The organism is Streptomyces sp. NPDC047028, assembly GCF_040644095.1.
In the GTDB taxonomy this organism is placed as follows: domain Bacteria; phylum Actinomycetota; class Actinomycetes; order Streptomycetales; family Streptomycetaceae; genus Streptomyces.
On the sequence record NZ_JBEYVS010000034.1, the window covers coordinates 1 to 96,795 of the forward strand.

Genomic DNA, 96,795 nt, shown 5'->3' on the forward strand with positions numbered 1-96,795 from the left:
GGCCATGTCGCTGCGCGGGGTTTGGGCTTGTCGCGCAGTTCCCCGCGCCCCTTCGGGGCGCGACGCCGGCCCGGTATTGAAAAGGCGCCCTCCGTGCGGGGAGGGCGCCTTTTTGCTGGGGTGCTCAGCCCGCCATGCGGGTGGTCGTCGGCCTGTTCTGGAGTTCCAGTTCGCGGCGGCGGCGGCGGGCGAGGACCACTCGGCGTTCTGCTGCGGTGAGGCCGCCCCAGACGCCGTAGGGCTCGGGCTGGAGGAGGGCGTGTTCGCGGCACTCCACCATGACGGGGCAGCGGGCGCAGACCCGCTTGGCCGCTTCCTCGCGGGACAGCCGGGCCGCGGTGGGCTCCTTCGACGGGGCGAAGAAGAGGCCGGCCTCGTCGCGCCGGCACACCGCTTCGGTGTGCCAGGGGTCGTCTTGGTCCCGGTCGCGCGCGGGCACCCGCTGGGCCGGAACGGCGGCTACCTGCAGGGACGAATGCGGCGGTTGCAGCACGGTCTACTCCTGACGACGGCTTCGCGAGTGAGCGACGATGCAGCAAGGTCTACCCGCTGTGCGCGGGCCCATGCACAGCGTTTCCAACGGCGGTTGCGCGGCGGCTTGTTCACGCCCCTCGGCTGGTGGTGCGGGAGGAGGCGATCGTTCCGGCCGGGGCCTGATTCGCCGGAGTCAACGGTCGAGGTGCTTGCGCAGCTTTCTCTCGACGGTGCGCTGGGCGCGGTCGAGGATGTCCGAAACGACCTTGCCCCGCTTGGGCCGGGCCTCGATGTTTCCGAGGACGGCCCACCCCTCGACGTAGATGACGGGCGCGTCGGTCTCGACCGAGTCGAGCGTGTCCACCTCGAAGTTGCCGAGGACGCCGCCGCCGGTGCCGCGCAGCGACACGTTCTCCGGGACGCGGATCTGCACGTCGCCGAAGACGGAGACGGCCTTGATGACGACCTGCTGGTACTCGAAGATCGCCTCGCTGAGGTCGATCTCGACGGAGCCGAAGACCGAGTACGCGTGCAGCCGGCGTCCGGCGCGCCACCGGCCGCGGCGCATGGCGCTGCTGAAGACGGCCACCACGTTGGCGTCGGCCTCGGCCGGGATCGCGCCGGGGGTCGGGCGGGACGGCACCGGCGTGTAGGCGGGGGCGGGCGGGGCCTGGTGGGCGGCCGGCAGGTCCCGGATGAAGACCTCCAGCTCACCGACGGTCTTCGCGTGCAGCACCCCCTCCACGCGCTCGGCGTGCTCGTCTGCGGTCAGCCGGCCCTCGGCCAGGGCTTCGCGCAGGATGTCGGCGATGCGGTCACGGTCGGCGTCCGAGGCGCGCAGCTCGGCGACGCGGGGCGCGGTGGGCGCCGCGGGCGCCGTGTCCTCGGGGCGGGCGTGCTTCTGAAGGTCCACGACAGCAGCGTACCCAAACGCGATAGATCGCGACTAGGGGTGTGGACAAGCCGCGCGTGTCGGGCCCGGCGCCGGAAGAGCCCCGCGCCGGCACTGAGCCTCACCTCACAGGTTCCGTGTCGGTGGCAGGTTCTACGCTGGTGGGGCCCGCCAATGACGGCGGGCCGCCGTCCGTAGAGTGAGGAATGGGCTGAGATGCCTGAGTTCGCGTACACCGATCTGCTCCCCCAGGGAGAGGACACCACCCCCTACCGACTGGTGACGTCCGAGGGCGTCTCGACGGTCGAGGGGCCGGACGGGCGGACGTTCCTCAAGGTGGAGCCGGAGGCGCTGCGCAAGCTGGCCGAGGAGGCCGTCCACGACATCCAGCACTACCTGCGCCCGGCCCACCTCGCCCAGCTCCGCCGCATCGTCGACGACCCGGAGGCGAGCGCGAACGACAAGTTCGTCGCCCTGGACCTGCTGAAGAACGCCAACATCGCGGCGGCGGGCGTGCTGCCGATGTGCCAGGACACGGGCACCGCGATCGTCATGGGCAAGCGCGGCCAGAACGTCCTCACCGAGGGCGAGGACGCGGCGCACCTGTCGCACGGCATCTACGACGCGTACAAGAACCTGAACCTGCGCTACTCGCAGATGGCCCCTCTCACCATGTGGGAGGAGAAGAACACCGGCTCCAACCTGCCGGCCCAGATCGAGCTGTACGCGACGGACGGCGGCGCCTACAAGTTCCTGTTCATGGCCAAGGGCGGCGGCTCGGCCAACAAGAGCTTCCTCTACCAGGAGACGAAGGCCGTCCTGAACGAGGCCTCCATGATGAAGTTCCTGGAGGAGAAGATCCGTTCGCTGGGTACGGCCGCCTGCCCGCCGTACCACCTGGCGATCGTCGTCGGCGGCACGAGCGCGGAGTACGCGCTGAAGACCGCCAAGTACGCCTCCGCGCACTACCTGGACAACGCGCCCACCGAGGGCTCCGCGCTCGGCCACGGCTTCCGGGACACGGAGCTGGAGGACAAGGTCTTCGAGCTGACGCAGAAGATCGGCATCGGCGCGCAGTTCGGCGGCAAGTACTTCTGCCACGACGTCCGGGTGATCCGGCTGCCGCGGCACGGCGCGTCCTGCCCGGTCGCCATCGCCGTCTCCTGCTCCGCGGACCGCCAGGCGGTCGCCAAGATCACGGCGGAGGGCGTGTTCCTGGAGCAGCTGGAGACCGACCCGGCGCGCTTCCTGCCGGAGACCACCGAGGAGCAGCTTCAGGAGTCCGGCTCCGTGGTCAAGGTGGACCTCAACCAGCCGATGGACGAGATCCTCGCCGAGCTGAGCAAGTACCCGGTGAAGACGCGTCTGTCGCTGACCGGTCCGCTGGTCGTGGCCCGCGACATCGCGCACGCCAAGATCAAGGAGCGGCTGGACGCGGGCGAGGAGATGCCGCAGTACCTGAAGGACCACCCGGTGTACTACGCGGGTCCGGCGAAGACGCCCGAGGGGTACGCGTCCGGTTCCTTCGGGCCGACGACGGCCGGCCGTATGGACTCCTACGTCGAGCAGTTCCAGGCCGCGGGCGGCTCCAAGGTGATGCTGGCCAAGGGCAATCGCAGCAAGCAGGTCACCGACGCGTGCGGCACGCACGGCGGCTTCTACCTCGGCTCCATCGGCGGGCCGGCCGCCCGCCTCGCCCAGGACTGCATCAAGAAGGTCGAGGTCGTCGAGTACGAGGAGCTCGGGATGGAGGCCGTCTGGAAGATCGAGGTCGAGGACTTCCCGGCGTTCATCGTCGTCGACGACAAGGGCAACGACTTCTTCCAGAACCCCGCCCCCGAACCGACGTTCACGCACATCCCGGTGCGCGGACCGGGGCTGGCGTAGCACCCCGGGTGCGGCGGGCCCCCGCTTCGGCCTGAACGGCCTCGTCCTCGAACGCCGGACGGGCTGCGATTCAGCCTCTCCGGCGTTTGCGGAGCGGGGGGCCGGGGGCGGAGCCCCCGGAAGGACGGGACGGGTAGGGGCGGCGGGGGCGAGATCGCCGGGTCGGAACATCCCGTCCGTCGCGGGTGCTGTACCCGGTATGACCGAATACCGCATCGAGCACGATTCCATGGGTGAAGTCCGGGTTCCGGCGAACGCCAAGTGGCGGGCGCAGACGCAGCGGGCCGTGGAGAACTTCCCCGTCTCCGGGCAGCGGATCGAGCGCGCGCACATCGAGGCGCTCGCCCGGATCAAGGGAGCCGCCGCCAAGGCCAACGCGGAACTCGGCGTGCTCGACAAGGACGTCGCCGAGGCGATCCAGCAGGCGGCCGGCGAGGTCGCCGAGGGCCGGTGGGACGAGCACTTCCCGGTGGACGTGTTCCAGACCGGCTCGGGGACGTCGTCCAACATGAACACCAACGAGGTGCTCGCCACCCTCGCGAGCGAGCGGCTCGGCCGGGACGTGCACCCGAACGACCACGTCAACGCCTCGCAGTCGTCCAACGACGTCTTCCCGTCCTCCATCCACATCGCCGCCACCGCCGCCGTCACCCACGATCTGATCCCGGCGCTGGAGCACCTCGCCGGCTCGCTGGAGCGCAAGGCGGAGGAGTTCGCCGACGTCGTGAAGTCGGGGCGGACGCATCTGATGGACGCCACGCCGGTGACGCTCGGCCAGGAGTTCGGCGGGTACGCCGCCCAGGTGCGCTACGGCGTGGAGCGGCTGCGCGCCTCGCTGCCCCGGCTGGCCGAGCTGCCGCTGGGCGGGACGGCGGTCGGCACCGGCATCAACACGCCGCCGGGGTTCGCAGCCGCGGTGATCGAGGAGGTCGCCCGGAGCACCGGGCTGCCGCTCACCGAGGCCCGCGACCACTTCGAGGCCCAGGGCGCCCGGGACGGCGTCGTCGAGACCAGCGGGCAGCTCAGGACCATCGCGGTCGGGCTGACGAAGATCGCCAACGATCTGCGGTGGATGTCCTCCGGGCCGCGCACCGGCCTCGCCGAGATCCGGCTGCCCGACCTGCAGCCCGGCTCGTCGATCATGCCCGGGAAGGTCAACCCGGTCGTCCCCGAGGCGGTGCTGATGGTCGCCGCGCAGGTCGTCGGCAACGACGCGACGATCGCCACGGCCGGGGCCGCCGGGAACTTCGAGCTGAACGTGATGCTGCCGGTCATCGCCAAGAACGTGCTGGAGTCGGTCCGGCTGCTCGCGAACGTCTCCCGCCTGCTGGCCGACCGCACGATCGACGGCATCACCGCCGACCGCGAACGCACCCGCGAGTACGCCGAGTCGTCGCCGTCCGTGGTGACCCCGCTGAACAAGTACATCGGCTACGAGGAGGCGGCGAAGGTCGCCAAGAGGTCGCTGGCCGAGCGGAAGACCATCCGGGAGGTCGTCCTGGAGGGCGGGTACGTGGAGCGCGGCGACCTCACCGTGGAGCAGCTGGACGAGGCGCTGGACGTCCTGCGGATGACCCGGCCGTGACGGCCCGACCGTGACGGACGCACCGGATCGGCGGGCCGGAGCGATCATTTCCGGCCAGCCTCCGGCCCGTGACCCGGACCGCGGCGTCGTATGCCCCCGGCACCTAATATCTGTCCATGGCAGACGACGGAGCGATGAGACGAGTGGACGCGCGCCCTGCGACCCGCTGGGCGCCCGGGAGCAGCATCCTGTGGCGGTACCGGGAGAACGCCGGGCCGCGCTTCCACATCGCGCGCCCCGTCACGGTCGTCCGGGACGACGAGAAGCTGCTCGCGGTGTGGCTGGCGCCCGGCACCGAGTGCGTCAGGCCCGTGCTCGCGGACGGCACCCCCGTGCACGTGGAGCCGCTGCGGTCCCGCTACACCAAGCCGCGCACGGTGCAGCGGGACCGCTGGTTCGGCACCGGCGTGCTCAAGCTCGCCCGGCCCGGTCTGCCCTGGTCGGTGTGGCTGTTCTGGGAGCCGGGCTGGCGGTTCAAGAACTGGTACGTCAACCTGGAGCAGCCGCTGGCCCGTTGGGCGGACGGCGTCGACTCCGAGGACTACTTCCTGGACATCTCCGTACACCCGGACCGCAGTTGGCACTGGCGGGACGAGGACGAGTTCGCGCAGGCACAGCGGGACGGCCTGATGGACGCGGCCACCGCCGAGCGGGTGCGGGCGGCCGGGCAGGATGCCCTGGAGGTGATCCGCGCCTGGGGCCCGCCGTTCTCGGACGGCTGGCAGCACTGGCGCCCGGACCCGTCCTGGGCGGTACCGTCTCTGCCGGACGACTGGGACCGTACGCCCGCGCATGTGTCCTCATGAGACCCTTGATGCGCCCCCGGCCCACAACCGTAGGATCGTCCTCCGGAAGAGCAGTCGGCCACAACTCCCGGAACAAGGGCCGGGCCTGACCAGACGTCACCGAGGGGCGGCAGGACGTGAGCGAGGGGCACGAGGGCAACACCGCGGCGGACCGGGGTCGGTTCGCCGGGGGCACAGGAACAACCTCTGACCACGCGGGAATTCCGTTCCTGGGGCACGCATTCCGGGTATCGGGATTCCTGCGGGACCAACTGCGCGCGCGGCGCGCAGCCCCGGACGGATGGATTCGACACGCGTGACGGAGCACTCCACCTCCTCCTACGAGCGCCCGCAGCCGGGCGTCGACCCCGCGGAGGCCCGCGGGGCGCTCCTGCGTTCCCCGAAGCCGCTCGGCGCGACCGCACTGCCGGCCCAGGCCAGGGCGGGTGAGACGCCCCCCGGGCCGCACCAGACCACGCCCTGCCGCCAGGGGAAGGAGCCCGAAGTCAACGGCCCCGAGCACGCCCAGCCCGACACCGCCGAGCCCGACACCCCCCGGCCGCGTCCGGCGCCGGAGGGCATACCGCCGCAGCCGGGCGCCGAGCAGGACCGGGCGCCGGGCGGGCCGGAGCGCCGTACCGGGCGGGGGCTGCCGCGCGGGCGGCCGATGCCGATGCGGCGGGACGGGGACCGGCTCAGGTTCGTGGGCGCCGCGACCCGGCGGATCGCCCGCGGGATCGACCTGGACGAGATCGTGATGGGCCTGTGCCGGGCGACCGTGCCGACCTTCTCGGACGCGATCCTGGTCTATCTGCGCGACCCGCTGCCCGTCGGGGACGAGCGGCCCACGGGTCCGGTGGTGCTGCGGCTGCGCCGCACCGACCGGATCCCGGAGGACCGGGACACCGAGGGCGGCTTCCTGCTGCCCCCGGCGCCCGAGACGGAGTCCTCGGAGCTGGCGGCGCTCGCGGAGCTGTCGGCGGTGACCGCCGAGCTGTGCGAGGTTCGGCCGGGCGGCGCCCTCAACGAGGTGCTGCGCGGGGTGCGGCCGGTGTTCGCGGACGTGCCCGCCGCCCGGGACGCGCTGCCCGAACTGCTCGGCGAGGGCGGCGAGGCCGTCGTACCGGACGGGCAGCACGCCATCCTCGCGCCGCTGCGCGGCCGGCGCCGGGTGATCGGCGCGGCGCTGTTCCTGCGCCGCCCGGAGCGGCCCCCGTTCGAGGCGGACGACCTGCTGGTCGCCGCGCAGCTCGCCACGCACAGCGCGCTCGGCATCGACAAGGCGGTGCTGTACGGCCGCGAGGCGTACATCGCCGACGAGTTGCAGCGCACGATGCTGCCCGAGACCCTGCCCCGGCCGACCGGTGTCCGGCTGGCCTCCCGGTACCTGCCGGCGGCGGAGACCGCGCGCGTGGGCGGCGACTGGTACGACGCGATCCCGCTGCCCGGCAGCAGGGTCGCCCTGGTCGTCGGCGACGTCATGGGCCACTCCATGACCTCGGCGGCGATCATGGGCCAGCTGCGCACCACCGCGCAGACGCTGGCCGGGCTCGACCTGCCCCCGCAGGAGGTGCTGCACCACCTCGACGAGCAGGCGCAGCGCCTGGGCACCGACCGCATGGCGACCTGCCTGTACGCCGTCTACGACCCGGTCACGCACCGCATCACCATCGCCAACGCCGGCCACCCGCCGCCCGTCCTGCTGCACCTGGGCGGCCGGGCCGAGGTGCTGCGGGTGCCGCCGGGCGCGCCGATCGGCGTCGGCGGGGTCGATTTCGAGGCGGTCGAGCTGGACGCGCCCGCCGGGGCCACCCTGCTCCTCTACACCGACGGCCTGGTGGAGTCCCGCCTCAGGGACGTGTGGACCGGCATAGAGCAACTGCGGGAGAAGCTGGCCGCGACCGCGCAGCTGACCGGCCCGGACCATCCGCCGCCGCTGGAAGCCCTGTGCGACGAGGTGCTGGACATGCTCGGGCCGGGCGACCGGGACGACGACATCGCGCTGCTCGCCGCCCGCTTCGACGGGATCGCGCCGAGCGATGTGGCGTACTGGACGCTGGAACCGGAGGACGCGGCCCCCGGCCGGGCCCGCCGGCTGGCCCGGCGCGCCCTGGACCGCTGGGGCATGGAGGAGCTGTCGGACTCGGTGGAGCTGCTGGTCAGTGAGGTCGTGACGAACGCCGTCCGCTACGCCTCCCGGCCGGTCACGCTCCGCCTGCTGCGCACCGATGTGCTGCGCTGCGAGGTCGGCGACGACGTGCCCCAGCTGCCCCGGCTGCGCCAGGCCCGCGCCACCGACGAGGGCGGCCGCGGCCTGTACCTGGTCAACAAGATGGCCCGCCGCTGGGGCGCGACCCGGCTGAGCACCGGCAAGGTGGTGTGGTTCGAGCTGAACCGGGGCTGAGCGGCCTGGTTCCGGCTGTACGACGAAGAGGGGCGCCCGGTGTTCACCGGGCGCCCCTGACGTGTGTGCCGGACCGCTACTGCCCGCTGAGGCCGGGCGGCTCGGGGAGGCCGCCGGGGCCGCCGCCCGGATCCCCGCCGCCGGTATCGCCGCCGGGACCACTGGGGCCGCCGCCCGGGCTCTGGCTCGGCGACTGCGAGGGCGACTGACTCGGCGACTGCGACGGGGACTGGCTCGGCGACTGCGACGGCGACTGCGAGGGGGAATGGGACGCCGGCGGGTGGCTCGACGGCGTCTGCGACGGCGTCTGGGACGGGCTCTGGCTCATGCTCGGGCTGTCCGACGGCTCGACGGCCGCGCCCTGGTCGGTGTTCAGGTCGAACTTGGCCTTGTCGGTGACGCCGAAGGTGTAGGCGGCCCAGATCTTCGCGGGGTAGCCACCGCCGTTGATACGGCCGCTGCCCGGGATGAGACCGGTGGCACCGGTCATGCTCACGTGCGCGAACGGCGCTTTGTCCTGCTCACCGAAGAGTCCCACCGAGGTGACCAGGTCGGGCGTGTAGCCGGTGAACCAGGCCGACTTGTTGCCGTCCGAGGTACCCGTCTTGCCGGCCACCTGCTGGCCCTTGCGCAGCGGGTTGTTCGCCACCGAGACCCTGGCCGTACCGTCGTCGACCACGCCGGTCAGCACCGAGGTCACCGTGTCGGCGGCCGTGGCGCTGATGACCTGGTTCCCGATCGGGTCGGGCATCTCGACCGAGTTGCCCTTCTTCTCCGCCGACTTGACGATGGTCGGGGTCACCTTCTTGCCGTGGTTGTCGAAGGTGGCGTAGATCCCGGCCATCTCCAGCGGGCTGGCGCCCATCGAGCCCAACGTCTGTGCGGGTACCGGCTGCATGCCCGTGGTGTCCATGCCCAGTTGCTTGGCCGTGTCCATCACCTTGGTCATGCCGACGTCGATACCCATCTGGGCGAAGACGGAGTTGACGGAGTCGTCCATGGCCTTCTGGACGGTGATGGGCCCGTAGTTGACCTTGTCTTCGTTCGGCGGACCGAAGCCGACCTTGCGCCCGTGGTCCACGGCCTGGCGGCCACTGGTGCCGTCGTAGATCGTGTTCGCCCGGATGGGCTTGTCGTCCTGCGTGACGGCGTTCTGCTCCAGTGCGGCGGCGAGGATGACCGGCTTGAACGTCGAGGCGGGCTGGAAGTCCTCGCGCGTGGCGTTGCTCGTGTAGTGGTGGTAGTAGTCCTGACCGCCGTACAGGGCGACGATGTGGCCCGTCTTGGGGTCCACCGACACGGCGCCGGGTTCGACGACACCGTCCACCTTGCGCTTCTTCTTGTCCAGCTTGCTGGTGAGCTGGCTCTTCATGGCCTTCTCCAGCGCGGCCTGCTTCTTCCGGTCGACGTTGAGGGTGATGGTCCAGCCGTTGTCCTCGACGGCGCTCTCGGCCTGCTGCTGGGTAAGGCCGTCCCGCTGCATCAGCTGCTGTTCGACCTGCTGGTTGGCGAGCTTGACCAGGTAGCCCTTCTGTCCGCCGAGGCCGGGGGCGCCCTTGGGTTCCTTGGGTATGGGGAACTTCATGGCGTCGCGGTCGGCCTTGGGCAGCCAGCCCTCTTCCACCATGTTGTTCAGGACGTAGTTCCAGCGGGCTTTCACCAGCTTCTTACCGGCGGGCGAGGCGGCCTGCCAGTCGTACTCACTCGGGGCCTGGAGCAGCGCGGCGAGGTAGGCGCCCTGCGCGACCGACAGCTTGTCGGCGTCGACGCGGTAGTAGGCCTGGGCGGCTGCCTGGATACCGTAGGCGCCGCGGCCGTAATAGCTGGTGTTGATGTAGCCGGCGAGGATGTCGTCCTTGGACTTCTCGCGGTCCACCTTCAGTGAGATGACCAGTTCCTTCAGCTTGCGCGTGACGGTCTGGTCCTGGTTGAGGTAGAAGTTCTTGACGTACTGCTGGGTGATCGTCGAACCGCCCTGCTTGCCCTTGCCGGAGAGGGTGTTGAGCAGGCCGCGGGCGGTGCCCCGCAGGTCGACGCCGCTGTCGTGGTAGAAGGTCTTGTTCTCGGCGGCGACGAAGGTCAGCTGGACCTTGCGCGGCACCTTGGACAGGTCCACGATCTCGCGGTTGGTGTCGCCCTGGCGGGCCAGGATCGTGCCGTCGCTGTACTTGTAGACGTTGCTCTGGCGTTGTGCGGCGGCGTTGCCCTTGGGGACGTCGACCATCATGTACAGCGCGATGAAGGCGCCGATGCCGAGCAGGCAGAGCCCGAGGAACGTGCCGAGGATCTTTTTCCAGGTGAAGAGCCGGCGTATTCGGCCCTTGGCCGGTTTCGCCGCTTTGCCGGCGGCCCTGCGGCCGGCCCGGGTGGGGGAGCCGGGAGGGCCGGCCGGGGCGGAGGGGGTGCCCGCGGGGGCCGTGGATCCGGAGCGGTGGCGCTTCGGCGCCGCGCGGCGGCCACCACGCTGTCGCGCTCGTCTGTCGTCCGCTCGTCCCATGAGTCCCTACGCTCCGCTTCCGTCTCAGTGGTCAGCTTCGGGTCAGCTCCGAAAACTAACACCCGTCTATATGACAAAGGACGCCCGATCCGCTCTTTTACGGACGTGACAATCAGCACCTACTCCGAGGGAACCGACGACTGACGGGGTTCGAGGGTTGCTTCGGCGGGGTAAAGTGTTATCACTTAGCTAGAACGAAGCTAAGATCTCACCGGGCCGGACCTGGGCCCGGCGCCACGAGAACGGGGACCCCCATGTCCGCACCCGGCACCGACGCCACCGCCACCGCCGACGTACCCGAGATGCCCGCCCCGCGGGTGCGGGAGTTCACCGCCCACAGCATCGGCGGCGGCCTCGCCCTGCTGCTCGGCCTGATCGGGATCGGCGCCGCCGTCGCCCTGCTCGCCGCGGCGGCGTCGACCGGCTCCGCCGGCGCGAAGGCCGGCCTGATCCCGGCCGGCGTCCTGGTCTTCCTCGCGGCCGTCATCGCCATGCGCGGACTGAACACGGTCGCGCCGGGCGAGGCGAGGGTCGTCCAGCTCTTCGGCCGGTACCGGGGCACGATCCGGCAGGACGGCCTGCGCTGGGTGAACCCCTTCACCTCGCGCACCCGGATCTCCACCCGGGTCCGCAACCACGAGACGGCCGTCCTGAAGGTCAACGACGCCTACGGCAACCCGATCGAACTGGCGGCGGTCGTGGTCTGGAAGGTCCAGGACACCGCCCAGGCCGTGTTCGAGGTGGACGACTACGCCGAGTTCGTCGCCACGCAGACCGAGACCGCCGTGCGGCACATCGCCATCGAGTACCCCTACGACGCCCACGACACGGACGGCCTCTCGCTGCGCGGCAACGCCGAGGAGATCACCGAGAAGCTGGCCGTCGAACTGCAGGCCCGGGTCGAGGCGGCCGGGGTGCGGATCGTGGAGTCGCGCTTCACCCACCTCGCGTACGCTCCCGAGATCGCCTCGGCGATGCTCCAGCGACAGCAGGCCGGCGCGGTCGTCGCCGCGCGGCGGGAGATCGTCGACGGCGCGGTCGGCATGGTGGAGGCGGCGCTCGCCCGGATCGCGGAGCAGGGGATCGTGGAGCTGGACGAGGAGCGGAAGGCGGCGATGGTGTCCAACCTGATGGTGGTGCTGTGCGGGGACCGGGCGCCGCAGCCGGTCCTCAACACCGGGACCCTGTACCAGTGACGGATTCACCGGCCCCCTCCGAGGAGGCCCCGGGGCGCCGGCCGCGGCAGCGCAAGCAGGTGCTGCTGCGGCTGGACCCGTCGGTGTACGACGCGCTCGCCCGCTGGGCCGGGGACGAGCTGCGGTCGGCCAACGCCCAGATCGAGTTCCTGCTGCGCCGGGCGCTGGCGGACGCGGGCCGACTGCCGAAGGAGACCGGTCCCCTGCCCCGCCGCGGGCGCCCGCCTGTTTCGGAACCGTGACAATCGGCCCCCACCTGCGGGGCCGTACCCACCGCCAGGGTCTAAGCACTGCGCGTATACATCCCGCGTATACACCGTGTGTAGAGTGCTGTCATGTCCATCGGTCACACCCTCCTGGGGCTCCTGGAGTCCGGCCCGCGCCACGGCTACGACCTGAAGCGGGCCTTCGACGAGAAGTTCGGTCACGACCGGCCGCTGCACTACGGCCAGGTCTACTCGACGATGTCCCGCCTGCTGAAGAACGGCCTCGTCGAGGTCGACGGGATCGAGGCCGGCGGCGGCCCCGAACGCAAGCGGTACGCCATCACCGACGCCGGGATCACCGACGTCGAGCGCTGGCTCGCGACACCGGAGAAGCCGGAGGAGTACCTCCAGTCGGCCCTCTACACCAAGGTCGTCCTCGCGCTCCTCACCCACCGCGACGCGGCGGACATCCTCGACGCCCAGCGGGCCGAACACCTGCGCAGCATGCGGATCCTGACCGACCGCAAGCGCCGGGGCGACCTCGCGGACCAGCTGATCTGCGACCACGCCCTGTTCCACCTGGAGGCCGACCTGCGCTGGCTGGAACTGACCGCCGCCCGGCTCGACAAGCTCCGTGAGGCGGTGGCCCGATGACCCCTCCCCCCGGCTCTCTGCTGTCCGCCGAGGACCTGCGCAAGGCCTACGGCCCGACGGTCGCCCTCGACGGCGCCGAGTTCTCCATCCACCCCGGCGAGGTCGTCGCCGTGATGGGCCCCTCCGGGTCCGGCAAGTCGACGCTGCTGCACTGCCTCGCCGGGATCGTGCCGCCCGACTCCGGCTCCATCACCTACGCCGGCCGCGAGCTGGCCACGATGGGGGACGCCGAGCGCAGTGCGCTGCGCCGCTCCGAGTTCGGGTTCGTGTTCCAGTTCGGGCAGCTCGTGCCGGAGCTGACCTGCGTGGAGAACGTGGCGCTGCCGCTGCGGCTGAACGGCACCTCCCGCAAGGAGGCCGAACGGACCGCGCTCGGCTGGATGGAGCAACTGGAGGTCGACGACCTCGCCAAGAAGCGGCCCGGTGAGGTCTCCGGCGGCCAGGGGCAGCGGGTCGCCGTCGCCCGCTCGCTGGTCACCAGCCCGCGCGTGCTGTTCGCGGACGAGCCGACCGGCGCACTGGACTCCCTCAACGGCGAGCGCGTGATGGAGCTGCTGACCGACGCGGCCCGCTCCACCAACGCCGCCGTCGTCCTCGTCACCCACGAGGCCCGGGTGGCCGCCTACTCCGACCGCGAGATCGTCGTACGGGACGGCAAGTCGCGGGACATGGAGCGGGCCGTATGAGCATCCGGCAGTGGTCCCGGGACCTGGGCATGGGGGCCAAGTTCGCCTTCACCGGCGGGCGCGAGGGCTGGGTACGGGTCCTGCTGACGGCCGTGGGCGTGGGGCTGGGGGTGGCGCTGCTGCTGCTGACGACCGCGATCCCCAACGCGCTGGCGGTACGGCACGATCGCGACCAGGCCCGGCTCGACTACACGTACGGCCGCAAGCACGTGGTGAAGTCCGACGACACCCTGGTGATCTCGGACGCGAACACCACGTACCACGGCAAGGACGTGCGGGGCCGGCTGGTGGAGCCCGAGGGGCCGCGCGCACCGCTCGCGCCGGGCCTGTCGGCGTATCCGGCGCCGGGCGAGATGGTGGTCTCCCCCGCGCTGAAGAGTCTGCTCGACTCCGGTGACGGCACGCTGTTGCGTGAGCGGCTGCCGTACCGCGTGGTCGGCACGATCGGGGAGCCGGGTCTCATCGGCTCGCACGAACTGGCCTACTATGCGGGCGCGAAGAACCTGGCGTCGCGCATCAACGGCTGGCAGACCGCCCGGATCACCGAGTTCGGCAACCCGCAGCCGTCGTCGTCGGACCGGGCCGATCCGGTGCTGATCCTGCTCGTCCTGGTCGTCTTCGTGGTCCTCCTCATGCCGGTGGCCGTGTTCATCGCGGCGGCCGTACGGTTCGGCGGCGAGCGGCGCGACCGCAGGCTGGCCGCGCTGCGGCTGGTCGGCTCCGACAGCCGGATGACCCGGCGGATCGCGGCGGGCGAGGCGCTCGGCGGATCGCTGGTCGGACTGGTCTTCGGGCTGGTCTTCTTCCTCCTCGGCCGGGAACTCGCGGGCTCCGTCGAGATCATGGACATCAGCGTGTTCCCCAGCTATCTCAACCCCACGCCCGCGCTGGCCGCGCTGGTCGCGGTCGCCGTGCCGGCGGCGGCGGTCCTGGTCACGCTGTTCGCGCTGCGCGGGGTCGTCATCGAGCCGCTGGGCGTGGTCCGTACGGCGAAGCAGGCGCGCCGCCGGCTGTGGTGGCGGCTGCTGCTGCCGCTGGCCGGCCTCGCGATGCTGTCCCCGATGATCGGCCAGGGCCGGGACAACGGGAACTTCAACGAGTACCTGGTGATCGGTGGTGTCCTGCTGCTGCTCATCGGGGTGACCGCGCTGCTGCCGTGGATCGTGGAGGCGGTCGTCAACCGCCTGGGTCCGGGCGGGGTCGCCTGGCAACTCGCGGTACGACGGCTGCAGTTGAGCAGCGGTACGGCCGCCCGCATGGTGAACGGGGTCGCGGTCGCGGTGGCCGGCGCGATCGCCCTGCAGATGGTGTTCGCGGGCGTCGAGAGCGACTACACCAAGGAGACCGGCAAGGACGTCTCCCAGGCCCAGATGCAGGTCAACCTGGTACGCGGCACGTCCATGGCCGCGGCGCAGGCGAAGCTGGCCGCCACGAAGGGCGTACGCAAGGCGACCGCTCTCGCCGGCTCGGACGCCGCCGTACGGAGCTGGCACAGCAAGAAGGGACCGGGCACCTCGGTGCCCCTGACCATCGGCGACTGCACCGCGCTGCGCACGGTGGCCGACCTGCCCTCCTGCAAGGACGGGGACGTCTTCACGCTCAAGGGGGCCGACCAGTCGTACGTCTCGGACGCCGACGTGGCGAAGCTGGCCAAGCCGGGGCGCGCGCTCCACCTCTCCACCGACTACGGCGTCGGCGAGGGCCCGAACGTCGAGTGGACCGTGCCGCACGGGCTGAAGCAGGCCCGCGCGATCACCGCCCCGGACGGGATCGTGTTCGGCGGAATCCTGCTGACCCCGTCCGCGCTGCCCCACAGCGCGGCGCCGTTCATCAGCTCGACGGTGTACCTGTCGCTCGACACGTCCGTACCGGACGTGTACGAGTACGCCCGCAACACCGCGGCCGCGATCGACCCGTTGTCGGACGCGACCGTGTGGGCGGCCACCGAGCAGGCCCGCAAGTTCACCTCCATCCGCACCGGTCTGCTCGCCGGCGCCACCTGTGTGCTGGCACTGATCGGGGCGAGCCTGCTGGTCTCCCAGCTGGAGCAGCTGCGCGATCGGCGCAAACTCCTCTCGGCGCTGGTCGCCTTCGGCACCCGGCGGCGCACGCTGGGCCTGTCGGTGCTGTGGCAGACGGCGATCCCGATCGCGCTGGGCCTGCTGCTGGCCGCCGCCGTGGGCCTGACGCTGGGCCTGGTGCTGCTGAAGATGGTGGGGGCGACGGTGTCGGTGGACTGGCCGAGCGTGCTGACGATGAGCGGGATCGGCGCGGCCGTCGTCTTCACGGTCACCGCCCTCAGCCTGCCGCCCCTGTTCCGCCTGATGCGCCCGGACGGGCTGCGCACGGAGTAGCGGCACGAGGGTCACGAGGGGTGGAGGGCTCTCCCGCGAGGGGACCACGCGGGGATCGCGCGGGGACCACAGCGGGGGCCCTTCACCCCTCCCGCTGTTCCACCACCCTGACCGGCATGGGCCGTAGCGCCTCCCGGAGGGCCGCCGCCAGTTCGTGGTACTCGGCGCCGCGGGCCGCGCCGGTGCGCATGGCGAGGGCGATGCGGCGGCTGGGCGCGGGATCGGCGAAGTAGCCGGTGAGCAGATGGCTGCTGCGGGTCGCCTCCACCTTCAGCGCGGTGCGCGGCAGCAGGGTGCAGCCGAGGCCGCCGGCGACGAGCTGGATCAGCGTCGACAGCCCGGCGGCCGTGGTGGTGACCGGGACGTCCTTGCGGCCGGCCTCGCGACAGATGTCCAGGGCCTGGTCGCGCAGGCAGTGCCCCTCGTCCAGGAGCAGCAGGTTGAGTTCGCGCAGGGCCGCGCGCGGGATGCCCTCGCGGCCGCCGAGCCAGTGGTCGAGCGGGGTGACCAGCACGAAGTCCTCGTCGAAGAGGGGGAGTTCGGTGACACCCGGCATTCCCAGCGGGACCGCCAGCAACAGCAGGTCCAGCCGGCCCGAGGACAGGCCGTCGACGAGGTTCGCGGTCTGCTCCTCGTGCACCTGGAGGTCGAGGTCCGGGTACCGCTCGTGGACCAGCCGCAGCACGGTCGGCAGCAGGTAGGGCGCGACGGTCGGGATGACGCCGAGCCGGAGCACCCCGGTGAACGGGGCCCGCACCGCCTCGGCCTCCTCCATGAGCGCCCCGACCTCGTCCAACACCGCCTTCGCCCGTACGGCCAGCCGCTCGCCTGCGGGCGAGAGCAGCACCTTGCGCGTCGTACGCTCCAGGAGGGTCACACCCAGGGCCTCCTCCAGTGCCGAGACCGCCCCGGACAGCGCGGGCTGGCTCATCCCGATGGCGGCCGCCGCGTCCCGGAAGTGCAGGTACTCGGCGACGGCGGCGAAGGCACGCAACTGGGAGAGGCTCGGCTGCCTCCGCTTCCCGCTACCCGTAGTCACTGATAGCTACCTCCGATCAACTCGACCGAGTGTAGCTATTTCACTAATCAATGCACCCTGTGCCAACATCGATTCCGTCCAACCCACAGGAAGACGCTCCCAAAAGGGGCTATTCCTAGCTGCAAGGAGAGCGTGTGCTCACTGTCGGTGACAAGTTCCCCGAGTTCGAACTGACCGCCTGCGTCTCGCTGGAGAAGGGCAAGGAGTTCGAGGAGATCAACCACAAGACCTACGAGGGCAAGTGGAAGGTGATCTTCGCGTGGCCCAAGGACTTCACCTTCGTGTGCCCGACCGAGATCGCCGCCTTCGGCAAGCTGAACGAGGAGTTCGCGGACCGCGACGCCCAGGTCCTCGGCTTCTCCGGTGACTCCGAGTTCGTCCACCACGCCTGGCGCAAGGACCACGACGACCTGCGCGACCTGCCGTTCCCGATGATGGCGGACGCCAAGCACGAGCTGATGCGCGCCCTCGGCATCGAGGGCGAGGACGGCTTCGCCAAGCGTGCCGTCTTCGTCGTGGACCAGAACAACGAGATCCAGTTCTCCATGGTGACCGCCGGCTCCGTCGGCCGTAACCCCAAGGAGGTCCTGCGGGTCCTCGACGCGCTGCAGACCGACGAGCTGTGCCCGTGCAACTGGAGCAAGGGCGACGAGACGCTCGACCCGGTCGCGCTGCTGGCCGGTGAGTGACCCATGTCGCTCGACTCGCTGAAGTCCCGCGTCCCCGACTACGCCAAGGACCTCAAGCTCAACCTCGGCTCGGTCATCGGCAACTCCGACCTGCCGGCCCAGCAGTTGTGGGGGACGGTGCTCGCCACCGCGATCGCCTCCCGCTCGGCGATCGTGCTGCGCGAGCTGGAGCCGGAGGCTAAGGCGAACCTGACGCCCGAGGCGTACACGGCCGCCAAGTCCGCCGCCGCGGTGATGGCGATGAACAACGTCTTCTACCGCACCCGGCACCTGCTGTCCGACCACGAGTACGGCAACCTGCGGGCCGGCCTGCGGATGAACGTCATCGGCAACCCCGGTGTCGACAAGGTGGACTTCGAGCTGTGGTCGTTCGCCGTGTCCGCCATCAACGGCTGCGGGCTGTGCCTGGACTCGCACGAGCAGGTGCTGCGCAAGGCCGGCGTCGACCGTGAGGTGATCCAGGAGGCGTTCAAGATCGCGTCCGTGGTCCAGGCGGTCGGCGTCACCCTCGACGCGGAGGCGGTACTGGCCGACTGAGCCGCCGTAGCCGCCGCGGAGCCCCGCTCACCCCTGGTGGGCGGGGCTCTCGTCGTTCAAAGCGCCCTCGCCGGGATCCGCGTCAGCCGCGGTCCGCTCGCCCGGGACGGCCGCGTCCTCGGACGCCGCGACCTCAAAGGCCGCGGCCGGTGGCGGCCCTTCAAGGCCCTGCGCCTCCGAGTACTTCTTCAGATAGCCCACCACGGTGTTCGTCACCGCCACCAGCGGTACGGCCACCACCGCGCCGCCGATGCCGGCCACCAGGCCGCCGGCGGCCACCGTGAGGACCACGGCCAGCGGGTGGACGCGGACCGCGCGGCCCAGGATGAACGGCTGCAGGATGTGGCCCTCGATCTGCTGCACGGCCAGCACCACCGCCAGGGTCATGACCGCCGTGAACACGCCCTGCGTCACCAGCGCCACCACGACCGCCAGCGCCCCGGAGGCGACCGCTCCGACCAGCGGGATGAAGGAGAACAGGAAGATGAAGACGGCCAGCGGGACGGCCAGCGGCACGTCCAGGAAGTAGATTCCGAGGCCGATGAAGATCGCGTCGATCAGGGCGACGAGGACCGTGCCGCGGACGTACGCCGTCAGCGTGCGCCAGGCGCGCGGACCGGCACCGGCCATGGCGGGGCGGGCCGCAGCGGGCACCAGCTTCAGCGTCCACTGCCAGATGCGCCGGCCGTCGTAGAGCAGGAACACCGTCGAGAAGAACACCAGCAGGATGCCGGTCATGGTCTCGACGATGACCTGGACGCCCTCCAGGCCCGCGGAGGTGATCTGGTCGGTGTTGGCCCCGATCGCCTCGCGGAGGTTCTTCGCGATCTGGTTGATCTGCTTGTCGGTGACGTGGAACGGGCTCTTCAGCAGCCAGTTACGCAGGTCGTCGATGCCGCTCTGGATCTGGGTGGAGAGCGTGTCGATGTTCTCCATCACCTGCCAGGTCACGAACCAGCCCATCAGGCCGATGACGACGAACCCGGAGATGGCGGTCAGCGCGGTCGCCAGACCCTGCGGCACGCCGCGGCGCCTGAGCCGGGCCACCGTCGGCTGGAGCAGCGCGGTGACGAGCAGCGCGATGACGAAGGCGAAGACGACCAGCTGAACGGCGCTGATGATCCGCATCAGCACCCACACGGTCCCGGCGAGGACCAGCAGCCGCCAGCCGGCCTCGGCGGCGACCCGCACGCCCCAGGGGACGGCCTGCGCCGGGTCGGGGCGCGGCCCCACCGTCACCGTGGTCCGGTGGACGGGCGGCACCGGGTCGGCGACGGGGTCCTCGCCGACCGGTCCGGAGGCGGTCCGCTCCTCCTTCTCGGCCTGCGCGCGGCGCTCGTCCAGGCGCTCACTGATGTCGGTGAGTCCGGCTCCGAGCCGGCCCAGCCACCCTGGCACTCGCGACATGGTCCGTCCTCTTCCCCCGCGCATCCTGGTCCGCCCCCGACCGTACAGTGCGAAAGCCCCTCCCACAGAAGACGGGGAGGGGCTTCACAAGGTTGAGCGCCCCGTAAGGGGCGCGGGACTGCGTTGGATATGCGGCTCCGCCGGGTGGGCGCGACCAGCCACATCCGGCCCGCGGATGACCGATCGACCGAACCAGCGGATGCTAATACCAGTGGTTGGCCTGCCAGAACGACCAAGCCTGGCAGGGACTGCCATACCGGCTGTTCATGTAGTTGAGGCCCCACTTGATCTGCGTGGCCGGGTTGGTCTGCCAGTCGGCGCCCGCAGAGGACATCTTGGAGCCGGGCAGAGCCTGGAACAGCCCGTACGCACCGGAAGACGCGTTCACCGCGTGGTAGTTCCAGCTGGACTCGTGGTCCACGATGTTGCTGAAGCACTGGAACTGGCCGCCCGCCACCATCTGACGGGCCATCGCCTGGATCTGCGCCACGGAGTAGCTGCTCTGGACCGGGAAGCTGGAGGAGTCGCGGCTGGCGCTGCGGCTGGCCGCCTTCTTCGCCTCGATGCGCTCCTTGGCTTCCTTCGCGGCCTTCTCGGCGGACGCCTTCTTGGCGACCGCGGTCTCGGCGGCCGCCTTGCGGGCCGCCTCCTCGGCATCCTTCTTGGCACTCGCGTCGGCCGCGATGGCCTGGGAGTCGGCCTGCTGCGTCAGGGACGCGGTCTGCACCTGCGCCTGCTGGCCGACGGGAATGTCTGCGAGGAGCGTGGCGTCGGTTGCCGTCGCCTCTGCGTCGTTGTTGTGCATGGTGCTGCCCGAGGCAACACCGACGACGCTTCCGACAGCGGTGACCGCGGTGGCCGAGGCCACTGCGAATCCCCGGACCGAGATCCGGCTCACACGGGTTCCTTCCAGCATCGTCCGCTTCGGTGACCCTGGCGGACGCAATCGTGCCCCTGGCACTGGCCTCCCAACTGCGGGGTCACGGGAGGCGCGGGCCCGGTGGGCAACTCCCCTGCGGGGAGCGCCGCGTGGTGCACGGGCGGCATACGGCGACGCTATGGAGTTGACGTGTTACCTCTGTGGTGCCGTACCGCTGGGGGTACAGGTGTGCCGTATGCGGGGCCTGACAGGAATGAGACTCTGCCGTAACCCGGCGCCGAGTGGCAATTCCGAGTTGCGTGTGAAAGGTCACACCCGGTTTGGCCCAGGGGGTTTTCGGAAACGGCCACACGCGACGGCGCCGCCCGGCTAGGCTCTTCGCCTTCACCGGACGGCGCCAACTGGACGTATCACCCACGCCCTTGGATACGTCCTTAGATATGACCGTCTTCGAGCATTTCGGTCACAAGGGCCGCGATCTGGGACCTCTCGGACCGGGTCAGCGTGACATGCGCGAAGAGCGGGTGTCCCTTCAGTTTCTCGACGACGGCGACGACACCGTCGTAGCGCCCGACGCGCAGGTTGTCCCGTTGTGCCACGTCATGGGTCAGAACGACCCGTGAGTTCGCCCCGATGCGGGACAGGACGGTCAGCAGCACGTTCCGCTCCAGCGACTGGGCCTCGTCGACGATGACGAACGCGTCGTGCAGGGAACGGCCGCGGATGTGGGTGAGCGGCAGGACCTCCAGCATGCCGCGCGACGTGACCTCCTCGATGACCTCGCGGGAGGTCACGGCCGACAGCGTGTCGAAGACGGCCTGGGCCCACGGGCTCATCTTCTCCGCCTCGCTGCCCGGCAGATAGCCCAGTTCCTGCCCGCCGACCGCGTACAGCGGCCGGAAGACCATCACCTTCCGGTGCTGACGGCGCTCCAGGACCGCCTCCAGGCCCGCGCACAGCGCCAGCGCCGACTTTCCGGTGCCGGCCCGGCCGCCCATCGACACGATCCCGACGTCCGGGTCGAGCAGCAGGTCGAGCGCGATGCGCTGCTCGGCGCTGCGGCCCTTGATGCCGAACGCCTCCCGGTCGCCGCGCACCAGACGGACGTTGCCGTCGGCGGTGACCCGGCCGAGCGCCTTGCCGCGCTCGGACTGGATGGTCAGGCCGGTGTGCACCGGGAGGCCGGCGGCCTCCGGCACATACACGTGCCCTTCCTCGAAGAGGACGTCCACCTGTTCGCCGGGCAGGGTCAGTTCGGACATCCCGGTCCAGCCGGAGGTGTCCGTGATGGCGAGTTCCGCGCGGTACTCCTCGGCGAGGAGGCCCACGGACGACGCCTTGATCCTGAGCGGCAGGTCCTTCGAGACGACGGTGACGTCGTACCCCTCGGCCTGCAGGTTCCGGGCCACCGCGAGGATGCGGGAGTCGTTGTCCCCCAGGCGGTAGCCGGTGGGCAGCACGCTGGGGTCCGAGTGGTTGAGCTCGACACGGATGGTCCCGCCGAGTTCCCCGATGGGGATGGGGGCGTCGAGGCGACCGTGCTTCACCCGGTAGTCGTCCAGCAGGCGCAGGGCCTGGCGGGCGAAGTAGCCGAGTTCCGGATGGTGCCGCTTGGCCTCCAGCTCCGTGACCACCACGATGGGGAGCACGACCTCGTGCTCGTCGAAGCGGGTCAGGGCGTTCGGGTCGGCCAGCAGGACGCTGGTGTCGAGAACATAGGTGCGCCGGTCTGGCTTGTGGCGCTTTGTGCTGGTCACCACGGAAGGACGTACCCCCTCGGATGAGGTCGGGGAGCGACGAAGCGGAGCTGGACCGGTGAACGGCCTTCGCACGTGGCGGGCCGTGGACCGGCCCTCCCCGGCTGCTTCCGTGCAGTGACCGCACGGCAGGGCTCGTGCAAAGGGCCTCCCGGGCGGACGGCCCCGTGCCGCCCGCTGAGATACGACGCCCGTGGTTCGGGTGTCGACCTGACTGGCTTATGCCCTCGAACGCGCACGACCATGCAAATACGGCCAACAGCGAGCCGGTGAACTCCTCGTTACCCGGCGGGGGGGCCGCCGCGCCCAGCCCGGGTGCCGGGTGCCGGTCAGCCGCCGTAGCGGCGGTGGCGGGCGGCGTAGTCGCGCAGGGCGCGCAGGAAGTCGACCTTGCGGAAGGCCGGCCAGAAGACGTCGCAGAAGTAGTACTCGGAGTGGGCCGTCTGCCAGAGCATGAAACCGGACAGCCGCTGTTCGCCGCTGGTGCGGATCACCAGGTCGGGATCGGGCTGGGCGCCGGTGTAGAGGTGACGGCCGATCATGTCGATGTCGACGGAATCGGCGAGCTCCTCCATCGACACGCCCTGGTCGTGCGCGTCGGCGAGCATGGAGCGCACGGCGTCGGCGATCTCCTGGCGGCCGCCGTAGCCGATGGCCACGTTGACCACTATTCCGGCGACGTCGGCGGTGGCTTCCTCGGCCTCCTTCAGCGTGCGCTGCATCCCGGCGGGCAGCAGGTCCGGCGTGCCGACGTGGTGCACGCGCCAGCGCCCGTCGGCGGCGAGGGAGCGTACGACGTCCTCGATGATGCCGAGCAGCGGGACCAGCTCGTCCGCGGCGCGGTCGAAGTTGTCCGTGGACAGCAACCAGAGGGTGACGACCTCGACGTCCGTCTCCGAGCACCAGCCGAGGAACTCCCCGATCTTGTCTGCGCCGGCCCGGTGTCCGTGCACGGTGCTGGACCCGGAGGCCTTCGCCCAGCGGCGGTTGCCGTCCATGATGACGCCGATGTGCTTGGGCACCGACGCGTGGTCCAGGTGACCTTCCACCCGGCGGGCGTAGAGCCTGACGAGCAGGCCGCGCAGCTTGTCGCGCAGGTTCACGAGGCCCTCCGGGGGGTGCGCAGGGGTTTGGATGCCGGGTCGGTCGCCGGTGTGGGCACCGGGTCGGCCGCCGGGTTGGATGCCGGAGCCGTTGAGCCTACCGCTGGTGCGGGCGGGGTCCGGTCAGGGGCCGCGCCGTCGCCCGTGGAGACGGCTCCATGCCTCGTGGGTAGGGATGCTCGGGCGCCGCGCGACAGTTCCCGGGTCCGGGCAAAAAAACGGGCCGGTCCGTGGGGGGGGAGACGGACCGGCCCGAGGGGGGGTTTCCACCATAACCCTTCGTAAGTGATGACGCGTGCATCGGCGTGGCACAACTACTCTCCGAAGTCGCCCAGCGACGCCCAGGTGAGCGCGGAGCACCGCGATCAGGGGTGTCTCATGGCCGGTTCACAGCGGATTCCCAGGGAGATACGGCCGTCCGGTACGGGAACCAGAGGGTTTGCGCCGCCCTGGGGAATACCCGGCGAGTTGTCCGGGGGTCCCTCCGACGGGCTACCCGGTCAGCGAACGATGACTTGACGCTCCCCGGGCCGGGTCCGGCGGGGTCGCGGCACCGCGCAGCCCCCTCCACCGCGCGGTGCCGCCGCGCGGCTTTGCTCACGCGAATTACCTTGGTTTGAACTTACGTGAACGATGTGGCGGATGTGAACCACGGCCGATAACGATGTGGAAACCGTGAAGGTCGATTTCGGTCATCGCGTCACGTTGCGGACGCGGGGTTTACTGGGCGGCACGGTCAGGCGTCGGTGCGCTTACGGGCGTCGAAGAGGTGCCGGGTGCTGTGGGCCACGAAGGACCCCTCGTCCACGATGCGCTCATGCAGCGCCCGGAGCCGGGACTCGTACGCCTCGACGCCGAAGCCGGGCACCATCCAGATCACCTTGCGCAGGAAGTGGACGACTGCGCCGATGTCGTGGAACTCCATCCGCAGCCGCTCGGACCGCAGTTCCACGACCTCCAGCCCCGCCGCCTCGGCCCCGGCGCGCTCCCGCTCGGGATCCCGGGCCCGGCGCACGGCCTCCGGCTGCGGTCCGAGGAACCACTCCACCAGCTCGAACACGCTGGCGGGCCCCACGTGCTGGGCGAAGTACGTCCCGCCCGGCCGCAGCACACGCGCGATCTCCGCCCAGTGCGGGGCGACCGGATGCCTGCTCAGGACGAGGTCGAAGGCCCCGTCGGCGAACGGCAACGGCGCGTCGTCCGGTGCGGCCACGACCAGCACGCCCCGCGCCCGCAGCAGCGCGGTTGCCTTGGCGACGTTGGGCGCCCACCCCTCCGTGGCGGCGACCGACAGCGGGCGCTCCGGCTCGGCGCACCCCAGGGCGAAGTCGAGCACTTCCCCGCCCCCGGTCTGGACGTCCAGCGCGGCCCGCGCGCGGGCGAGCCGCCGCCCCGCCGACCGCGCGTACTGCCAGGAGGGCCGGGCCTCGGTGGCCCGCCCCTCGAACCACGAGAAGTCCCACCCCTCGGTGGGTACGGAGGCTCCCTCAGCGACAAGCTCCGCGAAGGAGCGCGACTCGGCCATACCTCTCATCCTCACACCGCCCACGCACGACGGCGTCCACCGCGCCCCGTCCACGACGGTCCGTTTGTATCCTTTTGCGACCGCCGGTCTACGGCACCAGGGGCCGGACGTCCTCGGCGGCGAACCGTACGAATCCCTCCGGGTCGGGCTCGTCGCCGGTCGGCTGGAGAACCACGGTGTCGGCGCCGGCCTCCGCCAGTCGCCGCACGGCCTCGGCCACAGCGGCCGCGTCTCCGGCGATACCCAGGCCCGGCACCGTCTCCAGTCCTTCGGCGACGACTTCGGCACGGAGCCGTTCGGCGGCACCGGCACCGGTGGCGGTCAGCAGATGGACGACGACCTTGTGAGCCCCGTCGCGACCGGCCGCCCCCCGCGCCTCATCGACGATCCGCCGGGCCTCCCGCACCCCGGCCGGGGATGTGGCGGCGGTGAGCAGGGTGCCGTCGGCCTTGGCCCCGGAGAGGTGGAGTGTGCGGGGTCCGGTGCCCCCGGCGAACACCTCGACCGGACGCTGCGGTGCCCAGTCGAGTGCGACGGCGTCCAGGGTGACGTACCGCCCGCTCACGGTGAGGCGCTCCCCGCGCAACAGGGCGCGCAGAGCGTCGAGGTGCTCGCCCAGCAGGCCGAGCGGTGAGGCGGCACGTGCTCCCACCTGCCCCATCCAGCTCTGCACTCCGTGCCCGAGGGTGAGGATGGCCCGCCCCGGGAACATCCGCTCCAGCGAGGCTGCCTCCATCGCGGTGACCGCCACATTCCTCAGCGGGACGGGCAACAGCCCGACCCCGACCCGCACCCGCTCGGTCCACGCGAGCGCGGCGGCGGCCGTCGAGACCCCGCCCTCCCGGAAACAGTCCTCCCACAGCCACAGCTCTTCGAGACCGACGCCATCAGCGAGCTCGGCTACCGCACGAAGGCGTTCTGGGGGCAGTTGCGGCCGGAAGACAGCACCGAGTCCAGTCATGGTGCAGTCCTAGTCCACGGCGAGGAGCGATCACAACTCCATTGATTCCTCGGGCCGGGATTCGGGGTTCGTGCTGTTCTTGACGGTCTGGGTGAGGACATAGAAGTGCCGAGGCCCGGGCACCGCGATCACCCCGGCGACCCTCGGATCCCCGGCGAACCAGATCTGGCGGACCTGGACTTTGCGGTGGGGAGAGGCGCGTTTACTCAAGCGTCCCCACCACATCGACCTCACGTGAGAATGCATCACCATCGTCACGTGTTCAGTCGGTGCTTGAGGGTCAGGGAGTTGTAGCCACACATAACCGGGACGGACTCCCGGGAGGTTGCCGACGTCGCTGGCCAGGTCCTCGAAGACCTGCCAAGGGTGCTCACGCAGGATACGGCGCGCGTGCAGCGCGGTGCCGATGTAGATGCGCTGCAGGAAGACTCGGTAGAACGTGTAAAGCAACGGCACGAAGAAGAGCCACAGCGTCCACGTGGCTGACAGGATGACGTACGACGCCAGCAGGCCCACCCAGGCAGCCACCCACAGAATCTGGCCGAGCACCGCGCAGCCGATGAGCTTCGTCCAGGCACGGCGGGAGGCTGGATCGTCCCACGCCGTCGGGTAGTGCGTAGGGGCCATGTCACTCCTCGTTGCGCGGGTCCGCGAATGGATTCTCAAAACTGACCGATCGTGCGATATCCCGGAGTAGACAGCGGTACTCCTGCGCACGCTCAGTCGCAGTCGTGGCGAGCGTCAGTATCGCGATTCGGCGCCCTTCAGTGCACGGAACATGCGCCGTCACCTGAAGCAGTTGCCTGCCCGCTACCGGCCCCACTTCGGGTGGCCCTGTCAGCCTCGATTGGACGAACGCGGCAGGGCCACACGGCAAATCGAGTCTTTCCCTGTACTCAGTGCCCTGCGCTCCCGCAAGAGCGCGAGCCACGAGAACCCTGCGCGGCGCCCAATTCGTAGCCTTCCACGTGAGCGTGAACATGGAGAGCAGCAGATCGCCGTCCCCGACGTCGTCCACGTGCAGGCCGACACAGCAATGCACCGTGTCGACCGACAAGAGGACCTGCGCCATCCGTAGAACAGGACCGAAAGCCGTCAACAGGCGCTGCCTGGCGGCGGCGTCGGCGCTGGCTTCGAACAGCGGACGCAATGCGTCTCCCAGCCGGCCGGCCATCGCCGGGTTTTGCTCCGCAATGGCCAGTTCCCGAAGCGGAAGTGGGACGAAACCAGGCGGGAGGACGAACCAGACATCGGCATCCTCGCTGAGAGCCGATTCGTCGATCATGTAGAGAGGACTGGTCATGGTGCTGTCTGCGCTCCCCGCAGCAGGAAGTGAAGGGCACCTGCGGTCGCCGGAAGGTCGACACCGACAGTCCTGGTTCCGTCGAGGACATTGCTGGTGGCCTTGGTCGTGTCGTTGTCGAGGCCGTCTGCGAGGCTGCTGGCGACCCCGTACACCGCAGTGCCCGCTCCCAGATAGGTCGCAGGCGCGTCGATCTTCTCCACGATCGGCGCCAGCCTCCCGCCGAACACCCTCGGGTGGGAAAACATACTCACGGCGCCCTCCGCCGTAGAGGCCTCGGCCTTAACGGAGGCACCAACCGCCTTGACCGACGTCCTGACATTGGTGCCGACCCGCGCGACCGTCTGTCCCAGACTCAGCGCCTCGTCCCCCTCTCCTGCCAAGGACAACAGCTCGCCGGACCGCCCAAGGGCCCTGAGCCCCAGGAAGCCTCCCTTGGCCACAGCTCCCGCCCCGGGAAGCATCCCCAAGAGGTCCCCGGTGACTCCCAGCGCGTTACTCCAGAAGTCGACATCCAACTCCCCCTTCGCGAACCCGTCCTCCAAAGACGCCAAGACCTCGGGGTCGCTGACCCTCAATCCGAAAGCCACCCCGCTCAACAACCCCGCTGCCAGAAACAGCACCCAAGGGGCGACGGCCGTCAGGCCGAGGAGGGCGATCACGCCGAGTACCGCCGCGCAGGCGCTGAGGATGTCGGGGAGGTTGTCGTCCAGCCAGTCGGTGAACTTGTCCCACGCCCCGGGCTCATGCGGCGCCAGCTTCTTCGTGGCGGCCCGGATCTTCCGTGCCCGGTACCCGGCCCGCTCCTCGTGCTCGCCGGCCAGTTCCTTCGCCTTGGCGATGACCTTGTCGAGGTCACTCTGTGCCTCGGTCACCCTCTCCTCGCCGCCGTGCCGCTTCGCCGCATCCATGGCCACCCGCGCGTCCTTCGCGTCGCTGTCCAGCCGCTTGGCCCGGCGCTGGAACTCGTCGAGTTCGCCCTGCCAACTGCCCAAGTGCCGGGCGGCCTTGTGCAGGGAGTGCGCGGCGTCCTTGAGGTCGAGCGGCAGCGGACCCCCGGAAAGCTGTTCGCGGAACGCGACGGCAGCGTCGCCCTTCCAGTAGCTGCCGTCCAGCAGCTTGGTGACGCGCTCGTGCGTCTCGCCCAGGACCTTGGCGCACTCCGCGAGCTTGTCGTGCAGGTCGCGGACGGTGTCCGTGCTGCCAGGTGCGGGGTCGAACCCCAGGTGGACGTACCTCACGCGCTGCCCCGCCCGGTCTTCCGCAGCGCGGCCTCCAGCGCCTTGTCCACCTCGCGGTAGCTGTCCTTGCTCTGGCCGATGATCTTGGCGAGGTCCTCGGTCTGCTGCCCGATCTGGTGGGCGCCGTACTTCCAGTCGTCCTGGAAGTCCTCGCATGCGGAATCCAGGTCTTCCGTGCCGAGACCGCTGACCGTCGCGTCGCCGAGGGCCTTCCGCATGCCCTTCAGGGAGTCGCTCGACTGCTTCAGCAGCTTCATGAAGTGGCCGAGTTCGTCGTCATCAACGGCCAGCCGCTCAGCCATCCACCCGGTCCCCTCGCCGTACCTTCCGTGATCCACAACGAGGGACGCGGCGCCTGGGTACGGTGTGCCAGGGAGGTGACCGGACATGGCTCGCTGGCGGGACGGCCGGGGAACGCTGGTGGTGCACGGCACGGGGGGCGGGGCACCAGCCGTCGCCGTCCCCCTGGAGATCGCGACCAGTTACCGCGCCCGCACCAAAGGGCTGTTGGGCCGGGACTCGGTCGACGGCGCGCTGCTCCTCTCCCCCGCCGGGTCCATCCACACGTTCCGCATGCGCATCCCCATCGACGTGGCGTACCTCGACCGCAACCTCACCGTCATCGCCGTACGCACGATGAGACCGGGCCGCCTGGGCCGGCCCCGCCTCCGTTCCCGGCATGTGCTGGAGTCGGAGACGGGGGCCATGGCGCGGTGGGGCCTACGGGTGGGGACCAAGGTGGCCGTTACCCTGTAGCGCGTGCATGACGGGTCGACAGGCTCGCAGGTCGACAGGAGTTGTGTGGTGGTCAGCGAGGCGCGGGGGACGTCCGGGGAGCGGATGGCGGAGGCCCGCCGGCTCAGGCCCGGCGTGTATGCCCACCTCTTCGACGGTCGCCCCGAGGTCGTGATCCGGACCACGCAGCTGCTGCCCGAGCAGGCGAGCCGGCTCGCCACCGCCTACGGGTACCGCCACCTGAAGACACTGGGCCACAAATCCGTACGGCGGCGGGTGTTCGTGCCGGACCCGGACCCGGCTGCGCGCTGGGAGGCCGTGGCGCCCGGTACGCCGTTCGAGGTGGCCGCCCAGCACCCCGCCTTCCACGGGGCCAGCGCCCGCGCGGTCCGCAACCACGCCGAGTTGATCAAGAACGAGCAGAATCTGCTCAGGCTCGTCCCGGCTGTCGTGGCCGGTCTGTTCGGCGTGATCTCGATGGCCGTCGACCTGGTCCACACCGAGAACACGGCGCTCATCGCGCCCCTCGTCTTCTTCTCCCTGCTGGTGCCGGCCATCATCTGGCTCATGGTGTGGTGGGTCAGGAAGCGGCGCGCGTTGCACACGGAGGCGGACGAGCTGATGCGACGGTTCCCGCCGCACGGGCTCGGCGCCTGGGCGCCCGCGCCGGCGCCGGCGCCGGCCGCCGACCACACGAGCTGACCTCGCGGGCGTTGTCAGTGGTACGGCCTAGCATCGGCAGGCATGAGAGCTTCAGGGACGTTCAAGGTCGAGGACTTCACGCCCGCGCCCGTGCGGATGCCGGAGCCGGCGGTCGAGACGGCGGTGCCCGTCGGTGTGGCCACCATGCGGAAGCGGTACGAGGGTGAGGTCTCCGGGGTGTCCGGGACGCTGTTCACCGCCGCGTACGACCAGGGCAGCGGGACGGGTACGTATGTCGCGATGGAGTCCTTCGACGGGGCGTTGCAGGGGCGGAGCGGGGCGTTCAACTTCGCCCACTCCGCCACCACCCTCGGGGAGGACAGAGACGCCGAGTTCTTCGTGATCGTCCCGCGCAGCGGCACCGGGGAGCTGGCCGGGATCCGAGGTGCCGGCGGCATGGCGGTCGACGCGGACGGCACGCACCGGATCTGGTTCGAGTACGAGGTGGGCGGCGCCGGCACGGCGTATCGGACCTGCCGTCGCCGTCCTTCTCCCGCTCACTGCCCTTCCGTGCGGGGGAAGGAGATCTCGACCCTGCGGTTCTTCTTCCGGCCGGCTTCGGTGGAGTTGTCGGCGATCGGGTACTGCTCGCCGTAGCCGCGGACCTCGAAGGTGACGCTCGGGTCGTTCAGGTCCTGGTCCAGGACGGCCTGTACGGCGTCGGCGCGCTGCTTGGACAGGACGTCTCCGTGGGCGGACGAACCGAGGTTGTCGGTGAAACCGAAGACGCGGACCTGGGTCGCGTTCTGCTTCTTGATCTCCCCGGCGATGGTCGCGATCCGGGCCTTGGCCTCGCCGCCCAGCTTGGCGCTGTCCTTGCCGAACAGCACCTCGGCCTGCAGCGCGAAGGTGACGTCGGCGTTGGTGTCCTCCCGCCGCTCGTCCCCGCTCTGGTCCTCCACGACCGACTTGATGTCCAGCACCTTGGGCGTGGCGAGCGTGGCCCCCTCGGGGAGCTTGAGATCGGGGTCGGTCGGGTCCACCTTCACGGGCGCGGCGGCGGAGGGCGCCGTGTCGGGCGGCTGACTGGGGTCCGTGTCGTCGGCGTGAGCGGGGGTCACGCCGTAGAGCGCCGCTACGACCAGGAGGGTGGCGGCGAGGGGGAGGGACCGGCGGGGTGTGGTGGTCACGGGGGCCTCACCCGGAGATCTTGATGGTGGCGGTGGGGAAGCCGGGCAGCTGAAACCCCACATCGGTGGTCGTGGTCGGCGGGGACGGGAACTGCATGAACACGGGCAACGACTCTCCGGGCTTCAGCGCGGGGAGGCCGGTTGTGGTGAGCGGTCGTCCGTCCGTGTCCCGCAGGACGTAGTACCGCTTCTTGCCCTGGGAGTCGACCAGTGTGGCGCCGCCGAGCGAGCTCCCGTTTTTGATGATCTCCGTTTCGTTCCCACTGAGGTTGGACGGAATGACGGCAGTGTCGCCGCTGTCGTTCTTCAGGTTGCCGTTCACGGTGACGAAGCCGCCCGAGTCCCGCTGAGCCGAGGTGATCTGCAAAAGCAGCCCGTTCGGCCCCTTCAGCTCAGCCAGGGGCTGTGCCGACTGGCCTTCTTGAGTACTCGGCTTCGAACCATCGCTCCTGGAGGCGGATGCGGACGTGTCCGGCTTCTTGCCGTCGTCGCCACCACCGCCGCCGCACCCGGCCACACCGACAGCCAGACCGGCCGCAACAGTCAGCGCGACCATCCCTCGGCGGGCCTTCGCAGTGAACCGAATGCTCATCGCTCCGCTTCCTTCTTCACTAGTCGTTCGCTTGCCCGTCCACGAGATGGACGTCGAAGAGGTCCTCGGGCTTGGGGAGACCGGCTTGGTGGTCCGGGTCCGGCTTCCAGTCCTTGCCCTTGCAGGTGAGTTCCGGCAACGAGTCACCCTTCGCGCTGTCACCGGGCAGCTTGAAGGTGCAGATCGACTCGATCTCCGCAGTCGCCGACGCGGTCGACTTGACGTCCTCCGTCCCGGGGACGACCGAGTCGCCGACGGACTTGTTGGTCGTCACGTCGACCTCGTACGTCAAGCCCTCCGGATCACAGGCGTCCACTCGGGCGTCGTTCTGCGCGGCCAGTTGATCCGCTCGCCAGCAGGGGCTGTCGAGGCTGACCTTGCCATCGAAGATGTCCTGCCATGTGGTGGGATCCCGCAGGTCCTGCAGCCACTTTCCCACCAGTTGGTCGCGCGCGTTCTGGGCCGCCGCCAGCGCCGCCGCGTCAGCAGCCGTCTGGGCACCGCTCCGATTGACTGCGGCCTGGCCCACCGCCAGATAGGCCAACGCAAGAAAGAGCAGACCCGCCACCACCGTGATGTAGATGGGGAAGGCCTGCCCTGCGTCGCCGTACCAGTGGCGCCGGGTCAGGTGATCTCGGCGATCTTCGCCTTGATCTTGTCGAGGATGGTCTGACCGATGTCCGTACCCGTCATCGCCAGAACGATCGCCACCACCACTGCGATGATGCCCAGATACTCGACCGCGGTCTGTCCCCTGTCGTTGGTGCGGCGTTGCACCGCGACCACCCACTTCAGCATCAGATCGCTCATGGTCTTCCCCTCTGGGTTCCCGTCCGGCGTACGCACCGTAAGCCGCATCACTGTCCTGGGCGCAGGGCCCCAGGGCCCAACTCCAGGCCCAATCCCGCCCCGTACCGCTCCCCCGGAGGGACACCTCAGCTCACCCCCAGCCACTTCGCCGCGGCCTGGGCCCGGCTCGTGCTCTGCAGTTTGGCGAAGATGCGGTTGATGTGGTTCTTGACGGTCTTCTCGCTGATGAAGCAGACCGCGGCGATCTGCTGGTTGGTCATGCCGGACGCGATGAGGTCCATGATCTCCGCCTCCCGCACGCTCAGTTGGAACCCCGCCCGGAACGACTGTCCCACAGAGGATTGCAACTGCGAAAGCATGTTATCGGAAAGTTGCCTTGCAGTAGCGGGCTGTTCTGGCTCACCATGTGCATTCGCACCGGAGCGCAGGCCCACGACCAACGCCTCCGCCGCCCCCGGCGTCACATGCGGCCGCCCCTCGCTGACGTCCCGCACCGCCCTCGCCAACTGCTCCGTCGTGAACTCGCCGTGGACCAGGTATCCACCGGCCCCCAGCCGCAGCGCTTCCCGTACGGTCTCCCTCTCGTGGCTGTACGTCAGCATGAGGACCGGGGCCAGTGGCACCAGGTGGGGCAGCGCGGCGATGCCGTCCACGCCGGGCATGCGGACGTCGAGGAGGACGACGTCGGGGCGGTGGTGCAGCGTCGCCTCGTACGCCTCACGGCCGTCCGCCGCCTGGGCGACCACGGTGATGTCGTCGCGGCCGGACAGCAGGGCGGTGAGGCCGGCCCGGACGACGAGGTTGTCGTCGGCCACCACCAGCCGCAACGGCTTCTCGGCCACGGGCGGCGGAAAGGCCGCCGCCCCTTCGTTCCAGTCGCTCATGCGGTCCTCCTCTCGAACTCCCGGATGTTCGCGACTGCCGGAACCGCCGGGACTGCCGGATCTCGCCACGTCAGCGCACGCAGCGGCAGGTCCACCCGGACCTCCGTGCCGTCTGCGTGCTCACCGCGCCCGATGCGGATGCGGGCGCCCGCAGCACCCGCCCGTTCGACCATGCCGAGCAGGCCGAAGTGGCCGGAGGCGCGGAGGTGTTCGAGGGTGGTTCCGGGACGTAGACCTCGCCCGTCGTCGCGGATCACCAGACGCAGCTGGTCGCCGTCGACTCCGAGCCGTACGTCCACCCGGGTCGCGGACGCGTGGCGGTGGGCGTTCTCCAGCGCCTCCCCCGTGATCGCCAGGAGGTGGCGGAGGAGCGGAGGCGGGACGGGTGGGAGGGGTGGGAGAGCGGTCGCGGTGTCCGTGGCATCTCCCTCGTAGACGACCGGCAGGCCCGTTCGTGCGGTGAAGTCCACGGCCATCGACCTCAGTTCACGCCAGACGCACGTCGCCGTTTCCGAAGCCGCCGGAGCCCCCGGAGCCCCCTCTCCGCGAAGGTCCCTCAGCAGCTCGCGCGACTCCGCCGCCGCCCGCCGCGCCGAGCGGGACACCAGCTCGGCCTGCCGGCGCACACGGGCGGCGTCGGGGGACGGGTTCGCCGCCGTCGCCGCCAGACCGTCCGCCGCCAGCGCCACGCCGTACAGCGTCTTGGCCACCGAGTCGTGCATCTCCCGCGCCAGCCGGGCCCGTTCGGCGGCCACCGCCTCCGTCGCCGCCAGCCGGGCCTGCACCGTCGTCAGGGCCTGGGTCGCCGCGCCGAAGCGGAGCAGCAGGCTGCGCAGGGTCGAGCCCATGGCGCCGGCGATCACGCACAGGCCGGGCAGCAGCAGGGACTCGGCCACGCTCACGCCCTGCTCGGACTTCAGGGTGGCGTGCACGAGGAGCAGGATCAGCGCCTGGAGGGAGGCGAAGCAGGCCGCGCCGCGCCAGCTGTAGACGAGCCCGGCCAGCAGCGGGGTGCAGACGCTGACGTAGGCGAGGGTGGTTTCGGGGCCCGCCGAGACCAGGAGCAGGGAGCCGAAGAGGGTGTCCGCCGCGAGGAGGCTGGGGTGGCGCAGGAGGAGGGGGCCGAAGCGCTCCCAGTCGCGGAAGAGGACGTACGACCCCATGAAGGTCACGACGACCGCCGCGCCGACCAGGCGGGCACCCAGACCGGGGGCGGCGTTCAGCAGGGCCGCCGGGGCCGCCAGCACGATCATGGCCAGCCGGAACCCGAAGACCTGCCGGCACATCGCCTGCAACGCCCTGACCTGGATCTTCTCCGACGGCTCGGCGACCGCGACGCCAGCCGCGCCCGCACACTCCGCCTCAGGGACCGGACCCGCCCCCGCCCCCGGCGCCTCCCGCAACCAGACAACCGTCACAGCCCTCACCTCCCCGTAAGGGACCCGAAGTCCACCCCGGAGCCGAGGATGAGCCCCGCTCCCAGGAGCAGCATCGTCGCCGGGACCATGAACGTGGTGATCATCAGCGTGGCCTTGGGGACCGCTCGGGCCGCCTTCCTGCGGGCGTTCTGCGCGTCGGTGCGGCGCATGTCCTTGGCCAGGGCGACCAGGGTGTCGACGATGGGCGCGCCCAGTTCCTCGCCCTGCTGGAGTGCGGTGACGAACATGGCGACCTGTTCGGAGTCGTTGCGGCGGCGGAGTTCGGTGAAGGCCTGGCGGCGGCTCATGCCGAGGTCCATCTGGCGCAGGGTGATGCGGAGTTCGTCGGCCCAGGGGCCCTCGTACTTCGTGGCCACCCGGTCCAGTGCCTGCCGGAAGCCGAGGCCGGCGCTGACCACGACGGCGAGGACGTCGAGGAAGTCGGGCAGGGTCCGTTCGATGACGTCCTTGCGGATGCGGATCGCCGACCAGATGCCGACCTCCGTCCAGAACGCGCCGAAGGCCAGCAGGAGCAGGGCGACGAACCACTGGCCGCGCAGCAGGAACACCAGGAAGCCGACGCCGCCGAGGGCGCCGTAGACCGCGCGGCGGGCGGCGTAGCGGTCGAGGGTGAGGCCCCCGGGGTTGCCCGCGAGGTCGATCCTGCGGCGGTACTTGGCGACGAGGCGGGGGCCCATGAGGCGCAGCACGGTGGGGGCGTAGCGCATGCCCATGCGGTCGACGAGGGAGTCGACCGCGCCGGTGCGGGTGGAGCCGACCTCCAGGGCGAGGACCAGGTCGGTGGGAAGCTTGGCGTCGGCGCGGTACATGCGGATGCCGGCGAACGCGCCCCACACGCCGAGGGCCATGAGGAGGGCCAGCAGGAGTCCTACGAGTGTCATCTCGGCCGTCCCCTCACACGTCGATGCGGCTCATGCGGCGGATGAGGACGAAGCCGACGGCGTACAGGGCGAACGCGACGATCACGCACACCTGGCCGACGGGTGATCCGGTCATCCGTTCCAGGGCGCCGTCCTTGACGCCGTTCATCAGGAACAGCGCCCCGATGCCGAGGACGGGGACGGCGTACGACGTCATGGTCACCTGGGAGAGCTGGGTGCGGATCTCGCGCCGGGTCTCCTTGCGTTCCTCCAGGGTCTCGGTGAGGTTCCGCAGGGCGGAGACGACCTGGCCGCCGGCGCGGTTGGACAGGACCAGGGTGGTGACGAGGACGACGAGTTCGCGGGAGGGCAGGCGGTCGGCGAGTTCGCCGAGGGCGTCCTCCATGGACTGGCCGATGGCGAGCTGGTCGGCGACCTTGGACAGTTCCTCGCCGGCGGGGGCCTCCAGTTCTTCGGCGGCCATGCCGATGGCGGTGCGCAGGGCGAGGCCGGCCTGCGTGGCGTTGGCGAGGATGCGGGCCAGTTCCGGGAGTTGGTTGATGAAGCGTTCGATGCGTTTCTGGCGCTGCCAGTTGAGGAACTGGACGGCGGCGCCGATGCCCAGGAGGCCGGCGAGGGGCCCGAAGAACGGGGCGAGGGTGGCCTGCCCGATGATCCAGAGGGCGGCGACCGCGGCGAGCATGCCGGCGAAGAACTCGCCGGGGGTGATGTCCAGGCCGGTGGCCGCGAGGCGGATTTCCAGCCGGTGGCCGAGGCGGGTGCGGCGCAGCCGGCGGTCGAGGTCGCGGAAGCGGCGACGGCGGCCGGTGACGGGGGGCGTGCCGGTGTGGGTGAGCCGTTCGACCAGTTCCGCGCGCCGGGCGCGTCCGGCGGCGTAGGTGTGCAGGCCGAGCACCGCCAGGACGCAGGTCAGCAGGGTGACGCCGGTGGTGAGCTGGACGAGAGTGTGGAGTTCCATGGGTGTCGGCCTACCTGGCTTCTCGGGTGGCGAGCTGGTCCGCGTGGTGGGCGACGCCGAAGGCCTGCGGGATGGGCTGGCTCGCCATGTAGAGGCGGTCGGCGGTGCGGCGGGGCAGGGGGAAGTACTGGAAGGTGCCGTGGACGCGGCCGTCGTGCGTCATGGGCCGCGCGTCGAACCGGGCGACGGTGGCCAGCCGGTACGGCTCCCCGCCGTGGCTGTCGAGGAGGGCGATCTCGGTGATGCGCCGGGCGCCGTCGGCGAACCGGGTGAGCTGGACGAGGACGTCGACGGCGCTGTTGATCTGGTCGTGCAGGGCGACGAAGGGGACCTCGACGTCGGACATGGAGGCGAGGGTCTGCAGCCGGGTGAGGGCGTCCTCGGCGCTGTTGGCGTGGACGGTGGCGAGGGAGCCGTCGTGGCCGGTGGACATGGCCTGGAGCATGTCGAGGGACTCGCCGCCGCGGACCTCGCCGACGACGATGCGGTCGGGCCGCATGCGCAGCGAGTTGCGGACCAGGTCGCGGATGGTGACGTGGCCCTTGCCCTCGACGTTGGGCGGCCGGGACTCCAGGCGGACCACGTGGGACTGCTGGAGCTGGAGTTCGGCGGAGTCCTCGATGGTGATGATGCGTTCGTGGGCCGGGATCAGCCCGGAGAGGGCGTTGAGGAGGGTGGTCTTCCCGGTGCCGGTGGCGCCGGACACGATGATGTTGAACTTGGCCTGCACGAGGCCGGCCAGCAGGAACACCATGTGCTCGTCGAGGGAGCCGAAGCCGACGAGTTCCTTCAGGGTGAAGGAGCGCGGGAAGCGGCGGATGGTGAGGATGGGGCCGGTCAGGGACAGCGGCGGGATGATGACGTTGACGCGTTCGCCGGAGGGCAGGCGGGCGTCGACCATGGGATTCGACTCGTCCACGCGACGGTTGACGGTGGAGACGATGCGTTCGATGGTCTGCATCAGCTGGTCGGCGGAGACGAAGCGGAGGGGCAGCTGTTCCACGCGGCCGCCGCGTTCGACGAAGATGGCGTCGGGGCCGTTCACCATGATCTCGGTGATGGAGGCGTCCTCCAGCAGCGGTTCGAGGATGCCGAGGCCGAGCGCCTCGTCGACGACGCGGCGGATCAGCTGGGACCGTTCCACCGTGGACAGGACGGGGCCCTCGCGGCTGATGATGTGGCCGAGCACCCGCTCCAGCCGGGCCCGGCGGTCGGCGGCGGCGAGCGCGCTCATCTCCGCGAGGTCGATCTCCTCCAGCAGTTTGGCGCGGTAGGAGGCGACGAGGTGGCCGTCCTCGCCCCGGCTGCCGTGCTCCTCGGGGGAGTTGACGCGTGCCCGCAGGCTCATGATCTGCTGCCCTGCCCTTCAGTGGTCGAGCGGCATGGTGGCCGTCTTGCGGGCCTCCCCGAAGTCCCACAGGAGGACCTTGGGGATGTGGACGGCGGCCGTCACGGTGACCGTGCCGCCGCCCTCGGCCGCGGAGCACGACACGTCCAGCGGTCCGCTGACGGCGTCCGCGCAGGCCTGTGCGTACGACTCCCGCAGCGATGCCGCCCGGGCCCCTGCGCGGGCCGCCGTGCCGGCCTGTTCGGCGGCGTAGGCCACGGCGCCGATCTGGATGCCGGCGAGGGCGACGATCAGCAGGACCGGAATGAACCCGAGGTACTCGACGGCGACCTGGCCGGCGTCACGCAGCCCGCGTTCGCGGGTGTACGGCGTCATTGTTTCACCTCCTCCACGGCGCCGGCGTGGCCGTGCACCGTGACGGGGAAGGAGACGACGCCGGGGAAGAGGACGGGGACTTTCAGGGAGACGTCGGCCGTCACGTAGCCGGATCCGCCGCAGCTCACGGTGGCGTCCCCCCTCCATGCCGACGACAGGTTCCTCAGTCCGGCCGCCTCGCACGCGGCCTGGCGTCCGCCGGGTGCCGTGGCGGTGCCCGCGCGTACGGCCTCGTCGGCAGCGTTACCCGCGAGGGTGAAGGTGTATCCCACGAGGACGCACTGCCACATCAGCACCAGCGTCAGGATGATCAGCGGGGTCATCCCGAGCAGCTCGACGCTCACCTGCCCCCGGTCGCCTCCCGGCCTTCGCCTCACCCGTCACACCTCCTTGCGCCGCCGGAAGCCGACGGAGCCGCGAGCCGAGCCGCGGCCTGAGCCGCGACCCGCGCCCCGGTGCGAGGCGGTGCCGGTCTCCGGTGCCTTCGCGAGCCCCAGTTCTCCGGCGAGGGTCCACAACGCCTGCTTGACCGTGCTCCTGGAGTCCAGTTCGTGCAGGCGTCCCGCGTCCACCACGGCCTGGAGTTCCTTGAAGTGGGCGGGGACGGCGGTGCGGGCCAGCGCGGTGCCGGTGATGCGCTGCACCAGGGCGGGCTGGATCTCGGTGGTGCGGGTGTGCCGGTTGACGACGACGGTCGTCTCCTCGGCCTTGCGGATCTGCAGCCGGTCCCACATGCGCACGGTCCGCTTGGCGGCGCGTACGGCGATCACGTCGGGCGTGGCCACCAGCAGGGCCGTGTCGGCGAGTTCGACGGCGGCGGCGCTCGCCGCGCCGAGCTGGGCGCCGCAGTCGACGACGACGACCTCGTAGCGGGAGCGCAGGGCGCCGAGGAGCTGGCGGGCGGCGCGCTCGGTGACGTCCTCGCCGCGCTCGCCCTCGGCGGGGGCGAGCAGGAGGGCCACTCCGGTGTCGTGGCGGAAGACGGCGTCGGCGAGGACGCGGGGGGAGAGGTCGGTGATGGTGGCGAGGTCGGCGACCGAGCGGCGGAACTGCACGTCGAGGTAGGAGGCGATGTCGCCGGCCTGGAGGTCGAGGTCGACGAGCGCGGTGGGCCGGCCGGAGGCCTGGGCGGCGAGGGCGAGCTGGATGGCGACCAGGGTGGCGCCGACGCCTCCCTTGGCGCCGCTGACCGTGACGACGGTCCCGTCGGCGCCGCCGAACACCTCGGCGCCGTGCCCGAGATGCCGCCGCACGCCGGTGGACCACTGGGCGACGGCCTGGACGCGGCTGGCGAGTTCGTCGTACGACAGCGGGAGCGCGACCAGGCCGCGGGCGCCGGCGTCCATGGCGGCGGAGAACAGGCCGGGGCTCGCGTCGGTGGTGACCAGGATGACGCCGACGGCCGGGAAGCGCAGGGCGACCTCGCGGATCAGCTCCAGCGCGGGGACGGGGCCGATGAGTTCGTGGACGACGACGACCTCGGGGAGTTCGTCGACGGACTCGGCGGCGAGCCGGGCGAGGGTGTCGACGAGCTGGGTGGAGTCGGCCACGGGCGGCTGCGGTTCGGCGTCCGGGAGCTGGCTGAGCAGGGTGACCAGGGAGCGGACGGCGTCCGGGTCGGCGCCGGCCGGGAGGATCCTGGTGGGCATGGCGGGCCGCCTCTCACTTGTCCGTCGCGAGTTCGTAGGTGCGGTCCTTGTCCGGGACGCTGGTCTCGCTGCCGGGGGCGACGAGCGCGAGCCGGACCCGCTGGGCGAAGGACTCGGCGTAGGTGATGCGCTGGGCGTCCAGGGTGGACAGCGCGAAGGTGATCGGGACGGCCTCGGTGGGCTGCTGGTCCTTGGCGTGGTCGGGGTCCAGGGCGGTGATCTGGCCGACGTCGAGGACCCGGGCGTTGGTGACGATGATCTTCGACTGGTCGGGGTCGGTCTGCTTCTTGCCCTGGAAGGTGGCGTAGACGTTGACACGGGAGCCGGGGGTGATCTTGCCGGCGACCCCGGTGGCCGCGTCGATCATGATGGCGACCTCCTGCTGTCCGGGTTGCAGCGCGGGCTGGTCGACGATCATGTCGGTCTGGAGCAGGGAGCCCTTGCGCAGGGTGGTCACGGCGATCTTGCCGTGGATCTGCCCGAGGTCGGTGACGGCGTTGTCCGACAGCCACCGCTTGGGCATCCGGATCTTCTCGAACTGGCCGGCGTCCAGCGCGGTGTACGGCTTGACCTGGGACTTGACCCGGTAGGCGGTGACCTCGGGGCCGACCTTGGACTGCACGTCGTCGATGACGGCGAGCACGCCGGCGAACGCGCCGAGAGCGCACAGGACCGAGAGGATCAGGAGTATCACGCCGCGGCGCTGACGGGAGTTCATGAACCGTGCAACCTCATTGGGGGAATCGGTCGAGCGGGAAGTGGCGGGGGCGTCGGGAGGGTCAGGCGGGGGCGCGCGGTTCCAGGGCGCGGGGCGCGGGCGGGTCGTACACGGGCGGGGTGGCGGAGCAGAAGACGCAGCGGTCGCCGATGACGTCGATGCCGCACCAGTGGCAGACGGACTGGCGTACGGACGCGACGAGTTGGTACAGGACGGAGAGGTCGCCGAGGTAACTGCAGAACTCGACGATCCGGCCGGTCCCCCACCACCGCTCGGACTCGTCGGGCAGGGGTGTCTCGCGCAGGCCGTGCACGTTCCACTCCTCGGCCAGGCCGGCGAGCCACTCGGTCTGGAGCTGTCCCTTGGCGGTGAGCATCCAGGTGCTGAACTCGGGTCCCTTGAGGGTGGCTCCGTCGGCGACCTTGACGAGGTGCGGCTCCGGGTGGGCGAGGACGGCGAACTGACTGCCGGGGACCCAGGACTTGGCGTGCGCCTTGAGGCCGACGGACACCCGGTCCAGCCGGGCGACGGAGCCGAGGACGGCGCCGGCGTGGAGGTAGTGGGTGAGCAGCCGGCCGGCGGAGGCGAGCACGCCGGGGCCGATGTCGCAGGACGCGAGCTGGCGCAGCTGGCGGGCGAGGACGGCGACGGCTAGCGGCGGCAACTCGGGCCGGAACAGGGCGATGCGGTCGCTCTCCAGGAGGGCGCGCAGGGTGTACAGCCGTCGTACGACCGGCTCCGGGGTCGCCTGGGAGCAGAGGACGACGACATGGCCGTAGCTCTCGACGAGTCCGTGGAGTTCGGCGAGGGCGTGGTCCAGGGGTCGCTGGTCGAGGCCGCTCAGCACGACGGCGGGCACGGTCCGCTCGTCCTGGGCCGGCAGTGCCAGGTCGGCACTGGTCACGGCAATGGCAGTTGGCACGCGCAGCTCCCCGCTACTTCACACCCCTCGGCCCGTCGGCTGTCACGCGGCCGGGCCTGGACGACTTCACTGCGTGACTACCTGAGCACTGTATCCACGCCCCGATGACCGGAGAACAGCGTTTGTGTAGCTCGCGTGGAACTCTCTGGGGGCAAGTCCCGCCAAAACCGGACAGGTTGAGCATCGGGGCGGAGATGGTTTTGGTCTGGACCTCTTGACAGCGAGATTGGTCTGGACCAACTTGTAGTTCGTCTCAAGGAACCTCTCCCCGCACGATTCCCTGCCCCACTCCCTGCCTACTTCCCCACCGGAGGCCCCAGTGGACCGCGTGTCAGGCATGCCCGGACTGCCCAGACCACCCCGCAGACGACGGATCGGCATGTGGTCGGCGGCCACCGCGCTGGCCCTCTCGGTCGCGGGCCTCGCCGCGACCCCCGCCGCCGCGGCGGACGTCAACAACGCCACGAACGCCGGCTTCGAGTCGGGCCTGTCCGGCTGGACCTGCTCGGCGGGCAGCGGTACGACCGTCTCCTCCCCGGTGCATGCCGGCAGCTCGGCCCTCAAGGCGACCCCGGCCGGCCAGGACGACGCCCAGTGCAGCCAGACGGTCGCGGTCAAGCCCAACTCGACGTACACGCTGAGCGCGTGGGTCCAGGGCGCCTACACCTACCTGGGCGTGACAGGCACGGGCACCACGGACGTCTCGACGTGGACGCCGGACGCCTCCACCTGGAAGCAGCTCTCCACGAGCTTCACCACCGGCTCCTCGACCACCTCGGTCACGGTCTACACCCACGGCTGGTACGGCCAGCCGGCGTACTACGCGGACGACGTCTCGGTCTACGGCCCCGACGGCGGCGGAGGCGGCGACCCGTCCCCCACTCTCCCGGCCGCGCCCTCCGGTCTGAAGGCCACCGGCACAACGTCCTCCTCGGTCTCCCTCTCCTGGAACACCGTCTCCGGCGCGACCGGCTACAACGTCTACCGCGACGGCAGCAAGGTGACGGCGGTGTCCGGCACCTCGGCCACGGTCGCCGGGCTGACGGCCTCCACGTCCTACTCCTTCCAGGTCACGGCGACCAACGCGGCCGGTGAGTCGGCGAAGTCGGCGGCGGTCTCGGCGACGACGTCCCCGACCGGCGGCGGAGGCGGCGACGGCGGTGGCGGCACGCTGCCCAAGCACGCCGTGACCGGCTACTGGCAGAACTTCAACAACGGCGCCACCGTCCAGAAGCTGTCCGACGTCCAGTCGGCGTACGACATCATCGCCGTGGCCTTCGCCGACGCGACGACGACCCCGGGCGCGGTGTCCTTCACCCTCGACTCCAAGGGCCTGAACGGCTACACCGTCGACCAGTTCAAGGCGGACATCCAGGCCAAGCACGCGGCCGGCAAGAAGGTGATCATCTCCATCGGCGGCCAGAACGGCACGGTGTCCATCAGCGACTCCACGTCGGCGGCGAACTTCGCCAACTCCGTCTACTCCCTGATGCAGACGTACGGCTTCGACGGCGTCGACATCGACCTGGAGAACGGCATCAACCCGACCTACATGACGCAGGCGCTGCGCTCCCTGTCGGCGAAGGCGGGCCCGAACCTGGTCATCACCATGGCCCCGCAGACGATCGACATGCAGTCCACGTCCGCCGGCTACTTCCAGACCGCCCTGAACATCAAGGACATCCTGACCGTCGTCAACACCCAGTACTACAACAGCGGTTCCATGCTGGGCTGCGACGGCAAGGTCTACAGCCAGGGCACGGTCGACTTCCTCACCGCCCTCGCCTGCATCCAGCTCCAGGGCGGCCTCTCCCCCTCCCAGGTGGGCCTCGGCCTCCCGGCCTCCACCAGCGGCGCCGGCAGCGGCTACGTCTCCCCGACCGTGGTCAACAACGCCCTGGACTGCCTGAGCAAGGGCACCAACTGCGGCACCTTCAAGCCGTCCAAGACCTACCCGGACCTGCGCGGCGCGATGACCTGGTCGACCAACTGGGACGCCACGGCGGGCAACGCGTGGTCCAACTCGGTGGGCGCGCACGTACACGCGATGCCGTAGCGGTAGCGCTCCGCTCGACTCCTGCCGACAGAGCGACGCCCGGGCCCCTCCCTCTGGGGGCCCGGGCGTTGTCGTGCGTCATGCCCGCGGGACCAGGTTGTGTTCCGGGCCGAGGTGGTCGGCTCGGGTGTCGGGGTACATCGTGGTCTCGCCGTCCGACCAGCGGATGACGAGGTCGTCGGTGCGGTGGTTCGACGTGAAGTCGCCGGTGGTCATCACCGTGTCATGGGTCCAGAGCTTGTTGGGGTTCAGGATGCGCCGTTCCGTGCCGAGGCCCGAGGTGGTGGTGCCGACGTAGTTGTCGAGCTCGCCGTCGGTCCAGCGCACCATGAGGTCCCACTTCTGGTGGCCGGAGTACTCGCCGGCGGTGAGGAGGGTGGCGTTCTTCCAGGTGCCGTTGGGCTTCTCGAGCTGGTGCTCCTTGCCGAACGTACCGGCGCCGACCCCGGTGTAGAGGGTGACCTCCCCGTCGGCCCAGCGGACCATCAGGTCGGTGACGTACTTGGTCGCCGCGAATCGGCCGGCCGCGATCTGGGTCGCGTTCGTCCAGGTCTTGTTGGGCTTGATCATCTGGGTGCCGGCCCAGTCGAGGCCCCGGGAGCCGACGTCCCCGTACAGGGTCACCTCTCCGTCGGCCCAGCGGACCATCAGGTCGAATTTGTTCGAACCGGTGAAGTCACCGGCTGTGATGGTCCTGGCTTTCGTCCAGGCGGAGTTGGCGGCCAGCAGTCGCCGCTCGCTGTCGAAGCCGCCGTTGCCGTCGCTGTCGTAGAGCGTGACCTCGCCGTCCGACCACACCACGATCATGTCGCTACGGCCCTTGCCCTTGAAGTCGCCCGACGCCATCAGGGCGGCGTGCTGCCAGGTCCGGCCGCCGCCCATCGAGTACGGAAGCGGCGGTTGCACGTAGGGGTCGGGGCGCTTGACCGCCCGGTTCTTCTTCGCGTCGTCGTACAGCCGGAAGAACTGGTCGCCGTGGACCGGACTGTAGGTGAGCCAGTCGACGTTGGCGTCGTTGCCGCCGCCGTTGTAGCCGCCCACGTTGCCGATGATGTCGCCGGTGCCCTTGGCCCAGTCGACCTTGGAGAACCAGGGGCCGCCGGAGGTGCCGCCGTACATGCCGTGGCAGACGGCCTGGATCTGGTAGAGGTGGGGCAGCGCCCAGGTCTGGGTGGGGCAGCGGACGGCCCGGTCCGCCGAGTCGTGTGCCTTCTTGGGGTAGCCGACCATCGTCACGTTGTCGTTGAACGAGGGCGTGCGCACGAGCCGGTTGGCGCCGCCCACCGCGTTCTGAACCTTCGCGCCTTTGGACGAGTCGGCGAGTGCCGCGAAGGAGAAGTCCAGATCGGACGTCCGGTCCTTCGTGTTCGGGCGGTCGTACCGAGGGTCGGTGAACCACTTGTCGACGCGGAAGAACCCGTAGTGCTGCGCGGCCAGCGTCTTGGAGTTGTCGTAGTTCGGGACGAACACGGAATGATGCCCGCCGCCGCAGTGGGCCGCGGTGAGGATCAGGTTGTGGCCCGGGCTGTCCACGACGCTCGCGGTGCAGGAGTGCGCGCGCAACTCCCCCGTCGTCGGCTCCTCCTTGTACGAGAAGAGCACGCCGACGGACTTGACGCCCGGGAAGTGCTCCACGGTGATGCCGGCGGCGGAACCGCTGCCCCGGAGCGTGGACTTCGGGGGCGTCGTGCCCTGGCCCCGCGGCACCGACGGCCGTGCGGGGTCGGTCGCGGAGGCCATGCGGGCGGGAGTCCAGAACCGGATCGCGTCCGCGTCGGTCCAGCCGGGGTCGGGGGTGCCGGTACGGCCGGTCGGGGCCGCCGGGGCGGTGGAGCGCGCGGTCCCGGTGCCGGGGCCGGCGTCCGCGTGCGCGGGGCCGACCGCGGCCGGCAGACACACGGTGACGCTCGCCGCCACGACCGCTGCTCGGCGTATTCGATGGTGCAGGCTACGCAAGGTCATCCTTCTGCGTCAGGAGGTGGCGGCACCCGGCCCGAACGGACCGAGGGGCCGCGAGGGAGTTGCTTCTCAGGAGGCGCCGGCGGTCTTCCGCCGCCTGCGCCACACGACGAATCCCACGCCGGCGACCACTACCGCCGCCGCGGCGGCGCCGCCGACCACCGGCCAGGAACCGGCGTCGTCGTGGGCGGCGGCCTCCCCGGCCACGATCACCTTCTGGACGATGGCCTGGCGCCCGGAGCGGCCTGCCACGGTCATGTCGTACTCGCCGGGCGGAAGGTCGTCCGGCACCTGGGCGCGCCCCTGGTAGACGGTGGCGCCGTCATCGCCGAGGCAGCGGTCCAGGCCGACGCCCCCCTCCTTCAGGTGCACGGCGTGCCGGAACGCCCGTGAGGTGACGGTCGGTTCGCCGGTGGCCGTGTCCGTCGGCTCCAGGGTCAGCACGACATAGGCGTCACGGCCGGGCCGCACGAAGGTGGGGGTGCTGTCGCACGCCGGTGCGTCGGTCGGGTAGACGACGAAGCGGCGCTGCGGCGTCGCGTGCCGCGCGGTCACGGTGAGCCGGGTGGTGGCGACGACATGGCCGTCGGCCTTCGCGGTGACCGGATAGGTTCCCGGGGCGATGTCGTCGCGGGTGCCCACCGCGGGCATCGAGTCCTTCTCGACGAAGAAGCCCTGTACGCCCTTCGCCGGGACGAGCTGGACCGGCGCGTCGAGTGCCGGCGAACTCACGACCAGTTTGTCCGTCCCGGCATGCACGTTCCACGCGGAGAACTCGACTTCGCCACCGACCGTGATCTCCGTGAGCGGACCGGAATACGTCAGCCTGGGCGCGCCGTCGTCGGCAAGTGCCGTCGCGGGGGTGCCGCTCAGTACCGCCGCCGCGAGCACGGCTGTGGCGCCGGCCCGGGCCGCCCGGCGGCCAGGGATCTTCTTCACGTCTGTTCCCTCCGTAGATCCGGCCGCCGCCCGTGCTCCGACGCTGGTCAGGCGTCGCGGGAACGACCAATCGGAGGTCACCCTATGCGCGGGGCTCGTCCAAGAGCCACGGAGATACACCTCACGCGGAGGCGGTGAACCCTGGTCGATAGCGTGATCAGGCACGACAAGTCGTCGTTGACACCGACAGGTTGAAGAGGACAGCACATGTCGTTCGGCCCGCCGCCCGCCGCATTCGGGCCTGCCGCGCCGCCGGCCTGGACGCCGCCGTCGCAGATCGAGCAGGCGTTGCTGGAGGCCAAGTCGCGGGAGGACTGGACGGCCTACTTCAACGCCCTCGCGGACACCAGGCTGTACTTCGAGATACGGCGCGACGGCGCGGACGCCGAACCGCGCAAGACCATCCCCGTGTTCGGGCACGACCCCCGGGTGCCCGGCGTCCGGATCTGGCCCGTGTTCACCGAGGGCATGCTGCCCGCGCCGGACCCGCACCGGGTGCTCGACTGGCAAAGCCTCGGCTGGTTCGCCCGGGTGTGGCAGCCGAGCGATCCCGCGATGATCGTGGTCAACCCGGGCAGCCCGTGCGAGGCGTTCCTGCCCAGCGCCCCGCCCCACTCCGGCGCGTGGTCCCAGCACCGGTCGCAGGGTCCCGTGAACCGGCCGAGGGTGCGGACGATCCGGTTCGGCGGCCCGCTGAAGGGCCCCGTCGCACACGGGCTCGCCTGCGGTGCGCTCCTGATCGTGCGCTACGGATTCCCCTGGAACGCGATGGCCCACCACGGCAACGGGTACCCCCTCGAACGCAGCGCCCTGCAGGAGTGGTGGGGCGTCGGCAGCCGGGAGGAGTGGCAGGAACAGCAGGGCTCCCTTCTCGACCCGGACGGCGCCAACCCCGTCTGGGAGTTCGCCCTGAACGTGCGCCGCACCATCGCCCGTGACTTCGGCGGCCACGTCGACACCGCGTACTGGCGTGACGCTGTCGCCCGGATACTCCGGGACCGCGCCGAGGGCCGGACCGTCCTGACCCCGGACGGGGTCACCACCACCCCCACCGTCCCGGAGGCCGAGACCGAGGCGCGCATCAAGGGCGTCCAGCACCTCATCGGCCGTATCACCCGCTACGAGGCCCGCTTCCGGGCCGACGGCATCCTCGACGAGAACCGGTTCGTGACCTCCGTCGACGCCTGGAACTTCGGCCGCGCCTCCGGCATGGCCCGCTGGGGCCTGGCCTCCCGCTACTGCTCCCTGCCGGAAGCCGAGAGGGCTGTGATCGAGGCCGGCCGGCTCTCGGCGAGGTCCTACAAGTCCTGGCGCGACTTCGCCGCCGGCTACATCCTCGGCCGCTGCCTCCACTTCGACGACGAGGAGTTCGGCACGTGGTACACGGACGTGGCCGACCTCCACCAACTCCTGATGTCGGACCCGGACAGCCCCTGGCTGACACTTCCGTTCCACTGAACCCGGTGGACGGGGGCGCTCGGACGCAGATCACCGAGCTAGGCGGTGGTGAGCCGTGCCCACGCGAACTTGCCCCGCTTGCCGAACCCCGCCGAGGGCTGCCAGCCCCAGTAGTCGGCGCATGCCTTGACCATTGCGGCGCACCCTGAGCGCGGCCGGCCCCTTCGTGTGCCGTACGGCGTTGGGCACAGCTCCGCCGCGAGGAGTTCGGCGGTGTCGACGAGCCCGATCAGGCCGTGCAGGGTCAGGATCAGACGCAGGGTGCGACGGGAGACGGTCACTGCCGGTGCGGTCCGCCGCGTCGGCGGGAGCCACACGTACCCGTGCCCACCGGTACGGGTGGGACGTGTCGCCGGCTCCGGTCAGCAGGACCGGCTAGGTGCCGGGCGTGCGTCGCAGGCGATGGTGTGCAGCGGGAGCGAGGCCGCCGGCACGGCGGGGCGAGGCCGAACCGGCCGAGGGGCAGCAGGGGCGGAAGCGCCGACCACGCGGCCCTGAGGATGCGCACGATCGCCTCGCCTGTCCGCTGCTTGACGTTCCTCAGCAACGCCGCTGTGCGGAAACGCTGTACTGGACGGCGGACCGGACCATCGGCGAGTTCTCGGGGAACCAGAAGTGGGACCTCATGGTGCGGTGGACAGACGGTGAACTCGACCACGGACGACCTCGTCATCCGCTGGTCGGACGGTGAGACCAGCATGCACACGGACACCCTCGCCGACAGGCTCGGTACCGAGCACATGCTGGTCGCCCCGACGTCGTGAGCGGCCGAGAAGTCAGGCCTCCTCGAAGTACGCGTCCAGGACCGCGTCCAGTTGTTCGTCCCACTCCTTGAAGCGGGAGCGGGCCGGGGCCTCGATCTCGATCGGGAACCAGCGGCGGTCCGGGGTGTGCACCGTGACGGTGTAGCGCTTGCCGAAGCGGGGGGACTCCGTCTCGACCGCGGCGATCTCGTCCCAGCGGAACTCGCAGTCCTCCTCGTCGAGACGGAGGCGGACACCCCGGCCGTCGGCCGTGATCCGGGCCCTGCGGTCCGCGGCCTCGAAGACGGGACCGTCGGCGGCGTCGCCGGAGTTCTCCTCGGAGGTGTCCTCGGAGGTCTCCTCGGTGGCCTCCGGCGAGTCCTCCTTGGCGTCCGTCGGCTCGGGTGCGGGCTCCCGCCCGGGCTCCTCGGCAGGGGTCGGCTCCGCCTCGTCCTTCGGCTCCTGGGCCGTCAGCCCGGGGATGAAAGCCGGGTCGAATCCGGCGCCCTCGACGGGCGCGCCCTTCAGGGGCTCGTTGCTCGATCCTATGCGCTGGTCCACGGCGGCAGTATGGACGACTTCCCTGTGCCGGAACCAGTCAGCCCGGCCATCCCACGTTTCACTGACGTCACATTCACACGAAGACACTCACCACGCCCGCCACCACGAAGCCCGCGACGGACAGCACCGATTCCAGGACCGTCCAGGTCTTCAGCGTGTCGCGTTCGCTGATGCCGAAGTACTTGGCGACCATCCAGAAGCCGCCGTCGTTGACGTGCGACGCGAAGATCGAGCCCGCCGAGACGGCCATGATGACGAGGGCGGCGTACGCCTGGGAGTGGTGTCCCTCGGAGAGCAGGGGCGCCACGATGCCGGCCGTCGTCACGATGGCCACCGTCGCAGAGCCCTGGGCCACCCGGAGGACCAGGGAGATCAGGTACGACAGCACGAGCACCGGCAGGCCCACGCCGTGGAAGGTGTCCGAGAGCGCCTGTGCGATCGCGCTCGCCTTCAGGACGGCGCCGAAGACCCCGCCCGCGCCGACCACCAGCAGGATGTTGCCCACCGGTTTCAGCGACGCCGTCGAGACCGTCTCCAGCGACTTGCGGGACCAGCCGCGCCGGATGCCGAGCAGGTAGTAGGCGAGGAGGAGGGCGAGGGTGAGGGCCACGAAGGGGTGGCCGACGAACTCCAGCACGGAGCGGGTGGTGGAGGGGTCGAGCGCGACCGAGGAGAAGGTGGCGGCCAGGATCAGGACGAGCGGCGTACCGATGATGCCCAGGACCACGGTGAGCGGCACCGGCCGTTCCTGTCGTTCCCCGGCCTCGGGCTCCCCCGGCCCCACCGCCGTACCGCGTTGCTCCGCCCGTACCGCCCGCTTGGCCTCCGCCGCCGCCTCGACCATGTCCTGCGGTACGTCGACGTGGATCCGCTTGCCGATCCAGGCGGCGTAGGCCCAGGCGGCGAGCACGGCGGGGAGGCCGCAGACGATGCCCATGAGGACGATCCAGCCGAGCTGGACGTGCAGCAGGCCCGCGGCGGCGACCGGGCCGGGGTGCGGGGGCAGGAAGGCGTGCGTCATGGAGAGACCGGCGAGGAGCGGGAGGCAGTACAGCAGGATGGACCTGCCCGAGCGCTTCGCCGCCGCGTAGACGATCGGGGCCAGCACGAAGATGCCGACGTCGAAGAAGACCGGTATGCCGAAGATCAGCCCCGTCAGCCCCATGGCGAGGGGGGCACGCCGCTCCCCGAACAGGCCGAGCAGCCGCGAGGCCAACACCTCGGCGCCGCCGCTCACTTCGAGGATCGCACCGAGCATCGTGCCGAGGCCGATGATGATGGCGACGTGGCCGAGGATGCCGCCCATGCCGGACTCGATGGTGGAGACGGCGTCCGAGCGCTGCACGGTGCCGAAGAGTTCGGTGACCGACAGTCCCGCCAGCAGGCCGACGGTGATGGAGACGGCGAGCAGCGCCACGAACGGCTGGAGCCGGACCTTGATGATCAGGTAGAGCAGCAGGGCTATGCCGAGGGCGGCGACCGTGAGGAGGCCGGGCGTGCCGTCCACGAGGAGGAGCAGGCCGCCGGTGTGGGGCGGTGCCGGGGGTGCGGGGGCCGCGGCGAGCGGAAGGGGAAGGGGCATCGGGGGTCCTCGGGGTAAGTGCATCGTGCTTTCGGGCAGGGGGGATCGCGGCACGGCGCCCCGGAGGGTGCCGTGCCGCGTGCGATGTGCGGAGGTGCTGGTGCCAGCGCTGGTGCTACGGGGAGACGCGCGGGGTCAGCCGAGTACGGCGAGGGCGTCGATCTCGATGAGGAGGCCGGCCGGGAGACCGACGTAGACGGTGGTGCGGGCGGCGGGCGGCTGGGTGAGGCCCTGCTCCTCGAAGTACCGGTTGTAGAGGTCGTTCATCTCGGCGAAGTGGTCGACGTCCGTCAGATAGACGCGGATCATCATCACGTCGTCCCAGGTCGCGCCGCCCTCTTCGAGGATCGCGCGGACGTTGGCGAGGGTCTGCGGGGTCTGCTCGCGCAGGGTGGGGCCGGCGGGGGTGGGCGGCTTGCCCTCCTCGGCGGGCAGGAAGCCGACCTGGCCGGCGACCTGGAGGAGGTTGCCCTTCCGGACGCCGTGGGAGAACTTCGCGGGCGGGGTGGTGTGGGTGCTGGGGGTCAGGGCGACCTTGACCGTCGTGGCCGGTTCGGGTGTCGCGTCCGTCATTCGGGGTTCCTTACTGGTGTTCTGCCGGAGTACTCGCCGCTGATCTCGTCCGCGGTACGGCGGACCTGCGGGAGGAGGGTGAGGAGTTCCTCGGCGGTGACGACGACGTTCGGCGCGGAGACCGACATCGCGGCGACCACCCGGCCGTCGGCGCCGCGCACGGGGGCCGCGACGCAGTTGATGGACTCCTCGTGGCCGCCGAGGTCGGTGGCCCAGCCCTGTTCGCGGACCTGCGCCAGCTCCTTGAGGAAGGCGGCGGCGTTCGGTGTCGAACGGGGCGTGTACGTGGGGTAGTCGAGCTTCTCGGCCACCGCGCGGCGCTCGGGTTCGGGGAGGTCGGCGAGGAGGAGCTTCGCCACGGCGGCCACGGTGATCGCGACCGGTTTGCCGATCCTGGAGTACATGCGGACCGGGTAGCGGCTCTCCACCTTGTCGATGTAGAGGACGTCGCCCTCCTCGTACACGGCGAGGTGGACGGTGTGGCCGCACCGCTCGCCCAGGCGGGCCAGGTGGGGGTGGGCGATCTCGCGGACGTCGAGGTTCTCCATCGCCTCCTGGGCGAGGGCGAAGAGGCGGGCGCCGAGGCGGTAGCGCTGATCGGACTGGCGGTAGACCAGGCCGTGTTCGTGGAGGGTGCGCAGGAGGCGCAGGGCCGTGGACTTGTGGACGCCGAGGCGGTCGGCGACCCGGCCGAGGTCCGCGGGGCCCTCGGCGAGCAGGGGCAGGATGCTCAGGGCGCGGTCGACGGTCTGGCTCATGGTGTGCGTGCCTCCTCCGGTGCGGCCGGCCGGGGTGCCGGGTGGTCGGCTTGGGTCCAGCCGGGGCCGAGTCGAAGTCTCTCCCATGCGGGGGTGTCGAGGGCGGTGAGGCGGTCGGCGTGGTCGCGGGTGGGGGGTGCGGCGAGGTCGCCGGGGGTGGTGAGGGCGGCTGCGGCGTAGAGGTGGCCGAGGCGGAGGCGGGTGGGGAGGGGGAGGTCGCGGAGGGTGCCGGAGAGGACGCCGGCGGCGAAGGCGTCTCCCGCGCCGGGGGCTGCTACGACGCTGACTTCGGGCGCCTGAACAGTGAGCGGGGCTGCTGTGGGCCGGGGGTGGGTCGCGCCACTCGGCACGGTGGACTCCGTCGGGGTCGGCCGGGGGTGGGCCGCGCGACTCGGCGCCGGCGAGGTGCCGTCCGCGCCCACCCGTGCCGCCTGGGGGTCCCCCCAGGCGATCAAGGCACTGGGGGAGGCACGACTGCCCGCGGATCGATGACGTGGTGCGGCTGCGTAGGCCGTCGCGCCCCTTGCTCCCTGCTTCACCACCAACAGGGGCGGTTCGGGGAGTAGGGATCGGATTTCGGCGGGGCCGCCTGTCACGCCCCAAAGCTGCTCTGCCTCGTCCTCGCCGATGAAGACGATGTCGGCGCGGCGGGCCAGGGTGAGGAGGAGGCCGGTGTCGGAGGGGGTGGGCCAAAGGGCGGGGCGGTAGTTGATGTCGAAGGAGATCAGGGGGCGGCCGGGGGCCGGGGAGGTCAGGTCCGTCAGCAGGGCCCGGCACTCGGGCGACAGCGCTGCCGTGATGCCGGTCAGGTGGAGGATCCGGGCCGCGCGGACCGCACGGAGGTCGACCGTGGCCGGGGACATCGCCGAGGCCGCCGAGCCCGTGCGGTAGTACGCCACCTCGTGGGTGCCGTCCGCGCGGTCGCCGGCGGTGCGGAAGTAGACGCCGGTCGGGCGGGCCGGGTCCCGGACGACGTGGCCGGTGTCGACGCCGTACGAGCCGATCTCCGACACCAGGTGGTCGCCGAAGCCGTCGGCCCCGACCCTGCTGACCCACCGGACGGTGTGCCCGGCGGACGCCAGCACGCAGGCCACGTTGGACTCCGCGCCGCCGATGGCGCGGTCGAAGGAGGGCACGTCGGCGAGGCGGCCGGGCCGGGTGGGGACGAACGTGACCATGGACTCGCCGAGCGTCACGACGTCCACCACCTCGGGGGCGCAAGCAGCGCAGTAAGGAGCGTTAACGATGATGACTCCTTTCGGCACGGTGCCGTTGACCGGGTGTCGGCGAGATGCTAGACACCACAGAGCAGGCCATGCAATGCACGTTGCACATGACGCAACGCACACCGCAACGCAGATATCGGAGAGGGGTTCCATGCGCTCCACGCACACCACCGCGGTCGCGCTCGCCCGGCTGGCCGGGGAACTGGTCGGCCACCGCTTCAAGGGCCTCCCGCCGGACGCCGCCGGACTGACCGTCGGCGAGCTGGCCGCCCAGCGTCGCAACCTCTTCGACCCGGCGAGCGGCTTCACCACCCCCGTCCTCGCGTTGTCCGCCGAGCGGCTGGAGCACAACCTCGCGCTCATGGAGTCGTACGCGGCCCGGCACGGTCTGTCCTTCGCGCCGCACGGCAAGACCTCCATGGCCCCGCGGCTGTTCCAGCGGCAGATCGAGCACGGGGCGTGGGGCATCACCCTCGCCGTGCCCCACCAGGTGCGGGTGGCACGGGAGTTCGGGATCCAGCGGGTCTTCCTCGGCAACGAGCTGGTGGACGCGGCCGCGCTGCGCTGGATCGCCGGCGAGCTGGCCGCCGACCCGGAGTTCCGCTTCGTCTGCTACGTCGACTCCGTGCGCGGGGTGGAACTGATGGACGCGGCCCTGCACGGCGCGGCCCGGCCGGTGGACGTCGTCGTGGAACTGGGTGCGGGCGAGGGCGCGCGGACCGGGGTGCGGACGGAGGCGGAGGCCGCGGCCGTCGCGGACGCGGTGGCGGGCGTCAAGACGCTGCGGCTGGTGGGCGTGGCGGGGTACGAGGCCCAGGTGCCCGGCGCCGGCCCGGAGTCGGTGCGGGGCTGGCTGGAGCGGCTGGTGGCGCTCGCCGTCGAGTTCGACAAGGCCGGCCGGTTCGCGGGCGCCGGGGAGATCGTGGTGAGCGCCGGCGGCAGCGAGTGGTTCGACGCCGTCGCCGAGGTGTTCGCCGGCATTCCCGCCATGTCCCTCCCGGTGCTGAAGCTGCTGCGCTCGGGGGCGTACGTCTCGCACGACGACCTGCACTACCGCCGGCTGACCCCGTTCAACCGGGTGCCCGAGGAGGGCGCGCTGGAGCCGGCGTTCCGGCTGTGGGCGCAGGTCGTCTCGCGGCCCTCCCCCGGCCAGGCCTTCGTCAACGCGGGCAAGCGCGACGCCGCCTACGACCTCGGCGACCCGGTGGCCCAGGTGGTGCGCCGGGACGGCACCGAGCGGCAGGCGACCGGCATCGAGGTGACCGCCTTCTCCGACCAGCACCTCTGGCTCGGCACCGGCCCCGGGGCGGACGTCGAGGTAGGGGACTGGGTCGGCTTCGGTCTGTCCCACCCGTGCACGATCTTCGACAAGTGGCAGCTGATCCCGCTGGCCGAGGCCGACGGCACGGTGGTGGACTACATCCGTACGTTCTTCTAGGGCTTCTAGGGCTTCTAGGGCACGCCGGGAGGCACCATGGAGGAGTTGGTCATCCGGGACGCGGACGTCGTCGACGGCAGCGGCGGGTACGCCTACCGCGCCGACGTGGTCGTCGACCGCGGCCGGATCGTCTCCATCGTCAAGGAGGCCGCGGCGGCCGGCTGTCTGCGGCCGAAGGCGATGCGGGAACTGGACGCCGAGGGGCTGGTGCTGGCGCCGGGCTTCATCGACATGCACGCCCACTCCGACCTCGCCCTGCTGCGCGACCCCGACCACAGCGCGAAGCTGGCGCAGGGCGTCACGCTGGAGGTCCTCGGCCAGGACGGGCTGTCGTACGCCCCGGTCGACGACCGTACGCGGGAGGAGGTCCGCCGGGCGATCACCGGCTGGAACGGGTACGGCGACGACCTCGACCTGGACTGGCGGAGCGTCGGCGAGTACCTGGACCGGCTGGACCACGGCTTCGACGGCCGCGGGATCGCCGTCAACGCCGCCTATCTGGTCCCGCAGGGCACGGTCCGCGCGCTCGCGGTCGGCTGGGAGGACCGGCCGGCCACCGCGCGGGAGCTGGACCGGATGCGGCAACTCGTGGCGGAGGGGCTGGAGCAGGGCGCGGTCGGGCTGTCGTCCGGGCTGACGTACACACCGGGCATGTACGCCGACGACGCCGAACTCACCGAGCTGTGCCGGGTGGTGGCCGGGTACGGCGGCTACTACTGCCCGCACCACCGCTCCTACGGCGCCGGCGCCCTGGAGGCCTACGCCGAGATGGTCGAGCTGGCCCGGAAGGCGGGCTGCCCGCTGCACCTGGCCCACGCGACGATGAACTTCCGGGTGAACGAGGGCCGGGCGGCGGATCTGCTGGCCCTGCTGGACGAGGCCCTGGACACGGGCGCCGACATCACGCTGGACACCTACCCGTACACCCCCGGCTGCACCACCCTCGCCGCGCTGCTGCCGAGCTGGGCGAGCGAGGGCGGCCCGGAGCGGGTGCTGGCCCGGCTCACCGACCCGGCGACCGCCGAGCGGATCCGGCGCGACCTGGAGGAGACCGGCTCCGACGGCTGCCACGGCGTGCCCGTGGAGTGGGAGACGGTCGAGATCTCCGGGGTGAGCGACCCGGCCCTGGCCGATGTCGTGGGCCGTACGGTGCAGGAGGCCGCCCGGTCGCGTGGCGAGGCGCCCTGGGCGACCGCCCGCCGGCTGCTCGTCGAGGACCGGCTCGGCACGACGGTCCTCCAGCACGTCGGCCACGAGGACAACGTCCGCGCGATCATGCGGCACCGCGCCCACACCGGCGGCTCCGACGGCATCCTCCAGGGCGCCAAGCCGCACCCGCGGGCGTACGGCACGTTCCCGCGCTATCTCGGCCACTACGTCCGCGAGTCGGGCGTCCTGACGCTGGAGGAGTGCGTCGCCCATCTGACCGGGCGTCCCGCGGCCCGGCTGAGGCTGCCGGACCGCGGGCTGGTGCGCGAGGGACACCGGGCGGACCTGGTCCTGTTCGACCCGGACACGGTCGCGCCCGGTGCCACCTTCGCCGCTCCCCGTACGCTGCCGACGGGGATCCCGTACGTCATGGTCGACGGCAGGTTCGCCGTCGAGGACGGGCGGCGCACGGACGTCCTCGCCGGACGGGCGGTCCGTCGTACGCCGGTGTGACCGCCCGCCCCGCGCGGGGGCGCCGCCGCGCTACGGCCGGGGCAGGACGCAGCCGGACGCGTTCAGGTCCAGCTTGTTGCCCGTGGTGAAGCAGGCCGGGATCTCGTAGGTCTCCTGGGCGTAGTTGATGCCCTGGTGGATGGTGACGTTTCCGTTCTCGTCGACCTCGCACGGGTTGTCCACCGTGCAGCGTTCGCCGTCCTCGTTGCCGGTGTTGTTGACCGCGACCACGTTGCCGGTGGCCGTGTCGACCACCGGGGAGCCCGAGGTGCCGCCGATGGTGTCGCAGGCGGACGTGTAGCGGACCGAGTCCTTGAAGGTCCAGTCGCCCTCCCGCAGTTCGTACACGAACTGGTCGATGTTGCAGCTGTACGTCCGCTTCCAGTAGCCGGAGACGACCTTGATGGCGGTGCCTGCGACCGGGTGGGTGTCGGCGACCGTCAGCGGGCTGATCCCGTACGTGCTCTTGATCTGCGCGTAGGTGCGGGTGAGGCGGTAGATCGTGACGTCCGTGTCGGTCATGGTCGAGTAGACGACCTGGTTGGCGCGGAGCGTGCCGAGCCGGGAGCCCGAGGAACTGAGCAGCGTGAAGCTGCGGCTGGAGGACTGGCCGGTGATGACCTCGCCGGGGCCGGGCATGCCCGTCTCCAGGCAGTGGCCGTTGGTCATCACGAGCGCCGGGTCGCTGTCCGCGGAACGGGGGAAGCGGATGACGGATCCGGAGCAGTTGCTGAGCGCGACCGTGCCGGCGAAGCCGAGCGCCTTGACGTGCGGGGCCTTGGTGTGCGGCGCCGCGGCGGCCGGGGTGACGCCGGCCTGGACCGAGCCGGCCTGAGTCGTGCCGGACGGTGCCGCGACCGCCGGAGCCGCGCCGAACCCGGCGATCGCCAGGGCCGAGAGCGCGGCCACGAGAGGCTTGTTCATGTGGGGGTCCCCTCTGCAGACTGAGCGGCCGGAGATCTTCCGGCCACCGTCTTGTCATGAGCATTCTCATGAGAGGGGCGCCACTGGGCAAGGAGGCGGCGCCGGGGGTTTTACCGGACCGCTCCGCCGGAGTGGAATCAACCAGCTTGCCCCTAGCCTCCGTTGACGGACGGCCACCTGGGCTTCTTCGTCCCTCCCCTGCCGTGCCCCCGGCCCCCGGGGCTCCAGGACGAGGACGCGCCCGGCTGCACCGTCGAGGCCGCGGGCGCGGGCGCGGTCGAGGACGCGACGGCCGTGGGCGTGACCGCCCCGGCGGGAGCGGTGGACCGGCCCGGGGCGGGGCCGGACGCCGAGGCGGTGGCCGTGGTGGTGGCCGCGCCCGTCGCCGACGGGGCGGTGGCGGACGGGGGCGTGGTGGCGGCCCCGTCGGCGGCGGTGGTCGCCGTGGCCGACGTGATGGGGTCGCCGGACCGGGTGGCCGTACCGCCCCCGGCGGGGGGTCCGTCGCCGGTGCGGCCGGTGCCGGCCGGGGAACCGGAGCCCGACAGGCCGGCGATCAGCGCGCCCGCGCACACGACGCCGCCGAGGACCGCGGCCACGAGCGCCACCCGCCGGCGTCCGCCCCGCTGCCGCCGCCGACGCCGGCCCGCAGGCAGGGGCGCGGGCCGCGTGTCGGGCCCCGGCGCGGGCACCGCAGGAAGCTCGCGCGTGTCCCCCGGCCGCCCCAGCCCCAGGTACTCCGAGCCGCCCGACGGGTCGTACGCGTTCTGCCAGCCGTGGGCGGCGGCCGGGTCGGCGTACTCGTCGTAGGCCGGGGCGTCGGCCGCCCGCGGGTGATACACGTTCGGCGGACCGCCGGGCTCACCGCCCGCCCCGTGCGCGCCGTACGCCCCCGCCCCGTACTCGCGTTCGGTGTACATGGCCGCGAATTCTAGGTACGCAAGTGACTCCTGAGACAGCCGTCGGCGATATCCACGCAAAACAGCGTGTCTCACGTGTCGGAAAACACGGCCCATGAGGCGGTACCGGGTCGTAAGCTCACGGACATGCAGGTGATCCAGTCGACGAAGCTCGCCAACGTCTGTTACGAGATCCGCGGCCCGGTGCTCGAAGAGGCGATGCGGCTGGAGGCGGCAGGGCACCGCATCCTGAAGCTCAACACCGGCAACCCGGCCGCCTTCGGCTTCGAGTGCCCCCCGGAGATCCTGGAGGACGTCCTCCGCAACGTCTCCACGGCGCACGGCTACGGCGACGCGAAGGGCCTGCTGGCCGCCCGCCGGGCGGTCGTCATGCACAACCAGACCCTCGGCATCGAGACGGACGTCGAGCACGTCTACATCGGCAACGGCGTCTCCGAGCTGATCGTGATGGCGATGCAGGGCCTGCTCGACGACGGCGACGAGGTCCTCGTACCGTCCCCGGACTACCCGCTGTGGACGGCGGCCGTCTCCCTTTCCGGCGGCACGGCCGTGCATTACCGCTGCGACGAGCAGTCCGACTGGATGCCCGACCTCGCCGATGTGGAGCGCAAGGTCACCGACCGCACCAAGGCGATCGTCATCATCAACCCGAACAACCCCACCGGCGCGGTCTACGACGAGGCCGTACTGAAGGGGCTGACGGACATCGCCCGCCGGCACAACCTGCTGGTCTGCTCGGACGAGATCTACGACAAGATCCTCTACGACGGGGCCACGCACACCCCGACCGCCAAGGTCGCCCCGGACCTGCTGACGCTCACGTTCAACGGCATGTCCAAGGCGTACCGGGTGGCCGGCTACCGGGTCGGCTGGATGTCGATCTCAGGCCCCCGAGCGCACGCCGACTCCTACATCGAGGGCCTGACGATCCTGGCGAACATGCGGTTGTGCGCCAACATGCCGGGACAGCACGGCGTCGTGGCCGCCCTCAGCGGCCGGCAGTCGATCAAGGACCTGGTCCTGCCGGGCGGCCGGCTGAAGGAGCAGCGGGACGTCGCCTACGAACTGCTCACCCAGATCCCGGGCGTGACCTGCGTACGGCCGAAGGGCGCGCTGTATCTCTTCCCGCGGCTGGACCCGAAGGTCTTCAAGATCAAGGACGACCGGCGGATGGTGCTGGACCTGCTGCGCCAGGAGAAGATCATGGTCGTCCAGGGCACGGGCTTCAACTGGAGCGAACCCGACCACTTCCGCGTGGTCACCCTGCCCTCGGTCGGTGACCTCAGGGACGCCATCACCCGGATCGGCACCTTCCTCGACGGGTACGGGCAGCCGTAAACCCCCGCATGGTGTGACACAGAGCACACGAACCGACCGCTTCCGTGACTCTGCTCAACTTTAGACGAATTCCAAGCTAGGATGGTTTCCTGTCAGCGCACAGGAGGCCATCCCATGTACGAACCGATCCGCACCAAGTCGGTCCACAGCACGATGGCCGGCACGCCCTCGGACTTCCCCCACCGCTCGCGCGAGGAGGAGCTGGACATCCAGCTCGCCGGACACCTCGCCGCGCTGCTCGCCGTCACCGACGAACTGCGCGCCCACACGCGGTCCGCCGAACTGGACACGGCCGCCGAGCGCCTCGCCGGGCAGGTGGCCCGGTTGCGCGGCGGACGGCCGCCGCTGCGGGCCACGCCCGCCGCCGCCGGTGCGCCGGCCGACGTCCTGCACGAGCGGGCGCACGCGCTCGCGGGCCGCGCGCTGGTGGTCGCCGCGTCCCGCGCGGACACGGCCGTGGCGATCCTCGCCGCCGAACGGATGGACGTGCACAGCGCGGCACTCGCCGCCGGCCCGAAGGCACTGAGCACGGCGCCCTGACCCCTCACCGGGGTCCCCGAGACGGCCCCGGTCCGCGCGCACCCGCAGAGCCGCGCGGACCGGGCGCCACACACCCGCGCGGTGCGTCAGCCGAAGATCACGGTGAGGATCACCAGCAGCACCAGCACCGCGAGGATCATGAGCCAGATGTGCTTGGAGCCGCGGGCCCGTGGTTCCTCGGGACCGCCGCCTCGCGGCCTGTCCTCCTCCAGCCGTGGACTGTCGGGACGGTCGTGGGAGTAGAAGTCACCGCCTTCTGCCATGAACCCATCACTCCTTCCGGCGCGGCGGCCCCCCGGGTACCCGACCCCGGCCGGGCAACCCCCATTCCATGGGAAAGGCCGGCCCCCTTTCCGGGAAGCCGGCCGAGCCCGTGGAGCGAACCGCGGCCGGCCGTGACGATCGCTGGTCAGGGCTCCCGACCGGCCGCGGTGTCTGTGAGGTGAACGGGCGGGCAGCCCGCGTGGGCGCTCAGCCCAGGCGCTGCACCAGCGCGCGGTACTGGTCCCACAGCTCCTTCGGGGCGTGGTCGCCGAAGGTGTTGAGGTGCTCGGGGACCAGCGCGGCCTCCTCGCGCCAGACCTCCTTGTCGACCGTGAGCAGGAAGTCCAGGTCGGAGTCGGAGAGTTCGAGACCGCCTGTGTCGAGGGACTCCTTGGTCGGCAGGATGCCGATCGGCGTCTCGACGCCCTCGGCCTTGCCGTCCAGGCGCTCCACGATCCACTTCAGGACGCGGGAGTTCTCGCCGAAGCCCGGCCAGACGAACTTGCCCTCGTCGTTCTTGCGGAACCAGTTGACGTAGTAGATCTTCGGCAGCTTCGCCTGGTCCTTGTCGGCGCCGACCTCGATCCAGTGGCCCATGTAGTCGCCCATGTTGTAGCCGCAGAACGGCAGCATGGCGAACGGGTCGCGGCGCAGCTCGCCGACCTTGCCCTCGGCGGCGGCGGTCTTCTCGGAGGCCACGTTGGCGCCGAGGAAGACGCCGTGGTTCCAGTCGAAGGACTCGGTCACCAGCGGCACGGCGGAGGCGCGGCGGCCGCCGAAGAGGATCGCCGAGATCGGCACGCCCTTGGGGCTCTCCCACTCGGGCGCGATGATCGGGCACTGCGAGGCGGGCGTGGTGAAGCGGGCGTTGGGGTGCGCGGCCGGGGTGTCCGACTCGGGCGTCCAGTCGTTGCCCTTCCAGTCGGTCAGGTGGGCCGGGGTCTCCTCCGTCATGCCCTCCCACCACACGTCGCCGTCGTCGGTGAGGGCGACGTTGGTGAAGACCGAGTTGCCCCACAGCGTCTTCATCGCGTTGGCGTTGGTGTGCTCGCCGGTGCCGGGTGCGACGCCGAAGAAGCCGGCCTCGGGGTTGATGGCGTAGAGGCGGCCGTCCTCGCCGAACCGCATCCAGGCGATGTCGTCGCCGATGGTCTCGACGGTCCAGCCGGAGATCGTGGGCTCCAGCATGGCGAGGTTGGTCTTGCCGCAGGCCGACGGGAAGGCGGCGGCGACGTACTTGGGCTCACCGGTGGGCGGGGTGAGCTTGAGGACGAGCATGTGCTCGGCGAGCCAGCCCTCGTCGCGGGCCATGACGGAGGCGATGCGCAGGGCGTAGCACTTCTTGCCGAGCAGGGCGTTGCCGCCGTAGCCGGAGCCGTACGACCAGATCTCGCGGTCCTCGGGGAAGTGCGAGATGTACTTGGTGGTGTTGCAGGGCCACGGGACGTCGTCCTGGCCCTCCTCCAGGGGGGCGCCGACGGAGTGCACGGCCTTCACGAAGAAGCCCTGGTCGCCGAGTTCTTCGAGGACGGGCTGTCCCATGCGGGTCATGGTGCGCATGGAGGCGGCGACGTACGCCGAGTCGGTGATCTCCACGCCGATCGCGGACAGCGGGGAGCCGAGCGGGCCCATGCAGAACGGGACGACGTACATCGTGCGGCCGCGCATGGCGCCGCGGAACAGGCCCTTCTCACCGTGGAAGATCTCCCGCATCTCGGCGGGGTCCTTCCAGTGGTTGGTGGGGCCGGCGTCCTCCTCCTTGGCGGAGCAGATGAAGGTGCGGTCCTCGACGCGGGCGACGTCCTTCGGGTCGGAGGCCGCGTAGTAGGAGTTGGGGCGCTTGATCGGGTCGAGCTTCTTGAAGGTGCCCTTGGCCACCAGCTCTTCGGCCAGCCGGTCGTACTCGGCCTCGGATCCGTCACACCAGACCACGCTGTCCGGCTGCGTCAGTTCGGCGATCTCGTTGACCCAGGAGATCAGTTCCTGGTGGTTGGTGGGGACCACGGTGGGAGCCGCGATGTCGCGCGCCACGATTGCTCCTAAGTGAGGGATTTTGTCTTGTTCCGCCCCTTGGGGGCCGCGACCCGGATGCTTCGTAGCTGCTCATCCGGTGCCGACCGCACTCATTTGATCATCCGAGTCTAGTGCCCATATGTCCAGAGGGCATCACAGGTGAGCACGTGAGGAATCCCACGGTTTCCGTGATTTTTTGCGTCCACGTTGGCCTCGGCTGAAGGATCTTTTGCCTGCGGGCACGATCAGGCGGCGGATCGGATACCCGCGAGGGACGCACTCACCAGGGCCGCTCACAAGGCACTTACGGTGCCGTCGGTACCATGCGGCCATGTCTGCGTTCGTCCCCGACGCGCCCACGGACCCGACGGCCACCGGCCGCCGTCCCGCCGCGCCCTTGCTGCCGCACCCGGTCAAGCCCAGACTCCGCGGCTGGTTGCACCTCGGCATGTTCCCGGCCGTGCTCATAGCGGGCCTGGTGCTCACCGCTCTCGCCGACTCCACCCGGGGCCGGATCGCCTGCGGCATCTACGTCCTGACGGCCTGTCTGCTCTTCGGGGTCAGCGCGCTGTACCACCGGGGCAACTGGAGCCCGCGCATGGACGGCGTCCTGCGCAGACTGGACCACGCGAACATCTTCCTGATCATCGCGGGCACCTACACCCCGCTGACCATGCTGCTCCTGCCCGGCGCCAAGGGGCAGTGGCTGCTGTGGGGCATCTGGGCCGCGGCCCTCGCCGGCATCGTGTTCCGGGTGTTCTGGGTCGGCGCGCCCCGCTGGCTCTACACCCCGTGCTACATCGCGATGGGCTGGGCCGCCGTCTTCTTCCTGCCCGACTTCATGCACGCGGGCGGCATCGCCGTCCTGGTCCTGGTGATCGTCGGCGGCGTGCTCTACAGCGCGGGCGGCGTCGTCTACGGCATCAAGCGCCCGAACCCCTCTCCGCGCTGGTTCGGCTTCCACGAGGTCTTCCACTCCTTCACGCTGGCCGCGTTCGTCGTCCACTACGTCGGCATCTCGCTGGTGGCCTACCAGCACACGTAGCGCACCGCCCCCTCGCCCCAGGCCACGGCTCACCGGAGCCGTGGCCTTTTTGACATGCCCTGACACGGACCATCGATTGACTTGGCCTATATTTTGAGAGCTACTCTCATTTCACGCCTCGAAGGGCACTCGCACCGGTCGCGCACACCGCCGGGGAATTGGTCGTCGCCGCCCATCTCGTCGCCGCCCGCACCCACTCCGCGCACCTGGCCGCCTCCACCGACGCCTCCTACGTGCACGGCATGGGCCTGGTGCTGCTGGTGTGCGGGGCCGCGGCCCTGCTCGCCGCCCTCCTGGCGGCCGCCTTCCTGCCAGGAACGGCGGACGACCGTACCGGCGCGCCCTCCCCGGAGCCGGACCCGGCCGTGGCCGCGGCGAGGGACGATGCCCGACAATGACCACCATGACGGCAGCACGCACCGACTCCCCCGCCGATCGCCCGCGGCCGGGCCTGCGCGAACGCAAGAAGATCAAGACCCGCGAGGCGATCCGCTCCGCGACCTACGCGCTGGTCGAACAGCAGGGGTACGACGCCACGACGATCGACCAGATCGCCGAGCGCGCCGAGGTGTCGCCGTCGACCGTCTTCCGTTACTTCCCGACCAAGGAGGACATCGTCCTCACGGACGAGTACGACCCGGTCCTCCTGGAGAAGATCAGGCGGCGGCCCGCCGAGGAGCGGTGGACGGACACCATCCGTTCGGTGCTGCGGGTGGGCGTGGAGGAGGAACCGGACTCCCGGATGCGCACCCGGCTCATGGTCGAGGTCCCCGCGGTGCGCTCCCGCATGATGGAGAGCATGTCGGTCACCGGCCGCATGCTGTGCCAGGTCATCGGCGAGCGCACCGGCCGCGACCCGGCCGGCCTGGAGGTCCGGGCGTACGCCATGTCACTGGTCGGCGCCCTGATGGAGACCACCCTCTACTGGGCCGAGAACGGCCACCGGGAGGACTTCACCGCCCTCATCGACCGCACCCTGGACGTCCTGGAACACGGCCTGCCCCCGAAAAAGCCCTGAGGAGCGTCCGCCCCTGCGTGCCATCCTGACCGGGTGAACGCACCCGAGATCATCGTCGAGTTCGCCCCCGAGCTGCACCTGTTCGTCCCGCACGGACGCAGGCTTGGCGCCACACCCGCCGCCGTCGACGGCGTCTCGACCCTCGGCCACGTCGTGGAGTCCCTGGGCGTGCCGCTCACCGAGGTGGGAACCCTTACGGTCGACGGCGAACCGGTGCCGGTGTCACACGTCCCCCGGCCCGGCGAACGGGTCGCGGTCCGTCCCGTCGAGCGCCCCCAGCACATCCCGGGCGCCCCGCTCCGCTTCCTCCTCGACGTCCACCTCGGCACCCTCGCCCGCCGCCTGCGCCTCCTCGGCGTCGACACCGCGTACGAGTCGACGGACATCGGCGACCCGGCGCTCGCCGCCCGCTCGGCCGCCGAGAAACGGGTCATGCTCAGCCGCGACCGGGGTTTGCTGCGCCGCCGTGAACTCTGGGCCGGCGCCTACGTCTACAGCACCCGCCCCGACGACCAGCTCCACGAGATCCTCGACCGCTTCCGCCCCGCCCTCTCCCCCTGGACCCGCTGCACAGCCTGCAACGGCCCCCTGAAGCAGGCCACCAAGGAAGAGGTGGCCGCCCAGCTGAAACACGGCACCCACAAGACGTACGACGCCTTCGCCCAGTGCGCGTCCTGCGGCCGCGCCTACTGGAAGGGCGCCCACCACGACCAGCTGGAAGCGATCGTGGAACGGGCGTTGAGCATGCGTACTCACGACGGTTGAGTACCGCGGCCGATCACCGGGCCGGGACCAGGCGGTTGGCTGAGGGCATGACGACACCGACTCATTCCCTGCCGCCCATCCCCGGCCGCACCCTGACCCGGTGGTCGGCCTGGGGCCTGGCCCTGCTCCTCCCCGGCATCCTGTTCACGTCGATCGCCGCGCTCTCCACCGAGCGCGGCAGCCGCTGCGTCACGAACGGCGAGTGCCCGCAGGTGCCGGGCGCGCTCGTGTACGGCAGTCTCCTGACGGCCGTCGTCGCGGGCCTCGCCGCGCTGGCGTGGCCGCGGCGCACCTGGACGGGTGCGCGGACCTGGGCAGTCGTCCTGCAGTGGACCGCCCAGGCCCTGCTGATGCTGCTGATCCTCAGCTACGGCGCCTGACTCTTTGCTGTCCGCTGATCAGCTGGCGGGTGTCGGGGTGTTCAGCGTGGCGCGCAGTTGCTCGGGGTCGGTTGTCGGGGCGTCGCAGGTGAAGTGGCGGCAGACGTACGCGGCCGGCTCGCCGCCGACGAGGGGGCGGCCTTCGAGCAACGGGAACTCGGCGCTCTCCGGGGTGCCGACGGCGACGACGGCGCCGGGGGCGGTACCGAGGAGGGCCGTCCGGTGCAGGGCGGTCGTCGCGGGGTCGGCGGGGAGCGCGAGACCGCGATACCCGGCCGGGTCCTCCTCCTTGCCCGCCGGTCCGACGACCGCGATCTCGCGGGGCCCGTCGAGGAGGGCCTCGGCGACGGCCAGCCCCCACCCGATGAACCGGGGCACGCGCGGACCGAGCGCCTTGACGACGCCCAACGCCCGTTCGGCGGCGGCCCGGTGGGGCTCGGAGCCGGTGTGCGCGGCGTAACTCAGCAGGGCGCCGGCCGCCGCGCTCCAGCCGGACGGGGCGGCGTTGTCGGTGGGGTCCTGCGGCCGGCGGATCAGCCGCTCGGCGTCGGAGGCGGTGTCGTACAGCGAGCCGGTGTCCGGGTCGGTGAAGCGGGCCAGCACATGGTCGAGGAGCAGTCCGGCGAAGTCCAGCCAGACGCCCTCGCCGGTGACGGAGGCGAGCGCGAGGAATCCCTCGGCGACATCGGCGTAGTCCTCCAGCACCCCCGCGTTGGCGCCGGCGCGGCCGTCCCGGCTGGTACGGGCGAGGTGGGCGTGCTCATCGAGGTGCAGCCGTACGAGGAGGTCGGCGGCGGCGACGGCGGCGCCGACCAGGTCGGGGCGGTCGAAGTAGGCGCCGGTCTCGGCGAGCGCCGCGACGGCGAGCCCGTTCCACGCGGCGACGACCTTGTCGTCCCGGCCGGGCGCGGGCCGCCCGGCGCGCTCCGCCAGCAGCCGCTCCCTGATGGACGCGGCCTTGGCCGCATCCAGCACGGGACCGTCCTGCGGGAGTTGCAGGACGGACTGCCCCTCCTCGAAGGTGCCCTCCTCAGTCACACCGAAGTACCGCGCGGCGAGTTCGGCGTCCTCCTCGCCGAGCGCCTCCCGCAGCCGCTCGGGCGTCCACACGTAGTACGCCCCCTCGACGTGCCGCCCGCTGCCGTCGTCGCTGTCGGCGTCGAGCGCGGAGGCGAATCCCCCTTCGCTCGTGCGCAGTTCACGCACCATGAAGTCGGCGGTCTCCAGGGCGACGCGCCGGGCGAGGTCGGAGCCGGTGGCCCGCCACAGGTGCGCGTACACGCGGCACAGCAGGGCGTTGTCGTACAGCATCTTCTCGAAGTGCGGCACGACCCAGTCACGGTCGACGGAGTACCGGGCGAATCCGCCGCCGAGCTGGTCGTACATCCCTCCCCGCGCCATCCGCTCACACGTGTCCTGCGCCATCTGCAGCGCGCCCTCGGACCCGGTGCGGGCGTGGTGGCGCAGCAGGAACTCCAGCACCATGGACGGCGGGAACTTGGGTGCGCCGCCGAATCCACCGCGCTGCGGGTCGTAGTCCCGGGTGAGCCCGAGGAGCGCCTGCGCGAGCTCCTGCTCCCTGGGCGCCTCGCCCCCGTGCTGCACGATCTCCCGCTGGGCCAGGTCCCGCACGATCTTCCCGGCGACCTCCCCGACCTCGTCCCGCCGCTCGTCCCAGGCCTGCCACACCCCTTCGAGCACCTGCCGGAAGGACGGCATGCCGTGCCGCGGCTCGGGCGGGAAGTACGTCCCGAAGTAGAACGGCTCTGCGTCGGGCGTCAGAAACACGGTCATCGGCCACCCCCCGTGCCCGGTGGCCGCCTGCACGGCCTCCATGTACACGGCATCCACATCGGGCCGCTCCTCACGGTCCACCTTGACGCTGACGAAGTGGTCGTTGAGGTAGTCGGCGGTGGCTTGGTCCTCGAACGATTCGTGGGCCATGACGTGGCACCAGTGACAACTCGCGTACCCGACGCTCAGCAGAATCGGTTTCCCAGCCTTCCGGGCCGCCTCGAAGGCCTCGGGCGACCAGGGCCACCAGTCGACGGGGTTGTGGGCGTGCTGAAGCAGATACGGGGACGTCTCATGGTCCAGTCGATTCACCGTTCCACTCTGCCACGGGCTCGGGGACGGCGTAGAGACGCGGCATCACCGGGCGCGCCCCTGCCCGGCTGCCCGGCGCCCGTTGATCGACGCCCCCTCGCCTTCCCGGCGTCCGCCAAGGACACTCGTAGGCACAGGAGTTGCCGCCGGAGGGGGACGGGACATGCGGGACATCCATCGGGGGGAGGCCGAGCGGCTGGTGGTGCGGGCCGTGGAGGAGGAGGTACGGCGGTCCGGGGGGCGGATCGACGGGCAGTTGCTGCTGTCCCGGGCGCGCGGGGGCCTGGACGGTATGGCGGAGAAGGCCGCCGAGGAGTACGAGGCGTACACGCGTGCGCTCGACGAGTCGGAGGCGGGCCGGCTGACCTTCGCCCAGCGGTACGCCCGCGAGGGTGCGGGGACCCCGCTGCTGGTGGCCGCTGTCGCGGCGATGGCGGCCACGGTGGCCGACCTGGCGCTGGGCACCGGCACGGACACGGCCGTCGGCGCGGGCGTCACCGTGGCGGTGGTGGCCGCCGCGGCGACGGTGGTGAAGGTGGCCGGTTCGCATCTGCCGGCCGCGCACCACAGCGCGGGTGCGGCAGGACAGCCCGGCGGGCCCGAGCAGCTGCGCTTGCAGTGGCTGACCGCGCTGGACGTGCGCGGCATCCGGCCGTTCCTCGACCAGCAGCGCGTGCTCAGCGCGTCCACGGCCCCGAAGAAGGCGGCGCCGTCGCTGCGCGGCCAGGACAAGAGCGCGGCGGCCCGCAGGCGCACCGTGCTGGAGCAGTCGTTCGGGCAACTCCCCGATGCGGAGGGGGTGTTCGCGGGGCGGCGGCAGGAGCTGGCGCGGATCCGGCAGTGGGCGCAGGCGGCCCGCGCGACGACGGAGACCCGTCCGACGGTCGTCGTCCTGCACGGCGCCCCCGGCTCGGGTCGTACGACGCTCGCGGTGCGGGCGGCGCACGACCTCAGGGACCACTTTCGCGGCGCGGTCGTCGTGGACCTGCGCGGCGGCAGCCGGGACGAGCCGCCGCTGCCCACCCGGGACGCCCTGCTGCACCTGCTCAACCGGCTGGGCGCGCCGCGCGAGCAGTTGCTGTTCCGGGAGCGTTCCTCCCCCGAGCAGCAGCTCAAGCGGCTGGGCGAGCTGTACCACCAGCAGCTGACCGGTCTGCCGGTGACGATCGTGCTGGACGACGCCTCGGACCCGGAACAGGTGCGCGCGCTGGTGCCGGAGCACTCCGACAGCCTGGTCCTGGTCACCGCGGCCGCGCCCCTGGAGCTGCCCGCGGACCTGCCGGCCTGGGTGCACCACCTGCCGGTGGAGGCGCTGGACGCGGCGGGCGCCGAGGAGCTGCTGGGCGCGGCGGCCCAGGACGCGTCGGGCCCGTACGACGCCGAGTCGGCGGACCGGGTGCGCGAGCTGTGCGGCGGGCTGCCGCTGGCGCTGCGCGTCGCCGGCTCCTCGCTGGGCCCGCGCTCACCCCGGCAGCTGGCCGCGGACCTGGGGGCGTACGGGCCGGTGGAGCCGGTGGAGCGGGCGCTGTGGCTGCGCTACACCGACCAGCCGGAGGCCGGGCGCCGGCTGCTGCGGAGGCTGGCGCTGGCCGGGCGGGCCTCGCTGGGCGCGGCGGCGGCCGCCGCGCTGCTCGCCACGGACGAGGCCGAGGCGACCCGGCACCTGGTGGCGCTGGCCGGGGCCGGCCTGATCGACCATGTGCGCGGCAGCCGCTACCGGCTGCACGACCTGGTGCGGGCCTTCGCCCACGCCCGGCTGCTGGACGAGGAGGAGCCGGCCGAGCGCACGGCCGCGCAGGAACGGCTGATCGTGAACTACGCGGACCTCGCGGACTCGGTGCTGCGGCTGGTCGACGGCAACATGTCGACGCGCTCGCACCGGTTCGGCGGGCACGGTTTCACCTCGCTCGACGAGGCGCTGCGCTGGCTGGACGACGAGTCCAGCTTCATCACGGCCGCACTGCGGCACGGCGAGGGCGTGAACCGGGCGGCCGTGCTGAACCTGCTCGGCGCGCTGTGCGACTACTGCCTGCTGCGCGGCGATCTCTACCGGCTCGGGGAGATCAACGAGCTGGCGCAGGCCGTCGACGAGAGGCTGCTGGTGCGTTCGGTGCAGTGGCGGACCGGTATCGCGGCCCGCCAGCTGGGCGAGCTGGACAAGGCGCGCACGACGCTGGCCTCGGTCGTCGACCTGTACCGGGAGGCGCAGCACGACGCGGGCGCCGCCCGTGCCCTGTGCTCGCTGGGCATCACCCTGCACCACCAGGGCAACCTCACCGAGGCGGCGGCGCGCCTGGCGGAGGCCCTGGACCTGCAGTCGGCGCCGGAGCTGGCGACGGACCGGGCGTGGACGATGCACGCGCTGGCGGCGGTGCAGCGGGACCGGGCCCGGCTGGCGGAGGCGCTGGATCTGCTGACCCGTTCCCTGGTGCTGCACCGCGAGGGCGGTTCGGTGCACGGGGAGGCGTGGGCGCACTACCAGTTGGGACAGCTGGCCCTGCGGATGGGCGACGTGCCGCGTGCGGACACGGAGCTGCGGGCCGCGCTCGACCGCTACGGCCGTACGCACGACGCCCGGGGTGAGGCGTGGGCGCTGACGCAGGTGGCCCGGGCCCGGCTGGTCGACGGTGACGCCTCGGCCGCCGTGGAGGCGCTGCGGCAGGCGGCGGTGCGGCACCGTGACAACGAGGACGCGCGCGGTGAGGCGTGGACGCTGTACTACCTGGGCCAGGCGCTGGAGGAGACCGGTGACCTGGACCGGTCGGTGCGCGAGCTGGAGCGGTCGCGGACGATGTTCTCCCGGATGCGCGACGGCTACGGCCTGGCCTGCGCCCGGCACCATACGGCACGGGTGACCCGGGACCAGCGGGCGGCGCAGACGGGCTCTCTGCGCAATTCGGGCTTCGCCCGTCAGCTGCTGGCCGACGCGCGTGCCGACTTCCAGCGGATCGGTGTGGCGCACGGTGAGGCGTGGAGCCTGCTGGAGCTGGCGGTCGTGGACGCGGGGAACGCGCGCACGCAGCAGGCGCTGGCCCTGTGTGACGAGGCGGTGGCCCTGTTCGCGTCGTACGGCGACCGGCGCGGCGAGGACTGGGCCCGCTTCCTGCGCTGCACGCTGCTGCCGTACGCGGCGCCGGGCGGGGTGGAGGTGGGGACGGCCGTCGCCCAGGAGGAGCTGGCGCAGCTCGCCCGGGCCGCGCATCCGCTGCGGGACGAGAAGCTGGGCGAGTGTGTGGCGGCGTACGGGCTGCTGCTGGAGCGGGGGGTCAGCCTGGAGGCGGGCTGGCAGGCGTGGCGCCTGCGCATGACCCCGGACCGCCACGCCCGGGAGGTGATGGGGGTGGCGGTTCCGGCAGGGCACTGACGCACCGGCCGGGCCGGCCTCGGGGCCGGGCCCGTGCGCGCGTGCGCTAGGAACCGGCGGTCTTGGAGCCCGCGGTCTTGGAGCCCGCGGTCTCGGAGCCCGCGGACTTCGGGCCGGCCGACTCGGCGGGCCCGGATCCGGACGGCTCGGCGGAGTCGGTGGGCTCGGCGTCCGCCGAATCCGCCGGCGCTCCGGCCGCGGGGCTCTCCTTGAAGTCGACCTTCTGCATCTGCTTGTTCATCGACTTCATCAGACCCCACACCGCCACGGCCATCACCGCGAAGACGATGAAGCCGAGGACGCCAGGGGTGACCTTGTTCTGGTCGAGGTCCTTGGCGAGGGGGACGAGATGCGTCAGTGCCAGGCTTGCGCTCATGTCAGGCATTGTCCCGGATGCCCGCGAAGAGGTCGTCCTCGGGGAGGGAGGTATCGACGAGGGACTTCGCCAGCTCGTACTCCTCGGTCGGCCAGACCTCCTTCTGCAGGTCCAGCGGGACCCGGAACCAGCCGCCCTCGGGGTCGATCTGCGTGGCGTGCGCGATCAGCGCCTTGTCGCGGATCTCGTAGAAGTCCGCGCAGGGAACGTGCGTGGTCAGCGTGCGCTCGACGCGCTCCATCTGCTCCCAGCGCTTGAGCCAGTCCCCGTACGGCGACTCCAGGCCCCGGTCGAGGAGGGCGTGGTGCAGCGCCTCGGTGCGGGGGCGGTTGAAGCCCTGGTTGTAGTACAGCTTCAGCGGCTGGTGGGCCGGGCCGTACTCGGCCTCGGGGTACTTCTCGGCGTCCGCCGCGCCCTCGAACGCCACCATCGAGATCTTGTGGGTCATGATGTGGTCGGGGTGCGGGTAGCCGCCGTTCTCGTCGTAGGTGGTGATCACCTGCGGGCGGAAGGAGCGGATCTGGCGGACCAGTTCCCCGGCCGCCTTGTCTACGTCCTCCAGGGCGAAGCAGCCGTCGGGCAGCGGGGGCAGCGGGTCGCCCTCGGGCAGGCCGGAGTCGACGAAGCCGAGCCACTCCTGCTTGACGCCGAGGATCTCGCGGGCCTCGTCCATCTCCTTCTTGCGCACCTCGTGGATGTGCTCCTCGATGTACGCGTCACCCTGGAGTTTGGGATTGAGGATGGACCCGCGCTCTCCGCCCGTGCAGGTCACCACCAGCACGTCCACCCCCTCGGACACGTACTTCGCCATGGTCGCCGCGCCCTTGCTCGACTCGTCGTCGGGGTGCGCGTGAACGGCCATCAGTCGCAGCTGGTCAGTCAAGGCTCAATCCTCGGTAATGTCGGCGCCCCCGTACCTTGGGGTGCGTTCGGCAGCTTCTATAGTGACCGAATCGGGGGGCGAAAAATTCCGCGGAGAGGACGATCATGAGTACGGCGAGCACGCGGCTGCCCGAGGGCCGCTACGGCCGTTCCTCGGACAAGCGTGCCGACGGCAGACTCAAGATCGCCGGTGCCGCGCTGGGCGCGGTGCTGCTCGCGCTGATCGGCTGGTTCGCCTACCACTACGTCGCGGAAAGCGACATCAGCGCCCAGGTCGTCGCCTTCCAGGCCACGGACGACGCGGTGCAGGTGCACCTGGAGGTCCACAAGGACGCCGGCACGCACGGCTACTGCACCCTGCGCTCACAGTCCGCCGACGGGACCGAGGTCGGCCGGGCCGACTTCCGGTTCTCGGGTTCGGCCACGCAGATCGACAAGGTCGTCACGCTCCGTACGACGGCGAAGGGCACGACGGCCGAACTGCTCGGCTGCCACGCCGACTGATCCGGCGGCATCCCGGAATACATTGACCCTGACCTGCGTTGATGCCAGTCTGATGCCTTATGTCCTCCCCCTCACGGCCGTGAATTGTTAGGCTCGTGGTTTCGCCCATCCAAGAAGGAACATTCTTCTGGGTAGGGCGATGCTTTTGTATTCCCAGTACCGACGAGGAGCACCCTGTGACCCAGACCAGCGAGAACGTCACCTGGCTGACCCAGGAGGCGTACAACAAGCTCAGGGACGAGCTTGAGCACCTTACTGGTCCTGCGCGCACGGAGATCGCCGCAAAGATCGCCGCCGCGCGCGAGGAGGGCGACCTGCGCGAGAACGGCGGGTACCACGCGGCGAAGGAGGAACAGGGCAAGCAGGAGCTGCGCGTGCGCCAGCTGACCCAGCTGCTGGAGAACGCCCAGGTCGGCGAGGCCCCCACCTCCACGGACGGCGCCGTCGCTCCCGGCATGGTCGTCACGATCGCCTTCGACGGTGACGAGGACGACACCCTGGAGTTTCTGCTCGCCTCCCGCGAGTACGCGAGCGCCGACATCGAGACGTACTCGCCGCAGTCCCCGCTCGGCGCCGGTGTCATCGGCCACAAGGTCGGCGAGGACGCGGATTACGAGCTGCCGAACGGCAGGAAGGCCTCGGTCCGCATCATCAAGGCCGAGCCGTACTCGGGCTGAACACGGCGTCTGAATAAGTCGGCAGCGCCCCCGGAGTCCCCGTGACTCCGGGGGCGCTGTCATGGCCGGGGTCCTGTCATGGCCGTGGCCCTGTCACGCGGTCGCCGAGCGGTACTTGCGGACCGCGAGGGTGCGGAAGATCAGGATGATCAGGACCGAGTAGAGCAGGGACGCCCAGACCGGGTGTTCCATGGGCCAGGCGTGCGACGGGGACACGCCGGGGTTGGCGAACAGGACTCGGGCCGCCTGGACCGTGGCGCTGAACGGGTTCCACTCCGCGATGTGGCGCAGCCACGGGGTCATGTGGCTGGTGTCCACGAACGCGTTGGAGATGAACGTCACCGGGAAGAGCCAGATCAGCCCGCCGGACGTGGCCGCCTCGGGGGTGCGCACGGACAGGCCGATCAGGGCGCCGACCCAGGTGAACGCGTATCCGAGCAGGAGCAGCAGGCCGAAGGCGGCGGCGACTCTGGCCGGGTTGGTGTCGCCGTCGGATCCGGTCCGCCAGCCGACCAGCAGGGCGACGACGGCGAGGACGAGCAGGGTGAGCGCGGTCTGCACGAGGTCGGCGAGGGTGCGCCCGGTGAGCACCGCGCCGCGCGCCATGGGCAGGGAGCGGAACCGGTCGATGAGGCCCTTGTGCATGTCATCGGCGATGCCGACGCCGGAGCTGGCGGTGGCGAACGTGACCGTCTGGGCGAAGATGCCGGCCATCAGGAAGTTCTTGTAGTCGAGGGCGCTGGTGCTGCCGCCGATCTTCATGGAGCCGCCGAACACGTAGGTGAACAGCACCACGAACATGATCGGCTGGATCAGACCGTAGATCACCATCTCGGGGATCCTGGACATGCGGATCAGGTTCCGCTTGGCCACGATCAGTGAGTCGCGGACGGACCGGCCCAGGGGGTTGCCGGGGGCCGCGACGGGCGCGGTGTCGGTGACGGCACTCATTTGACGGTCTCCTTGTCCTTGCCGGCGCCCTTGCCGGCCTTTCTGCCGCCGGCCTTCGCGGCCTCGCCGTTCTCCTCGGCCTCCGTCTCGGCGACGTGTCCGGTGAGGGACAGGAAGACGTCGTCGAGGGTGGGGCGGCGCAGTCCGATGTCGTCGATCTCGATACCGCGGCTGTCCAGCTCCCGGATGACCTCGGCGAGGAGCTTGGCGCCGCCGGTGACGGGGACGGTGAGCTTGCGGGTGTGGTCCTCGACGGTGGTCTCGCCCTTGCCGAAGCCGGCGAGCACCTCGCGGGCGTCCGGGATGCGTTCACGCTCGTGCACCACGACCTCGACGCGCTCGCCGCCTGTGCGCGCCTTGAGCTGGTCGGAGGTGCCCTTGGCGATGACCCGGCCGTGGTCGACGACCGCGATGTCGTGCGCGAGGTGGTCGGCCTCTTCCAGGTACTGGGTGGTCAGCAGCAGCGTCGTGCCGCCGGAGACGAGCTGTTTGATGACCTCCCACAGCTGCTGGCGGTTGCGGGGGTCGAGGCCGGTGGTCGGCTCGTCCATGAACATGACCGGCGGGGAGACCACGAGGGCGGCCGCGAGGTCGAGGCGGCGGCGCATGCCTCCGGAGTAGGTCTTGGCGGGGCGGTCGGCGGCGTCCGCGAGGTTGAACTGGTCCAGCAGTTCGGCCGCGCGCTGCTTCGCCGCCTTCGCCCGCATCTGGTAAAGCTGCCCGACCATCTGCAGGTTCTCGCGGCCGGTCAGGTATTCGTCGACCGCCGCGAACTGGCCGGAGAGGCCGATGGAGCGGCGGACCTCGTCGGGGTGCTTGAGCACGTCCACGCCCGCGACCACCGCCGTGCCGCTGTCGGGGCGCAGCAGGGTCGTCAGACAGCGGACGGCCGTCGTCTTGCCGGCGCCGTTGGGCCCCAGCAGGCCGAGGACGGTGCCCTCGGGGACATCGAGGTCCACGCCGTCCAGTGCCCTTACGTCACCGAAGGTCTTCACCAGGCCTTCGGCATAGATGGCGCCTGGCATGTGAGTTCTCCACGTCGTCGGGAATGGCGGATGTCAGAAATGGCGGATGTCGGGGATGACGAATGTCGGGAAGGACAGATATCCGTGACTGCCGACACACCATAACGCGATGTATCGCGTCGCTCAACGGATTTTCTCGAACGAGTGACAGAGAGCTGTCGGGCCTCAGGCGATGACGGTGTAACCCGCCTCGTGCAGCGCCTGGCCGACCTCCGTACAGTGCGCGGGGCCCTTGGTCTCGAGGTGCAACTCCACCTCCGCCTCCGTGAGCCCGAGCCGGGGATCGGTCCGTACGTGGCTCACGTCGAGGACATTAGCGTCCACCACTGACAACACCCCGAGGAGCGTCGCGAGGGCACCCGGCCGGTCCGTCAGCCGCAGCCGGACCGCCAGGTAGCGGCCCTGCGCGGTCATGCCGTGCCGCAGGACGCGCTGCATCAGCACCGGGTCGACGTTGCCGCCCGACAGCACCGCGACGACCGGGCCCGGGAAGGGCCCCGGCTCACCCAGCAGCGCCGCGACCGGACTCGCACCGGCCGGCTCCACGACCAGCTTGGCCCGCTCCAGGCACAGCAGCAGCGCCGCCGCCAACTGGTCCTCGCTGACCGTGCGCACCTCGTCGACCAGGGCGCCGACGATGTCGAACGGCACCCGGCCCGGCCGGCCCACCTTGATGCCGTCCGCCATCGTCGTCGGGTTCGGCACCGCCACCGGGTGCCCGGCAGCCAGCGAGGGCGGGTACGCCGCCGCGCCCTCGGCCTGCACGCCGACGATCCGCACGTCCGGACGCAGCGCCTTCACCGCGACCGCGATCCCGGCCGCGAGTCCGCCGCCCCCGATGCCGACGACGATCGTGCCCACCTCCGGGCACTGCTCCAGGATCTCCAGGCCGACCGTGCCCTGACCGGCGATGATGTCCGGGTGGTCGAAGGGGTGGATGAACACCGCGCCCGTCCGGTCCGCGTAGTCCTGCGCCGCGGCCAGCGTCTCGTCGACCACCTGACCGTGCAGGCGCACGTCAGCGCCGTAGTCCCGGGTGGCACTGATCTTCGGCAGTGGTGCGCCCTTCGGCATGAACACCGTGGCGTGCACGCCGAGCAGCGCGGACGCCAGCGCCACACCCTGCGCGTGGTTGCCGGCGCTCGCGGCCACGACACCGGCGGCGCGCTCCTCGGGCAACAGCCCGGCGATACGGACGTACGCGCCGCGCAGCTTGAAGGAGCCGGTCCGCTGCAGGTTCTCGCACTTGAGGTGCACCGGTGTGCCGATGAGCTGCGAGAGGTGCCGGCTGCCCTCCATCGCGGTCATCCGCGACACGCCCGAGAGCATCTTCTGGGCTCCGCGCACATCGTCGAGGGTGACGGAACGCAAGGAGTGATCCGTGCCGTGGCTCATGACCCAAGTCTCCCAGTTCACGCCGGGGCACGCCGGGTGTGACCAAGCTCCGAGACCGGTTCGCGCAGCGCCGGTACGGCCCGCGCCCGGGCCGCGTACCCTGTCCCCCAACCCAGCAGCCTTCATGAAGCGAGCCTCCGGCCATGCCCACAACACCTGAAATGTCGATGGACATGACGACCGTCGGTGATCCCGGTCTTCTCGACACCCTCCAGCACGAGGTGGCCCTGTTCGCCCGCCGGGCGGAACAGACCCGGCTCGGTGGCGTAGGACAGGTGCGCAACTCCATGGACCGCGCCGCCTACCTGCTGCTCAACCGCCTCGACAACGAGGGGCCGATGGGCGTCAAGGCGCTCGCCGCGAGCATGGGCATCGACTCCTCCACGGTCACCCGGCAGGTGGCCCCGCTGGTGGACAGCGGGCTCGTGAAGCGGACCTCGCACCCGGAGGACGGGCGTGCGGTGGTCCTCCAGCTGTCCCCGCGCGGGGAGGCCCGGCTGGAGGAAGTGCGCTCGTCGAGGCGTCAGTTGATGGCCGAGCTGACACACGACTGGGCGCCGGAGGAGCGCGAACGGTTCTGCACGCTCCTGACGCGCTTCAACAGCGCGCTGTCCGCACGGATGGCGGTACCGGCGACGCAGCCCGCGGAACGGCCGCCGGCCTCCTGAGCCCGCACCGCGGTCCGCACCGCGGTTGACCCGCACAGGTGAGGTCCGAACTCTTGACCTCGCGCCGCGGCTGTCCTCATATGAGACGGGGTGCTGCGTCGTACGCGGTTCATCGGTCTCGTACCGGACAGGGCCCCGTCAAGGGGGAGAGCAGCGGTGCGTGATCGGCAGGCATACGGCGATGCCCGTCGGGCCCGGGAGTTCGAGGCGTTCGTCGCGGGCGCGGCCGGGCGGCTGCTGCACGCCGCCACCCTGCTCACCGCCGAGGCGCCGGACGGCAACCCGCGCGCGCGGCGCCTGCTGACGCTGTCGCTCGCCCACACCTACGCCTGCTGGGACCGGCTGCACGGCGAGGACCCGTACGACTGCGCCCGTCAGTACCTCGCGACCCGCTTCGCGCGCGGGACGTGGCACCAGTACGGCGCCTTCGGCCGGGCCCGCCCGGATCCGCGCAGTCCGCTGGCGGCACTGTCCCCGCAGGAGCGGCTGATCCTCGTCCTGCGCCTGTACGAGGGGGTCGCCGAGGAACAGACGGCCGCCCTGCTCGGCCTGCCCCAGGAACGCGTCCACACGCTCTGCGACCGGGCGACGGCGACCCTGCTGCACCCGAGGCGTACGGCACCCCCGCGCGCGGTGGGCACGAAGGTGGCACCGTCATGACGGGTCGGTCCGGCAGGACGCGGCCGGTGCGGGACGGGAGGCACCGGTGAACCGCACGGAACGGGAGTCCGCCGCGCGGCGGATCATGGAGGGCGGGCACGCTCCGGTGCCGCCCGAGCTGTACGGCGACGCCGTCCGGCGCGGGGCGCGCATGCTGCGGCAGCGGCGGGCGGCCCGGCGTCTGCTGTGGCTGGTGCTGTGCGCGGCGGCCGTGGCGTTCACCGTCTGGGCGGTGTCGGCCCGGCCGTGGGTGGAGCCGCCGTCGCAGACGACCCCACCGATCACCGGCTGGTGAGCCGAGCCGTATCCACGAGCCGAGATCCACGGCCCGAGAGCTACGGCCCGAGAGCTACTGCCCGAGGGCCTGCTGCAGGTCCTCCAGCAGGTCGTCGGCGTTCTCGATGCCGACGGACAGCCGCACCAGGTCGCCCGGGACCTCCAGCGGCGAACCCGCGGCGGACGCGTGCGTCATGCGGCCCGGGTGCTCGATGAGGGACTCCACACCGCCGAGGGACTCACCGAGCGTGAACACCTTGGCGCGGTTGCACACCTCGACGGCGGCCTGTTCGCCCCCGGCGACGCGGAACGACACCATGCCGCCGAACGCCTTCATCTGCTTGGCGGCGACCTCGTGGCCGGGGTGGTCCGGCAGACCCGGATACAGCACGCTCGTCACGCGCGCGTGACGGCTCAGCATGTCGGCGACCTTCGTGGCGTTCTCGCTGTGCCGGTCCATGCGAACGGCAAGCGTCTTGGTGCCACGCAGCACCAGCCAGGAGTCGAAGGGGCCGGCGACCGCGCCCATCGCGTTCTGGTGGTAGGCCAGTTCTTCGCCCAGCGCCTGGTCGGAGACGATCAGCGCGCCGCCGACCACGTCCGAGTGGCCGCCCATGTACTTGGTCAGCGAGTGCACGACGACGTCCGCCCCGAGCGACAGCGGCTGCTGCAGGTACGGCGTGGCGAACGTGTTGTCGACGACGAGCCGCACGCCCGCGTCGTGCGCGACCTGGGCGACGGCGGCGATGTCGGTGATGCCGAGCAGCGGGTTGGAGGGGGTCTCCACCCATACGGCCTTGGTCTTCGGGGTGATCGCGGCCCGTACGGCGGCGGGGTCGGTGGTGTCTGCGACGGACCACTCCACGCCCCACCGGGTGACGACCTTGGCGAAGAGGCGGAAGGTGCCGCCGTAGGCGTCGTTCGGGATGACCACGTGGTCGCCCGGGCTGAGCAGCGTACGCAGCAGGGTGTCCTCGGCCGCCAGGCCGGACGCGAACGCGAGGCCGCGGCGGCCGCCCTCCAGCGCGGCGAGGTTCTCTTCCAGGGCGGTCCTGGTCGGGTTGGCGCTACGGCTGTACTCGTAGCCGCCGCGCAGTCCGCCGACGCCGTCCTGCTTGTAGGTCGAGACCTGGTAGATCGGCGGGACGACCGCGCCGGTCTGGGGGTCCGCGGTGTTGCCCGCGTGGATCGCGAGGGTCTCGAAGTGCTGACTGATGTGCCTGTCGCTCATGAGCCCCGAGCGTAATGCTCCTGACGGCCGGATGACGGCCGACGGCCGTTTCCCGCCACACCGGCCCCGCGGTCCGGCCCCGGCAGGCCGCTTGTCCCGGCCGCTCGTCCACAGGTCGGCCGGGGAGTTGTCCACAGGCCAGGGGGCGGGGTTGGCCAATTGTCGGTGGCGTCTGGTTCGCTGGACGCATGGCGATTCTCTGGGTGCTGATGGCCCTGCTCATGGTGGCCTTCGTGCTGTCCCCGATGCTGCGCGACCGCGTCCTGCGGTCCCCGCGCACCGGCGTCCGGCGGCGCGCTCTGGGTGCCGCGGTGCTGCGGCCGTACCGCTTCCGCGGCGGCCCCACCCCGCAGCAGGTCCCCCCCGGCCACCCGGACGCCGCCGACCCCGCCGCGTACGGCTTCATGCCCGAGGAACTGCTGGACGTCCGGATGCCCGGCCCCGACGAGGACCTGCTGGCCGTCCTGGACGTGGTGCAGCGCACGCAGGACTACCGACCGGCCGCCCGGTTGCTGGCCGGCACCGACGCCGAGGGCGAGCTGCGCTGGCAGCGCGTGCAGGCCCTGGCGGGTGCGGCGGCGCTGGAGCTGACGCAGCGGCCGGGCGGGGTGCACGAGACGCCGGGCGGGCAGTGGCTGCGGGTGTGGCGGGCCGAGCAGCCCAAGGAGCCGGGCGGTGCCGCCGTACACGCGGAGTTCCTGGCACAGCACGCGTGGCGGACGTCGGATCCGGACACGGAGGAGTTCCGGGTCATCATGGACGAGGCCCGGCAGGCGTGCGCGCAGGCGGCGCTGCTGGCGCCCGGCGACCCGGTCCCGCACATCGTCGAACTGTCCGTCGCGCGCGGTCTCGCCGTCCCCAAGCCCGAGTTCGACGCGCTGTGGCTGCGGATCATCGACGTGGCGCCGCACCACATGGGCGCGCACCTCGCGGCGCTGCACTACTGGTGCGAGAAGTGGCACGGCTCGCGCGCGGAGGCGTACACCTTCGCGGAGACCGCCGCGGCCCGCGCCCCGCAGGGCTCCCCGCTCGCCGCCCTCCCGCTCTTCGCGGTCTTCGAGCACCTGCCCGAGGTGAACCTGGTGCGCGGCTTCTACCAGAGCGAGGTCGTCATCAGGGCGATGCACGGGGCGCTCCACGCCGTGCACGCGGCGGACCAGGACGACGCGGACGGCCCGGTCGGCGCGGACGGTCCGGAGGACCCGACCCTCGCGCACGTCCGCCACCTGCTGATCTTCTTCCTGGTCGCCGCCGAGCGCTGGGCCGAGGCCATGAGCCAGCTGATACATGTGGACGGCCATGTCGGCGCGCTGCCCTGGACGCTGTCCGAGGACCCGGCCGCGGACTTCGCGTTCTACCGCGCGCTGGCGGTGGCGGGCTACGAGTCCAACGGCGGCACCCCGGTGCCCCGCCCGGCCTGAACGGACCCCCGCCCCGGCCGGCCCGCCGACCGGAATGCACGGCCCGCCCCGGACGTTGTACGACTCGGCACCGCGAGCCGGCGACCAGCCGCCCGCACCTCGCACGACAGGGAGTCCTCATGCTCTTCGGCCGCACGCCCCAGCTGCCCTCGCCCGAGCAGGCGCTCAAGGGCCGGCCCACGCCCGGGTACGAGGTTTCCGACCGGCACACGGTCCTCGGCAACCCGCTGCTCGGCCCCTACCCCGAGGGTCTGGAGACCGCCGACTTCGGCCTGGGCTGCTTCTGGGGCGCCGAACGCAAGTTCTGGCAGCTCCCGGCGGGCGTGTGGACGACGCTGGCCGGCTACCAGGGCGGCCACACCGAGAACCCCACCTACGAGGAGGTCTGCTCGGGCCTCACCGGCCACACGGAGGTCGTCCGCGTGGTCTACGACCCCCGCCAGATCTCCTACGACCGGCTGCTGAAGACCTTCTGGGAGTCCCACGACCCGACCCAGGGCTTCCGCCAGGGCAACGACGTCGGCACCCAGTACCGCTCGGCGATCTACACCCACACGCCCGCCCAGGCAGCCACCGCCGAAGCGTCCCGCGCCGCCTACCAGCAGGTCCTCACCGCGTCCGGCCACGGCACGATCACGACGGAGATCCTCCCGGCGGCCGACCGCCCCTTCTACCCGGCGGAGCCCTACCACCAGCAGTACCTGGACAAGAACCCCGCGGGCTACTGCGGCATCGGAGGGACAGGCGTGTCCTGCCCTATCGGCGTGGCGCCGGCCGAAGGCTGACACGGCCGGACTGCCGAATCGCTTCTGCCTCACTCGTTGGAGCGGTGGGGCGGCGCATCCGCCCGTTAGCCTGAGCCGCGGCATCAGAATCACGCCCATGGGAGCAGCCATGACCACCTCCGCCGCCGGGCAGCCACTCATCCCCCAGCCGCCTGCCACGGTTGCCGCGCTGCGGCACGCCATCAGCCAGATCGCGCCTGCCGCACTGCCGGCCTTCACCCGGGAACTGGACCAGGCGGCGGACCAGTCTCGGCAGGGATCGGATCTGGCGCCGCTGCAGCGGTTCATCGCCCAGTGGGCCGTCTACGTCCACATCCAGCGTCGGCCCGACCTCGCGGCGGACTTCCGCCACTGGGAGCAGACGGCCGCGTCGGGCGATGCCGCCCAGACACGACAGGCGGCTTCCGAGATCGGGCGCATCCTGGACGAGGCCCACGCGGCCATCGGCATCCCGGCGCGGTGAGCACGGACTGGCGCTGGGAGTACGACCCCGATCACGACCACGTCGCGGGAGGCGTCCCCGCCCATGTGGTGGCGGAGGTGGAGCGTCTGGCAGGACAGCTCGTCGATCTCGCGAGCACGGGCATCGACGTCAGTGACCTCGGAAACGGCCCCCGCCCCGGCGGGCTGCGGCGCATGGATGCCGTCGGCGGATGGTTCTACTTCCTGGTGGCCCCGCGCGATCCGCTGATCATCGTCGTCCGCATCGTTCCTCCGTTCGACGCGCTGTAAGGCCACACGCCAAGGCCCGCCGATGGCGGGCCCTGGCGTGCCGGGTGGCGTGCCGGCCGGAGGCCCCCGCTCAGATCGTCGCCGTGTCGATCACGAAGCGGTAGCGGACGTCGCTGTTGAGGACCCGCTCGTACGCCTCGTTGATCTGGTCGGCGCGGATCAGTTCGATCTCGGCGCCGATGCCGTGCTCCGCGCAGAAGTCCAGCATCTCCTGGGTCTCGCGAATGCCTCCGATGCCGGAACCGGCGAGGGTCTTGCGGCCGCCGATCACCGAGAACAGGTTGAGAGAGATCGGCTCCTCGGGGGCGCCGACGTTCACCAGGGCGCCGTCCGTCCTGAGCAGCGACAGGAACGCGCCGAAGTCCAGCGGCGCGGAGACCGTCGAGACGATCAGGTCGAACGTGCCGCGCAGCTCCTCGAAGGTCTTCGGGTCGCTGGTGGCGTAGTAGTGGTCGGCGCCCAGCTTCAGGCCGTCGTCCTTCTTGCGCAGCGACTGGGAGAGGACGGTGACCTCCGCGCCCATCGCGTGCGCGAGCTGGACGCCCATGTGGCCGAGGCCGCCCAGGCCGACGATCGCGACCTTCTTGCCGGGGCCCGCGTTCCAGTGACGCAGCGGGGAGTACGTGGTGATGCCCGCGCACAGCAGCGGCGCGGCCACGTCCAGGGAGAGTCCGTCGGGGATGCGCACGACGTAGTTCTCGTCGACGACGACCTTCTCCGAGTAGCCGCCGTAGGTGGGCTCGCCGTCCTTGCCGACGGCGTTGTACGTGGCGACGCCGCCGCCGAGGCAATACTGCTCCAGCCCCTGCCGGCAGTTCTCGCACTCACGGCAGGAGTCGACCAGACAGCCGACTCCCACCCGGTCGCCGACGGCGAACTTGGTGACGCCGCTGCCGACCGCCGAGACGACACCCGCGATCTCGTGTCCGGGGACCATCGGGAAGATCGCCTCGCCCCAGCCCTCGCGGGCCTGGTGGATGTCGGAGTGGCAGATGCCGGCGAACTTGATGTCGATCAGGACGTCGAACTCGCCCACCGCGCGCCGCTCGATGGTCGTCCGCTCCAGCGGGGCCTTCGCGGCGGGCGCGGCGTATGCAGCAACAGTGGTCATGCGGGGGGTTCTCCTAGCAGTGGTCGTGTCCCCGGACCGGCTGGTGTCCGGCCGGGTACGGCGTCCAGCCTGCCGGGCCGGGCGCACGGCACCCAGACCACGCCTTTGCGTACGACCGCCGTGCCTACCACTGGCGGGGTCAGGGACGTGAACGTAGGACCGGGGGCGACCGTGAATACTGGATGCATGGACGAACAGCCGGAAGCCGTGGCCGCAGCCTCCGCCGGCCGGCCCCTGGACCGGCGGGCCGAGCTGAGCGAGTTCCTGCGCAGCCGGCGGGCCCGGCTGAAGCCGGACGACGTGGGGCTGCCGGACTTCGGCCGGCACCGCCGGGTGCCGGGGCTGCGCCGGGAGGAGCTGGCGCAGCTGGCCGGGGTGTCGGTGGCGTACTACACGCGGCTGGAGCAGGGCAACGGCCGTAACGTCTCGGCGGAGATCCTGGACTCCATCGCCCGCGCGCTGCGCCTGACGGACGCCGAGCACGCCCATCTCATCCACCTGGCCAGGCCGAAGGGGCACAAGAAGAAGCCAGCGGCGCGGCAGCAGCAGGTGCGCCCCGCGCTGCGGCAGTTGCTGGACACGCTGGACGGTGTGCCGGCGTACGTCGCCGGGCGCCGTGCGGAGATCCTGGCGTGGAACAGGATGGCGGCGGCGGTCTTCGGTGACTGGTCGGAACTGCCGGCCACCGAGCGGAACTGGGCGCGGCTGGTGTTCCTGAAGCCGGAGTACCGGGAGCTGTACGTCGACTGGGAGCAGAAGGCGATCGACATCGTCTGCGCGCTGCGTATGGACGCGGGCTGCTATCCGGACGACCCGCGGCTGTCCGCTCTGGTGGGCGAACTCTCGGTCAAGAGCGAGGAGTTCCGCCGGCTGTGGGCGACGCACGACGTGAAGGAGAAGAGTCACGGCGTGAAGCGCCTGAACCACCCCCTGGTCGGCGAACTGTCCCTGAGCTACGAGACGTTCCGGGTCGCGGACGACGCCGACCAGGCGCTGATCACGTACCACGCGGAACCCCACTCGCCATCCGCCGAGGCGCTGCGCCTCCTGGCCAGCTGGGGCACGGACGCGACCCGCGCCGTCCTGTCGCCCTAAGTCGCCGTAAGGGGTCCGCGCGGCCGTGACACACGCGGGCGTCAGGTGCCCGCGTTCTCCTTGACCGTGATCCGGCCCTTGCGGAGGGTGGCCAGGCGTGGCGCCTTCTTCGCGAGCGCGGAGTCGTGGGTGACCATGATGAAGGTCAGCCCCTGTTCCTTCCAGAGGCGTTCGAGTACGTCCATGATCTCGTCGCGTGTCGATTCGTCGAGGTTGCCGGTCGGTTCGTCGGCGAGCAGCACCTTGGGGCGTTTGACGAGGGCGCGGGCTATCGCGACGCGCTGCTGCTGGCCTCCGGACATCTCGGAGGGCAGGTGGGCGCGGCGTTCGCCGAGACCGACGGAGTGCAGGGCGTCGGCGGCGAGTTCGCGCCGTTCCTTCGCCTTGATGCCGAGCGGTACGAGGGCGGTCTCGACGTTCTCCTGGGCGGTGAGGGTCGGGATGAGGTTGAAGGACTGGAAGACGAAGCCGATGTTCTCGCTGCGGACGCCGGTCAGCCGGGCCTCGCTCAGCTTGGTCAGGTCGGTGCCGTCGAGGACGACCTCGCCGGAGGTGGGGCGGTCCAGGGCGCCGAGCATCTGGAGGAGGGTGGACTTGCCGCCGCCCGTGGGGCCCTGGATGACGAGGCGGTCGCCGTCGGGGATGGTGAGGGTGACGTCGTCGAGGGCGCGGATGGTGTCCTTGCCCCGGGTGTAGTGCTTGGTCACGCTGGTGAGTTCGTACATGGTGGCTCCGGAATGTTCGGGGGCGGCGGTGCGGTGCGGATGGTGCGGGGGTGCCGGTCCGTCGGCCCCCACGGGTGTCGGCGTGCTCTACTCCACCCGCCGCAGCGCGTCCGCCGGCCTCAGGCGGGACGCGCGCCAGCCTCCGAACGCGCCCGCGATCAGGCCGCCGGCCACGGCCAGGGACACCGCGAGGACGATCGTCGTGGCGCCGACCGGTGCGGTGAGGGCGACCTCCAGGGTCTTCGCCGCCGCCCGGCGGCCCGGGCCGCCGAAACCGCCGCCACCCCCGAAACCGCCGCCGCCGAAGCCGCCGCCGGAACCGACGGAGCCGCCGCCCAACTGCGCCTGCAACGTGGGGCTGACGGCCGTCACCGCGTAGGCGCCCGCCAGTCCCAGCGCGATGCCCAGCGCGCCGCCGAGGAGGCCGTTGACCATGGCCTCACCGGCCACCTGGCGGGTCACCCGGCCCGAACGCCAGCCCAGCGCCTTGAGCGTGCCGAACTCCCGGACCCGGCGGGAGACCGCGGAGGAGGTGAGGAGGCCGGCGACGAGGAAGGCGGCCACGAGGACGGCGAGGGACAGCCAGGTGCCGAGCTTGGTGGCGAGCGAGGAGGCCGTGGAGAGGGAGCCGGAGACGGTCTTGGCGAGGTCGGAGGACGTCGTGACCGTCGTACCGGAGACGTTCTTCTGGATGGCGCTCTTCACGGTGTCAATCTTCTGGGAGTCGGTCGCCTTGACGTAGATCGTGGTGACCTTGTCCTTCTGGCCGGCCAGGGTCTGCGCCTGCTTCAGCGGGATGTACAGGTTGGCCGCCGGGTCGCCGCTGTCGGCGGTCGCGATGCCGACGATCTTGAACGTGGTGCCCTTGACGGTGACCGTCGAACCGACCTTGTACTTCTTCTGCTTGGCGTACGCCGAGTCCGCGACGGCCACCTTCGCGTCGGTCTCACCGGTCGTGAAGGTACGGCCGCTGGTGATCTTCGAGGAGGTCAGCGGGCCGAGGGCGGTCTTGGTGACGTCGGTGCCGAACACCGAGTAGGAGTTGACGTCGAAGTCGGCGCCGCCGCCCTTGACCTCGCCCTGGGGTGCTGCGGAGCCGCCGCCGCGCCGGAAGCCGCCGGCGCCCCTGTCCTGCTGGAACCGGCCGCGGGTGAACTGGCCGTTGACCTTGAGCACGTCGAGGCTGAGGCCGCCGACCGCCGAGGCGACGCCCTGCTGGCCGGCGACCTTGGCGACGGTCGAGGAGGCGAGCGTGGTGAACCCCTGGACCATGACCCGGTCGCTGCTCTGCTTCGAGGTGTCGCCGTCGCCGCGCGCGTCGAAGCGGAAGCGCGGCCGCTGGGCGGTGCCGGTGTCCGAGTCGGCGGCCTTGGTCACCGTCATGTCGGTGCCCAGGCCGTACAGCGACTTCAGGACCGTGTCCTGGGCCTTGCCCATGCCGTCGGACACGGAGCTCACGACGATGACGAGGGCGATGCCCAGGGCAAGACCGGAGGCGACGACGAAGGCCGCTTTTCTACGGCGGCGCAGTTCGCGCCTCAGGTAGGTGAAGAACATGCGCCGCAAGCTAGGTACGGCGCGTGATGGCTCGATAAGCCGGCCATAAGAGGAAGATGAGAAGCCCGGTGCCGCTCCCTCGGGAGCGGCACCGGGCACGCCGTACGGCCGCCGCGAGGGCGGCCGGGACGGTCGGTCAGACGGCCGAGCCGGCCTTCCACTGGGCCCAGTCCATGTTCCAGCCGTTCAGGCCGTTGTCCGGGGAGACGGTCTTGTCACCGGTGTTCTGGACGACGACGACGTCACCGACGAGCGAGTGGTCGTAGAACCAGGCCGCCGGGGTGTTCGGGTCCTTCGCGCCCTTGGCGTCCTGCAGGCCGACGCAGCCGTGGCTGGTGTTGACGTTGCCGAACACGGAGGGGGCGCCCCAGTAGTTGCCGTGGATGAAGGTGCCGGAGTTGGTCAGGCGCATGGCGTGGGGGACGTCCTTGATGTCGTACTCGCCCTTGCCGTCGTCGTCGGTGAAGCCGACCGTGGCGCCGTTCATGCGGGTCTGCTTGAACTTCTCCGAGATCACCATCTGGCCCTCGTAGGTGGTGTGCTCGGGGGCGCCCGCGGAGATCGGGATGGTCTTGAGGACCTTGCCGTCCTGCGTGACCTTCATCTGCTTGGTCTTCGCGTCGACGTACGAGACCTGGTTGCGGCCGATGTGGAAGCTCACCGTCTTCTGCTGCACGCCGTAGACGCCGCTCGCGCCCTCGACGCCGTCGAGGTTCAGCTTCAGCGTGACGGTGGAGCCTTCCTTCCAGTACGCCTCGGGGCGGCAGTCCATGCGGTTGGCGTTGAACCAGTGGCAGGCGACCTCCTGGCCGCTGCTGGAGGTGACGGTGACACCCTTCTGCACGGCCGCCTTGTTGGTGATCGCCTTGTCGAAGTTGATCGACACGGGCATGCCCACACCGACGGTGGTGCCGTTGTCCGGGGTGTAGGTGCCTATGAAGCTGTTGGCCGGGGAGACCGTGGTGAAGGAGGCGTTCTCGTGGGCGACGAGGCCCTTGGAGTCCTTGGCCTCGGCGGCGACCTTGTAGGTGGTCGAGCGCTCCAGCTGCGTGCCGGGCTTCCAGCTGGTGTGGTCGGCGGAGAAGGTGCCCGTGACGGCCTTGCCGTTCTCGGTGGTCATCGTCACGTCGGTGAGCGTGCCCTTGGTGACCTTGACGGCCGCGGAGTTGTTGATCGAGGCGTTGTCCGAGCCGTCCTTGGGCGTGATCGTGATCTGCGCCTCGGAGGACTTCTTGGCCGCCGCCTCGTCGACCTTCGCCTGCGAGGTGTCGCCGGTACCACTGCCCGACGCCTTCGCGTCGCCGTCTGAACAGGCCGAGAGCACGAGCACACCGCCGAGCAGTGCGGACGCGGCCATCAGGCCCCTGCGCCGCTTACTGTCCGTCATCACAAGCTTCTCCATAGTTGCCGAGTCGCGATTAACCCCGAGAGCCCCGTCAAGAACCTTCAACGCTACGGCCGGCGCGCCTCGTTCCCCAGAGCGTGGATCTGTGGGACACACCACGTCCGCCGGGGCGGAGGGTGCCGCGTGCCCGGGATCGCCCCGGCCGGGGCCGCTCCGGTCGCGCGCTGGTCGTACGCCCCCTGGGACGACGAGACCCCGGACGGCGGTCGCCGTCCGGGGTCAGGGGGTTCCCCGCGGAAGCTCAGCCGATGCCGTCGTCTTCTTCGTCGTCGTCCTCCCCATCATCGCCGCCGAGGTCCCAGTCGGGCGAGTCCGGGTCGTACTCGATGCGCTCGCTCGACCAGGACGCCTGCTGGAGTTCCACCCCGGGCACCTCGCTGACCAGGTCGAACGGGTCCACGAGGTACGCCAGCGCCTCCGCGGTGTCTTCCGTCACAGCGCCCTCGGCCTGGGTGCGCTCCTCCGCCGGCAGCTCGGGGTCGGCGGCGAGCCGGCGCAGCGCGGCCTTGGCCACCTCGTCGTGGTCGTGGACTTCGAGGACCAGCTCCACCCGAAGCCGTACAAAGCGTGATGTCTCTGGTGTGCTCATGGCGCGAGCGTACGACTGAAACCTCTCGTGACTTTCCTGTGACCCGCGACTTTCACTAACATCGCCCCACACGGCCAATTCGCCAGCGTCACAAGGGGATCGATATTCCGTGTCATCCGTTCGCCGTCCGCTGCTGACCGCCACCGCCGCGGGCGCCCTGCTGTCCGCCCTGTGGTTCGTCCCGTCCGCCAACGCCTCGCAGGACGCCCCGGCGAGGACGACGACGTCGGCGTATACCGGCACGCAGGCGACGCGGCAGGCCAGAGTGGTGTCGGCGGCCACGACCGAGCACGCGCGGACGGCCCCGGAGGGCCCCGGCCTGGCCGACACGGGCAGCGTGGACACCACGCCGTACATCGTCGGCGGCAGCCTGTTCCTCGCCGTGGGCGCCGGGTTCGTCGTGTATTCGGTACGGCGCGAACGGCTCGGTTTTTAATCCGGCTTGACGATTCTTTGACAGGGAACGCATAGTCCGCCCATGAAGAGATCATCGGGTGGGCGGCTGTGCGCCACCGCGGTCGTGGGAGCACTGTCGCTCGCCCTCGTCACGGGCTGTTCCGATTCGGGTTCGAAGGACCCCGGGGACGGCAAGGGCGGCACGGCGGCGGCCAAGCCGGCCGCGAAGGCGCTGAGCGCCGCGGAACTGAAGAAGCTGATCATCGCCAAGGGCGAGGTGAGCGGGTACAAGGTCGGCCCCGTCGAGGGCGGCGTTCCCGCCCGGGGCAAGGTGAAGTCCGACGACACGAAGTGCCGGCCCCTGCTCTACACCCTGACCGGCATCGCGCCGGGCACCCCGGCGGCCGAGACCGACCGCATGGCCCAGCAGGACAAGAAGGACCCCACCGACGACGCCACCTCCATGGCCGACCTGGCCGACGGCACGTTCGAGGACGCGATCAACAAGTCGATGATCCTGAACACCGCGGTGGTCACCCTCGCCTCGTACGACGGGGACGGCGCCGAGCAGGCCCTGACGTCGGTCTCCGACGCGGTCACGGCCTGCGCGGGCGGCTTCAGTGGCGTCCGGGAGGGCGACAGGACCACGTTCACCAAGGTCGCCGGGGAGAAGACCTCGGGCACGGGTGACGCCGCCGTGGCGTTCGCCGCGACCAGCGACCTGGGCGACGGGGACACCGGGCCCGTGCACGTCGAGGTCGTACGGCACGGGAACACCCTCGCGCTGTACACGACGATCAACATCGGCGCGATGATGGCCAAGAAGCCCTATTCGGTGCCGGCCGTCGTGGTCAAGGCGCAGGCCGCCAAGCTGAAGTAGGCACAGGCCGAAGGGGGCGCCACCCGCTCGGACGGCGCCCCCTTCTTCCTGCCGGGCGCCCCGTTACCGCAGCGGCCCGGTGACACTCTCCGCCGCGGCGACCAGGTGCCCGCCGCGCACGAACGCGTCGGCTGCGGCCAGGTCGGGCGCGAGGAACCGGTCGGGACCGGGGCCCTGCACACCGGCGGACCGTACGGCGGCGATCACGGCCTGCGAGGCCGGTGCCGGGGTCAGCCCCTCGCGCAGCTCGACGGCGCGGGTGGCGGCGTACAGCTCGACGGCGATGATCCGGGTGAGGTTGTCCACGGCGGTGCGCAGCTTGCGGGCGGCGGACCAGCCCATGGACACGTGGTCCTCCTGCATGGCGGAGGACGGGATGGAGTCCGCGGAGGCGGGCACGGCCAGCCGCTTCATCTCGCTGACCAGCGCGGCCTGCGTGTACTGGGCGATCATCAGCCCGGAGTCCACGCCGGCGTCGTCGGCGAGGAACGGCGGCAGCCCGTGCGAGCGGTTCTTGTCGAGCAGCCGGTCGGTGCGCCGCTCCGCGATGGAGCCGAGGTCTGCGGCGGCGACGGCGAGGAAGTCCAGGACGTAGGCCACGGGAGCGCCGTGGAAGTTGCCGTTGGACTCCACGCGCCCGTCGGGCAGCACCACGGGATTGTCGACGGCGGAGGCCAGCTCGCGCTCGGCGACGGTCCGGGCGTGGGCCATGGTGTCGCGTCCGGCGCCGGCGACCTGGGGGGCGCAGCGCACCGAGTAGGCGTCCTGCACGCGGGGCGCGTCGTCCTGGTGGTGCCCGGTGAGCTGGGAGCCCTGGAGCACGGCGAGCATGTTGGCGGCGGAGGCGCCCTGGCCCGGGTGCGGCCGGATGGCGTGCAGTTCGGGCGCGAGCACCTTGTCGGTGCCGAGCAGCGCCTCCAGCGACAGGGCGGCGGTGATGTCTGCGGACTTGTAGAGGGTGTCGAGGTCGGCGAGGGCCATGACCAGCATGCCGAGCATGCCGTCGGTGCCGTTGAGGAGGGCGAGCCCCTCCTTCTCGCGCAGTTCGACGGGCTGGATGCCGTGCTCGGCGAGCAGCTCACCGGCGGGCCGTACGACCCCGTCGGGGCCCTCGGCGTCGCCCTCGCCCATCAGCGTGAGGGCGCAGTGGGAGAGCGGGGCGAGGTCGCCGGAGCAGCCGAGGGAGCCGTACTCGTGCACGACGGGGGTGATCCCGGCGTTCAGCACGTCGGCCATGGTCTGCGCGACCGCGGGCCGCACCCCGGTGTGTCCGGAGCAGACGGTCTTCAGGCGCAGGAACATCAGGGCCCGTACGACCTCCCGCTCGACGCGCGGGCCCATGCCGGCGGCGTGCGAGCGGACGATGTTGCGCTGCAGCTGGGCACGGAGTTCCGGGCTGATGTGCCTGGTCGCCAGGGCGCCGAAACCGGTGGAGACGCCGTAGACCGGCTCCGGCTTGGCCGCCAGGGCGTCCACGATCTCCCGGGCCGCCGCGAGGGCCGCGACCGCCTCCGCCGACAGCTCGATACGGGCGCCGCCGCGCGCCACGGCGAGAACGTCGGACGCGGTGACCCCGGACGTCCCCACCACCACAGTGTGCATATTCATATTCAGGAGCGTACGCATTGAATGCCCTGATGTCACTAGTGGTGCGTGGGAGCACCCCTTACCTCACCTGTGCTCCGGCTCACGGCCGGCGCCCCCGGAACCGCCGCCGTTCGGGCCGGGCGGGCGCCGGCTCGTCCGGTGAGGGTTCGTCGGGCGGGGGCTCGTCGGCCAACCGTACGACCGGGTCGTCCGGCCCTTCCCGGCCGGCCACCACCGGCCGGTCCGCGCGCATGGCCTTGGCCCGGTACTGGGCGGCGTCGGCGAGCCGGAACAGCCGCCGGGCCGAGGGCACCGGGCCGATCGGGTCCTCGGTCGAGGCGACCCCGCACGCCACGCCCTCCCCCAGTTCCAGCTCCGCGGCCCGGCGGCACAGCTCGTCGGCCGCCTTGACCACGTCGTCGGCGGGCGGCCCCACCGCGAGCAGACAGAACTCGTCCCCGCCGAGCCGGGCCGACAGGGCCCCCGGAACCATCGCCCCGCACAGCGACAGCACCGAACCGAACCGCTCCAGGAGCCGGTCGCCGACCTCGTGACCGTGGGTGTCGTTGACGCGCTTGAGCCCGTTGAGGTCGCAGACCACCAGGCTCACCACGACACCCTCGGCCCGGTGCCGCTCGATGGCCTCGTCCAGGCAGGTGTCGACGCAGCGGCGGTTGGCCAGACCGGTGAGGGCGTCGGTGTAGGCCAGCCGGCGAGCCTCCTCCAGCCGCTCGGTCTGCGCGAGACCGGCGGCGACGACGGAGGCGAGCACGGTGGCGAAGTCGGCGTCGCGCGGCCGGAAGACGGCGGCGCCGACCGGACGGGCCACGTACAGCTCGCCCCAGGCCCGCCCGTGCAGCACCACCGGCGCGACGACGCAGCAGCCCCGGCCGCGCCGGCGCAGGGCGGCGACCCGCTGGTGGAAGTACCCGGGGGTGCCGGCGGCGGGCCCCTCGGCGGTCTCCACCCAGGCGTTCGGCTCACCCCCGCCCGCCCATCGCTCGTGCAGGAACTCGGTGATCTCCGGGAACTGGTGCACCGGGTACGCCTCGGCCTCCGGGAACTCCTCCTCGTCCACGGCCCGGTCCCCCACGTTCACCAGGACCCGCAGCCGCCCCAGCTCCCGCTCCCACACCGACAGCGCCGCGAAGCTGCCGTCCAGCGCCCGGCACGCGCCCAGCGCGGCGGCCCGCCACGACTCCCGCGGGGTGTGCGCCGCCGCCATCCCCTGCGCCAGCGCCACCACGGCGGCGAGCCGCTTTTCCTCACCCATCACCCCAGCCTAGGGAGAAATCGGCTGATTCGAGGCATTGCGACTGCACCCACATGGCCAGGATCCATGCCGCACCATCCACCCCCGCTTGAGAGAATTCACCCCTGATTCACACCTAAGAGTGAATAACTGGATGATTGTCCACGCCCACCCCCCACCCCTGCGATGTCCTGAGGCCACCGGACGGCAAGGCATCCCGGAACCTCTCGAAACCTCTCAGAACATCTCGGAACCTTTTAGAACCTCTCAGGACAGGGAGCAGGGGGAACATGCGCGTCTTCGTTCTCTGCGCATGGCTGCTGACCGCGGCCCTCGGCGGCTACCTCGCCGCCGTGTGGATCCGCCACGGCGGCCTCAGACAGCGCACACCGGGAGTGACACGACTACCGCTGTGGCTGGTGCTCGGCCACGTGGCGCTGGCCGTCGCCGGGCTGCTCGCCTGGACGGCGTTCCTCCTGGGCGGGGTGCGCGGCTCGGCCTGGGCGGCCTGCGCGGTGGTCCTCATCGTGGCCGCGTTCGGCTTCATGATGCTGCTGCGCTGGCTGCCCAGCTCCGGCCGCCACTCGCAGGACGGGGCCACGGCGGAACGTCACTTCCCGCTCACCGCGGTGGTCGCCCACGGCACGAGCGCGGGCGCCACGGTCCTCCTGGTCCTCCTCGTGGTCCTGGGCAGGACCTGACCTCACTCCCCGGGCCACTCCGGCTTCCGCTTCTCGTTGAACGCGGCCACGCCCTCGGCCCGGTCCCCGGAGAACGCCACCGACCGCCACGCCGCATCCTCGACGTCGAGCCCGGCCCGCAGATCGAGCCCGTGCCCCAGCCGCAGCGCCCGCTTGGCGGCCCGCAGCCCCACCGGCGAGTTCCCGGCGATGCGCGTACCCAGCGCCAGCGCCTCCTCCCGGTCCTGCCCCTCCTCGACCAGCACATCGACGAGCCCCAGCGCACGAGCCTCTTCACTCTCGACCCGCCGCGCGGAAAAGATCAGCTCGGCAGCGCGGGCGGCCCCCACCCGCCGAGGCAGCAACTGCGTCCCGCCGCCCCCGGGAATCACCCCCACCGACACCTCGGGCAACCCCACGACGGCCGTACGGTCGGCCACGATCAGGTCGCAGGACAGGGCCAGCTCGAACCCGCCGCCCAGCGCGAACCCGTGCACGGCGGCGATCGTCGGCATCGGCAGCTCCAGCACCCCGGTGTACGCACCCCGGGCCACCGGCCGCTGCCGCACCAGATCGGCGTCACTGAACGAGTTCCGCTCCTTCAGGTCCGCACCCACACAGAAGGCCCGCTCGTGGGACGACGTCAGTACGACGGCCCGTGCGTCCCGGTCGGCGGCCAGCGCGGCGCACGCGGCCGAGAGCGAGCGGGCCATCTCCGTCGACACGGCGTTCATGGCCTTGGGCCGGTCCAGCACCAGCTCCGCCACGTGTCCGTGCCGCCGCACCAGCACGAACTCCCCGAACCGCTCCTCGCTCATGACACCCTCCGGTTAACGCGTGTTAACAACTCGACGGCCATCATCGCAGTCACCCCGGCCCCGGCGGAAGAGCAACCACCCCACCCCCCCTACGCCCGTTCGAGTGACATCCGGCCGACTCGCCCCACCCCGCCCAGACAACCGCATAACGTGCGCTGCGCCAGGGGAGGGACGGTATGACGCCAATAGCCACAAACACACCGGAGCCACGGCCCACGGACGGGCGCGGCCGCCACCGCAAGCCCCGCCCGCGCAAGGTCCTGCTGGCGGCCGGCGGCCTGGCCCTGGCAGCAGGGGTACTGAGCCTGGTCCGCCTCTCACCCGACTCCGGAGTGGGCGCCCCCGGCACGGCGGCGGCGGAACCCCGCCTCACCCCGGGCACCACGGAAACGGAAGCGGCCTCCAGCACCCCGCCCACCAGCGCCACCCCGACGGCGCCGCCGACGTCCGCATCCCCGATGGGCGGCAGGATCACCCCGCCCCCATCACAGCCCACGCAAACATCCCCCGAGCCGCGAGCTACGAGCACCCCGCCCCCGCCGACCACCGGCACGAGCACCCCCCATCCGCCAAGGACGGCCCCCACCCCACCGGAACGAGACCACCAGCCGCCCCACACGCACCCGGCTCCGCAGCCCACCACCCCGAGCCCGACGCCCACCAGCACCCCACCCCCCAAGAACCCCGGGGGCATCTGTCTGCCGGTAGTCGGCCTCTGCGTGGGCCCACTGGGCCGGGGTTAGGCGCCGGCCCTACGCGTCGGCGGCGCGGCGGTTGAGGAGCCAGGGCTCGACAACGCCCAGCCCGCGAACGGGTCGCTGCCACATCGGCTGGAGGGCGAACCGGTACGTGGGCGGCTCCTCCCCCTCCTTCTCCGCGGCGGCCGCGGCCTCGGCGGCCTCCGCCTCCGAGGCAGGCGCCTCACCCGTCCGGGTCAGCTCCTGTGCGAACGCGCTGTCCACGAGCACGGCGTCCCGTGGCGCTATCGAGGTCAGCCGGGACGCGAGGTTGACGGTCGTACCGAAGACGTCGCCCATCCGCGTGGTCACGGTCCCGAACGCCATGCCCACCCGCAGCTCCGGCATGGTCTCGTCATGAGCCATGGTCTCGACCAGCCTGAGAGCAATGTCAGCGGCCGTACCGGCGTCGTCGGCGGCGTACAGCACCTCGTCGCCGAGGGTCTTGATCAGTCGCCCGCCCCGCGCTGCCACGAGGTCCGCGGCGGTGGTCTCGAACGCCTCGACCAGCTCGCCGAGCTCCTCCTCCTCCATCCGGCGGGTCAGCCGCGTGAACCCCACGAGGTCGGCGAAGCCGACGGCCAGCCGCCGGTCGACCATCTCCTCGTCGTCACCGGTCTGCACGACCCGCCCGGCCGACGCGGCGAGCTGGCGCCGCCAGACGTAGACGAGGAACTCCTCCAGCTCGGGGAGCAGCAGCTCGACGATCGGATACGTCACCTCGGTCCGGGTCATGCCGGGCTCGGGAGGCTCGGTCAGCCCTTCGAGAAAGGAATCGATCTGCCATTCGGCCAACCGGGCGGTGGTCTGCCCGGTCGACCGGGCCACCTGCACCGCCATGGCCTCGCTCAGCAGCCCCGCCTCGACGAGACCGGCCAGGCGCCGCAGGGCGAGCACGTCCGCCTCCGTCAGCGCTTTGGCCTGCCCGATGTCGGCGAAGCCCATCGCCCGCCAGAAGCGGGAGGCCAGTTCCATGGAGACACCGGCACTCCGGGCCGCCTGAAAGGGGGTGTAGCGCCGCTCGGCACCCAGGATGAGCTGTTCGAGACGCAGCGCGAGGGGGTCCTCGCCGGACTCGGCGGCCTCCGGGTCAACCCGGTCGCCCTCACCGGAGCCCGTGTCGTCGACGGTCACGCCTGCTGCCCTTCCGATCTGCCACGGTCAGTTGTCGACCGGCCTCAACTCTACGGCAGGTGTGCGCCAGCTCACTCCTGCGGGGCCGCGCCGACACAACTCCCCTCAACCGAAGGACGCAGACTCCCCTCGCCTCTCAGCAGGGTTCCAAAGCACCGCAGCGCCGTACCAGCCTGCCCGCCGGTGGGGGCTTGTCGCGCAGTTCCCCGCGCCCCTTGGCGGGGTTGCAGGACCGCCCGCCGAACAGGGTGCGAAACGACGCACCAGACCGCCCGCCGGCGGGGGCTCCTCGCGCAGTTCCCCGCGCCCCTTGACGGGGTTGCAGGACCGCCCGCCGAACAGGGTGCGAAACGACGCACCAGACCGCCCGCCGGCGGGGGCTCCTCGCGCAGTTCCCCGCGCCCCTTGA

Annotated in this window: 93 protein-coding genes and 3 pseudogenes; 39 read left to right on the forward strand and 57 right to left on the reverse strand. The window is 71.2% G+C overall.

Going from position 1 to position 96,795, the window contains the following annotated elements; all coding sequences use genetic code 11:
• Positions 1-124: 124 nt before the first annotated feature.
• Both ABZ854_RS26860 and ABZ854_RS26865 read right to left on the reverse strand, forming a co-directional pair.
• On the reverse strand, positions 125-493 hold the full coding sequence (locus ABZ854_RS26860; RefSeq protein ID WP_129307024.1) for a WhiB family transcriptional regulator: 369 nt from the start codon (positions 491-493) through the stop codon (positions 125-127).
• A gap of 174 nt (positions 494-667) precedes the next feature.
• On the reverse strand, positions 668-1,387 hold the full coding sequence (locus tag ABZ854_RS26865; RefSeq protein WP_361215266.1) for a DUF1707 domain-containing protein: 720 nt from the start codon (positions 1,385-1,387) through the stop codon (positions 668-670).
• Positions 1,388-1,582: 195 nt separating this feature from the next.
• On the opposite strand from ABZ854_RS26865, the gene ABZ854_RS26870 reads away from it, so the two are divergent.
• From ABZ854_RS26870 to ABZ854_RS26885, 4 genes are all read left to right on the forward strand, one after another.
• Positions 1,583-3,253, forward strand: coding sequence for a fumarate hydratase (locus ABZ854_RS26870; protein ID WP_361215268.1), 1,671 nt, complete (start codon positions 1,583-1,585; stop codon positions 3,251-3,253).
• A gap of 199 nt (positions 3,254-3,452) precedes the next feature.
• Complete coding sequence (locus tag ABZ854_RS26875) at positions 3,453-4,838, forward strand: class II fumarate hydratase (RefSeq protein WP_361215270.1); 1,386 nt, start codon at positions 3,453-3,455, stop codon at positions 4,836-4,838.
• A gap of 116 nt (positions 4,839-4,954) precedes the next feature.
• Positions 4,955-5,644, forward strand: a complete 690-nt coding sequence (locus tag ABZ854_RS26880; protein WP_361215272.1) for a DUF402 domain-containing protein — start codon at positions 4,955-4,957, stop codon at positions 5,642-5,644.
• Between the two features lie 280 nt (positions 5,645-5,924).
• Entirely contained in the window at positions 5,925-8,027 is a 2,103-nt protein-coding gene (locus ABZ854_RS26885; protein ID WP_361215274.1) for a SpoIIE family protein phosphatase, read from the forward strand.
• A gap of 76 nt (positions 8,028-8,103) precedes the next feature.
• On the opposite strand, the gene ABZ854_RS26890 is transcribed toward ABZ854_RS26885, so the two are convergent.
• Positions 8,104-10,524 carry a transglycosylase domain-containing protein gene (locus ABZ854_RS26890; RefSeq protein ID WP_361215276.1) on the reverse strand — a complete coding sequence of 807 codons (2,421 nt, stop codon included), beginning with the start codon at positions 10,522-10,524 and terminating at the stop codon, positions 8,104-8,106.
• Between the two features lie 254 nt (positions 10,525-10,778).
• Between ABZ854_RS26890 and ABZ854_RS26895 the strand changes: the two genes are divergently transcribed.
• The 5 genes from ABZ854_RS26895 to ABZ854_RS26915 all read left to right on the forward strand — a co-directional run bounded on the left by ABZ854_RS26895 (position 10,779) and on the right by ABZ854_RS26915 (position 15,620).
• Positions 10,779-11,720 carry an SPFH domain-containing protein gene (locus ABZ854_RS26895; protein WP_361215278.1) on the forward strand — a complete coding sequence of 314 codons (942 nt, stop codon included), beginning with the start codon at positions 10,779-10,781 and terminating at the stop codon, positions 11,718-11,720.
• Entirely contained in the window at positions 11,717-11,962 is a 246-nt protein-coding gene (locus tag ABZ854_RS26900) for a hypothetical protein (RefSeq protein WP_361215280.1), read from the forward strand. Before ABZ854_RS26895 ends, ABZ854_RS26900 begins: the two co-directional genes overlap by 4 nt.
• Before the next feature lie 93 nt (positions 11,963-12,055).
• The gene (locus tag ABZ854_RS26905; RefSeq protein WP_361215282.1) at positions 12,056-12,580 is read left to right on the forward strand and encodes a PadR family transcriptional regulator; all 525 of its coding nucleotides are present in this window, start codon (positions 12,056-12,058) and stop codon (positions 12,578-12,580) included.
• Positions 12,577-13,266: an ABC transporter ATP-binding protein gene (locus ABZ854_RS26910; RefSeq protein WP_361215284.1), complete on the forward strand. Its 690-nt coding sequence runs from the start codon at positions 12,577-12,579 to the stop codon at positions 13,264-13,266. Before ABZ854_RS26905 ends, ABZ854_RS26910 begins: the two co-directional genes overlap by 4 nt.
• Positions 13,263-15,620, forward strand: a complete 2,358-nt coding sequence (locus ABZ854_RS26915; RefSeq protein ID WP_361215286.1) for an FtsX-like permease family protein — start codon at positions 13,263-13,265, stop codon at positions 15,618-15,620. The genes ABZ854_RS26910 and ABZ854_RS26915 overlap by 4 nt, the downstream gene beginning before the upstream one ends.
• An 82-nt stretch (positions 15,621-15,702) precedes the next feature.
• Here the strand turns inward: ABZ854_RS26915 and ABZ854_RS26920 are convergent, their stop codons facing one another.
• The gene (locus ABZ854_RS26920) at positions 15,703-16,659 is read right to left on the reverse strand and encodes a LysR substrate-binding domain-containing protein (RefSeq protein WP_361215288.1); all 957 of its coding nucleotides are present in this window, start codon (positions 16,657-16,659) and stop codon (positions 15,703-15,705) included.
• A 134-nt stretch (positions 16,660-16,793) separates the two neighbouring features.
• Here ABZ854_RS26920 and ABZ854_RS26925 point away from each other — a divergent pair, with 134 nt between their 5' ends.
• Positions 16,794-17,348: a peroxiredoxin gene (locus ABZ854_RS26925; protein ID WP_361215290.1), complete on the forward strand. Its 555-nt coding sequence runs from the start codon at positions 16,794-16,796 to the stop codon at positions 17,346-17,348.
• Between the two features lie 3 nt (positions 17,349-17,351).
• Complete coding sequence (locus tag ABZ854_RS26930) at positions 17,352-17,885, forward strand: alkyl hydroperoxide reductase (protein ID WP_361215292.1); 534 nt, start codon at positions 17,352-17,354, stop codon at positions 17,883-17,885.
• A 27-nt stretch (positions 17,886-17,912) separates the two neighbouring features.
• On the opposite strand, the gene ABZ854_RS26935 is transcribed toward ABZ854_RS26930, so the two are convergent.
• The 10 genes from ABZ854_RS26935 to ABZ854_RS26980 form a co-directional block, all read right to left on the reverse strand.
• Positions 17,913-19,292 carry an AI-2E family transporter gene (locus tag ABZ854_RS26935; RefSeq protein ID WP_361215294.1) on the reverse strand — a complete coding sequence of 460 codons (1,380 nt, stop codon included), beginning with the start codon at positions 19,290-19,292 and terminating at the stop codon, positions 17,913-17,915.
• A 202-nt stretch (positions 19,293-19,494) separates the two neighbouring features.
• Positions 19,495-20,190: a transglycosylase SLT domain-containing protein gene (locus ABZ854_RS26940; RefSeq protein ID WP_206739253.1), complete on the reverse strand. Its 696-nt coding sequence runs from the start codon at positions 20,188-20,190 to the stop codon at positions 19,495-19,497.
• 416 nt (positions 20,191-20,606) lie between these two features.
• On the reverse strand, positions 20,607-21,932 hold the full coding sequence (locus ABZ854_RS26945; protein ID WP_361215296.1) for a PhoH family protein: 1,326 nt from the start codon (positions 21,930-21,932) through the stop codon (positions 20,607-20,609).
• Between the two features lie 326 nt (positions 21,933-22,258).
• Positions 22,259-23,032, reverse strand: coding sequence for an isoprenyl transferase (locus tag ABZ854_RS26950; RefSeq protein ID WP_361215298.1), 774 nt, complete (start codon positions 23,030-23,032; stop codon positions 22,259-22,261).
• 736 nt (positions 23,033-23,768) lie between these two features.
• A complete protein-coding gene (locus ABZ854_RS26955) occupies positions 23,769-24,557 on the reverse strand; it encodes a class I SAM-dependent methyltransferase (RefSeq protein WP_361215300.1) in 789 nt (262 codons plus the stop codon).
• Between the two features lie 88 nt (positions 24,558-24,645).
• Positions 24,646-25,518 (reverse strand): LLM class flavin-dependent oxidoreductase, encoded by an 873-nt coding sequence (locus ABZ854_RS26960; RefSeq protein ID WP_361215302.1) that lies wholly within the window; start codon positions 25,516-25,518, stop codon positions 24,646-24,648.
• A 30-nt stretch (positions 25,519-25,548) separates the two neighbouring features.
• On the reverse strand, positions 25,549-26,145 hold the full coding sequence (locus ABZ854_RS26965; RefSeq protein WP_361215304.1) for a hypothetical protein: 597 nt from the start codon (positions 26,143-26,145) through the stop codon (positions 25,549-25,551).
• 1 nt (position 26,146) lies between these two features.
• Positions 26,147-26,821 (reverse strand): hypothetical protein, encoded by a 675-nt coding sequence (locus ABZ854_RS26970; protein WP_361215306.1) that lies wholly within the window; start codon positions 26,819-26,821, stop codon positions 26,147-26,149.
• Positions 26,818-28,062, reverse strand: coding sequence for a putative T7SS-secreted protein (locus ABZ854_RS26975; RefSeq protein WP_361215308.1), 1,245 nt, complete (start codon positions 28,060-28,062; stop codon positions 26,818-26,820). Before ABZ854_RS26975 ends, ABZ854_RS26970 begins: the two co-directional genes overlap by 4 nt.
• A complete protein-coding gene (locus ABZ854_RS26980) occupies positions 28,059-28,364 on the reverse strand; it encodes a hypothetical protein (RefSeq protein WP_361215310.1) in 306 nt (101 codons plus the stop codon). Before ABZ854_RS26980 ends, ABZ854_RS26975 begins: the two co-directional genes overlap by 4 nt.
• A gap of 85 nt (positions 28,365-28,449) precedes the next feature.
• Here ABZ854_RS26980 and ABZ854_RS26985 point away from each other — a divergent pair, with 85 nt between their 5' ends.
• From ABZ854_RS26985 to ABZ854_RS26995, 3 genes are read left to right on the forward strand one after another with little or no spacing between them, the layout of a single operon-like run.
• Positions 28,450-28,818 (forward strand): DUF192 domain-containing protein, encoded by a 369-nt coding sequence (locus ABZ854_RS26985; protein ID WP_361215312.1) that lies wholly within the window; start codon positions 28,450-28,452, stop codon positions 28,816-28,818.
• Between the two features lie 3 nt (positions 28,819-28,821).
• The gene (locus ABZ854_RS26990) at positions 28,822-29,499 is read left to right on the forward strand and encodes a hypothetical protein (protein ID WP_361215314.1); all 678 of its coding nucleotides are present in this window, start codon (positions 28,822-28,824) and stop codon (positions 29,497-29,499) included.
• Positions 29,500-29,541: 42 nt separating this feature from the next.
• The gene (locus ABZ854_RS26995) at positions 29,542-30,096 is read left to right on the forward strand and encodes a DUF3224 domain-containing protein (protein ID WP_361215316.1); all 555 of its coding nucleotides are present in this window, start codon (positions 29,542-29,544) and stop codon (positions 30,094-30,096) included.
• Here ABZ854_RS26995 and ABZ854_RS27000 read toward each other — a convergent pair.
• The 14 genes from ABZ854_RS27000 to ABZ854_RS27065 form a co-directional block, all read right to left on the reverse strand.
• Entirely contained in the window at positions 29,997-30,629 is a 633-nt protein-coding gene (locus ABZ854_RS27000; protein WP_361215318.1) for an OmpA family protein, read from the reverse strand. The genes ABZ854_RS26995 and ABZ854_RS27000 overlap by 100 nt on opposite strands.
• Positions 30,630-30,636: 7 nt before the next feature.
• The gene (locus tag ABZ854_RS27005) at positions 30,637-31,221 is read right to left on the reverse strand and encodes a hypothetical protein (RefSeq protein WP_361215320.1); all 585 of its coding nucleotides are present in this window, start codon (positions 31,219-31,221) and stop codon (positions 30,637-30,639) included.
• A gap of 19 nt (positions 31,222-31,240) precedes the next feature.
• A complete protein-coding gene (locus ABZ854_RS27010; RefSeq protein WP_361215476.1) occupies positions 31,241-31,849 on the reverse strand; it encodes a pilus assembly protein TadG-related protein in 609 nt (202 codons plus the stop codon).
• Positions 31,846-32,031, reverse strand: a complete 186-nt coding sequence (locus ABZ854_RS27015) for a hypothetical protein (protein ID WP_361215323.1) — start codon at positions 32,029-32,031, stop codon at positions 31,846-31,848. The genes ABZ854_RS27010 and ABZ854_RS27015 overlap by 4 nt, the downstream gene beginning before the upstream one ends.
• Positions 32,032-32,156: 125 nt before the next feature.
• The gene (locus tag ABZ854_RS27020) at positions 32,157-32,915 is read right to left on the reverse strand and encodes a response regulator transcription factor (RefSeq protein WP_361215326.1); all 759 of its coding nucleotides are present in this window, start codon (positions 32,913-32,915) and stop codon (positions 32,157-32,159) included.
• Positions 32,912-34,201: a histidine kinase gene (locus ABZ854_RS27025; protein WP_361215479.1), complete on the reverse strand. Its 1,290-nt coding sequence runs from the start codon at positions 34,199-34,201 to the stop codon at positions 32,912-32,914. Before ABZ854_RS27025 ends, ABZ854_RS27020 begins: the two co-directional genes overlap by 4 nt.
• A gap of 137 nt (positions 34,202-34,338) precedes the next feature.
• Entirely contained in the window at positions 34,339-35,235 is an 897-nt protein-coding gene (locus tag ABZ854_RS27030) for a DUF5936 domain-containing protein (protein ID WP_361215329.1), read from the reverse strand.
• Positions 35,236-35,248: 13 nt separating this feature from the next.
• Positions 35,249-36,193, reverse strand: coding sequence for a type II secretion system F family protein (locus tag ABZ854_RS27035; protein ID WP_361215331.1), 945 nt, complete (start codon positions 36,191-36,193; stop codon positions 35,249-35,251).
• A gap of 10 nt (positions 36,194-36,203) precedes the next feature.
• Positions 36,204-37,541, reverse strand: coding sequence for a CpaF family protein (locus ABZ854_RS27040; protein ID WP_361215334.1), 1,338 nt, complete (start codon positions 37,539-37,541; stop codon positions 36,204-36,206).
• A gap of 18 nt (positions 37,542-37,559) precedes the next feature.
• Positions 37,560-37,916 (reverse strand): TadE/TadG family type IV pilus assembly protein, encoded by a 357-nt coding sequence (locus tag ABZ854_RS27045; protein ID WP_361215337.1) that lies wholly within the window; start codon positions 37,914-37,916, stop codon positions 37,560-37,562.
• Entirely contained in the window at positions 37,913-38,293 is a 381-nt protein-coding gene (locus ABZ854_RS27050) for a TadE/TadG family type IV pilus assembly protein (protein WP_361215339.1), read from the reverse strand. The genes ABZ854_RS27045 and ABZ854_RS27050 overlap by 4 nt, the downstream gene beginning before the upstream one ends.
• Before the next feature lie 3 nt (positions 38,294-38,296).
• Positions 38,297-39,565, reverse strand: a complete 1,269-nt coding sequence (locus tag ABZ854_RS27055; RefSeq protein WP_361215342.1) for a P-loop NTPase — start codon at positions 39,563-39,565, stop codon at positions 38,297-38,299.
• A gap of 13 nt (positions 39,566-39,578) precedes the next feature.
• Positions 39,579-40,283: a Flp pilus assembly protein CpaB gene (gene cpaB, locus ABZ854_RS27060; RefSeq protein WP_361215344.1), complete on the reverse strand. Its 705-nt coding sequence runs from the start codon at positions 40,281-40,283 to the stop codon at positions 39,579-39,581.
• A gap of 61 nt (positions 40,284-40,344) precedes the next feature.
• Positions 40,345-41,205, reverse strand: coding sequence for a hypothetical protein (locus tag ABZ854_RS27065; RefSeq protein ID WP_361215347.1), 861 nt, complete (start codon positions 41,203-41,205; stop codon positions 40,345-40,347).
• 337 nt (positions 41,206-41,542) lie between these two features.
• Between ABZ854_RS27065 and ABZ854_RS27070 the strand changes: the two genes are divergently transcribed.
• A complete protein-coding gene (locus ABZ854_RS27070; protein ID WP_361215350.1) occupies positions 41,543-43,261 on the forward strand; it encodes a glycoside hydrolase family 18 protein in 1,719 nt (572 codons plus the stop codon).
• Between the two features lie 78 nt (positions 43,262-43,339).
• On the opposite strand, the gene ABZ854_RS27075 is transcribed toward ABZ854_RS27070, so the two are convergent.
• Both ABZ854_RS27075 and ABZ854_RS27080 read right to left on the reverse strand, forming a co-directional pair.
• On the reverse strand, positions 43,340-45,223 hold the full coding sequence (locus ABZ854_RS27075) for an FG-GAP-like repeat-containing protein (protein WP_361215353.1): 1,884 nt from the start codon (positions 45,221-45,223) through the stop codon (positions 43,340-43,342).
• Between the two features lie 66 nt (positions 45,224-45,289).
• A complete protein-coding gene (locus tag ABZ854_RS27080; RefSeq protein WP_361215356.1) occupies positions 45,290-46,159 on the reverse strand; it encodes a hypothetical protein in 870 nt (289 codons plus the stop codon).
• Positions 46,160-46,366: 207 nt separating this feature from the next.
• Here ABZ854_RS27080 and ABZ854_RS27085 point away from each other — a divergent pair, with 207 nt between their 5' ends.
• Entirely contained in the window at positions 46,367-47,617 is a 1,251-nt protein-coding gene (locus tag ABZ854_RS27085) for a DUF1266 domain-containing protein (RefSeq protein WP_361215359.1), read from the forward strand.
• 38 nt (positions 47,618-47,655) lie between these two features.
• Here the strand turns inward: ABZ854_RS27085 and ABZ854_RS27090 are convergent.
• From ABZ854_RS27090 to ABZ854_RS27115, 6 genes and pseudogenes are all read right to left on the reverse strand, one after another.
• Positions 47,656-47,934: pseudogene (locus tag ABZ854_RS27090) on the reverse strand (hypothetical protein).
• Positions 47,935-48,393: 459 nt separating this feature from the next.
• On the reverse strand, positions 48,394-48,921 hold the full coding sequence (locus ABZ854_RS27095) for a hypothetical protein (protein ID WP_361215362.1): 528 nt from the start codon (positions 48,919-48,921) through the stop codon (positions 48,394-48,396).
• A 73-nt stretch (positions 48,922-48,994) separates the two neighbouring features.
• Positions 48,995-50,503, reverse strand: a complete 1,509-nt coding sequence (locus tag ABZ854_RS27100) for a gluconate:H+ symporter (RefSeq protein ID WP_361215364.1) — start codon at positions 50,501-50,503, stop codon at positions 48,995-48,997.
• Between the two features lie 135 nt (positions 50,504-50,638).
• Positions 50,639-51,076 carry a RidA family protein gene (locus ABZ854_RS27105; protein ID WP_361215367.1) on the reverse strand — a complete coding sequence of 146 codons (438 nt, stop codon included), beginning with the start codon at positions 51,074-51,076 and terminating at the stop codon, positions 50,639-50,641.
• Positions 51,073-51,834 carry an IclR family transcriptional regulator gene (locus tag ABZ854_RS27110; protein WP_361215370.1) on the reverse strand — a complete coding sequence of 254 codons (762 nt, stop codon included), beginning with the start codon at positions 51,832-51,834 and terminating at the stop codon, positions 51,073-51,075. The genes ABZ854_RS27105 and ABZ854_RS27110 overlap by 4 nt, the downstream gene beginning before the upstream one ends.
• The gene (locus ABZ854_RS27115; protein WP_361215372.1) at positions 51,831-53,039 is read right to left on the reverse strand and encodes a PfkB family carbohydrate kinase; all 1,209 of its coding nucleotides are present in this window, start codon (positions 53,037-53,039) and stop codon (positions 51,831-51,833) included. Before ABZ854_RS27115 ends, ABZ854_RS27110 begins: the two co-directional genes overlap by 4 nt.
• A 172-nt stretch (positions 53,040-53,211) precedes the next feature.
• On the opposite strand from ABZ854_RS27115, the gene ABZ854_RS27120 reads away from it, so the two are divergent.
• Both ABZ854_RS27120 and ABZ854_RS27125 read left to right on the forward strand, forming a co-directional pair.
• Complete coding sequence (locus ABZ854_RS27120; protein WP_361215375.1) at positions 53,212-54,498, forward strand: alanine racemase; 1,287 nt, start codon at positions 53,212-53,214, stop codon at positions 54,496-54,498.
• A gap of 36 nt (positions 54,499-54,534) precedes the next feature.
• The gene (locus ABZ854_RS27125; RefSeq protein ID WP_361215377.1) at positions 54,535-56,160 is read left to right on the forward strand and encodes a D-aminoacylase; all 1,626 of its coding nucleotides are present in this window, start codon (positions 54,535-54,537) and stop codon (positions 56,158-56,160) included.
• Between the two features lie 30 nt (positions 56,161-56,190).
• Here ABZ854_RS27125 and ABZ854_RS27130 read toward each other — a convergent pair whose 3' ends face one another.
• On the reverse strand, positions 56,191-57,084 hold the full coding sequence (locus tag ABZ854_RS27130) for a serine protease (RefSeq protein WP_361215380.1): 894 nt from the start codon (positions 57,082-57,084) through the stop codon (positions 56,191-56,193).
• 152 nt (positions 57,085-57,236) lie between these two features.
• The gene (locus tag ABZ854_RS27135; RefSeq protein WP_361215382.1) at positions 57,237-58,004 is read right to left on the reverse strand and encodes a hypothetical protein; all 768 of its coding nucleotides are present in this window, start codon (positions 58,002-58,004) and stop codon (positions 57,237-57,239) included.
• A gap of 126 nt (positions 58,005-58,130) precedes the next feature.
• Between ABZ854_RS27135 and ABZ854_RS27140 the strand changes: the two genes are divergently transcribed.
• Positions 58,131-59,342 (forward strand): pyridoxal phosphate-dependent aminotransferase, encoded by a 1,212-nt coding sequence (locus ABZ854_RS27140; RefSeq protein WP_361215384.1) that lies wholly within the window; start codon positions 58,131-58,133, stop codon positions 59,340-59,342.
• A 114-nt stretch (positions 59,343-59,456) separates the two neighbouring features.
• On the forward strand, positions 59,457-59,882 hold the full coding sequence (locus ABZ854_RS27145) for a hypothetical protein (RefSeq protein ID WP_361215387.1): 426 nt from the start codon (positions 59,457-59,459) through the stop codon (positions 59,880-59,882).
• An 86-nt stretch (positions 59,883-59,968) separates the two neighbouring features.
• On the opposite strand, the gene ABZ854_RS27150 is transcribed toward ABZ854_RS27145, so the two are convergent.
• Both ABZ854_RS27150 and ABZ854_RS27155 read right to left on the reverse strand, forming a co-directional pair.
• Positions 59,969-60,145 (reverse strand): hypothetical protein, encoded by a 177-nt coding sequence (locus ABZ854_RS27150; RefSeq protein ID WP_361215389.1) that lies wholly within the window; start codon positions 60,143-60,145, stop codon positions 59,969-59,971.
• A 208-nt stretch (positions 60,146-60,353) separates the two neighbouring features.
• On the reverse strand, positions 60,354-62,177 hold the full coding sequence (locus ABZ854_RS27155) for a phosphoenolpyruvate carboxykinase (GTP) (RefSeq protein WP_361215392.1): 1,824 nt from the start codon (positions 62,175-62,177) through the stop codon (positions 60,354-60,356).
• Positions 62,178-62,490: 313 nt separating this feature from the next.
• On the opposite strand from ABZ854_RS27155, the gene ABZ854_RS27160 reads away from it, so the two are divergent.
• From ABZ854_RS27160 to ABZ854_RS27180, 5 genes and pseudogenes are all read left to right on the forward strand, one after another.
• Positions 62,491-63,204 carry a hemolysin III family protein gene (locus ABZ854_RS27160; protein ID WP_361215395.1) on the forward strand — a complete coding sequence of 238 codons (714 nt, stop codon included), beginning with the start codon at positions 62,491-62,493 and terminating at the stop codon, positions 63,202-63,204.
• A gap of 140 nt (positions 63,205-63,344) precedes the next feature.
• A pseudogene (locus tag ABZ854_RS27165) lies at positions 63,345-63,602 on the forward strand (MFS transporter); the annotation flags it as partial.
• Complete coding sequence (locus tag ABZ854_RS27170) at positions 63,599-64,222, forward strand: TetR family transcriptional regulator (protein ID WP_361215398.1); 624 nt, start codon at positions 63,599-63,601, stop codon at positions 64,220-64,222. The pseudogene ABZ854_RS27165 and the gene ABZ854_RS27170, both read left to right, overlap by 4 nt.
• A gap of 33 nt (positions 64,223-64,255) precedes the next feature.
• A complete protein-coding gene (locus ABZ854_RS27175) occupies positions 64,256-64,987 on the forward strand; it encodes a Mut7-C RNAse domain-containing protein (RefSeq protein WP_361215401.1) in 732 nt (243 codons plus the stop codon).
• A gap of 47 nt (positions 64,988-65,034) precedes the next feature.
• A complete protein-coding gene (locus ABZ854_RS27180; protein ID WP_361215404.1) occupies positions 65,035-65,367 on the forward strand; it encodes a hypothetical protein in 333 nt (110 codons plus the stop codon).
• Between the two features lie 18 nt (positions 65,368-65,385).
• Here ABZ854_RS27180 and ABZ854_RS27185 read toward each other — a convergent pair whose 3' ends face one another.
• Entirely contained in the window at positions 65,386-67,473 is a 2,088-nt protein-coding gene (locus ABZ854_RS27185) for a thioredoxin domain-containing protein (RefSeq protein WP_361215407.1), read from the reverse strand.
• A 163-nt stretch (positions 67,474-67,636) separates the two neighbouring features.
• Between ABZ854_RS27185 and ABZ854_RS27190 the strand changes: the two genes are divergently transcribed.
• Positions 67,637-70,837, forward strand: coding sequence for a tetratricopeptide repeat protein (locus ABZ854_RS27190; protein WP_361215409.1), 3,201 nt, complete (start codon positions 67,637-67,639; stop codon positions 70,835-70,837).
• Positions 70,838-70,883: 46 nt separating this feature from the next.
• Here ABZ854_RS27190 and ABZ854_RS27195 read toward each other — a convergent pair whose 3' ends face one another.
• Positions 70,884-71,213, reverse strand: a complete 330-nt coding sequence (locus ABZ854_RS27195) for a hypothetical protein (RefSeq protein ID WP_361215412.1) — start codon at positions 71,211-71,213, stop codon at positions 70,884-70,886.
• A 1-nt stretch (position 71,214) separates the two neighbouring features.
• Entirely contained in the window at positions 71,215-72,075 is an 861-nt protein-coding gene (mca, locus tag ABZ854_RS27200) for a mycothiol conjugate amidase Mca (RefSeq protein ID WP_361215481.1), read from the reverse strand.
• Positions 72,076-72,200: 125 nt separating this feature from the next.
• On the opposite strand from mca, the gene ABZ854_RS27205 reads away from it, so the two are divergent.
• A complete protein-coding gene (locus ABZ854_RS27205; protein WP_129307134.1) occupies positions 72,201-72,599 on the forward strand; it encodes a DUF4307 domain-containing protein in 399 nt (132 codons plus the stop codon).
• Between the two features lie 176 nt (positions 72,600-72,775).
• Entirely contained in the window at positions 72,776-73,276 is a 501-nt protein-coding gene (gene greA / locus ABZ854_RS27210) for a transcription elongation factor GreA (RefSeq protein WP_361215415.1), read from the forward strand.
• Positions 73,277-73,369: 93 nt separating this feature from the next.
• On the opposite strand, the gene ABZ854_RS27215 is transcribed toward greA, so the two are convergent.
• From ABZ854_RS27215 to ilvA, 3 genes are all read right to left on the reverse strand, one after another.
• Complete coding sequence (locus tag ABZ854_RS27215) at positions 73,370-74,227, reverse strand: ABC transporter permease (protein WP_361215418.1); 858 nt, start codon at positions 74,225-74,227, stop codon at positions 73,370-73,372.
• Positions 74,224-75,252 carry an ATP-binding cassette domain-containing protein gene (locus tag ABZ854_RS27220; protein ID WP_361215421.1) on the reverse strand — a complete coding sequence of 343 codons (1,029 nt, stop codon included), beginning with the start codon at positions 75,250-75,252 and terminating at the stop codon, positions 74,224-74,226. The genes ABZ854_RS27215 and ABZ854_RS27220 overlap by 4 nt, the downstream gene beginning before the upstream one ends.
• 165 nt (positions 75,253-75,417) lie before the next feature.
• Complete coding sequence (ilvA, locus tag ABZ854_RS27225) at positions 75,418-76,647, reverse strand: threonine ammonia-lyase (RefSeq protein ID WP_361215424.1); 1,230 nt, start codon at positions 76,645-76,647, stop codon at positions 75,418-75,420.
• Positions 76,648-76,808: 161 nt separating this feature from the next.
• Between ilvA and ABZ854_RS27230 the strand changes: the two genes are divergently transcribed.
• The 3 genes from ABZ854_RS27230 (at position 76,809) to ABZ854_RS27240 (ending at position 78,270) form a co-directional block, all read left to right on the forward strand.
• Positions 76,809-77,315: a MarR family transcriptional regulator gene (locus tag ABZ854_RS27230; protein WP_361215484.1), complete on the forward strand. Its 507-nt coding sequence runs from the start codon at positions 76,809-76,811 to the stop codon at positions 77,313-77,315.
• A 156-nt stretch (positions 77,316-77,471) separates the two neighbouring features.
• Positions 77,472-77,975, forward strand: coding sequence for a sigma factor-like helix-turn-helix DNA-binding protein (locus ABZ854_RS27235; protein ID WP_361215426.1), 504 nt, complete (start codon positions 77,472-77,474; stop codon positions 77,973-77,975).
• Between the two features lie 46 nt (positions 77,976-78,021).
• Complete coding sequence (locus ABZ854_RS27240; protein ID WP_361215429.1) at positions 78,022-78,270, forward strand: hypothetical protein; 249 nt, start codon at positions 78,022-78,024, stop codon at positions 78,268-78,270.
• A 54-nt stretch (positions 78,271-78,324) separates the two neighbouring features.
• Here the strand turns inward: ABZ854_RS27240 and ABZ854_RS27245 are convergent, their stop codons facing one another.
• On the reverse strand, positions 78,325-79,482 hold the full coding sequence (locus ABZ854_RS27245; protein WP_129307141.1) for a cystathionine gamma-synthase: 1,158 nt from the start codon (positions 79,480-79,482) through the stop codon (positions 78,325-78,327).
• Positions 79,483-79,670: 188 nt separating this feature from the next.
• Between ABZ854_RS27245 and ABZ854_RS27250 the strand changes: the two genes are divergently transcribed.
• From ABZ854_RS27250 to ABZ854_RS27265, 4 genes are all read left to right on the forward strand, one after another.
• Positions 79,671-80,903 (forward strand): hypothetical protein, encoded by a 1,233-nt coding sequence (locus tag ABZ854_RS27250; protein ID WP_361215434.1) that lies wholly within the window; start codon positions 79,671-79,673, stop codon positions 80,901-80,903.
• Between the two features lie 119 nt (positions 80,904-81,022).
• On the forward strand, positions 81,023-81,688 hold the full coding sequence (gene msrA, locus ABZ854_RS27255) for a peptide-methionine (S)-S-oxide reductase MsrA (RefSeq protein ID WP_361215437.1): 666 nt from the start codon (positions 81,023-81,025) through the stop codon (positions 81,686-81,688).
• Between the two features lie 109 nt (positions 81,689-81,797).
• The gene (locus ABZ854_RS27260) at positions 81,798-82,151 is read left to right on the forward strand and encodes a DUF6247 family protein (protein ID WP_361215487.1); all 354 of its coding nucleotides are present in this window, start codon (positions 81,798-81,800) and stop codon (positions 82,149-82,151) included.
• Positions 82,148-82,420, forward strand: coding sequence for a hypothetical protein (locus tag ABZ854_RS27265; RefSeq protein WP_361215440.1), 273 nt, complete (start codon positions 82,148-82,150; stop codon positions 82,418-82,420). The genes ABZ854_RS27260 and ABZ854_RS27265 overlap by 4 nt, the downstream gene beginning before the upstream one ends.
• Before the next feature lie 70 nt (positions 82,421-82,490).
• Here ABZ854_RS27265 and ABZ854_RS27270 read toward each other — a convergent pair whose 3' ends face one another.
• Entirely contained in the window at positions 82,491-83,531 is a 1,041-nt protein-coding gene (locus tag ABZ854_RS27270; protein WP_361215443.1) for an NAD(P)-dependent alcohol dehydrogenase, read from the reverse strand.
• 186 nt (positions 83,532-83,717) lie between these two features.
• On the opposite strand from ABZ854_RS27270, the gene ABZ854_RS27275 reads away from it, so the two are divergent.
• Entirely contained in the window at positions 83,718-84,626 is a 909-nt protein-coding gene (locus ABZ854_RS27275) for a helix-turn-helix transcriptional regulator (RefSeq protein ID WP_361215446.1), read from the forward strand.
• Positions 84,627-84,667: 41 nt separating this feature from the next.
• Here the strand turns inward: ABZ854_RS27275 and ABZ854_RS27280 are convergent, their stop codons facing one another.
• From ABZ854_RS27280 to ABZ854_RS27295, 4 genes are all read right to left on the reverse strand, one after another.
• Positions 84,668-85,351 (reverse strand): ABC transporter ATP-binding protein, encoded by a 684-nt coding sequence (locus tag ABZ854_RS27280; RefSeq protein ID WP_361215449.1) that lies wholly within the window; start codon positions 85,349-85,351, stop codon positions 84,668-84,670.
• 87 nt (positions 85,352-85,438) lie between these two features.
• Positions 85,439-86,908: an ABC transporter permease gene (locus tag ABZ854_RS27285; protein ID WP_361215451.1), complete on the reverse strand. Its 1,470-nt coding sequence runs from the start codon at positions 86,906-86,908 to the stop codon at positions 85,439-85,441.
• A 136-nt stretch (positions 86,909-87,044) separates the two neighbouring features.
• Positions 87,045-88,295, reverse strand: a complete 1,251-nt coding sequence (locus tag ABZ854_RS27290) for an Ig-like domain-containing protein (protein WP_361215454.1) — start codon at positions 88,293-88,295, stop codon at positions 87,045-87,047.
• 259 nt (positions 88,296-88,554) lie between these two features.
• Positions 88,555-88,902 carry a hypothetical protein gene (locus tag ABZ854_RS27295; protein ID WP_361215458.1) on the reverse strand — a complete coding sequence of 116 codons (348 nt, stop codon included), beginning with the start codon at positions 88,900-88,902 and terminating at the stop codon, positions 88,555-88,557.
• Positions 88,903-89,011: 109 nt separating this feature from the next.
• Between ABZ854_RS27295 and ABZ854_RS27300 the strand changes: the two genes are divergently transcribed.
• Positions 89,012-89,338 carry an LAETG motif-containing sortase-dependent surface protein gene (locus tag ABZ854_RS27300; RefSeq protein WP_361215461.1) on the forward strand — a complete coding sequence of 109 codons (327 nt, stop codon included), beginning with the start codon at positions 89,012-89,014 and terminating at the stop codon, positions 89,336-89,338.
• Positions 89,339-89,380: 42 nt separating this feature from the next.
• Entirely contained in the window at positions 89,381-90,178 is a 798-nt protein-coding gene (locus ABZ854_RS27305) for a hypothetical protein (protein ID WP_361215464.1), read from the forward strand.
• A gap of 63 nt (positions 90,179-90,241) precedes the next feature.
• On the opposite strand, the gene hutH is transcribed toward ABZ854_RS27305, so the two are convergent.
• Entirely contained in the window at positions 90,242-91,780 is a 1,539-nt protein-coding gene (gene hutH, locus ABZ854_RS27310; protein WP_361215490.1) for a histidine ammonia-lyase, read from the reverse strand.
• A gap of 85 nt (positions 91,781-91,865) precedes the next feature.
• Positions 91,866-93,038 (reverse strand): sensor domain-containing diguanylate cyclase, encoded by a 1,173-nt coding sequence (locus tag ABZ854_RS27315; RefSeq protein ID WP_361215467.1) that lies wholly within the window; start codon positions 93,036-93,038, stop codon positions 91,866-91,868.
• A gap of 269 nt (positions 93,039-93,307) precedes the next feature.
• Here ABZ854_RS27315 and ABZ854_RS27320 point away from each other — a divergent pair, with 269 nt between their 5' ends.
• Positions 93,308-93,718, forward strand: a complete 411-nt coding sequence (locus ABZ854_RS27320; protein ID WP_129307154.1) for a hypothetical protein — start codon at positions 93,308-93,310, stop codon at positions 93,716-93,718.
• 2 nt (positions 93,719-93,720) lie between these two features.
• Here ABZ854_RS27320 and ABZ854_RS27325 read toward each other — a convergent pair whose 3' ends face one another.
• The 3 genes and pseudogenes from ABZ854_RS27325 to ABZ854_RS27335 form a co-directional block, all read right to left on the reverse strand.
• The gene (locus tag ABZ854_RS27325; RefSeq protein ID WP_361215470.1) at positions 93,721-94,515 is read right to left on the reverse strand and encodes an enoyl-CoA hydratase-related protein; all 795 of its coding nucleotides are present in this window, start codon (positions 94,513-94,515) and stop codon (positions 93,721-93,723) included.
• Positions 94,512-94,592: pseudogene (locus ABZ854_RS27330) on the reverse strand (hypothetical protein); the annotation flags it as partial. The pseudogene ABZ854_RS27330 and the gene ABZ854_RS27325, both read right to left, overlap by 4 nt.
• A 675-nt stretch (positions 94,593-95,267) precedes the next feature.
• Positions 95,268-96,386, reverse strand: a complete 1,119-nt coding sequence (locus ABZ854_RS27335; RefSeq protein WP_361215473.1) for an adenylate/guanylate cyclase domain-containing protein — start codon at positions 96,384-96,386, stop codon at positions 95,268-95,270.
• Positions 96,387-96,795: the final 409 nt, after the last annotated feature.

Excerpts from the sequence above, each read along its gene's own strand:
- ilvA (WP_361215424.1), bottom strand. The coding sequence starts at position 76,647 with ATGAGCCACGGCACGGATCACTCCTTGCGTTCCGTCACCCTCGACGAT.
- ABZ854_RS26965 (WP_361215304.1), bottom strand. The coding sequence starts at position 26,145 with ATGGCCCCTACGCACTACCCGACGGCGTGGGACGATCCAGCCTCCCGC.
- ABZ854_RS27070 (WP_361215350.1), top strand. The coding sequence starts at position 41,543 with ATGCCCGGACTGCCCAGACCACCCCGCAGACGACGGATCGGCATGTGG.
- ABZ854_RS27180 (WP_361215404.1), top strand. The coding sequence starts at position 65,035 with ATGACGACACCGACTCATTCCCTGCCGCCCATCCCCGGCCGCACCCTG.
- ABZ854_RS27205 (WP_129307134.1), top strand. The coding sequence starts at position 72,201 with ATGAGTACGGCGAGCACGCGGCTGCCCGAGGGCCGCTACGGCCGTTCC.
- ABZ854_RS27025 (WP_361215479.1), bottom strand. The coding sequence starts at position 34,201 with ATGTGCCGGCAGGTCTTCGGGTTCCGGCTGGCCATGATCGTGCTGGCG.
- ABZ854_RS27315 (WP_361215467.1), bottom strand. The coding sequence starts at position 93,038 with ATGGGTGAGGAAAAGCGGCTCGCCGCCGTGGTGGCGCTGGCGCAGGGG.
- ABZ854_RS27110 (WP_361215370.1), bottom strand. The coding sequence starts at position 51,834 with ATGAGCCAGACCGTCGACCGCGCCCTGAGCATCCTGCCCCTGCTCGCC.
- mca (WP_361215481.1), bottom strand. The coding sequence starts at position 72,075 with ATGGCCGTTCACGCGCACCCCGACGACGAGTCGAGCAAGGGCGCGGCG.
- ABZ854_RS26970 (WP_361215306.1), bottom strand. The coding sequence starts at position 26,821 with ATGACCAGTCCTCTCTACATGATCGACGAATCGGCTCTCAGCGAGGAT.
- ABZ854_RS26875 (WP_361215270.1), top strand. The coding sequence starts at position 3,453 with ATGACCGAATACCGCATCGAGCACGATTCCATGGGTGAAGTCCGGGTT.
- ABZ854_RS27100 (WP_361215364.1), bottom strand. The coding sequence starts at position 50,503 with ATGCCCCTTCCCCTTCCGCTCGCCGCGGCCCCCGCACCCCCGGCACCG.
- ABZ854_RS27290 (WP_361215454.1), bottom strand. The coding sequence starts at position 88,295 with ATGACGGACAGTAAGCGGCGCAGGGGCCTGATGGCCGCGTCCGCACTG.
- ABZ854_RS26905 (WP_361215282.1), top strand. The coding sequence starts at position 12,056 with ATGTCCATCGGTCACACCCTCCTGGGGCTCCTGGAGTCCGGCCCGCGC.
- ABZ854_RS26915 (WP_361215286.1), top strand. The coding sequence starts at position 13,263 with ATGAGCATCCGGCAGTGGTCCCGGGACCTGGGCATGGGGGCCAAGTTC.
- ABZ854_RS27280 (WP_361215449.1), bottom strand. The coding sequence starts at position 85,351 with ATGTACGAACTCACCAGCGTGACCAAGCACTACACCCGGGGCAAGGAC.
- ABZ854_RS27320 (WP_129307154.1), top strand. The coding sequence starts at position 93,308 with ATGCGCGTCTTCGTTCTCTGCGCATGGCTGCTGACCGCGGCCCTCGGC.
- ABZ854_RS27285 (WP_361215451.1), bottom strand. The coding sequence starts at position 86,908 with ATGTTCTTCACCTACCTGAGGCGCGAACTGCGCCGCCGTAGAAAAGCG.
- ABZ854_RS27190 (WP_361215409.1), top strand. The coding sequence starts at position 67,637 with ATGCGGGACATCCATCGGGGGGAGGCCGAGCGGCTGGTGGTGCGGGCC.
- ABZ854_RS27140 (WP_361215384.1), top strand. The coding sequence starts at position 58,131 with ATGCAGGTGATCCAGTCGACGAAGCTCGCCAACGTCTGTTACGAGATC.
- ABZ854_RS27005 (WP_361215320.1), bottom strand. The coding sequence starts at position 31,221 with ATGAGCATTCGGTTCACTGCGAAGGCCCGCCGAGGGATGGTCGCGCTG.
- ABZ854_RS27160 (WP_361215395.1), top strand. The coding sequence starts at position 62,491 with ATGTCTGCGTTCGTCCCCGACGCGCCCACGGACCCGACGGCCACCGGC.
- ABZ854_RS27015 (WP_361215323.1), bottom strand. The coding sequence starts at position 32,031 with ATGAGCGATCTGATGCTGAAGTGGGTGGTCGCGGTGCAACGCCGCACC.
- ABZ854_RS27230 (WP_361215484.1), top strand. The coding sequence starts at position 76,809 with ATGTCGATGGACATGACGACCGTCGGTGATCCCGGTCTTCTCGACACC.
- ABZ854_RS27215 (WP_361215418.1), bottom strand. The coding sequence starts at position 74,227 with ATGAGTGCCGTCACCGACACCGCGCCCGTCGCGGCCCCCGGCAACCCC.
- ABZ854_RS27135 (WP_361215382.1), bottom strand. The coding sequence starts at position 58,004 with ATGTACACCGAACGCGAGTACGGGGCGGGGGCGTACGGCGCGCACGGG.
- ABZ854_RS27195 (WP_361215412.1), bottom strand. The coding sequence starts at position 71,213 with ATGAGCGCAAGCCTGGCACTGACGCATCTCGTCCCCCTCGCCAAGGAC.
- ABZ854_RS27035 (WP_361215331.1), bottom strand. The coding sequence starts at position 36,193 with ATGGAACTCCACACTCTCGTCCAGCTCACCACCGGCGTCACCCTGCTG.
- ABZ854_RS27040 (WP_361215334.1), bottom strand. The coding sequence starts at position 37,541 with ATGAGCCTGCGGGCACGCGTCAACTCCCCCGAGGAGCACGGCAGCCGG.
- ABZ854_RS27305 (WP_361215464.1), top strand. The coding sequence starts at position 89,381 with ATGAAGAGATCATCGGGTGGGCGGCTGTGCGCCACCGCGGTCGTGGGA.
- ABZ854_RS27245 (WP_129307141.1), bottom strand. The coding sequence starts at position 79,482 with ATGAGCGACAGGCACATCAGTCAGCACTTCGAGACCCTCGCGATCCAC.
- ABZ854_RS27260 (WP_361215487.1), top strand. The coding sequence starts at position 81,798 with ATGACCACCTCCGCCGCCGGGCAGCCACTCATCCCCCAGCCGCCTGCC.
- ABZ854_RS26870 (WP_361215268.1), top strand. The coding sequence starts at position 1,583 with ATGCCTGAGTTCGCGTACACCGATCTGCTCCCCCAGGGAGAGGACACC.
- ABZ854_RS26985 (WP_361215312.1), top strand. The coding sequence starts at position 28,450 with ATGGCTCGCTGGCGGGACGGCCGGGGAACGCTGGTGGTGCACGGCACG.
- ABZ854_RS27150 (WP_361215389.1), bottom strand. The coding sequence starts at position 60,145 with ATGGCAGAAGGCGGTGACTTCTACTCCCACGACCGTCCCGACAGTCCA.
- ABZ854_RS27295 (WP_361215458.1), bottom strand. The coding sequence starts at position 88,902 with ATGAGCACACCAGAGACATCACGCTTTGTACGGCTTCGGGTGGAGCTG.
- ABZ854_RS27220 (WP_361215421.1), bottom strand. The coding sequence starts at position 75,252 with ATGCCAGGCGCCATCTATGCCGAAGGCCTGGTGAAGACCTTCGGTGAC.
- ABZ854_RS26880 (WP_361215272.1), top strand. The coding sequence starts at position 4,955 with ATGGCAGACGACGGAGCGATGAGACGAGTGGACGCGCGCCCTGCGACC.
- ABZ854_RS26960 (WP_361215302.1), bottom strand. The coding sequence starts at position 25,518 with ATGACTGGACTCGGTGCTGTCTTCCGGCCGCAACTGCCCCCAGAACGC.
- ABZ854_RS26895 (WP_361215278.1), top strand. The coding sequence starts at position 10,779 with ATGTCCGCACCCGGCACCGACGCCACCGCCACCGCCGACGTACCCGAG.
- ABZ854_RS26935 (WP_361215294.1), bottom strand. The coding sequence starts at position 19,292 with ATGTCGCGAGTGCCAGGGTGGCTGGGCCGGCTCGGAGCCGGACTCACC.
- ABZ854_RS27055 (WP_361215342.1), bottom strand. The coding sequence starts at position 39,565 with ATGCCCACCAGGATCCTCCCGGCCGGCGCCGACCCGGACGCCGTCCGC.
- hutH (WP_361215490.1), bottom strand. The coding sequence starts at position 91,780 with ATGCACACTGTGGTGGTGGGGACGTCCGGGGTCACCGCGTCCGACGTT.
- msrA (WP_361215437.1), top strand. The coding sequence starts at position 81,023 with ATGCTCTTCGGCCGCACGCCCCAGCTGCCCTCGCCCGAGCAGGCGCTC.
- ABZ854_RS27020 (WP_361215326.1), bottom strand. The coding sequence starts at position 32,915 with ATGAGCGACTGGAACGAAGGGGCGGCGGCCTTTCCGCCGCCCGTGGCC.
- ABZ854_RS27145 (WP_361215387.1), top strand. The coding sequence starts at position 59,457 with ATGTACGAACCGATCCGCACCAAGTCGGTCCACAGCACGATGGCCGGC.
- ABZ854_RS27045 (WP_361215337.1), bottom strand. The coding sequence starts at position 37,916 with ATGACGCCGTACACCCGCGAACGCGGGCTGCGTGACGCCGGCCAGGTC.
- ABZ854_RS26930 (WP_361215292.1), top strand. The coding sequence starts at position 17,352 with ATGTCGCTCGACTCGCTGAAGTCCCGCGTCCCCGACTACGCCAAGGAC.
- ABZ854_RS27120 (WP_361215375.1), top strand. The coding sequence starts at position 53,212 with ATGCGCTCCACGCACACCACCGCGGTCGCGCTCGCCCGGCTGGCCGGG.
- ABZ854_RS27075 (WP_361215353.1), bottom strand. The coding sequence starts at position 45,223 with ATGACCTTGCGTAGCCTGCACCATCGAATACGCCGAGCAGCGGTCGTG.
- ABZ854_RS26955 (WP_361215300.1), bottom strand. The coding sequence starts at position 24,557 with ATGGCCGAGTCGCGCTCCTTCGCGGAGCTTGTCGCTGAGGGAGCCTCC.
- ABZ854_RS27170 (WP_361215398.1), top strand. The coding sequence starts at position 63,599 with ATGACCACCATGACGGCAGCACGCACCGACTCCCCCGCCGATCGCCCG.
- ABZ854_RS26980 (WP_361215310.1), bottom strand. The coding sequence starts at position 28,364 with ATGGCTGAGCGGCTGGCCGTTGATGACGACGAACTCGGCCACTTCATG.
- ABZ854_RS27105 (WP_361215367.1), bottom strand. The coding sequence starts at position 51,076 with ATGACGGACGCGACACCCGAACCGGCCACGACGGTCAAGGTCGCCCTG.
- ABZ854_RS27030 (WP_361215329.1), bottom strand. The coding sequence starts at position 35,235 with ATGACACTCGTAGGACTCCTGCTGGCCCTCCTCATGGCCCTCGGCGTG.
- ABZ854_RS26910 (WP_361215284.1), top strand. The coding sequence starts at position 12,577 with ATGACCCCTCCCCCCGGCTCTCTGCTGTCCGCCGAGGACCTGCGCAAG.
- ABZ854_RS27325 (WP_361215470.1), bottom strand. The coding sequence starts at position 94,515 with ATGAGCGAGGAGCGGTTCGGGGAGTTCGTGCTGGTGCGGCGGCACGGA.
- cpaB (WP_361215344.1), bottom strand. The coding sequence starts at position 40,283 with ATGAACTCCCGTCAGCGCCGCGGCGTGATACTCCTGATCCTCTCGGTC.
- ABZ854_RS27085 (WP_361215359.1), top strand. The coding sequence starts at position 46,367 with ATGTCGTTCGGCCCGCCGCCCGCCGCATTCGGGCCTGCCGCGCCGCCG.
- ABZ854_RS26890 (WP_361215276.1), bottom strand. The coding sequence starts at position 10,524 with ATGGGACGAGCGGACGACAGACGAGCGCGACAGCGTGGTGGCCGCCGC.
- ABZ854_RS26885 (WP_361215274.1), top strand. The coding sequence starts at position 5,925 with ATGGATTCGACACGCGTGACGGAGCACTCCACCTCCTCCTACGAGCGC.
- ABZ854_RS27250 (WP_361215434.1), top strand. The coding sequence starts at position 79,671 with ATGGCGATTCTCTGGGTGCTGATGGCCCTGCTCATGGTGGCCTTCGTG.
- ABZ854_RS26995 (WP_361215316.1), top strand. The coding sequence starts at position 29,542 with ATGAGAGCTTCAGGGACGTTCAAGGTCGAGGACTTCACGCCCGCGCCC.
- ABZ854_RS27275 (WP_361215446.1), top strand. The coding sequence starts at position 83,718 with ATGGACGAACAGCCGGAAGCCGTGGCCGCAGCCTCCGCCGGCCGGCCC.
- ABZ854_RS27125 (WP_361215377.1), top strand. The coding sequence starts at position 54,535 with ATGGAGGAGTTGGTCATCCGGGACGCGGACGTCGTCGACGGCAGCGGC.
- ABZ854_RS27270 (WP_361215443.1), bottom strand. The coding sequence starts at position 83,531 with ATGACCACTGTTGCTGCATACGCCGCGCCCGCCGCGAAGGCCCCGCTG.
- ABZ854_RS27130 (WP_361215380.1), bottom strand. The coding sequence starts at position 57,084 with ATGAACAAGCCTCTCGTGGCCGCGCTCTCGGCCCTGGCGATCGCCGGG.